Annotated in this window: 96 protein-coding genes (2 of these 96 only partly in view); 77 read left to right on the top strand and 19 right to left on the bottom strand. The window is 47.1% G+C overall.

Annotated features, from left to right (window positions below):
* Together QNO02_RS17150 and QNO02_RS17145 are read right to left on the bottom strand one after the other, a co-directional pair.
* Window positions 1-346: the 5' end (the start) of an aminopeptidase gene (locus QNO02_RS17150; protein WP_289389467.1), read on the bottom strand. The gene continues 887 nt to the left of window position 1, outside the view; only the first 346 of its 1,233 coding nucleotides appear in the window; it begins with the start codon at window positions 344-346; its stop codon lies beyond the left edge, outside the window.
* Between the two features lie 82 nt (window positions 347-428).
* Complete coding sequence (locus QNO02_RS17145; protein ID WP_091029517.1) at window positions 429-1,661, bottom strand: aminopeptidase; 1,233 nt, start codon at window positions 1,659-1,661, stop codon at window positions 429-431.
* 234 nt (window positions 1,662-1,895) lie between these two features.
* Here QNO02_RS17145 and QNO02_RS17140 point away from each other — a divergent pair, with 234 nt between their 5' ends.
* From QNO02_RS17140 to QNO02_RS17050, 19 genes are all read left to right on the top strand, one after another.
* Complete coding sequence (locus tag QNO02_RS17140) at window positions 1,896-2,168, top strand: hypothetical protein (protein WP_047843332.1); 273 nt, start codon at window positions 1,896-1,898, stop codon at window positions 2,166-2,168.
* Window positions 2,169-2,348: 180 nt separating this feature from the next.
* Window positions 2,349-3,158, top strand: coding sequence for an MBL fold metallo-hydrolase (locus QNO02_RS17135; protein ID WP_091029520.1), 810 nt, complete (start codon window positions 2,349-2,351; stop codon window positions 3,156-3,158).
* A 179-nt stretch (window positions 3,159-3,337) separates the two neighbouring features.
* Entirely contained in the window at window positions 3,338-4,348 is a 1,011-nt protein-coding gene (locus QNO02_RS17130; protein WP_047843331.1) for an aldose 1-epimerase, read from the top strand.
* A gap of 132 nt (window positions 4,349-4,480) precedes the next feature.
* Window positions 4,481-5,869, top strand: coding sequence for a class II fumarate hydratase (fumC, locus tag QNO02_RS17125; protein WP_074095411.1), 1,389 nt, complete (start codon window positions 4,481-4,483; stop codon window positions 5,867-5,869).
* A gap of 178 nt (window positions 5,870-6,047) precedes the next feature.
* The gene (locus tag QNO02_RS17120; protein WP_289389466.1) at window positions 6,048-8,792 is read left to right on the top strand and encodes a CHASE3 domain-containing protein; all 2,745 of its coding nucleotides are present in this window, start codon (window positions 6,048-6,050) and stop codon (window positions 8,790-8,792) included.
* A 309-nt stretch (window positions 8,793-9,101) separates the two neighbouring features.
* A complete protein-coding gene (locus tag QNO02_RS17115; protein WP_289389465.1) occupies window positions 9,102-10,724 on the top strand; it encodes a PucR family transcriptional regulator in 1,623 nt (540 codons plus the stop codon).
* Between the two features lie 239 nt (window positions 10,725-10,963).
* Window positions 10,964-12,469 (top strand): factor-independent urate hydroxylase, encoded by a 1,506-nt coding sequence (gene pucL, locus QNO02_RS17110; protein ID WP_289389464.1) that lies wholly within the window; start codon window positions 10,964-10,966, stop codon window positions 12,467-12,469.
* Window positions 12,469-12,846 (top strand): hydroxyisourate hydrolase, encoded by a 378-nt coding sequence (gene uraH, locus QNO02_RS17105; RefSeq protein WP_289389463.1) that lies wholly within the window; start codon window positions 12,469-12,471, stop codon window positions 12,844-12,846. Before pucL ends, uraH begins: the two co-directional genes overlap by 1 nt.
* 43 nt (window positions 12,847-12,889) lie before the next feature.
* Window positions 12,890-14,293 (top strand): allantoinase AllB, encoded by a 1,404-nt coding sequence (gene allB / locus QNO02_RS17100; protein ID WP_289389462.1) that lies wholly within the window; start codon window positions 12,890-12,892, stop codon window positions 14,291-14,293.
* On the top strand, window positions 14,290-15,603 hold the full coding sequence (locus tag QNO02_RS17095; protein WP_289389461.1) for a M20 family metallo-hydrolase: 1,314 nt from the start codon (window positions 14,290-14,292) through the stop codon (window positions 15,601-15,603). Before allB ends, QNO02_RS17095 begins: the two co-directional genes overlap by 4 nt.
* Window positions 15,604-15,609: 6 nt before the next feature.
* Complete coding sequence (locus QNO02_RS17090) at window positions 15,610-16,851, top strand: pyridoxal-phosphate-dependent aminotransferase family protein (RefSeq protein WP_074095406.1); 1,242 nt, start codon at window positions 15,610-15,612, stop codon at window positions 16,849-16,851.
* Window positions 16,845-18,440 (top strand): gamma-glutamyltransferase, encoded by a 1,596-nt coding sequence (gene ggt, locus QNO02_RS17085; protein WP_289389460.1) that lies wholly within the window; start codon window positions 16,845-16,847, stop codon window positions 18,438-18,440. The genes QNO02_RS17090 and ggt overlap by 7 nt, the downstream gene beginning before the upstream one ends.
* Before the next feature lie 137 nt (window positions 18,441-18,577).
* Window positions 18,578-19,900 (top strand): 5'-deoxyadenosine deaminase, encoded by a 1,323-nt coding sequence (locus tag QNO02_RS17080; RefSeq protein WP_289389458.1) that lies wholly within the window; start codon window positions 18,578-18,580, stop codon window positions 19,898-19,900.
* Between the two features lie 42 nt (window positions 19,901-19,942).
* On the top strand, window positions 19,943-21,223 hold the full coding sequence (locus QNO02_RS17075; RefSeq protein ID WP_289389457.1) for an XdhC family protein: 1,281 nt from the start codon (window positions 19,943-19,945) through the stop codon (window positions 21,221-21,223).
* Window positions 21,195-21,836 (top strand): nucleotidyltransferase family protein, encoded by a 642-nt coding sequence (locus QNO02_RS17070; protein WP_289389456.1) that lies wholly within the window; start codon window positions 21,195-21,197, stop codon window positions 21,834-21,836. Before QNO02_RS17075 ends, QNO02_RS17070 begins: the two co-directional genes overlap by 29 nt.
* Before the next feature lie 291 nt (window positions 21,837-22,127).
* The gene (locus QNO02_RS17065) at window positions 22,128-23,042 is read left to right on the top strand and encodes an FAD binding domain-containing protein (RefSeq protein WP_289389455.1); all 915 of its coding nucleotides are present in this window, start codon (window positions 22,128-22,130) and stop codon (window positions 23,040-23,042) included.
* 33 nt (window positions 23,043-23,075) lie between these two features.
* A complete protein-coding gene (locus tag QNO02_RS17060) occupies window positions 23,076-25,517 on the top strand; it encodes a molybdopterin cofactor-binding domain-containing protein (protein ID WP_289389453.1) in 2,442 nt (813 codons plus the stop codon).
* Window positions 25,514-25,999, top strand: a complete 486-nt coding sequence (locus QNO02_RS17055) for a (2Fe-2S)-binding protein (RefSeq protein ID WP_091029552.1) — start codon at window positions 25,514-25,516, stop codon at window positions 25,997-25,999. Before QNO02_RS17060 ends, QNO02_RS17055 begins: the two co-directional genes overlap by 4 nt.
* Window positions 26,000-26,398: 399 nt before the next feature.
* A complete protein-coding gene (locus QNO02_RS17050; protein ID WP_289389450.1) occupies window positions 26,399-28,978 on the top strand; it encodes a cellulose binding domain-containing protein in 2,580 nt (859 codons plus the stop codon).
* Between the two features lie 81 nt (window positions 28,979-29,059).
* Here the strand turns inward: QNO02_RS17050 and QNO02_RS17045 are convergent, their stop codons facing one another.
* Window positions 29,060-29,704 carry a YczE/YyaS/YitT family protein gene (locus tag QNO02_RS17045; RefSeq protein WP_133385130.1) on the bottom strand — a complete coding sequence of 215 codons (645 nt, stop codon included), beginning with the start codon at window positions 29,702-29,704 and terminating at the stop codon, window positions 29,060-29,062.
* Window positions 29,705-29,827: 123 nt separating this feature from the next.
* On the opposite strand from QNO02_RS17045, the gene paiA reads away from it, so the two are divergent.
* The 6 genes from paiA (at window position 29,828) to QNO02_RS17015 (ending at window position 36,674) form a co-directional block, all read left to right on the top strand.
* Complete coding sequence (paiA, locus tag QNO02_RS17040) at window positions 29,828-30,346, top strand: spermidine/spermine N(1)-acetyltransferase (protein WP_133385129.1); 519 nt, start codon at window positions 29,828-29,830, stop codon at window positions 30,344-30,346.
* A 690-nt stretch (window positions 30,347-31,036) separates the two neighbouring features.
* On the top strand, window positions 31,037-32,119 hold the full coding sequence (gene glpX, locus QNO02_RS17035; RefSeq protein ID WP_091029562.1) for a class II fructose-bisphosphatase: 1,083 nt from the start codon (window positions 31,037-31,039) through the stop codon (window positions 32,117-32,119).
* 279 nt (window positions 32,120-32,398) lie between these two features.
* Window positions 32,399-33,448 carry a LacI family DNA-binding transcriptional regulator gene (locus QNO02_RS17030; protein WP_289389448.1) on the top strand — a complete coding sequence of 350 codons (1,050 nt, stop codon included), beginning with the start codon at window positions 32,399-32,401 and terminating at the stop codon, window positions 33,446-33,448.
* Window positions 33,449-33,502: 54 nt separating this feature from the next.
* The gene (locus QNO02_RS17025) at window positions 33,503-34,675 is read left to right on the top strand and encodes a Gfo/Idh/MocA family protein (RefSeq protein ID WP_076217227.1); all 1,173 of its coding nucleotides are present in this window, start codon (window positions 33,503-33,505) and stop codon (window positions 34,673-34,675) included.
* A 70-nt stretch (window positions 34,676-34,745) separates the two neighbouring features.
* Window positions 34,746-35,471 carry a ThuA domain-containing protein gene (locus QNO02_RS17020; RefSeq protein ID WP_076217226.1) on the top strand — a complete coding sequence of 242 codons (726 nt, stop codon included), beginning with the start codon at window positions 34,746-34,748 and terminating at the stop codon, window positions 35,469-35,471.
* A gap of 96 nt (window positions 35,472-35,567) precedes the next feature.
* On the top strand, window positions 35,568-36,674 hold the full coding sequence (locus QNO02_RS17015; RefSeq protein ID WP_133385126.1) for a Gfo/Idh/MocA family protein: 1,107 nt from the start codon (window positions 35,568-35,570) through the stop codon (window positions 36,672-36,674).
* Window positions 36,675-36,841: 167 nt separating this feature from the next.
* On the opposite strand, the gene QNO02_RS17010 is transcribed toward QNO02_RS17015, so the two are convergent.
* Window positions 36,842-37,660, bottom strand: a complete 819-nt coding sequence (locus QNO02_RS17010) for an SPL family radical SAM protein (RefSeq protein WP_289389439.1) — start codon at window positions 37,658-37,660, stop codon at window positions 36,842-36,844.
* Window positions 37,657-38,241 (bottom strand): bifunctional transcriptional activator/DNA repair enzyme AdaA, encoded by a 585-nt coding sequence (locus tag QNO02_RS17005; RefSeq protein WP_289389438.1) that lies wholly within the window; start codon window positions 38,239-38,241, stop codon window positions 37,657-37,659. The genes QNO02_RS17010 and QNO02_RS17005 overlap by 4 nt, the downstream gene beginning before the upstream one ends.
* 385 nt (window positions 38,242-38,626) lie before the next feature.
* Here QNO02_RS17005 and QNO02_RS17000 point away from each other — a divergent pair, with 385 nt between their 5' ends.
* Genes QNO02_RS17000 through QNO02_RS16990 form a run of 3 tightly spaced genes read left to right on the top strand, consistent with a single transcriptional unit; the run spans window position 38,627 to window position 41,314 of the window.
* Window positions 38,627-39,607: a Gfo/Idh/MocA family protein gene (locus QNO02_RS17000; RefSeq protein WP_289389437.1), complete on the top strand. Its 981-nt coding sequence runs from the start codon at window positions 38,627-38,629 to the stop codon at window positions 39,605-39,607.
* 30 nt (window positions 39,608-39,637) lie between these two features.
* Complete coding sequence (locus tag QNO02_RS16995) at window positions 39,638-40,399, top strand: SAM-dependent methyltransferase (protein WP_289389436.1); 762 nt, start codon at window positions 39,638-39,640, stop codon at window positions 40,397-40,399.
* 21 nt (window positions 40,400-40,420) lie between these two features.
* On the top strand, window positions 40,421-41,314 hold the full coding sequence (locus QNO02_RS16990) for an NAD-dependent epimerase/dehydratase family protein (protein ID WP_124115166.1): 894 nt from the start codon (window positions 40,421-40,423) through the stop codon (window positions 41,312-41,314).
* A gap of 229 nt (window positions 41,315-41,543) precedes the next feature.
* On the opposite strand, the gene QNO02_RS16985 is transcribed toward QNO02_RS16990, so the two are convergent.
* Window positions 41,544-42,560, bottom strand: coding sequence for a LacI family DNA-binding transcriptional regulator (locus QNO02_RS16985; RefSeq protein ID WP_289389433.1), 1,017 nt, complete (start codon window positions 42,558-42,560; stop codon window positions 41,544-41,546).
* 412 nt (window positions 42,561-42,972) lie between these two features.
* Here QNO02_RS16985 and QNO02_RS16980 point away from each other — a divergent pair, with 412 nt between their 5' ends.
* The 13 genes from QNO02_RS16980 (at window position 42,973) to QNO02_RS16920 (ending at window position 59,226) form a co-directional block, all read left to right on the top strand.
* Window positions 42,973-44,763: an L-fucose isomerase gene (locus tag QNO02_RS16980; RefSeq protein ID WP_289389432.1), complete on the top strand. Its 1,791-nt coding sequence runs from the start codon at window positions 42,973-42,975 to the stop codon at window positions 44,761-44,763.
* A gap of 124 nt (window positions 44,764-44,887) precedes the next feature.
* Window positions 44,888-46,378: a rhamnulokinase gene (locus QNO02_RS16975; protein WP_289389431.1), complete on the top strand. Its 1,491-nt coding sequence runs from the start codon at window positions 44,888-44,890 to the stop codon at window positions 46,376-46,378.
* A gap of 70 nt (window positions 46,379-46,448) precedes the next feature.
* Entirely contained in the window at window positions 46,449-47,111 is a 663-nt protein-coding gene (locus QNO02_RS16970) for a class II aldolase/adducin family protein (RefSeq protein WP_289389429.1), read from the top strand.
* 250 nt (window positions 47,112-47,361) lie between these two features.
* The gene (locus QNO02_RS16965) at window positions 47,362-48,090 is read left to right on the top strand and encodes an FCD domain-containing protein (RefSeq protein WP_245838229.1); all 729 of its coding nucleotides are present in this window, start codon (window positions 47,362-47,364) and stop codon (window positions 48,088-48,090) included.
* Window positions 48,091-48,131: 41 nt separating this feature from the next.
* A complete protein-coding gene (locus QNO02_RS16960; RefSeq protein ID WP_289389428.1) occupies window positions 48,132-50,180 on the top strand; it encodes a hydantoinase/oxoprolinase family protein in 2,049 nt (682 codons plus the stop codon).
* Window positions 50,177-52,150 (top strand): hydantoinase B/oxoprolinase family protein, encoded by a 1,974-nt coding sequence (locus QNO02_RS16955; protein ID WP_289389427.1) that lies wholly within the window; start codon window positions 50,177-50,179, stop codon window positions 52,148-52,150. Before QNO02_RS16960 ends, QNO02_RS16955 begins: the two co-directional genes overlap by 4 nt.
* Window positions 52,151-52,218: 68 nt before the next feature.
* Entirely contained in the window at window positions 52,219-53,355 is a 1,137-nt protein-coding gene (locus tag QNO02_RS16950; protein WP_289389426.1) for an ABC transporter substrate-binding protein, read from the top strand.
* 72 nt (window positions 53,356-53,427) lie between these two features.
* Window positions 53,428-54,558, top strand: coding sequence for an ABC transporter ATP-binding protein (locus QNO02_RS16945; RefSeq protein ID WP_289389425.1), 1,131 nt, complete (start codon window positions 53,428-53,430; stop codon window positions 54,556-54,558).
* Window positions 54,555-55,472 carry an ABC transporter permease gene (locus tag QNO02_RS16940; RefSeq protein WP_289389423.1) on the top strand — a complete coding sequence of 306 codons (918 nt, stop codon included), beginning with the start codon at window positions 54,555-54,557 and terminating at the stop codon, window positions 55,470-55,472. The genes QNO02_RS16945 and QNO02_RS16940 overlap by 4 nt, the downstream gene beginning before the upstream one ends.
* The gene (locus QNO02_RS16935) at window positions 55,465-56,310 is read left to right on the top strand and encodes an ABC transporter permease (RefSeq protein ID WP_289389422.1); all 846 of its coding nucleotides are present in this window, start codon (window positions 55,465-55,467) and stop codon (window positions 56,308-56,310) included. Before QNO02_RS16940 ends, QNO02_RS16935 begins: the two co-directional genes overlap by 8 nt.
* A complete protein-coding gene (locus QNO02_RS16930; protein ID WP_289389421.1) occupies window positions 56,303-57,520 on the top strand; it encodes a M24 family metallopeptidase in 1,218 nt (405 codons plus the stop codon). The genes QNO02_RS16935 and QNO02_RS16930 overlap by 8 nt, the downstream gene beginning before the upstream one ends.
* Window positions 57,521-57,602: 82 nt before the next feature.
* Window positions 57,603-58,790 (top strand): MFS transporter, encoded by a 1,188-nt coding sequence (locus tag QNO02_RS16925; RefSeq protein WP_133385113.1) that lies wholly within the window; start codon window positions 57,603-57,605, stop codon window positions 58,788-58,790.
* An 85-nt stretch (window positions 58,791-58,875) separates the two neighbouring features.
* Window positions 58,876-59,226, top strand: a complete 351-nt coding sequence (locus QNO02_RS16920) for a hypothetical protein (protein ID WP_289389420.1) — start codon at window positions 58,876-58,878, stop codon at window positions 59,224-59,226.
* A gap of 157 nt (window positions 59,227-59,383) precedes the next feature.
* On the opposite strand, the gene QNO02_RS16915 is transcribed toward QNO02_RS16920, so the two are convergent.
* Window positions 59,384-60,010: an FMN-dependent NADH-azoreductase gene (locus QNO02_RS16915; protein WP_074095370.1), complete on the bottom strand. Its 627-nt coding sequence runs from the start codon at window positions 60,008-60,010 to the stop codon at window positions 59,384-59,386.
* A 235-nt stretch (window positions 60,011-60,245) separates the two neighbouring features.
* Here QNO02_RS16915 and deoR point away from each other — a divergent pair, with 235 nt between their 5' ends.
* From deoR to QNO02_RS16885, 6 genes are all read left to right on the top strand, one after another.
* A complete protein-coding gene (gene deoR, locus QNO02_RS16910; protein WP_062836066.1) occupies window positions 60,246-61,184 on the top strand; it encodes a DNA-binding transcriptional repressor DeoR in 939 nt (312 codons plus the stop codon).
* Window positions 61,185-61,397: 213 nt separating this feature from the next.
* Window positions 61,398-62,048, top strand: coding sequence for a deoxyribose-phosphate aldolase (gene deoC, locus QNO02_RS16905; RefSeq protein WP_289392805.1), 651 nt, complete (start codon window positions 61,398-61,400; stop codon window positions 62,046-62,048).
* A gap of 230 nt (window positions 62,049-62,278) precedes the next feature.
* Complete coding sequence (locus QNO02_RS16900; protein ID WP_133385110.1) at window positions 62,279-63,469, top strand: NupC/NupG family nucleoside CNT transporter; 1,191 nt, start codon at window positions 62,279-62,281, stop codon at window positions 63,467-63,469.
* A gap of 29 nt (window positions 63,470-63,498) precedes the next feature.
* Complete coding sequence (gene deoB, locus QNO02_RS16895; protein ID WP_289389419.1) at window positions 63,499-64,677, top strand: phosphopentomutase; 1,179 nt, start codon at window positions 63,499-63,501, stop codon at window positions 64,675-64,677.
* 99 nt (window positions 64,678-64,776) lie between these two features.
* Window positions 64,777-65,484 (top strand): purine-nucleoside phosphorylase, encoded by a 708-nt coding sequence (deoD, locus tag QNO02_RS16890; RefSeq protein WP_017688193.1) that lies wholly within the window; start codon window positions 64,777-64,779, stop codon window positions 65,482-65,484.
* Window positions 65,485-66,028: 544 nt separating this feature from the next.
* A complete protein-coding gene (locus QNO02_RS16885) occupies window positions 66,029-67,330 on the top strand; it encodes a pyrimidine-nucleoside phosphorylase (protein ID WP_150366780.1) in 1,302 nt (433 codons plus the stop codon).
* Between the two features lie 123 nt (window positions 67,331-67,453).
* On the opposite strand, the gene QNO02_RS16880 is transcribed toward QNO02_RS16885, so the two are convergent.
* Together QNO02_RS16880 and QNO02_RS16875 are read right to left on the bottom strand one after the other, a co-directional pair.
* The gene (locus QNO02_RS16880; RefSeq protein WP_289389418.1) at window positions 67,454-68,437 is read right to left on the bottom strand and encodes a TIGR03943 family putative permease subunit; all 984 of its coding nucleotides are present in this window, start codon (window positions 68,435-68,437) and stop codon (window positions 67,454-67,456) included.
* A gap of 82 nt (window positions 68,438-68,519) precedes the next feature.
* On the bottom strand, window positions 68,520-69,554 hold the full coding sequence (locus QNO02_RS16875; protein ID WP_249912541.1) for a permease: 1,035 nt from the start codon (window positions 69,552-69,554) through the stop codon (window positions 68,520-68,522).
* Window positions 69,555-69,775: 221 nt separating this feature from the next.
* On the opposite strand from QNO02_RS16875, the gene QNO02_RS16870 reads away from it, so the two are divergent.
* The 7 genes from QNO02_RS16870 to QNO02_RS16840 all read left to right on the top strand — a co-directional run bounded on the left by QNO02_RS16870 (window position 69,776) and on the right by QNO02_RS16840 (window position 75,286).
* Window positions 69,776-70,975 (top strand): GTP-binding protein, encoded by a 1,200-nt coding sequence (locus QNO02_RS16870; protein ID WP_289389417.1) that lies wholly within the window; start codon window positions 69,776-69,778, stop codon window positions 70,973-70,975.
* A gap of 70 nt (window positions 70,976-71,045) precedes the next feature.
* Complete coding sequence (rpmG, locus tag QNO02_RS16865; protein ID WP_036613813.1) at window positions 71,046-71,195, top strand: 50S ribosomal protein L33; 150 nt, start codon at window positions 71,046-71,048, stop codon at window positions 71,193-71,195.
* A 50-nt stretch (window positions 71,196-71,245) separates the two neighbouring features.
* Complete coding sequence (locus QNO02_RS16860; RefSeq protein ID WP_091029617.1) at window positions 71,246-71,953, top strand: metal ABC transporter ATP-binding protein; 708 nt, start codon at window positions 71,246-71,248, stop codon at window positions 71,951-71,953.
* Window positions 71,899-72,792, top strand: a complete 894-nt coding sequence (locus QNO02_RS16855) for a metal ABC transporter permease (RefSeq protein WP_289389416.1) — start codon at window positions 71,899-71,901, stop codon at window positions 72,790-72,792. Before QNO02_RS16860 ends, QNO02_RS16855 begins: the two co-directional genes overlap by 55 nt.
* Window positions 72,779-73,894, top strand: coding sequence for a metal ABC transporter substrate-binding protein (locus QNO02_RS16850; protein ID WP_289389415.1), 1,116 nt, complete (start codon window positions 72,779-72,781; stop codon window positions 73,892-73,894). Before QNO02_RS16855 ends, QNO02_RS16850 begins: the two co-directional genes overlap by 14 nt.
* 164 nt (window positions 73,895-74,058) lie before the next feature.
* Window positions 74,059-74,541, top strand: coding sequence for a hypothetical protein (locus QNO02_RS16845; protein ID WP_036673725.1), 483 nt, complete (start codon window positions 74,059-74,061; stop codon window positions 74,539-74,541).
* 43 nt (window positions 74,542-74,584) lie between these two features.
* Window positions 74,585-75,286, top strand: a complete 702-nt coding sequence (locus tag QNO02_RS16840) for a M50 family metallopeptidase (RefSeq protein ID WP_289389414.1) — start codon at window positions 74,585-74,587, stop codon at window positions 75,284-75,286.
* Window positions 75,287-75,401: 115 nt separating this feature from the next.
* On the opposite strand, the gene QNO02_RS16835 is transcribed toward QNO02_RS16840, so the two are convergent.
* The 5 genes from QNO02_RS16835 to QNO02_RS16815 form a co-directional block, all read right to left on the bottom strand.
* Window positions 75,402-75,773 carry a DUF4363 family protein gene (locus QNO02_RS16835; RefSeq protein WP_091029627.1) on the bottom strand — a complete coding sequence of 124 codons (372 nt, stop codon included), beginning with the start codon at window positions 75,771-75,773 and terminating at the stop codon, window positions 75,402-75,404.
* A gap of 26 nt (window positions 75,774-75,799) precedes the next feature.
* Entirely contained in the window at window positions 75,800-76,528 is a 729-nt protein-coding gene (locus QNO02_RS16830; protein WP_091029630.1) for a DUF421 domain-containing protein, read from the bottom strand.
* A 345-nt stretch (window positions 76,529-76,873) separates the two neighbouring features.
* On the bottom strand, window positions 76,874-77,737 hold the full coding sequence (locus QNO02_RS16825) for an SDR family oxidoreductase (RefSeq protein WP_289389413.1): 864 nt from the start codon (window positions 77,735-77,737) through the stop codon (window positions 76,874-76,876).
* Entirely contained in the window at window positions 77,734-78,801 is a 1,068-nt protein-coding gene (gene uxuA, locus QNO02_RS16820) for a mannonate dehydratase (protein WP_289389412.1), read from the bottom strand. Before uxuA ends, QNO02_RS16825 begins: the two co-directional genes overlap by 4 nt.
* Before the next feature lie 40 nt (window positions 78,802-78,841).
* Complete coding sequence (locus tag QNO02_RS16815) at window positions 78,842-79,519, bottom strand: GntR family transcriptional regulator (RefSeq protein ID WP_133385983.1); 678 nt, start codon at window positions 79,517-79,519, stop codon at window positions 78,842-78,844.
* Between the two features lie 272 nt (window positions 79,520-79,791).
* On the opposite strand from QNO02_RS16815, the gene QNO02_RS16810 reads away from it, so the two are divergent.
* Both QNO02_RS16810 and QNO02_RS16805 read left to right on the top strand, forming a co-directional pair.
* Window positions 79,792-80,094 carry an ArsR/SmtB family transcription factor gene (locus QNO02_RS16810; protein ID WP_017688208.1) on the top strand — a complete coding sequence of 101 codons (303 nt, stop codon included), beginning with the start codon at window positions 79,792-79,794 and terminating at the stop codon, window positions 80,092-80,094.
* A gap of 90 nt (window positions 80,095-80,184) precedes the next feature.
* Entirely contained in the window at window positions 80,185-81,588 is a 1,404-nt protein-coding gene (locus QNO02_RS16805) for an aldehyde dehydrogenase (protein WP_289389411.1), read from the top strand.
* A gap of 31 nt (window positions 81,589-81,619) precedes the next feature.
* Here the strand turns inward: QNO02_RS16805 and QNO02_RS16800 are convergent, their stop codons facing one another.
* Window positions 81,620-82,531: an AraC family transcriptional regulator gene (locus tag QNO02_RS16800; protein WP_289389410.1), complete on the bottom strand. Its 912-nt coding sequence runs from the start codon at window positions 82,529-82,531 to the stop codon at window positions 81,620-81,622.
* 221 nt (window positions 82,532-82,752) lie between these two features.
* Between QNO02_RS16800 and QNO02_RS16795 the strand changes: the two genes are divergently transcribed.
* From QNO02_RS16795 to QNO02_RS16755, 9 genes are all read left to right on the top strand, one after another.
* Window positions 82,753-84,942 carry a glycoside hydrolase family 52 protein gene (locus tag QNO02_RS16795; protein ID WP_289389409.1) on the top strand — a complete coding sequence of 730 codons (2,190 nt, stop codon included), beginning with the start codon at window positions 82,753-82,755 and terminating at the stop codon, window positions 84,940-84,942.
* A complete protein-coding gene (locus QNO02_RS16790; protein ID WP_289389408.1) occupies window positions 84,939-87,086 on the top strand; it encodes an alpha-glucuronidase family glycosyl hydrolase in 2,148 nt (715 codons plus the stop codon). The genes QNO02_RS16795 and QNO02_RS16790 overlap by 4 nt, the downstream gene beginning before the upstream one ends.
* Window positions 87,087-87,167: 81 nt before the next feature.
* Window positions 87,168-88,235: a sorbitol/xylitol/iditol dehydrogenase GutB gene (gene gutB, locus QNO02_RS16785; RefSeq protein ID WP_289389407.1), complete on the top strand. Its 1,068-nt coding sequence runs from the start codon at window positions 87,168-87,170 to the stop codon at window positions 88,233-88,235.
* Window positions 88,236-88,398: 163 nt separating this feature from the next.
* Complete coding sequence (locus tag QNO02_RS16780) at window positions 88,399-88,665, top strand: HPr family phosphocarrier protein (RefSeq protein ID WP_026081056.1); 267 nt, start codon at window positions 88,399-88,401, stop codon at window positions 88,663-88,665.
* Between the two features lie 144 nt (window positions 88,666-88,809).
* Window positions 88,810-89,061, top strand: coding sequence for a type B 50S ribosomal protein L31 (locus tag QNO02_RS16775; protein WP_062834756.1), 252 nt, complete (start codon window positions 88,810-88,812; stop codon window positions 89,059-89,061).
* Window positions 89,062-89,210: 149 nt separating this feature from the next.
* Window positions 89,211-89,516: a Dabb family protein gene (locus tag QNO02_RS16770; RefSeq protein WP_076317704.1), complete on the top strand. Its 306-nt coding sequence runs from the start codon at window positions 89,211-89,213 to the stop codon at window positions 89,514-89,516.
* A gap of 150 nt (window positions 89,517-89,666) precedes the next feature.
* Window positions 89,667-90,428: an SDR family NAD(P)-dependent oxidoreductase gene (locus QNO02_RS16765; protein ID WP_289389405.1), complete on the top strand. Its 762-nt coding sequence runs from the start codon at window positions 89,667-89,669 to the stop codon at window positions 90,426-90,428.
* Between the two features lie 256 nt (window positions 90,429-90,684).
* Entirely contained in the window at window positions 90,685-92,412 is a 1,728-nt protein-coding gene (gene poxB / locus QNO02_RS16760; RefSeq protein WP_133385094.1) for a ubiquinone-dependent pyruvate dehydrogenase, read from the top strand.
* A gap of 331 nt (window positions 92,413-92,743) precedes the next feature.
* Entirely contained in the window at window positions 92,744-93,499 is a 756-nt protein-coding gene (locus QNO02_RS16755; RefSeq protein WP_062834752.1) for an SDR family NAD(P)-dependent oxidoreductase, read from the top strand.
* Window positions 93,500-93,619: 120 nt separating this feature from the next.
* Here the strand turns inward: QNO02_RS16755 and QNO02_RS16750 are convergent, their stop codons facing one another.
* The 4 genes from QNO02_RS16750 to QNO02_RS16735 all read right to left on the bottom strand — a co-directional run bounded on the left by QNO02_RS16750 (window position 93,620) and on the right by QNO02_RS16735 (window position 97,071).
* Window positions 93,620-94,807, bottom strand: a complete 1,188-nt coding sequence (locus QNO02_RS16750; protein ID WP_289389404.1) for an MFS transporter — start codon at window positions 94,805-94,807, stop codon at window positions 93,620-93,622.
* Between the two features lie 233 nt (window positions 94,808-95,040).
* Window positions 95,041-95,325, bottom strand: coding sequence for an ArsR/SmtB family transcription factor (locus QNO02_RS16745; protein WP_502921888.1), 285 nt, complete (start codon window positions 95,323-95,325; stop codon window positions 95,041-95,043).
* Window positions 95,326-95,495: 170 nt separating this feature from the next.
* Entirely contained in the window at window positions 95,496-95,831 is a 336-nt protein-coding gene (locus QNO02_RS16740) for a ribosomal protein L7/L12 (protein ID WP_289389402.1), read from the bottom strand.
* Window positions 95,832-95,871: 40 nt separating this feature from the next.
* On the bottom strand, window positions 95,872-97,071 hold the full coding sequence (locus QNO02_RS16735) for a cytochrome P450 family protein (RefSeq protein WP_289389401.1): 1,200 nt from the start codon (window positions 97,069-97,071) through the stop codon (window positions 95,872-95,874).
* A 189-nt stretch (window positions 97,072-97,260) separates the two neighbouring features.
* Between QNO02_RS16735 and QNO02_RS16730 the strand changes: the two genes are divergently transcribed.
* The 12 genes from QNO02_RS16730 to QNO02_RS16675 form a co-directional block, all read left to right on the top strand.
* The gene (locus tag QNO02_RS16730; RefSeq protein ID WP_289389400.1) at window positions 97,261-98,238 is read left to right on the top strand and encodes an aldo/keto reductase; all 978 of its coding nucleotides are present in this window, start codon (window positions 97,261-97,263) and stop codon (window positions 98,236-98,238) included.
* A gap of 421 nt (window positions 98,239-98,659) precedes the next feature.
* Entirely contained in the window at window positions 98,660-99,760 is a 1,101-nt protein-coding gene (locus QNO02_RS16725; RefSeq protein WP_074095349.1) for an ATP-binding protein, read from the top strand.
* Complete coding sequence (locus QNO02_RS16720) at window positions 99,748-102,216, top strand: DUF5682 family protein (protein ID WP_289389399.1); 2,469 nt, start codon at window positions 99,748-99,750, stop codon at window positions 102,214-102,216. Before QNO02_RS16725 ends, QNO02_RS16720 begins: the two co-directional genes overlap by 13 nt.
* A complete protein-coding gene (locus QNO02_RS16715) occupies window positions 102,201-103,424 on the top strand; it encodes a VWA domain-containing protein (RefSeq protein ID WP_289389398.1) in 1,224 nt (407 codons plus the stop codon). Before QNO02_RS16720 ends, QNO02_RS16715 begins: the two co-directional genes overlap by 16 nt.
* Window positions 103,425-103,443: 19 nt before the next feature.
* Entirely contained in the window at window positions 103,444-107,001 is a 3,558-nt protein-coding gene (locus QNO02_RS16710) for a DUF4132 domain-containing protein (RefSeq protein WP_289389397.1), read from the top strand.
* 4 nt (window positions 107,002-107,005) lie between these two features.
* Window positions 107,006-108,838 (top strand): hypothetical protein, encoded by a 1,833-nt coding sequence (locus tag QNO02_RS16705; protein WP_289389396.1) that lies wholly within the window; start codon window positions 107,006-107,008, stop codon window positions 108,836-108,838.
* Complete coding sequence (locus QNO02_RS16700) at window positions 108,825-109,103, top strand: hypothetical protein (RefSeq protein WP_289389395.1); 279 nt, start codon at window positions 108,825-108,827, stop codon at window positions 109,101-109,103. Before QNO02_RS16705 ends, QNO02_RS16700 begins: the two co-directional genes overlap by 14 nt.
* A gap of 225 nt (window positions 109,104-109,328) precedes the next feature.
* Window positions 109,329-109,871: a sigma-70 family RNA polymerase sigma factor gene (locus tag QNO02_RS16695; protein ID WP_091029680.1), complete on the top strand. Its 543-nt coding sequence runs from the start codon at window positions 109,329-109,331 to the stop codon at window positions 109,869-109,871.
* A gap of 13 nt (window positions 109,872-109,884) precedes the next feature.
* Window positions 109,885-111,291, top strand: a complete 1,407-nt coding sequence (locus QNO02_RS16690) for a hypothetical protein (protein WP_289389394.1) — start codon at window positions 109,885-109,887, stop codon at window positions 111,289-111,291.
* Between the two features lie 174 nt (window positions 111,292-111,465).
* A complete protein-coding gene (locus tag QNO02_RS16685; RefSeq protein ID WP_289389393.1) occupies window positions 111,466-113,973 on the top strand; it encodes a WG repeat-containing protein in 2,508 nt (835 codons plus the stop codon).
* A gap of 284 nt (window positions 113,974-114,257) precedes the next feature.
* Window positions 114,258-115,136: an ABC transporter transmembrane domain-containing protein gene (locus QNO02_RS16680; RefSeq protein ID WP_289389392.1), complete on the top strand. Its 879-nt coding sequence runs from the start codon at window positions 114,258-114,260 to the stop codon at window positions 115,134-115,136.
* 159 nt (window positions 115,137-115,295) lie between these two features.
* Window positions 115,296-115,343, top strand: the 5' portion of a protein-coding gene (locus tag QNO02_RS16675) for a hypothetical protein (protein WP_289389391.1). 417 nt of this gene lie beyond the right edge of the window; only the first 48 of its 465 coding nucleotides appear in the window; it begins with the start codon at window positions 115,296-115,298; its stop codon lies beyond the right edge, outside the window.

Genomic DNA, 115,343 nt, shown 5'->3' with positions numbered 1-115,343 from the left:
GCTCCGGGTCAATACCTTTCATCAGGTCTGGGCTGGATGACAATACGGTCAGAAAGGCTGCATTATTGGCTGCCAGTTCTTCAAGCTCCGCTGCATGCCATTTCGGCGGCTCTTGGAAGGATTCCTCGGGGGCCATCTCAAACCGCAATCGATTGACGGTTTCATCTCCGTATTTTACAATCACCTGCTTGGCGCCAGCTTCATATCCCTTGCGTACCAGCAAACGTACGAATTCAGCGGTATCAATCATCGCACTGATAACAAATACTTGCCCTGGTTGTACGTTAGCACCTACTTTTACAGCAAGTTCAGCGTAACGATCCAGTTTTTGTTCAAAACTTAACATATGAGTTTCCTCCAATTGTTGAATTGTTGACACAGGAAAAGAGAGGAGTAATCTCCTCTCTCCTAAATCACATCAAACGGGATTAAAATGCCCAGTTTCCTTGCAGGAAGATCGGCTCTTCCGCACCTTCGGAGGTCACGCCGTGAATGTTCATTTCTCCGGATCCAATCATGAAGTCTACATGAGTGAGACTGGAGTTCATGCCACGTTCAATCAGCTCTTCTTTGGACATCGTTTTACCACCTTCCAGACAGAAGGCATAGGCATTACCAATCGCCAAATGGTTGGAGGCATTTTCGTCAAAGAGTGTATTGTAGAACAAAATATTCGTATCCGAAATTGGTGACTGATGTGGAACGAGAGCAACTTCACCCAGGTAGTGTGCACCTTCATCCATCTCGATCAGGTTTTTGAGTGCATCCAGTCCCTGCTCAGCGGTGTAATCTACGATTCGACCGTTCTCAAATGTAAGGGAGAATCCGTCAATCAGGTTGCCGCCGTAGCTCAGTGGTTTCGTGCTGTGCACTGTACCGTTAACACCCGTTTTCAGCGGAGCCGTGAATACTTCTTCGGTAGGCATATTGGCAATAAAGACATGTCCTTGCTCATTCACACTTCCACCGGATACCCAGATATGGCCTTCTGGAAGTTCAATGGTCAAGTCTGTGCCTGGAGCTGTATAGTGAAGCTTCTTGTATTTTTTGTTGTTCAGCAGATCAGCGCGGGAATCAAGGTTTTGCAAATGGGTTTTCCATTCGGCAACAGCATCCTGCTCACCGATCCGTACTGTTTTGAAAATGACGTCCCACAGGCGATCCACTTGTTGTGCTTCTGGAAGATCCGGGAACACTTTAGCTGCCCATTCTGGAGAAGGAACGGCCACGATAGACCAGCTGAATTTGTCAGCCATCTGATAAGAACGATATTTTTCGAGCGCTTTGCCGCGCACTTTTTGGCTAGTAACAATCCGTTCCTGAGCTACACCGTTCAGCAGATCCGGATTTTCAGCGATGACGTGCAGAATAGCGGCACCTTCTTCAACGAGTTCAGTCATTTCAGCTGCAAACCATTTCGGTTCAATGGAGAAGGCTTCATCAGGTGCAAGATCGTAATGAAGACGTGTAACGGTTTCATCACTCCAGTTTACTTTGACCAATTTGGCACCTTTACCGTAAGCTGCTTTGACAATCAGTCGTACAAAATGTGCTGCCGAGATTGGAGCGTTAACCACGAGTGTCTGCCCAGGATGGACATTGACACCGACTTGTACAGCCAGTTCAGCATATTGCTGAAGATTCGTTTCAAAAGTATTCATGCTATTTTTTCCTCCAATGTGATAATAATATCGTAGCTTGTTGGCTAATATAGATGTTGTTCAAACACGTATTATAATCCTCATTACAACTATGTAAGGACTCAGAATGGTTCCTTCATTGAATAAGGTATACGTTGCTACGTTATATATTGTACAATTAACCAATAATAATTACCAAACTAGGTTTACCAGAAATGTTGGAGACCTGCTGTAAATGAAAGATTAAAGGAGAGAATGATTGTGAATATTGAAATTATAAGTGCTGAAATGCGCCGTGAAGGTGAAAAAGGATACGTAGGAAATACCGTTTACCGCACAGAAGGCGAAAAGTCAGTATATGAGATTACCTTCATGAGCAAGAATGGAAAAGATTGGGACTATAGCTTGCATTTCACGGAGCAATCCGGTGATGAAGAAGAGTTACTTCGTATGGACGAGTTGCTTGAGAATGATGACGATCTGTACAATCAATTGCTCGATGCTGCCTTGGAGGCATTTCCGGCTTAACTGGCCGAGATGTTCTTGTTCTATTGTGTTGTGTCGATGACTATACTAGACGGTGTATGCCCGAAACAGGGTGTATGCCGTCTGTTTTATTGGAATTGTTGAATAGATGATCCAGAAAAGGGAAGTCTACGAGATGAATGGAACCAGAGAGACAATCCGCCTAATGGGAGGTAACCGTGAATGGCATCTGACAATCTGATTACAGAAGGGTTGACGGGACTTGAAGAAGTCGCGCCCGATATTCTCAGTCTACGTACACTATTCGTTAATGTCGTGTTCATCGGAGAGCCAGGAAGCAGGAACTGGGTCCTCGTGGACACCGGAATGGCGAGGTTCACAAATCATATTGTTCAGGTTGCAACAGAACGATTTCAAGGTCCGCCGTCTGCGATCATATTGACGCATGGTCACTTCGACCATGTAGGAACCGTTATTGAGCTTGAACAATTCTGGGGTGTGCCAGTGTATGCTCATCCGCTTGAAATTCCGTATTTAACGGGATTAAAAGATTACCCCCCAGCGGACCCTTCTGTAGGTGGAGGTTTAATGTCCAGGTTGTCATTCGCTTATCCTAATGAGGCAATCAATCTGGATGATCGGATATTCAGTTTACCCAAAGATCATTCCGTTCCAGGTCTATCAGAATGGGAGTGGGTGCACACGCCAGGTCATACGCCTGGACATGTGTCGCTGTTTCGGGAAGCAGACCGTTTGTTAATTGCGGGAGACGCGATCATTACAGTGAAGCAGGAGTCGCTGTGGAGTGTGTTGCTTCAGGACAAACAGTTGCATGGCCCGCCTTCCTATTTTACAACCGATTGGCAGGCTGCTCATCAATCTGTACAGCATATAAGGCATCTGGAGCCGAAACTTGCGATTACCGGGCATGGGCATGCCTTGAGCGGAGATATGCTGAGTGAATCCTTGAAGCGGCTTGATCTGGACTTTGAAGAGAACGCTGTGCCGGATCACGGCAAATATGTGGATTAATTGAACCATCATATGAAAGACAGCAGAGACAGCCGTAACGTATTGCAGCTGTCTTTTTCCTGTCTTTTTTGTCTTTCTATTATGAATTTGTTCTCTATCATAGATTGGTATTTTGCGCTCGGGCATGATATAGTCGAGCCGTATAATATAACCTTAGTATGCAGGAGGTACATATAACGATGACACAGCAAAATGCAGCATTTGAAGAACAATTTGGAGGGATTCCGGCCGTTTGGCTTCGTTTTAATCAGTTTGAAGCGGCAGTTATTCCAAGCGTGGGTGCCAACCTCGTTGCTTTCCGTGATACAGAAAAGGGTTTCCGTTATTTGAGAGAGCCGAATCAGGATCAGATGGATGAGTTTATGGCTGCACCTGCGGTCTATGGAATTCCGATTCTTTCTCCACCGAACCGTTATGAGGATGGACGTTTCCCGTGGAATGGTAAAGTCTATCAGTTGCCTGTGAACGAACCGGCTACAGGTAACCATTTGCATGGATTTTTGCATGATGCCGAGTGGAAAGTAGAGGGATACGGTTCTGATCAGCTGGAGAGCTATGTGTTGCTTAGCCAGGACGTGAAAGAAGGACATACATTCCATCAGTACCTGCCGTTTACATTCACGGTGACGCTTCGTTACTCATTGAGTAGCCAAGGACTTCAGCAACAATTGATCGTCCGCAACAACGGGACTGAATATATGCCGAATTTGTTTGCATTCCACACGGCGATTGCAGTACCTTTTGCACCGGACAGTCAGGCCTCGGATTACACGGCCAAAGTTACGATTGGACAACGTCGTGAATTGAATGAGCGTTCTCTGCCAACAGGACAATTTCAACCGCTTACACCTGAGGAAGAACAATTGAAAAAAGACGGGGTTAGTCCGTTTTTTGCAGCCATGGATAATCATTACACTGCGGAGCCGCAGAATGGACGTAACTATATGGAACTTACGGATCACCGTACTGGAGACAAACTGGTATACGATGTGGGTACTTCGTACAAACACTGGATGATCTGGAACAATAACATGGGTGGCGAATTCTTCTGTCCTGAACCACAGATGAACCTGGTTAATGCTCCTAATGTTGAAGGCATTCCGGCAGAAGAAATCGGATTGATCGGTTTGGAACCAGGTGAACTATTCGAACAGAGCAGCCGATTGTATCCAATTGCGTCACAAAAATAATTCACGCTCATTTTGCGCTACGCTTACAATTTTGTCGAAAAGGTGAAAACCTGCTCGTAAATCATGTATAATATGACGAGATACACAAGCTTTGTAGAGACCCAAACCATCTTTTTGGAGGAGGACAAGCAAGTGGAATACCGCATTGAGAGAGATACGTTAGGCGAAATGAAAGTACCAGCCGACAGGCTGTGGGGAGCTCAGACGCAGCGAAGCAAGGAGAATTTCCCGATTGGCAGTGAACATATGCCGATGGAAGTGATCCGTGCTCTTGCCATTTTGAAAAAAAGTGCTGCGGCCAGTAACCATAAATTAGGTAAATTATCTGCGGCTAAGTCCGATGCTATTGCTTATGCAGCAGACGAGATTATTGCAGGCCGAATTGATGACCATTTCCCATTGGTAGTGTGGCAGACTGGTAGCGGAACACAATCCAATATGAACGTGAACGAAGTGATTGCGAATCTGGGGAACCAACTGCTGGAGCAAAAGGGCAAGGAAGAGCGTCTGCATCCGAATGATGACGTGAATATGTCCCAGAGTTCCAACGATACATTCCCAACGGCTCTGCATGTCGCAGGTGTTCTGGCTGTTGAGGATCAACTCTTGCCGGCCATTGCGGTATTAAAAGCCACTTTTGCAGACAAGTCGGAGGCATTCAAAGATATTATCAAGATTGGACGTACCCACCTTCAGGATGCAACACCAATTACGCTTGGCCAAGAGATCAGTGGTTGGGAAGCCATGCTGGGCAAGAGTGAGCGTATGATCCGTGAAAGTGTACAGTATCTGAAGGAGCTTGCAATCGGCGGTACAGCTGTCGGAACGGGCATTAATGCGCATCCGGACTTTGGGGACTTCACTGCCAAGGAGATTGGCAAACATACGGGGAAAGATTTTGTATCTGCACCAAACAAATTCCACGCACTTACAAGTCATGATGAAGTTGTGTATGCGCACGGTGCCGTTAAAGCGCTTGCAGCTGATTTGATGAAAATTGCCAATGATGTCCGCTGGTTGGCCAGTGGCCCTCGCAGTGGATTGGGCGAGATCCGTATTCCGGAGAATGAGCCAGGCAGCTCCATTATGCCAGGTAAAGTCAACCCAACTCAGAGCGAGGCCATTACTATGGTGGTTACGCAGGTCATGGGTAATGATGCAGCGATTGGTTTCGCGGCAAGTCAGGGTAATTTTGAACTGAATGTATTCAAACCGGTTATCATCTATAACTTCTTGCAATCCGTGCAACTGCTGGCGGACTCCATTATTGCGTTTAATGACAAGTGTGCCGTAGGCATTGAGCCTAACCTGGATCAGATTGAACATAATCTGAACAACTCGCTTATGCTGGTTACAGCGCTTAATCCGCATATTGGTTATGAGAATGCAGCCAAAATCGCGAAGCTTGCACATAAAGAAGGTTTGTCCTTGAAACAGGCGACGTTACAAACGGGCCTGCTTACCGAAGAGCAATTTGATCAATATGTCGATCCGGCCAAAATGATCGCTCCAAAGGCCTAAAATCAGCCATAATGAGCAATATAGATCACTGAAGAGGACGACCTGCACAAGCAGGTCGTTTTTCTTATGATTACCGATGAACTTAAAGCTTGTCAGACTATACGTATACATATAAACTACATATGCACCAGTTTTAATTTAATTGAATGGGATTCGTATATATTTGGAGGTTTCCGCGTTGTCAAAAACGAGAAGATTTACGATACGCTCCAAAATTTTATTGGGCTATCTTGTGGTTGTGCTTTTGTTTGGAGCTGTTCTGCTAGTGCTTACGGCCCAAATTAATGTGTTACAGAAGGAAAATGATTTTATCTCCCATCATGATCTGGAAGTACATAATCTGACCAACGCGATTGAAAAAAATGTCTTGAACATGGAGACAGGACAGCGTGGATTCATGATTACAGGCAATGAAAGTTACTTGGAGCCTTATTCCCAAGGCCTATCCCAGTGGAGTTCCAACTATGATCAGTTGAATGCTCTCATTAGCGATAATCCTTCACAGCAGCAGAGTCTGCAAAGCATCAAAGCTCATATTACACGCTGGATTGAGATTGCTGGGGAGCCGTCGGTGGACTTGAAAAAGCAAGGGGATCAAGCGAAAGTAGTTGCATTCTTTCAATCTGATCCGGGTAAAACTGAAATTGATCTACTGCGCTCTCAACTTACAACCTTCCGTAACACAGAGATCGCTCTGACCGAGGCGAGGGTGACTGAACTTGCCAGACGCAGTTCCACACTGCTGACGATTATGTACACGCTGTGGGGTATTATTGCAGCATTATCCATTGCAGCCGCGATTGTGATATCAGGAAATATCGTCAAAACGTTGCGAGATGTTATGCAAACCATTAGTGATATCTCCAAAGGTGGAAACCTGAAGCAGCGGATTCAGGTGCGGACACATGATGAAGTGGGAGACCTGGGCCACGAAACCAACAAATTACTGGATGAAGTACAGGAACAGAATCGGGTCAAGGACCAGATCACAGGGATTGCCACACTCTTACAGAACCCGACCAATCTGGAGGGATTGTCCCGCTTGTTCCTGAACGAGATTGCCATGTTGTTTGAAGTTCCATATAGCGTCTTATATTACTGGAAAGACAATCGACTGTTGCGCGTGGCTGCATATGCTGGGGATGGAGAGAAAGAACGTTCGCTCGGTAAAGTGTCGCTTGCCCCGGGTGAGGGACTTGTAGGTCAAAGTGCTGTGGAGAAGCGAGTTCTACGCATGAATGATCTGCCCCAGAACTATATCCGAATCTCTTCGGGTCTCGGGTATACATCTGCCACATCACTTACTGTAGTCCCGGTCTTGTTCGAAGGCAGAACGATTGCGGTAATCGAGCTTGCTTCAATGAAGCCGTTGCAAGAGAATGATATGAAGCTGATGAAAGAACTGACGGAAATTTTTGGTGTTTCACTACACTCGACCGTCACTCGCATGGAATTACAGCAATTATATGATGAGTCACAAGTTCTGAATGAAGAATTACAGGCACAATCGGAGAAACTTCAGGCTCAGACCGAAGAGATGCTGTCTCAGACGGAGGAACTGCAAATGCAGACCGAAGAGCTTCATATGCTTAATGATCGCTTGGAAATACAGAAGAGTGCTGCTGAGACATCAGCCAATGAACTTGCAGTTGTGGCAGATCAGTTACGAACAAGCTCGGGGTACAAATCCGAATTCTTGGCGAACATGTCCCATGAACTGCGGACACCGCTCAACAGCATGTTGATCTTATCTGAAATCTTGTCTGAAAATAAAAATCAACACTTGAATAGTGAAGAGCAGAACTATGCTTCAGTCATTCACAAATCAGGTAAAGACCTGCTGAATCTGATCAATGATATTCTGGATCTATCCAAGGTAGAGGCCGGGCAGATGGAAGTGGATTTCGATGATGTCTATCTGGGCAGTGTTCCTGAAGTCATGAACCAGTATTTCCTGAAAACAGCGGAACAGAAAAAAATAGATTTCCGGATTCAGCTCCAAAGTCCTTTACCGGAAACCATCGTGACGGATGAGATGAGATTGCACCAGATTCTCCGAAATCTGCTCTCGAACGCATTCAAGTTCACGAGTGAGGGTGAAGTTGCCTTAACCATCTCCAAAATGAGTCTGGCTCATCCTGAATTGAAAGATCAAGAGACCGACGTGATTGCTTTCTCCGTCAGTGATACAGGGATTGGCATTGCGGAAAACAAACTTCTACAGATCTTTGATGCATTCAAACAGGCGGATGGGGCTACGGCACGTAAATATGGCGGGACAGGACTTGGCCTGTCGATCTCTCAATCACTTGCGACTTTGCTGGGTGGTTCAATCTCGGCAACAAGTCGTGAAGGACATGGCAGTGTGTTCACGCTGTTCCTGCCACTGCGAAGAGATGAACCTGAGACTATGAATGCATCGCGGTTGTTCCTGAATGAGGTGGCTACCACTACACCTGAGGTCAATAAGCTTCCTTCAATGACTTCCGAACAATCTGATGTTTTATTGACACCTCTGGAAGAATCTCTGCTCAGTGGTCGTCAAGTGCTTGTCGTTGATGATGATATACGAAATGTATATGCGCTGGCTAACGCTCTTGAGCGATACGGCATGAATGTCATTTCAGCTCAGAATGGGTACGAATGTCTAGAATTGTTGGAGCGTGGAGGAGTCAAGCCTGATATCATCATGATGGATATTATGATGCCGGAACTGGATGGTTATGAGACGACTCGCCAGATTCGTGAACGGCTTGGCATGACCCAGCTTCCGATTATTGCACTGACAGCCAAGGCCATGAAAGAGGATCGGGAGAAATGCATTGCAGCAGGAGCTTCGGACTATCTCAGCAAACCGCTGAATATCAAAGATGTGTTATCCCGTATGAAATTATGGATGAATCACGAAACCATGGAAATCTGATTGTAGTTGAACTAAAGATTATTTACACGGACACTACGATGACAGAAAAACCTTCTAATCGTTGTATGTGGACCACAGTAAATCATTAATATAAAACTTATGCCGATTACAGGAAAGTGCGCTGTAATTAGGTCATAGGTTTTATTTTTTTGCCGTGTAAGCTTTATTCAGAAAAATGATGTTATAATACTTAACAACAAATAAAAGTTAAACGACTGAATATGGATTTAATTCGAAAAATGATACGAAATTTAGTTTTGATAATCAGAATGACATAATATCGTGTTATATATATGGGAGGTAGTGTCCATGCAACTTACGGTTAAAGAGGCTTTACAGGTATACCCGTTGTCAGAGGCCAAACTGGTTGCGGGTGGAGAAGGGACTTCACGGATGATGAAATCCGTTAACGTCATGGACGCTCCTGATATCGCGGATTGGATCAAATCCGGAGAAATGTTGTTCACCACCGCTTTTATTATGAAAGACAGTGAAACGGATGCACTGCGTTTGATGCGACGTTTGAATGAACGCGGCTGTGCAGGACTCGGCATCAAACTGGGACGTTTCTGGCAGTCCATTCCCCAAGGTATTGTCGAGGAAGCTGATCGGCTTCGTTTACCGCTGCTTGAGCTCCCCTTCCAATTCACCTTCTCCGACCAGATGAATGCCTTGTTCAAGGCTGAACATGAACGTAGTAACCGATTGCTGCATGAGGTTGTGCAGAAACAGAAAAAATTAATGCAGTTTGCACTGCAACAGCAGCCACATCGGAATGTGTTTGCCGAGCTTGCCACGGTGCTGAACTATCCGCTTGCCGTCATTGGTTCGCGTGGGCATGTGCTCTATGGGAGTAAAGGCATTGCAGGGGATGCTGTAACCCAAGGCTGGCCGTGGAAATCCGTCATGCACCGAGTGAAATGGAATCAGGGAAGTTGTCATCGCGTACCCATCAAGCAGAATGATGAAGAATACGGATCGTTGCTTGTGTTTACCGATTCCGCTTTGTCGCTTCGGGCAGAGGAAGAGTTGTTCCAACAGGCTGCCGATGTACTGGCATTTTATATGGATATGACTTATCGCGAGCATATTAATCCGACTGTGCAAGATGAGATGCGTACATTGCTTTCACAGTATCTGGATAACAAAATGACCATCCAGGAATTGACCACTTTGAGTGAAAACAAAGGTGTACATTTGTTCCAGGGCACCTATCAGTGCGTATTGATTACACTTGAACCAACTCTGTTTGCCGAGGGAAAGCTGCTTAAACAGATTCATCGCGAGTTGCAATACAATCCGCTGATGCAATTCACGGCCTCACAGCATTTTCAGATCGAAGATGGCATTCTGTCCATCTACACCTGCCCAACAGGGCGAGATTATGGAGAGGAGCTGTCAAGTTTTCTCTTGAGCCGTTTCGGTGATGTTCTGGCAGCGCAAGAAGCGAAAGGAGCACCGGCTCCGCGTTTCTGGATCAGCAAAATGAAACATGAACCCAAATCGCTCCGTGAAGCATACCAGGAGTGTCTCGATACTCGACAACTGGCTCGTCGATTCGGTATGAAAGACCGTGCTTTGCAATTTGAAATGCTCGAATTTGCCTATGTGTTCCAACACGTACCGGATAACATCATGGAGAACTACTGCAATAAAGTACTTGAACCGTTACTTGCCAGGGATGGTGATCCCAATCAAGTGCTGATGAATACATTGGAGTCCTTTATCGAGAATGACGGACTGATCAATGAAGCTGCCAAACAGCTGTTTGTGCATCGTAACACGGTCACTTATCGGATGGAGAAAGTCGGCAGCTTGCTGCAAATGGACTTTAAGAAAACGAATGATCTGCTCAAATTAAAGCTGGTATTCACCTTCCGCAAGTTTGTGCGGGACAAAACAGCTTCAAGACCGCACAATGTCCAACTCTAGACCGCACATTGTGCAACATGACAATGTTACCGGGTCATACCCCCAAGAACCGCATTCCCTTGATGGAGTGCGGTTTTTTAATGTTTAAGGACCACAAAAACTGAATTTCCCGTGCACAGCAAACAAATCGCAACTCTGATGTTATGTTATATTACAAAATTGCGTAAATATTGTTGTCGCGACATTGAACGACACTTAGAATGAAGAACAATAATCCACAACAGACCGGAGGTTTTAACATGAGCGACTTAATTAAACTTGTTAACAACTGGTCTATCACACAGTTTGTGCATACGTTTGGCGGCTTATTTGAGGAATCACCATGGGTGGCTGAGCGGGCCGGGCTTTTACGACCTTTTGATTCATTTGAACAGATGATGAAAGTGATGAAAAACGTGGTTCAGGCATCGGATGACCAGGTGAAGTTACAGTTACTTCGAAATCACCCGGATCTTGGAGCGCGAATCAGCATGAGCAGCAACTCCGTTCAGGAGCAGGCTGGTGCAGGGCTTGATTCACTCTCACAAGAGCAATACAACGAACTTCAACAATTAAACAAAGCATATACAAGCCAATTGGGCTTTCCTTTCATATTGGCTGTAAAAGGCCATACCGCAAGCTCCATCCTCGAGTCCATGAGGCAACGTCATCGCCGAGGCAGGGAAGAAGAATTTGAGACTGCATTGAAGGAAGTATTCAAGATAGCGGGCATTCGTTTGGAGCAGTGGCTCGCACAGATCGGTCATGAACATGAGTTCGTGAGCAAACCAGCCGCAGTGCAGCAGCGGACGATGTATTACGGCAAAGGGGATGTGTGGATGTACCGATCCTACGCCAAACCGCTGACGGGTATTCAGTCCATTCCGGAATCTCCTTTTATGGGACGCAGCAATATTCTGTTTGGATTGAACATTAAGGTCGCTGTGCAGGGCGATGAATTCTTGCCTTCTTTTGCAGAAGGGGATAATTCGCTGGTGGTCGCAACCGATTCGATGAAAAATTTCATTCTTAAACATGCAGCGGATTACACAGGGGCGACGGTGGAAGGATTTCTTGCGCTGGTAAGTCGGCGTTTCCTGGAGACGTATCCGCAGATGAGCAAGGTTCAGATGACAGCGGACCAGATTCCGTTTGAAGATATACCGATTGGATTGGAAGGAAATTATCGACCGAGTGCGCTCGTATTTCGTTATTCGCAGAATGATCGTGCAACAGCTGCCGTGGAAGCAGAACGATCAGGAGACTCGATTGAACTCAGCAACCATTTCAGTGGTGTAGCCGATCTGAGACTGATCAAGGTCAAAGGCAGTGAATTTGCCGGATTTATGCAGGATGAATATACCACTCTTCCAGAGACATGGGATCGACCGTTATTTATTTTCCTGAATATTAATTGGCGTTATGAAGATCCGAGAGATGGCATGGATGATCAGCGTGGACGGTATGTGGCGGCGGAACAGGTCAGAGATTTGGCTGCTGCGGTATTTCATGAGTGTCGATCCGCTTCCATTCAACATCTGATCTACCAGATTGGACGAAGGTTGTTAAGCCGATTTGAGCAAATGAGTGAGGTTTCATTTGAATCCAACAATCGGACGTGGGAGACAGTGCTGGAGGAAGTGAACGAGGGAGAAGGCAAAGTCTTTACTGAGCCGAGACCACCTTATGGATTCCAGGGTTTCTCGATGACAAGGGATGATCTGGCAACAGACGGCCGTGACTCCGGGAAAGAAGGTGACGTCTGATGTCGATATCTGGTGGACGAATTACAACACATGTGCTGGATACATCCAAAGGTGTCCCAGCTGCGGGTGTTCGGATCGAACTGTATACCCTGAAGAGGAATGGAGAACAGGAAAGCAAGATAAAAGTGGCTGAGTCGTTGACCAATGCGGATGGGCGTTTGGATGCACCGCTGCTGGATGAAGGCAAGTTGGAGCCAGCCATATATGAGCTTCAATTCCATGTCGAGAGTTATTACGCACAGCATTCGTTGGAGGAGCTGGGGCAGGCATTATGGACGATTGTTCCGATTCGTTTTGCCGTATCTGATGCCTCAAGCCATTACCATATTCCATTATTAATTGCTCCAGGAGGTTACAGTACATACCGGGGAAGCTGAATATGCACACATCCGGTTCTGATTCAGGGGGAGGGTCATCCACATGACAACATTTGATACCATCATCCGGGGGGCCCGGGTGGTGCTGAGAGATCGGGTAGAACAACTGGATATTGGCATTACTGGTGAGAAAATAACGGAACTATCCACGCGGCTGACTGCTGGTGAAGCGACTTGCATCATAGAAGCTGAGGGGCTTACAGTGATGCCGGGTGTCGTGGACATTCATGTACACTTCAATGAACCTGGACTCGCCAGTTGGGAGGGATTTCGATCGGGTTCGGCAGCTCTTGCCGCAGGGGGAATCACCACCTATGTCGATATGCCACTTAACGGCGTACCACCAACCACAAGGCCGGAAGCATGGGAGATGAAAAAGAAAGCAGCTGCAGACCAATCCTATGTTGATTATGCCTTCTGGGGAGGCTTGGTTCCCGGTAACCGTGAGGAACTTGCTCCACTGGCAGGGTTGGGTGCTGCCGGATTCAAGGCATTTATGTCCGAGCCGGGAGGCGAAGGGGAAGACATCTTTGCCAGAGCTGATGACCATACACTGTTGGACGGGATGCATGCAATTGCAAAAATAAACCGTGTGCTGGCACTTCATGCAGAGGACGAAGGCATGGTTGCCGAACTCGGCGCGAAAAGCATTGCTGAGGGAAAGACGGAACCGATGGACTATGTCCAGTCCCGTCCTGTGGAAGCCGAAGTCGTCGCGGTTGCGCGGGCATTGACATACGGTGAACAGACCGGGTGTGCGCTGCATTTTGTGCATATTAGTACCCGGGAAGCCCTGGATCTAATTGCAGATGCAAAACGGCGTGGGCAGGATGTAACTTCGGAGACATGCCCTCATTATCTGACGCTGACCGATCAGGATGTTGTCCGATTGGGTGCTATAGCGAAATGCGCTCCACCTCTTCGCAGCTCTTCCGAGCAGGAGCAGTTGTGGGATGCACTGACTTCGGGATTGATTGATGTTATTGCCTCAGATCATTCTCCATGTCCGCCATCCATGAAACAATCTGATAACTTCTTTGAAATCTGGGGCGGTATATCCGGAGCGCAAAGCACACTGCTGATCATGCTGGAGGACGGACATCTACAGCGTAATATCGACCTCCCGTTGCTCGGAAGAGTGCTCTCCCTGCAACCTGCCAGAAGGCTTGGTCTGGAGAGCAAAGGAGAGATTGCCGTTGGCAAGGATGCAGATCTGGTCCTGATTGATTGGGAGAAAAACACAATCCTGAACACGGAGGATCTTCTCTATACGCATCAACAGAGCCCTTATGTGGGACGTACATTTAACTGTCGCATTGCAGAAGTATTCTGTCGTGGGCAACGGGTATATAACTCGGAATCTGGGTTATCTCCTGTGCCTATCGGGCAACACATTGCGGCTTACTCTTCTAGTCCCATCGAAGCGGGAACGGAGGAGACGTCATGAATGAGTCTGGAGTATACCGGTCATCCGGTACAAATAACGCACCTCTTCCTTTGCCAAATGTAGAACAGGTGGAGCTGCAAGCCATGCTTGACTGGCTGTCGACCTATGGTGCGGATGCACAGGGTGGCGTCACACGACTGTTGTATGACTCGGCTTGGTGTGAAGCACAAGGTGCCCTTGCTGCCAAAATGCAGGAGAAAGGGCTGTCTCCCGAGTTCGACCAATCCGGTAATCTGTATGGCACACTCAAGGGTGAGGGTGAGGGTGAGGAATCAGCGACTGGTGTTGAAGAATTACCGGTAGTGACCGGATCACATATGGATACCGTGGTGTATGGTGGCAAATATGATGGTGCTTACGGTGTGGTGGCGGGTGTTCTTGCTTTGGAGTATTTGCAGAAGCATTTTGGAGCACCAAAGCGAACACTTCAAGTGGTATCCCTATGTGAGGAAGAGGGAAGCCGATTCCCTTTTGCGTATTGGGGTTCACGCAGTATAACAGGAATGACAGCTCTGGAAGCTGTAGAGCATTTGAAGGATCAAGACGGCGTTACATTTGCACAAGCGATCCGGGATGCGGGCTTTGGACCCGATAGTGCATATAGACCTGCCGCGAAAAATTACGGTGCCTTTATTGAGCTTCACATTGAGCAAGGTCAGGTTCTGGAACGTCTCGGACATTCGATTGGAGTTGTATCCGACATTGTAGGTCAGAAGCGGTTCAGTATTACCGTAAGTGGAGAAGCGAATCACGCAGGAACGACACCGATGTCCTGGCGCAAAGACGCACTTGCAGGAGCAGCCGAGATGATTACTGCAGTAAGGAATATCGCATTGGAAGCAGGAGAACCGCTGGTAGCCACGGTTGGGCGAATCACAGCCGATCCGGGTGTTGGAAATGTGGTTGCAGCACGGGCGGTGTTTTCATTGGATATCCGCCATATCCGGCAGGAGAGTATTGATCGGTGCTGGCAGGATATGCTTCAGGCTTTTAGTCGAATCGCAGCCGAGCAGCAGCTCGGACTGGACTGGGAAGAACATCTGTCGGTAACGCCTATTCCTATGAATGCAGAGATGATCTCAGACATTCAGGATACCTGTGAGCAGGAGCAGTTGTCCTATTGGCTAATGCCAAGCGGCGCGGGACATGATTCGCAGATTTTTCAGCCGGCTTGTCCAACAGCCATGATATTTGTGCCGAGTCAGGACGGTATCAGTCATAATCCACTTGAATATACAGCTGAAGCAGACCTGATGCACGGTTTTCGGGTTCTGGTACGGCTACTCTATAAATACGGTTACGGGAGTTGAATGAAGATGTCCACCTATAAAGAGTTATCTCCGTCCTTGCGGACCATTATGACCCCGGGGCCGGTTGAAGTTGATCCACGTGTTCTTAGAGCATTATCCTTTCCGATCCTGGGGCAGTTTGACCCGGAGTTCACATCCTTAATGAACGAGACGATGGCGATGCTGCGTGAGTTATATATGACAGATAACGAGTGGTGTTATCCAGTCGATGGTACATCCCGTTCAGGCATTGAAGCTGTGTTGGTTAGTCTGATCCAGCCCGGTGACAAAGTTCTCGTTCCGATCTACGGACGATTTGGACATCTGCTGGTTGAGATCTCGGAACGCTGCGGTGCAGAGGTTGTCTTTTTTGAAACAGAATGGGGAACGGTATTTGATCCCGAAGAGGTGATCAAGGCGATTCATACCCATAAACCAAGTCTGGTTGCGATGGTTCACGGTGAGACTTCCACCGGTCAGATGCAGCCCCTTGCCGAGATTGGCAAAGCCTGTCGCGACCTTGATATCTTACTCGTCGTGGATGCTGTAGCAACCATTGGCGGGACTCCGGTGGAGACGGATGCCTGGCATCTGGATGCGGTGATGGGTGGCACGCAGAAATGCCTGTCCGTTCCTTCAGGGATGGCACCTCTCACGTACAACAGTCGTGTGGAACAGAAACTGATGAGCCGCAAAACAGTTGAACGCGGACTCCGAGATGCAACCAGTGCGCGGGCAGAAGGCCGCACCATTGCCAGCAATTATTTTGACCTGAGCCAATTGCAGGATTACTGGAGTTCAGCACGGTTGAACCACCATACGGAGGCAACCTCCATGCTCTATGGTCTTCACGAAGGCCTGCGCATACTGCTGCAAGAAGGGTTGGAGGCCAGGTTCCAGAGACATCTGGTCAATGAACGTGCGTTGGTCGCTGGAATTCAGGGAATGGGACTACAGTTGTATGGGGATATGTCCAGTAAACTTCCGGTGGTCACTTGTATCACGATTCCGGAGGGGATTGATGGTGAGTCGGTGCGCAGCATGTTGCTGAACGATTTCAGCATTGAGATTGCCAGTTCATTCGGCCCGTTGAAAGGGCAGATCTGGCGGATCGGTACAATGGGATTCAGTTGCCAACGCAAGAACGTACTTCATGTGCTAGGGGCGTTGGAAGCTGTTCTTCTCCGTCATCGTCATGTACTACCTGCCGGTGAAGCAGTGCAGGCCGCATTGGATGTGTATGCAGGGAAGGAGGGCGCTTTATGTTAAACCAGATGCCAATCTCAAGGGAGGTCATGGTCACCACTCCTCATTATCTGGCGAGTGCAGTAGGAAGCTCCATCCTCCAGCAAGGCGGGAATGCTTATGATGCGGCTATTGCGGTCAGTGCAGCACTAGGTGTGGTATATCCGCATATGACCGGACTTGGCGGGGATGCCTTCTTCCTGATTCATGACGGAGCCAGCGGTGAGATTACCGCTTATAACGGAAGTGGTCGCTCAGCAGCAGGCATTCATGCGGAGACGTTCAAAGCGATGGGCATGAGTGCGATCCCTCAGCGTGGTGTGCTTAGTGCCATCACGGTTCCGGGAATGGTGGATGCCTGGTGGGAAGTCTGGTCCCGGTACGGGAAGTTACCGTGGGAGCAACTGCTTGAACCTGCCGCGCAGTATGCGGAAAAAGGATGCCCTGTATCCCGGAATCTCCGCCTGTGGATGGAAAGGGATGAAGATTTCATTATGGGGCATACACCGCTGCGAGCGGTATTTGCGCCTTTAGGTAGACTTTTGCAGGAGGGCGAGCTGCTGATCCAACCTGATCTTGCTGCCTCCATTCGTCTGATTCAGACGGGAGGGCGAGATGCTTTTTATACAGGAGAACTTGCGGATCGTCTGACTTCGGCTATTCGTGAGGATGGGGGCATGCTTGCACCAGCAGACTTTGCAGGGCATCGGGGCGAGTGGGTGAAACCCGTTAGCACGGAGTATCGTGGCTATGAAGTTCATCAGATGCCGCCCAACTCGCAGGGATTCTCGATGCTGATGATGTTAAATATGCTGGAGCATACGGATCTGTCCTCTGTAGCACGTACCTCACCGGAATTCTATCATCTGATGGCGGAAGTGGTGAAAAAGGCGTTTCGTGATCGTGACCGTTATCTGACGGACCCGGATTTCAGGGACATTCCGCTGGATCTTCTGTTATCCAAGAGTTACGGAGACCAATTGTGGAATGAGATTCAGTCTGCTCCACCTGTGGCACAACCGTTTTTGTCTAAAACAATAGGCCAGGACACGGCGTATGCTGCGGTTGTTGATAGCGAAGGCAATGCCGTTTCCTTCATTCAAAGCCTGTATTTTGACTTCGGTGCAGCGTATGTACCAGGGGATACGGGGGTTATCATGCAGAACCGGGGATCTTTTTTCTCCTTAGATCCGAGAGATGCCAATGTACTGGAACCGAATAAACGCTCATTCCATACCCTCATGCCGGGCCTCGTTACACGAGATGGTAAACCTTATATGCTCGTGGGTACGCAGGGAGGAGAAGGCCAGCCACAAACACAATTATCGGTGCTTACCGGAGTGCTTGATTACGGGCTGAACATTCAGGAAGCGATCAGCCTGCCGCGTTGGGTGTACGGACGTACCTGGGGCGAAGAAGGTGATACGATGCGTGTGGAGAACCGATATCACGATGACGTATGTGCAACCCTTGCCCAGTGGGGACATAACGTTGAAGCGAGAGCACCGTGGGACGGAATTATGGGGCAGTCGCAAGGCATAGTCATTCGTGAGGACGGCATGATTAGCGGCGCGGCAGATCCGAGAGGTGATGGCATGGCTATTGGGTGGTAACAGCTACAAGAACACTTATAAATTCAACTAGATATTTATACGATAACAGCGATCGGAAGGTTAGTCTGTCATTGGAGTGAGAGTGTAAATATGTATGAGTTGTACTATATAGACAGACACAGATAGGGGAGATTGGCATGGGAACGATCCTGCTGAAAGGCGCACAGCTTGTGACGATGAATGCAGAAGAGGAAGTGTTCATCGGAGATCTGTTAATAGAGGATAACAAAATCAAGGAGATTGCAGCGCACATCGACGTGCAAGCTGACCAAGTCATTGATGCTAGCGGCAAAGTGTTGTTGCCAGGCTTCATCCAGACGCACATTCATCTGTGTCAGACCTTGTTCCGTGGACGTGCGGACGATCTGGAACTGATGGATTGGCTCCGTCAACGTATCTGGCCGCTGGAAGCAGCTCATGATGAGGAGTCCGTCTATTATTCTGCAATGCTCGGATTGGGCGAATTGATCTCCAGCGGAACCACGACCATTCTGGATATGGAGACGGTACATCACACGGACTCGGCGTTTCAGGCGATGGCACAGAGCGGCATCCGGGTCATCTCCGGCAAGGTGATGATGGATCATGGGGACGAGGTTCCGGAACCCTTGCGTGAGGATACAGCAACTTCGCTGCAACAGAGTGTGGATCTGCTGGAGAAATGGAACGGGTTTGGCGGAGGTCGCATTCAGTATGCTTTCTGTCCACGCTTCGTTGTATCGTGTACCGAAGAATTGCTGGTGGAGGTACGCGACCTGTCTAATAAATATCATGTCAAAGTCCACACCCATGCCTCCGAGAATCGTGGAGAGATCGAACTGGTAGAACACGAACGCGGGATGCGTAACATCGTATACCTCGATCATATCGGTCTGGCTACCCCAAGATTGGTGCTGGCCCACTGTGTATGGCTGAGTGAGGAAGAGAAGGAAATCATCCGCAAACGTGGTGTCAAAGTCACTCACTGTCCTGGATCGAATATGAAGCTTTCTTCCGGGGTAGCGGATATTCCGGATCTGCTGAATCGTCAGATCGCGGTTGGGATTGGGGCTGATGGTGCAGCGTGCAACAACAATCTGGATATGTTTCAGGAGATGCGCCTCACAGCGCTGATGCAGAAGATTCCTCATGGACCAACGGTGATGGATGCCCGGACCGTATTACGCATGGCTACCATGGGCGGTGCAGAGGTGCTTGGCTTGTCGAAGGAAATTGGCAGTCTCGAAGTGGGCAAAAAGGCAGATATGCTACTGCTGGATCTGGATGATTTCCACACGTATCCTTCCTATGAGACGGATGTCTATTCCCGCGTAGTGTATTCCGCAACACGCAGCAGTGTGGATACCGTTATTATTGATGGCAGCATTGTACTCAAGAATCGCAAGATTCAGACGATTGATCGTGGCATTGTGCTGCGTGAGTCGGATAAAAGCATTGCGAGATTGATGAAGCGCATCTGATCGAAGGAAGCTTATGCGATTCCAGAAAGGATGGAGACCGATATGGAAATGCATGATCTGTGTGCAATTGCAGCCCGTGATACGCGCTGCGTGCTCGCAACAGCGATCAAGGTAGAGGGTCATGCTTACCGTAAGCAGGGAGTCTCTATGCTGTTGACCGAGGATGGGCAAATGTATGGCAGTATCAGTCCGGGATGCCTGGAGAGTGATCTTCAGGCCCGGGTGAGCCATGTGCTGGATACAATGCAGATGGAATTTGCGGAGTACGACATGCGTCCCGAGGATGATCTGTCCTGGGGTGAGACGATTGGCTGTGGCGGACTTGTTGTTGTGCTGCTTGAACCTGTGTGTGGTGAACTCCGATCTACTTTGCAGAAAATGCATGCGTGTTTGCAATCCGGCTCTGCGATAGTGTTAACCCGAACATTTCAGGATGAGTATACAAGGGTTCGATATGACTGGAAACGGATTGAGCCAACATATACCCGGCGCGAGCCGATCCTGCGTCCTTCGCTCGTCCCTCCTCATGATCGCGTGACGAACAATAATCCAGCTTCATTGCAGGTTGATGTCCAGCACAGCAGTGGGGATATCAAGCATGAACATACGGCATCAACACAAAATTCTCCCAATATACCTCGCCTTACGCTTGTGCCTGAAGTGGCACCTGTTACGTCAAACGGATCTCATTCTTCCCATTTATCTGGTGATTCACAACATATCTCTGAGTCTGATGCTGAAATATTGACAAACGATAAGTTTTCAACGAATTCCTGGGACCTCCCGCAGCAACTTACTTCGCTGTACACACCTAAACCACGTCTGATTATCATCGGAGCCGGGAATGATGTTATTCCTGTTGCAAAACTCGCCCAATCCGCAGGATTCCGTGTTGTGGTAGCCGATTGGCGAGAGTCTTTATGCACCTCGGAACGATTCCCTGGAACCGAACTTGTACTGGGTTTCCCATGTGAGATCATGCCTCTGTTAAACGTAAACAAAGGGGATTATTTGATTTTGATGAGTCACAATTTTCCTCGCGAACGTGAACTGCTGGAGATGTTAGTGGACTGTGAGTATACGTATCTTGGCATCATGGGTTCCAAAACACGAACAGCCCGTCTGCTGGATGGCTTACCACCTTTGAAATATGTACATTCTCCCGTTGGTTTGAGCATCGGAGCAGACGGTCCCGAACAGATTGCCATCAGTATTGCAGCGGAATTGATCGCATGTAAACATAAGGTTTCTTCCTTGAGTTCTGAGGTGCAGAAGGGGAGCGTTGCACATGCGAATGACGGGCATAGTTCTGGCAGCAGGTAAGAGTTGTCGCCTTGGTCGGGATAAACTCTCGGTTGTCATGCCAGACGGGAGGTCACTGGCTGCATGGTCACTGGAAGCTGCGCTGAATTCGGATCTGGATCAAGTGGTCTGTGTAGTCAAACCGGAAGATTCATTGGCATGGCTGCCTGTAAAATGGATTGATTTAGCCGCATTTGCTTACCATGCCACAGCGCGACTACGAATTGTGGCCTGTGCTGACTATGCTTGCGGTATGGCCAATTCTCTTCATTCTGGCGTATTGTCGGCCATGGAGTACAAACCGGAGGGCATTCTCATGTTACTGGGTGATCAGCCTTTGTTAAAAACGCAGGATATTAATCGGGTGACGACAGCACTGGCTACCCACAAGCTGTGTGACTATGTCGCAGCTACCGACGGTGAGGGAGGCAAGCCGCCCGTTGCTTTTCGCTCCCATATGTTCGGACCTCTGTTGTCTCTGCATGGAGATGAGGGGGCACGCAAGATTATGCGCAGCGCTAACTATTCAGGTGTACATGTACCACTGTCTGAGACTAGTTTCTGGGATGCGGATACAGAACCGGAATTGGAACGTATTCTGAGTCATGTATATGAATCGGGGCAAGCACACTAAATAAGTAGGAGAAGACTAATGACTATGTATAATTTAATGACATGATCAGGTCAGCCAGGCAGTCTGGTTGGCCTTTTTGTCTTCTTTTCACGTATGGTGAAAGAGACTTCATGTTAGCTTTTGATAGATCATAATGCATCAAGCACAAATAGAACGCAGGTTTTATACATTTATCCAAAACGATGTAAAGGTAATTGACGTTGCTGCCGAACTCTCATATGATTTGAAGAATTATTTGGATCAGACGGTTGAATTTCCTGCCCAAGGAAGAGAGAGAAAGGGGATGCAGCGATGGTCACACCGGCATACGGTTCTGGAGCATTGCCATCGGTATGGCAGCCTGAGAACCTGCAAGAACTCCAAGCGTTAAGAAGTAGACTCAAGGAGATATGTTGTTTTACGGCAGGCGGAACATTGCTGCGAACCCAATGGGAGGGCGGCTTGGTTCCAGCGCCTGAACACATGATTAGCCTGGCTTGTATTCCTGAAATGAGTGATATATCAAATCGTGGAGATGAGATAGTCATTGGCGCAATGACCCGATTAAAGGAATGTGCTTCACAAGCGTTGCTGCATCAACTGCCGATCTTGCAAGAAGCGGTGAATGCAATTGCTGCCCCTTCCATTCGTAATGTGGCAACCATTGGCGGAAATATTGTGTCCGGAGTAGGCGATACGCTGCCTGCTTTGCTTGTATATGATGCGAAGCTGCACTGGTTGACGGACAGCGGAATTGAGATCCGCAGTGTGTCTTCCTGGCTTCAGGGTGGACGGGATGGCAGCCGTAATCCAGGGGATGTATTAATCTCGATTCATATCCCGATGAGACCGTCCTCTCTGCTTAATGTGGACAGTGGGCATAGGCCTGCTGTACGAGAAGTTTCCTTTTACCGCAAGTTGGGTCGACGGGAGACGTTCAGTGCATCGCTGGTGACGGTTGCGTTGTATGGAGAGATTGATTCGGATAACCGCTGGACCAAGATTGCGATTGCTGCGGGCGGGGGTTCAGGCATGGCGATGCGACTTCTGGAGTCGGAACAACAGCTTCTTGGTAGTGAAGCTACTGTCATGCAAGCGGCGACTCTTGCAACTGCTGTGGCTGCCGAATTTACGACTTATGGCGATACATTTGCAACAGAACATTATCGCAAACAGACCGCAGGCAATATGCTTGGCGCTGGGCTATGGGAGGCACTTCACGAATAAATGAATGGGATCAAGCAAAGGGGGAGAGGGATCATGCTGCTGAATCGGAAACAGAGCGGGAAACGCTGGCACTTGCGGCCAGATGGGGCACCCAAAGTTACAGGCCAGCTTCAATATCTGACGGATATGACGCTACCTGACATGATTCATGGCAGAGTATTGCGAAGCGAATATCCTTATGCTCGCATATTGTCTATAGATACTTCGGAAGCTGAGGCGTTGGATGGCGTCTATGTGGTTCTGACTTCCAAAGATGTACCTGGTCTGAATCGTTTTGGCATAGCGACCCCGGATCAGCCTGTGTTCTGCGAGGATATTGTACGTTATGTTGGGGATGCCATAGCAGCAGTTGCTGCGGATTCTCCGGAACGTGCGGCACTTGCGCTGGATGCGATTCGCGTAGAGTATGAGGAACTCGCTCCACTGAATAGTACAGACGCTGCCTTGGCTCCCGGAGCACCAGAGTTGCATGAGCATGGTCCAGGTAATGTGCTGCATCGCACGGAGATCAAACGTGGAGATACCGAGCAAGCTTTTGCCACTTGTGATCATATCGTGACTGAGACGTATTATACGCCTCGCCAGATGCATGCTTACATGGAGACAGAAGGTGGCCTGTTTGTCCCGGATGAAGAGGGAAGGCTGAATGTATACGCGGCAACGCAACATGGCTATAAAGACCGGATGCAGCTTGCGCGTATTATTGGCTGTCCTGAAGAAGATATTCGGGTGGTGTCTTCACCGATTGGTGGTTCATTTGGCGGAAAAGATGAACTCAACGTACAGCCCTATGGTGCATTACTGGCCTTGAGATGCGGGCGTCCTGTGAAAATGCATAATTCACGTAAAGAATCCGTGCGTGCAGGGTTGAAACGGCACCCAATGAAGATTGAAATGAAGACCGGTATGAGCCAGGAAGGTATCATCCAAGCGCATCGTGTCCGTATTACAGCAGATACGGGAGCGTATGCCACATTGGGTGCACCGGTGCTGAATTTCTGTACCGAGCATTGTCTAGGACCATACGCCATCCCTCATGTGGATGTGGAAGGTGTGTCTGTGTATACGAATAACGGGCTGTCAGGTGAGTTTCGCGGATTTGGCGGGAACCAGGCGATTTTTGCCATGGAAGGCCAGATGGATCGGCTTGCGGATATCATGAACATGGACCCTTGGGAGTTCCGCAGACGTAATATGAGGGAAAAGAATGATCCCGGCCCGCTGAATCAACGCATTCTGGTCACGGATGGACTGTCCCAAGTATGGGAGGCATTGGATCGCTCCGAACTGTGGCAAAAACATCAGCAACCCCCGGCAGATCCTTCTCTGCCGCCATGGATCAAGCGTGGAGTCGGAGCAGCCATCGCCATGCACGGTGCAGGGCTGGGATACGGGATTCCGGACCCTGCGGGAGGCCGTCTGTCCCTGAATAACGAAGGAAAGATTGAGGTGGCGTTCAGCTACGAGGAATTCGGTCAAGGGCTCATTGCAACGCTGGAAATTATGTTATGTGATCTATTCCTATGCAGTACATCGGATCTCAGTATCATCATTGGAGATACGGATCGTGTGCCACACAGCGGATCAAGTACAGCTTCACGTTCAACAACGATGGCATGGATGGCTCTTCAACGACTGCAGACTCCATTTCGTTCCCGTGTTCTCGCTGTCGCGTCTGAAATGTCCGGCGTTCCGGCAGATGAACTGGTGACAGGGCCTGGTGGTATATGGCGTAAAGGCCAGCTTCCTGCCGAAAGTTCAGAAGCGGAAACACCAGAAAAGGCTGAAAGAATTGAAGTGGCTGAGATCGTTGCTGAAGGGACTGGAAGTACTCAAATTGCTGAAAGTTATTTAGGTGCATCTCAATACTTGGCGAAAGAGGAAGCCCCTTCAGGCTTAGTTATCTCGTATGCTGAACTCGCGATGCAGAGTGAAGCCGATGAATGGATTTTCGATACAAAGTTTGATTACCCAACTACGCCAGACAATGTGGTAGGCGGGCATTATTTGTATACGTATGCGGCGGTTGCGGCAGAGGTGGAAGTAAATACTTTGACCGGAGAAACCAAGCTTCTTGATACACGCCATGTTGTTGCGGCAGGCCCGGTGATCAACCCTATGGGCTTTATCGGACAGATTGAAGGCGGCAGTGTCATGGCACTTGGATTCACGTTGACCGAGGATGCGGTCATGCAGGACAGCCGTTATGTAACCACTAATCTCGATACGTATCTGATCCCAACCATTCAGGATATTCATACCAATCTGGAGGTTGAAGCTATTGAAGACTTGCCCGAAGGTGATTCATTCGGCCCTAGGGGGATCGGTGAGATTGGCTCCGTAGCGCTTGCGCCGGCCATTACAGCCGCAATTCACCAGGCGACAGGTGTATGGGTTAACCGTCTTCCTGTACCGAGGGAACAACTGGTCAGACCTTTAAATGTACCTTTGCAGGAAGGAGTGAGCCCATCATGAGTAAACCACTTGAGAATCACTGGACAGCCGTTGTGAATGGTGAAGAGAAACATCTGGAGATCGCGCAAACGACCCGACTTGTCGATGTGCTTCGGACTCATTTGCAACTAACGGGTACCAAAGTATCCTGCGAAGTTGGTCGCTGCGGCGCATGTATGGTTCTGATGGATGGAGAGCCCGTAAACTCCTGTCTTGTCATGGCTTATCAATGTGCAGGCAGTAACATTACGACCATTGAAGGCCTGCACGGCGAGGAGAAAGGCACTCTGCATCCGATCCAACAAGCTTTTGTGGAGGAAGGTGGCTTCCAGTGCGGCTACTGTACTCCGGGCATGGTGATCTCAACCAAGGCATTACTGGATGCACATCCTGAGCCTTCTCAAGAACAGATTGAATCGGGATTGTGCGGGAATCTGTGTCGTTGTACCGGCTACGGTGGCATTATTCGGGCGGTACGCAAGGCAGGGAACGTTGTGCGGTAAAGGAAACATCAGCCGAGGAAACCGTTTGTTGAACCGGGACGCAGGACGTGGACATAAAAACAAGGAGAATTGAAGAATCATTCATTGAAAAAGCATCCGATCCAGGAATGCTTTTTTTTGTTTTTGTAGATTTTCTGCCAAGTACATTCATCTAACAGGAGATGAAGTTTAGGCCTGAAACTGGTTAGATAATGAACCGTTTTCGAATTGTCTTCAATATTGGTGGAACGATGGAAAAATGGCGTTCAAAGTACTGGTACAAAAGAATTTCAAACATTCTCATTCACCATATATTTACAAAAATTGATGCGCATGCTATGTTTAAAATGAAAGCGCCATCATGAATGGGTTCATTGACATTTCATTATCATATTTCACTTGGGAAGGAAGATGGAATTGATGAAAAATTTGCTCAAAAAGGCAACCGCAATGATGCTGGCATTGGCCCTACTGATTGGATTAATGACAGCGCCCGTTCATGCAGACACACCATTGTTCACCATCGAAAGCGAAGATGCGCAGCTCACCCCGGATCTTCAAGTGGTTACTTCAATCTATGGGCAACCCAAGCCCGGATTCTCAGGGGCCGGATTTGTCTGGATGCAGAACTCTGGCACATTAACCTTCACAGTTACTGTCCCGGAAACCGGCATGTACGCAATCTCCACACGATATATGCAGGAGCTCAGTGCAGATGGCAGGTCACAAAATTTAATCGTCAATGGTGTTACGAAAGGGGCGTACATGCTGCCTTACACGACAACATGGTCAGACTTCGATTTTGGCTTTCACAAGTTGAATCAGGGTGCCAACACGATTGAGCTGAAGGCTGGCTGGGGCTTCGCGTATTTTGATACTTTTACAGTGGATCATGCTGATCTGGATCCCCTGAATGTGCAGCCAGTTCTCACTGATCCTGAAGCTACACCGGAAACTCAAATTTTGATGAATTATTTAACGGAGGTATACGGAAACAACATTATTTCTGGTCAACAAGAGATCTATGGAGGAGGGAATGACGGAGATACAGAGCTTGAATTCGAATGGATTCATGATCTGACTGGAAAGTATCCGGCAATCCGAGGCTTTGATCTGATGAACTATAATCCGTTGTATGGTTGGGAGGACGGTACAACCGATCGCATGATTGATTGGGTGAATAACCGTGAAGGTATTGCAACAGCTTCCTGGCATATCAATGTGCCTCGTAATTTCAATACGTATGAGCTCGGGGACTTTGTGGATTGGAAAGAGGCTACCTACAAGCCAACAGAAACGAATTTTAATACAGCCAATGCGGTAATTCCCGGTACGAAAGAGTATCAATACGTGATGATGACCATTGAGGATCTGGCAGAACAACTGTTAATTTTGCAGGACAACAACGTGCCGGTTCTGTTCCGTCCATATCATGAAGCAGAAGGCAACGGCGGACTGAACGGGGAAGGTGCATGGTTCTGGTGGGCTTCGGCAGGCGCAGAAGTGTACAAAGAGCTATGGGATCTGCTTTATACCGAATTGACCGAGACGTATGGCTTGCATAATCTGATCTGGACATACAACAGCTACGTATACAGCACTTCTCCTGCCTGGTATCCGGGTGATGATCAGGTAGATCTGGTGGGATATGATAAATACAATACGATCTACAACCGTTATGACGGTTTGTCTGGCGTACCGAATGAGGATGCGATTACCTCGATTTTCTATAAGCTTGTTGAGTTGACAGGTGGTACGAAAATGGTAGCCATGACGGAGAACGACACGATTCCAAGCGTGAAAAATCTGACCGAGGAGAAATCAGGATGGCTGTACTTCTGCCCTTGGTATGGCGAGCATCTGATGAGTTCAGCTTTTAATTACCCGGCAACATTGAAAACGCTTTATCAAAGTGATTATGTCATTACGTTGGATGAGCTGCCAAATCTAAAGGTTAACAATCCCAACCCCAGTGCATCCATCACACCTGGAAACGTTGAATTTGACAAATACACACCCAATCAAAGCGACAAAACCGTAACCGTGAATGCAAACGGCAATATGCTAATTGCTCTCCGGGCAGGCAACAATGCATTGACCGCAACGACAGACTATACCTTGAACGGAAGCACATTGCTGTTGAAAAAAGCTTATCTGGCAACCCTGCCAGTTGGTGAGCATTCGATTGTTCTGGATTTTAATCAAGGTCAGGACCCTGTGTTAAAAATCAAAATTGTGGATTCAACACCGAGTACCAATGCTGTGATTTCTCCTGTGAATGCAACATTTGATAAAGCAACGAATCCCGCACAGGATATTTCCGTATCTCTCACCTTAAACGGCCGTCAGCTTACAAGCATCACAAAGGAGAATGTTACACTTGTAGCGGGTCAGAATTATACAGCATCCAGCTCTGCTGTTGTTCTGAACAAATCCTATCTTGCCACGCTTCCGCTGGGCCAGAACGTATTGACCTTTCACTTCAATGGAGGAAATGACGCTGTGCTAACGGTGAACGTCGTAGACAGCACGGTTATTGTGCCAGCAGGGGATTTGACGATTCAAGCATTTAACGGCAACACAAGTGCATCCACCAACGGCGTCTCACCCAAGTTCAAATTGGTCAACTCAGGTAATTCGGCTATTCCGTTAAGTGATGTAAAACTCCGGTATTACTATACAATTGACGGGGAAGATGCTCAGAGTTTCTGGTCCGACTGGGCCAGTATGGGCAGTGCGAATGTAACGAGTCAATTTGTTAAACTGGCGACTCCAGTTGCCGGAGCGGATCATTATCTTGAAGTGGGCTTTACAAGTGCGGCGGGATCACTGAATGCGGGCCAGAGCGCAGAGGTTCAAGCACGCTTTTCCAAAAACAATTGGTCGAATTACACACAGACTAACGATTACTCGTTCAAGGCATCCGGTAGTCAGTTCGCAAACCACGATAAGGTTACCGGGTATGTGAACGGTCAGCTGGTATGGGGAATTGAGCCCTAAGGAATAATGAACTGTTGATGGGCTGGATCAGGGGTTAAACCTCTGATCCAGCCTTTTTATGGTGTAGAAGGTGTACACCGATTATACGGAATGTTCTTTTTCACTTCTAGTATGTGACGATGTGTCCATGTCTGTTAATATGCGATCTATTATCCTTTTCGTATGGCCCATGATTAACTGAAGAAGCACACCTGCACAACATACGGTTATCAACGTTCCAAGCCCGATCGGTCCACTGAGCAGAAACGCCAGAATTAAAAATACAAGGTAAATGAATGTTCTCGATACAAATAAGGGAGTTCGAGTGATTTCATGCAAGATTAATGTTAAGCGGTCAATCGGAATGGGTGCAAAATTGGTCTGTAAATAAATTGCCGTGCCGATACTTATGATCACTAAACCAATGACAAAAGTCATTAATTTGCTGTACCAAACTTCGGGTGTGATCAAGGAATCAGATACATAAAGCCAGATATCAATCCCCACACCAGTAATGAATGCGGTGATGAGCCCCAGAAACTCGGGTTTTTGCTGCTTCAAAAGCGAATTACATCCAATTAATAGGAAAGCAATGATGACCTCCCAGCTACCTACACTAAGCCCTACATGATGTGACAGCCCTACCAGAAGTGCATCAAACGGAGAGGTACCCAGTTCAGATTGGATGGTAAGGGAAATGCCAAGTGTTAAGATTAGAATACCTGCGACAAAAAGTACATATTTCAATTCATTCGACCTCTTTTTTAGAAATTATGTTGCAAATACAACAAAATTGAGCTAAATTCAATGTAACCCTTTTTTAGTACATTTGCAACAAACGATTAACTTGTTAAAGGAATGTGAATATAGATGACGATTCGTATAGAGATATGTACCATTGAACATGTATGTGAACTGCAGGAGATTAGTTATGAGACGTTTAATGAAACGTTTAAAGCGCAAAATTCACCCGAAAATATGAAAGCTTATCTGGAAAAGGCGTTTAATCGGGAGCAATTGGAAACGGAACTGTCCGTTGCGGGTTCACAATTTCTTTTTATTTATGTCAACCATAAAGTGGCAGGGTACATGAAGGTAAATATCAATGATGCTCAGTCTGAGAAGATGGGCGTGGAATCCCTTGAGATCGAGCGGGTGTACATCAAGAAAGAGTTCCAAAAACATGGCCTTGGTAAAGTGCTACTCCATAAAGCCATAGAGATGGCAACAGAACATCACAAAACGAATATTTGGTTAGGCGTGTGGGAGAAAAATGAAAATGCCATCGCATTTTATGAAAAGATGGGGTTTGTACAGACAGGTGCCCATGCTTTTTACATGGGAGATGAGGAACAGATTGATTTTATAATGACCAAAACGCTACTGTAACTGGATCATTGAGGGAAAAGCTTGGGAGAAACATGCTATTAAGCAGAATTCTTTCGGGCTTTTTTATGTTTTATCAGAACCGTTGAGCCATAAAATGAAGAAATTGATGAAGAATAATACATAATAAATATTATGTAAACTTATTATTTTCGATGCCCCTCATAAGCTGCATCTATGGCTTTAGCAAAAGTTAAAGTCCTGATTAATACATAATTGACTGTATAAATTAGCTCAATAACCGTCAAGGGAGCAGGCTGATCTCAAGGATTATCATTGCAGTTTATTAGTTTATTTCTGCGTTTGGGCCGCCAGTCGAAAATCGTTTTCGTTTGTAGGCTATTAGATAGCGTTACGTTCTTAATAATCAGTATATAAGTTGTATATACCTCATGTTAAAAGAACTTTTTGCACATGAAACGGACGTGTTAATCCACGATGTTGAATTATTTAGTTTTAGAGCAGAAAATGGAAAATAAAATTAATATTTCAAGTAATAAATCAGGAGGATTGGACTCTTAAAACCAGCCGAAAAAAAAGTGAAATTGATCAAAATATTAATTGGATAAATAAGGTATAAATCGTTCGAAAGGCGCTACTACGCCTTTTATAGATCAATTTCATATGGATTTGCGATGGATTTAGTACCGCTTTCACGTTATGCTTTTGGAAATTGGAAAGGAAGTGGGAAAAATGGAACGCGAACTGGCGTTGGAAATTGTCAGAGTAACAGAATTGGCTGCGTTAGCTTCAGCACCCTGGATGGGACGAGGCGACAAGAACAGTGCAGATGAAGCGGCTACTTTGGCCATGCGCGCCATGTTCGATTCCGTGTCCATTCGCGGCACGGTGGTAATCGGTGAAGGAGAAATGGATGAAGCACCCATGTTGTACATCGGCGAGGAAGTGGGCAACGCTGAGGGGCCTGAGGTTGACGTGGCTGTAGACCCGCTCGAAGGTACAGAAATCGTAGCCAAAGGACTAAACAACGCTCTATCGGTTATTGCAGTGGCGGGAAAAGGTAACCTGCTCCACGCACCGGACATGTATATGGAGAAACTGGCGGTAGGGCCTGCACTTGTAGGCAAAGTTAGCATTGAAGACCCGGTTGAAGTCACACTGGAGAAAGCCGCTGCCGCATTGAACAAAAACATCTCGGATCTCACTGTGATGATTCTGGATCGTGTACGACATGAGAGTACAATTAAGACCCTGCGCAAGGTTGGCGTGCGGATCAAGTTCCTCAGTGACGGTGATGTTGCGGGTGCGATGGCACCGGCCTTCCCCGAGGCGGGTATTGATCTCTATGTCGGATCTGGAGGAGCGCCAGAAGGTGTGCTGGCTGCCGCAGCGCTATCTTGCCTTGGGGGTGAGATTCAAGGGCGCCTGATGCCTGCCAACGCGGACGAATTCCAGCGCTGCCTGCAGATGGGGATTGATAATCCTTACAAAGTGTTAACGATGCAGGATATGATCGGTACGGAGGACGTCATTTTTGCCGCAACAGGTGTGACACCAGGTGAGATCTTGGGAGGGGTACGGTATCTTGCGGATGATCGTGCCGAGACGGATTCGATTGTTATGCGTGCCAAAACCAAAACAATTCGGTTTATTCGTTCCCAACACTTCCTTCCTAACAAAGAAGTTCTGCACAAAGTAAGACAGCTCCAATCCACGCCAGAACCCTCGGATCGCATTCCGAGTCATGTGAAAACAATGGAACAGGCTGAATTTAGTCAATCCTCCGTTGATCTTGGCGTTACAACGACGTTATGAGCTGCACTCCCCATAATTGAACAAATAGGATCAACTGAAATCGTTTTATTGAGTTTGATAAGTAACTTGAACCCCTAAGATTACAGGTGCTTGAATCATTGAAAGTACCATCTCTGGTAAGATAATAATGAGGGCTTGGATTAATCCAAACCCTCATTATTTTTTTGTGTTAAAAGCATTGACAACGGTTACACGGCATGAGAAAATGTACGCGCGTACATAAATATTGATTTTTAATTATTACATCTTTAATAGGTGAGCTAGAAAGGGGTGAAGTTCATGGCATCTCGTAAAGAAGTGGCTGATCTTGCGGGTGTTTCCGAGGCGACGGTCTCCCGGGTGCTTAATGGGGTAGGTCCTATTAAAGAAGAGACACGCCGCAAGGTTCTTGAAGCTTCCGAACAGTTAGGCTATGTGCCCAGCGCTCTTGCTCGCAGTTTTGCCAGAAGTAAAAGCGGGAACCTTGGCGTGGTATTACCTTATGTTCCGAAGGCGCATTTGTTCTCGGCGTATTTTTTCTCGGAAATGCTGAGTGGGATTGGAAGTAAAGCCAGAGACAATGGCATGGACCTGTTGGTTATGTTCCGGACACCCGGTGAAGTGATGAATTATACGGATCTGTTCCGGCGGCAGAAAGTGGACGCCTGCATTATCCTTGGTGCCCGAGATGATCATGAAGAACTGGCGGCCATGCAGCAGCTTCACCAGGAAGGACACCCGTTCTGTGTCATGAATCAGCATTTTGAGGGCCAATCGTTCACGGAAGTGGATGCGGATCATGTGGAAGGAAGCAGGCTTGCCATACGTCATCTTACGGATCAGGGATATCGCAAAATCGCTTTTCTCAATGGTCCGGACAGCTATTCCAACAGCCAGGAGCGAATGGAAGGTGTCCGTCTTGGCCTGCTAGAAGCAGGTATGGAGCTGGACCCGAGTCTATTGCTTGAGGGGAATTATAGTAGACGAAGTGGCATTGAGGCGGCAGCGATTGTAGCAGATCGGCTACATGAGATTGATGCTGTATTTGCGGCCAATGACCGGATGGCTATTGGGGTCATGCATGGTTTGCGTGAGCGGGGAATCCGGGTGGAGGATTTTCCGGGATTTGTGGGTTATGACGACTCCGATGCCGCCGAGATGGCGGTTCCGCCGCTGAGCAGCGTCAGGGTTCCATTTTTTGAAATGGGTGAACTTGCAGCATCGAAGCTTATGCATGGGTCTGTGGGTGACACACATAAAGCGAATAACTCTGTTGTAGCGGTAACCGAATCAGCGAGAGCGTTGTTGCCTACCGAACTGATCATCCGTGCTTCTTCTATCCGTCAATAGTTTATTGGTACACATATTGAAAGACTTTTTATTATTCCAAAGGAGGAAATGACCATGTCAAATCGTCTTCGTGTCGGAATGGTTGGATACAAGTTTATGGGGAAGGCCCACAGTAATGCCTATCGCAGTCTGCCGATGTTTTTCCCGTCTGCCCCGCTGCAGCCTGAGATGTCTGTGATCTGTGGACGTAACGAGCAGGGAGTGCAGGAGGCTGCAAGTCAGTTCGGCTGGTCCGAAAGTGTAACGGATTGGCGCGAACTGGTGAAGCGGGATGATATCGATCTGATTGATATTAACGCGCCAAGTGATGCCCACAAGGAAATTGCGCTGGAAGCCGCCCGTCAGGGCAAACATCTGTTTTGTGAGAAACCACTGGCCCTGTCGCTTGCGGATTCGCGTGAGATGCTTCAGGCAGCAGAGGATGCTGGAGTAGCCCATATGGTCGGGTTCAATTATCGTTTCTCACCAGCGGTGCAGTTGGCCAAAGATCTGGTGGAGAGTGGACGATTGGGTAAAATCTATCATTTCCGTGCTTTTTTCCTGCAGGACTGGATCATGGACCCTTCGTTCCCGCTGGTATGGCGTTTGCAAAAAGAAGTGGCTGGCTCTGGTTCCCATGGGGATCTGGGCGCACACTTAATCGATCTGGCTCGTTTCCTCGTTGGTGAATTCCAGGAAGTCATCGGCATGAGCGAAACCTTCATCAAAGAACGACCACTTGCAGCCGAGATGACCGGACTGAGTGCAAAGGGCAGTTCGAATGCGGATGCACCCAAAGGAGAAGTGACCGTCGACGACGCTACGCTGTTCCTGGCACGATTCGCAGGAGGTGCGCTGGGCAGCTTCGAGGCTACACGTTTTGCAGCGGGGCATCGGAGTACAAACTCGTTTGAGATTAACGGCAGTCTCGGCAGTGTACGATTTGATTTTGAACGGATGAATGAACTGGAAGTGTATTTTACAAAGGATGAAGAGGACGTACAGGGATTCCGCCGTGTACTGGCAACCGATCCGGCACATAAATATGCTGAAGCTTGGTGGCCTGCCGGACATACGATTGGATTCGAGCACACGTTCACCCATGAAATGCTGGAGCTGGTGACAGCGATCTCTGAAGGACGACAACCATCACCGAGTTTCCACGATGGGGTCGCTTGTCAGGCTGTACTGGAAGCGGTAGAACGTTCGGTAACAGAACGGCGCTGGGTGACGCTTGAAGAGATGTGAGCAAGCAAGACAGTGACGTCAGAAATAAGGTTGAACACAACTAAACTAGGCGAAAGCGAGTGAATAAACGATGAGTAAAGCACTGATTGTATGGGGCGGCTGGGATGGACATGAACCGGAGCAGGTAGCAGCGATTTTTGAACGTATTTTGAAGGAAGAGCAGTTCGAGGTTGAAGTCTCAAATACGTTGGAGTCTTATGCGGATGCAGAGAAGCTGATGGGTCTGGATCTGATCGTGCCGTTGTGGACAATGGGACAGATTGAGCAAGAACTCGTCAATAACGTATCAGCGGCTGTTCAGAGCGGTGTGGGCTTGGCTGGTCTTCATGGCGGGATGTGTGATGCCTTCCGAAATAACGTAGACTGGCAGTTTATGACGGGTGGACAATGGGTTGCTCATCCAGGCAATGATGGTGTGGAGTACATGGTAAACATGAAGCGTGGCTCTAGCCCGTTATTGGATCATATTGAAGATTTTCAGGTAAAAAGTGAACAGTACTACCTGCACGTAGACCCGGCAGTGGAAGTGTTGGCAACAACTCGTTTCCCAGTGGTGACTGGTCCGCATGCGGCGAATGGCCCCGTAGATATGCCTGTTGTCTGGACGAAAAGATGGGGCGCAGGACGGGTATTCTACAACTCACTGGGACACCATGCAGACATTGTAGACATGAAACCCGTGACTGAAATGATGCGCAGTGGATTCAAATGGACAGCAGCAGGCAAAGAACTTGCCAAGAGTCGAGTAAGTTCAGCAACCGAAGTGTACACAGGTATGGCGGACAACCAGAACTAATGAGATTGTAGTTTGATTGCAAACGTAACTTCAGTGTTAACCATTCATCCTCAATGGATAAACCATTTCTGATCCACGGCGAAGGGAGCCACAGGCATGAAAACAATGAAAGTAGGCATTATTGGCTGCGGTAAAATCAGCGGTATTTATATGGAAAACTGTCACCGGTTCGAGGTGCTGGAACTTGTTGCTGTTGCGGATCTTGATCGGAAACGTGCCGAAGAGCAGGCTGCTGCCTATAACGTGCCTAACGTATACAGCGTCGACGAAATCTTGGCTGATCCCGAGATTGAGCTGATCATCAACCTGACCATTCCTTCCGTTCATGCGGATGTATGCTTGCGGGCACTTGAATCTGGTAAACATGTTTATGTAGAAAAACCACTCGCTGTTACCCGTGAAGAAGGGCAGGCCGTGCTCGAAACAGCAAAGCGTAAAGGATTACTTGTGGGTTGTGCACCAGAAACGTTCTTCGGTTCGGGTATCCAGACTTCACTTCAATTGGTGGAGGAAGGGGTCATCGGCAAACCGGTGGCGGCGACCGCATTTATGATGAGCCGTGGTCATGAGCACTGGCATCCCGATCCGGAGTTTTATTACGCCTCTGGTGGTGGACCAATGTTTGACATGGGTCCGTACTATCTCACGGCATTGGTTCAACTGATGGGCCCGATCAAGTCGATTGCGGGTATGACAGGTAAAGCGATGGAAGAGCGCACGATTACGAGTGAGAAAAAGAGAGGCCAGACGGTTCCCGTCGAAATTCCAACTCACGTTACCGGTCTGTTACAGTTTGAACAGGGGGCTATTGGCACACTGATTACGAGTTTTGACGTATTTGGCGGAAGTACATTGCCACCGATTGAGATATATGGCACGCACGGTACATTACAGGTGCCTGACCCCAATACCTTTGGCGGTCCCGTTCGTTACCGTTTGTTAGGTGAGCATGAATGGACGGAAGTTCCGCTTCTCCCAGGGTATCAGGAAAATACACGCGGGATTGGTGTGGCAGATATGGCCTATGCAGCTAATAGCGGACGTGCACACCGGGCAAGTGGGGAACTGGCATACCATGTTCTTGAGGCCATGTGGGCATTCCATGATTCATCAGATGAACAGACATTCTACCAGATGAAAAGTTCATGTCAGCGCCCGGCTGCGTTGCCGGTGGACCTGCCATTGTATACATTGGATAAATAAGATAGCCATCATGGCTTATGTCATGATAAATAGCCCCTTTTCCTTTGAACAAGGAAAGGGGCTATTTTTTATTAAATCAAAAAAATTGGGATAAACAGCGATTGGAAGGTTGTTCTGTCATCGGAATGACCAGTGTAAATATTCTTTAGTTCAACTTATATAACCAATTAAGGCTCAAATCCCGCCTGACTGATCCAGATTTCATCCTCGGCAAAATAGTCTTTCATCCGCTGAACCACAGTCTGATACGCATCTGGATGATACCAATGTTCCATCCCTACTTGCTGATAGAGCGACTCCATACCGAGTCGACGGGTGCGCTTGCCCTCGCTACCATCACCCATGAAATAATCGTCAATGCATACACGCTGAACCAGAGGTCTCAAGATGGCTGCAAACTGTTCACTGCTGGGTAATACGGGAGCAATCGCAACCTGCGTGGGTATTCCGGCATCCCGCAACTGTTCCAATGCATGTAATCGGCCTGCAATCGGGGGAGCGGAAGGACTGAAATGCTTGCGCATATCGTCCAGATCCGTCTCCACCGTCATGCTGACCCGAACCCGGTCACCTAACTTCTGTAGCAGATCTATATCTCGGGTAACGAGTGGGCTGCGGGTTTGGACTAATACAAAATCGGGCGGATGCTGCACCATCGTTTCAAGCAATGAACGCGTGATACACTCCTTGTATTCGGCGGGTTGATACGGGTCTGTACTGGATGACATGAACAGAGTGACTTTCCCTTTCATTAAGGCACGCTGCAATTCTTTGGCGAATATTCGAGAAGCCTCCTGTTTCACATCCACCCAACTCCCCCAATCCTCTTTGCGAAATAAGGAGACAGGCATCTGTCTGACATAACAATAGGAACAACCAAAGGCGCAGCCTGTGTAAGGATTCAGTGTATGTGTATATCCATGAAGGAACCCTGTCCCCTTGTTGAGTAACGTTTTGGGTACTTTGTAAGTAAGATTCGTCTTCATAAGTTCTCATGCCTTTCGCGGTAGTGTGCAGGTGTGAGACCTGTGTGTTTGCGAAATACAGTAATGAAATAAGCTGAGTTAGGTATACCGACATGGCGGCCAATCTCGGTGACGGTGTGTCTGGTATGTTCAAGCAGCTTCCGGGCTTCGGTGATTCGTTTTTCCTGTATATATTGAACCGGTGTGCGGCCTGTAATTCGCTTGAACACACGATGCAGATGATATGGACTGCCATGACTTACAGTGGCAAGGACATCCAAGGTTAGAGGTTCGGCGTAATGATGTTCGATGTAATCCGTGATTCCGTATATCCACTCCTGATCAGGTACCCGCTCGCCTGTTGGTTTACAACGTTTGCAGGGTCTGAACTTTCGCGCCAATGCTTCTTCAACATGTTGAAATATCAGCACATTTTCAGCTTTGGGTGCTCTGGACTTACAGGAAGGTCGGCAAAAGATCCCCGTTGTCTGCACACCGTAAAAGAACGTTCCATCATAAGAATTATCGTTGTGGATGATGGCATGCCAGTATTTTTCATCTATAGATTCGGGCAGTATGCGATCTTGATCTGGACTTTCCACGGTAATCACCTCATCTCTAATTATACCCCTGATTCCAAGGGATTGACGAAGTTTCAACTTAAAAAGCAAGATATCAATATCTGGGATAAAGTACCTTCCTTCAATCTGAACGAAATATGAGCTACAATATACAGGATGGTATAAAGGTTATATAGGTTCAACTAAACTTTTTACACGAGAACGGAGAGGACAGAAATAACGTGAAGAAGCGAAGCGTTCGCCTTTATCCCCGGATTTTCCCTTTGAAGAAGGGAATTAAAAAAAAAATCTGGGGATAACAGCGATCGGAAGGTTATTCTGTCATCGGAGTAGTAAGTGTAAATATTCTTTAGTTGAACTCATATAGAACTCAAATGAAATTTATAGATGAAAGAGGTAGGTAAGCATGGTTCGTTTTGGCGTAGTGGGTACCAACTGGATTACAGAAAGGCTTCTTGAAGCCGCAGCACAGGTTGAAGGTTTTAAATTAACCGCCGTGTATTCAAGAACTGAAGATAAGGCTAATGCATTCGCAGATAAATATGATGTTGAACACCGCTTCACCGATCTGGAAGAGTTGGCGGCAAGTGATGTGATTGATGCAGTCTACATTGCAACACCGAATACGGTTCATGCAGAGCAGGCTGAGCTTTTTCTGAGAAACGGTAAACACGTATTGTGCGAGAAACCTCTGGCTGCAAATAGCGCCGAAGTTCGGAGTATTATCGATACAGCACGAGAACATCAGGTTCTGCTCATGGAAGCGATGAAATCTACTCTTGTTCCCCAGTTCAAAATGGTGCAGTCTAACCTGCATAAAATCGGTCCTGTCCGCAAATACGTAGCAGGATACTCTCAGTATTCTTCGCGTTACGACAAGTACAAAGAAGGCATCGTCCTGAACGCGTTCAAACCTGAACTCGCTAATGGGGCGTTAATGGATCTCGGTGTGTATTGTCTCTATCCATTGATTACATTGTTCGGTGCACCTAACCGGGTTCAGTCCCAAGCGATGATGCTGGAATCCGGCGTGGATGGACAAGGCAGTGTGCTGCTGGACTATGATGGGATGGATGCGGTCGTTACATACTCCAAAATCTCCAACTCTCATCTACCAAGCGAAATTATGGGGGAACTGGGCAGCATCATCATTGACAAGATTGGTTCACCGGAACATGCAGAGATACGATACAATGACGGTACGGTGGAGCAGCTCACAGTCGAACAAAACCATCCGGCGATGTATTATGAAGTGGAGGAGTTCGTGAATCTGGTTCAGGAAGGCAAAAAGGAATCTGATATGAACACGTATGAACGCTCTTATGTTACGATGCAGGTCATGGATCAGATTCGGCAGCAGATTGGGCTTGTGTTCCCTAACGATTGATTCAAGCGCAGGAAAGGAAGCTGAGACGAGATGAGTAGAGATGAGCAGAGCAACAGTAGAGAGCGTCAGAAGAACAGCCGAGAAGATCAGGAGTTCAATGATTCTGGTGGTTTGAAACTGAAACAAATTGTTTTCATAGGAAGAACCTTCGAGGAATATATGAAGATGTTCAACCTGACTGTGGAGGATCTTACAGGCAAGTCCATTCTGGATTGTCCAGGTGGAGCGTGTTCGTTCAGTAGCCAGGCGCGCAAGTTGGGTGCTAATCCCGTGGCCGTGGATATGGCCTACAAATACGAGATCGAGGAGCTTGAAGTAAAGGGATTTCAGGACATTGAGCATACGATGAAACAGATGGAACCGGTGCAAGGCATATATGTGTGGGATCAATTTGGATCAATCCAGGGGTTAAAGGAAGAGCGAACTCGTGCCATTACAGATTGCGTCGCAGATATGAGAATGTTTCCTGACCGTTATGTGGCGTCTGTGCTCCCGGATCTACCCTTTGCGGATGAACAATTCGATCTGACGTTATCCGCCCATTTCCTGTTTACGTATGCGGATCGATTGGATGTTGATTTTCATCTTGCAACCGTGATGGAACTACTGCGTGTGAGCAAACGAGAAGTTCGCATTTTTCCAACAGTTGATCTGTCTGGCGAACGTTACAAACACATGGATGAATTAAAATTAATACTCGAAGAGCGTGGGTGCACGGTATCCGAAGAACCAACTTCATATGAGTTTCAACGGAATGCTCACACCATGCTTCAAATTGTTAAACATAATTGAACAAGATAGGAGGTTTTTTGGATGAATAAAGTTCTTATACTTGGGGGTACACGTTTTTTTGGTAAACGTCTGGTGGATCACTTGCTGTGGGAAGGGAAGTCTCAGATCACAGTCGCAACTCGTGGTAAAACGGATGTTGACTTCGGACCCGAAGTAAACCGAATCAAGATGGATCGTGAAGACCCGGAATCTCTGGCAGAGGTTGCGCAGACAGACATGTGGGATGTTGTGTACGACAATATCTGTTATTCACCGGATGCAGCGAAAGCGGCATGTGAAGCTTTTGCAGGTCGCACCAAAAGATACGTTCTGACATCCACACTCTCGGTGTACGGTGATCCCAGACCTGGATTTAAGGAAACGGATTTTGACCCGTATACATATCCATTACAGTATGGGAGTGCGGCGGATTTTTCGTATGGAGAAGGCAAACGGCTTGCGGAGGCTGTATTTTTCCAGGAAGCGGATTTCCCGGTTGTGGCGATGCGCATTCCAATTGTTCTCGGAATTGATGATTATACGAGAAGACTTCATTTTCATATTGAACATGTGCAAAAAGGAAAACCGATTGGCATGCCAAATCCGGATGCGGAGATTGGATTTATCAATTCCACCGAAGCGGCAAGATTTCTCGCTTGGCTTGGACATTCGTCCATTACTGGTCCGGTGAATGCAGCTTCCAAGGGTGCGATTACGCTGTCAGCCATGATACATCTGATCGAGACAGTCACGGGTATGCAGTCCCAGATCCTCACGGAAACCGTAAAAGAGGACATGTCCCCCTTCGGAATTGAGCAATCATGGACGATGGAGACAACCAAGGCAGAACAAGCGGGGTATACGTTCGAACCTCTGATGGACTGGTTCCCGGGACTCGTTCGTGAGGTCGCTCTTGCATTACAGTCGGAGCGGTAGAATATCGGCTTGGATGGAACCAAAATGAAATTGAATGAACCTGACGAACCAATCGGTCCAGACGAACGGGTCATTCTAACGAATGAACATCAAACAGGGTGCAACCAGAGCGTAATCTCCGGTGCACCCTGTTTATGTTGTACATTTTTCGAATTTGAACGGGACCTAATCTAGATAAGTGGGACTAATCATTTACACGATAATATTTAGTCAACTCACGCGCTTAACTCTATTCTTGCTCACGTGGAGCAGTAGCTGAAGCACGTATGCGCAATTCTGACGGTAAAATGACGGTTTGGGCTTGGGAAGGAGCCTTGCCCTCAATCCGGTCAATCAGCATCTGTACTCCCTGAAACCCAAATTCATATGCGGGCTGTGCAGCTACGGTCAGGAAAGGATCGAAGGCCGAAGCCAGATCCAGATCGTCGAAGCACACAACAGAGATGTCTTCTGGCACACGCAGTCCCCTTTTACGCAAAAGCCGAATGACCCCAATCGCCAGCATGTTGTTGGCTGCAAAAATGGCTGTTGGTTGCTCCGGTTGAGAGAGTAGTCGATCCAGTCCCTCGTCATCACTGAAATCCCGGTACCCGGTTCGAAGCACAAGCTCGGGATCGATATCAGCTCCGACCTCACGCAAACCCGCTATATAACCTTCCTCCCGCAGTCTGGCGGTAGAAACCTCCGAAGAACCATTGACCAGTGCAATGCGCCGGTGCCCCAATTGCACCAGGTAGCGGATCAGCTCAATCGCGCCTTCCCGGCTATCTCCGGCAATCATATCTGACGTAATGCCAGGTACGGTGCGGTCCAGAAAGACAAACGGAATGTGACGTTCCTGCAGCTGTTTCAGATGAGGAAGAGAACGATCCCCCGCAGGGGCATAGAGTACACCATCCACACGAGTAGACAGAATCGCATCAACGTAATCCTTTTCCTTCTTGTAATCCTCGTCACTATTGCCGAATAAAAGACGGTACCCACGAAGATGGGCTGCATCTTCAGCACCACGGGCCAGTGTTGTATAAAAAGGGTTGGTAATATCCGTAATGAGCAGGGAGAGCATCTGGGTTCGTTGAAGCACAAGGCTGCGTGCATTGGAGTTCGGGATGTAACCCAGTTCGTCGATCACCTGTTGCACACGTTCACGTGTCGCGGAACTTATGCGGCCTGTATGATTAATGACCTTGGAGACCGTCATGGCGGAGACGTTGGCTTTTTTGGCAATATCGTAAATGGTAATCATTAGAATCTAACCTTTCCGCAACATAGTCTTACCATTCTATAGGATAATGCCAATTGACAGCAAGATAGGCGCATGCTATGTTAGGGTTACCGATAACCCTAAAGGGTTCTAAACGTATTTACTACATAAACCATTTCGTTGAATTCGCTCATGCACGTTCCATTTTCTGAATAGAGGAACTACATACATAGCTAATTGATGAAGTGGTTTATTGTTATTTTTAAAAACATGTAAACGCATTCAACACTCAAGTAGAGCTCTTGATAATCTGTGTATGTAGCTCTTGTGTGCCACTCGGGTATCGGTTGTATTTCCGTCATTATCTCATTCCAATCAATGCATATGGATCAGACAGAAGGTTTCTCAATTCAACCCAAACTCTATGAAACGAATTGAAGGAGGACATTCCAGTATGACACATCAGGATTATCGTTATAAGCAGGCTTTCCCCAAGATTGGTATTCGTCCCACGATTGATGGAAGACGCAAGGGTGTTCGGGAGTCACTGGAAGAACAAACGATGCGGATGGCGACGTCTGTTGCGGAACTGCTTGCAGCCGAACTACGTTATCCTGACGGCTCCGCAGTAGAGTGCGTTGTGGCCGAGACCTGTATTGGCGGAGTGGCCGAAGCGGCCGCAGCATCAGAACTGTTTAGCCGTTCCAACGTGGGCGTAACGATCACCGTGACACCGTGCTGGTGTTATGGTACGGAAACGATGGACATGTCACCATCCATTCCTACAGCCATCTGGGGTTTTAACGGAACTGAACGTCCGGGTGCTGTATATCTGGCGGCAGTTCTCTCTGCCCATGCACAGAAGGGGATTCCTGCCTTTGGAATCTATGGAGAGGATGTTCAAGACGGCGGGGATACAACCATTCCCGATGATGTGCGTGAGAAATTGCTCCGGTTCAGCCGTGCGGGGCTTGCTGTCGCTACCTTGAAAGGGCAAGCGTATCTGTCCATTGGATCGGTATCCATGGGGATCGCAGGCTCGATTGTGAACGATTCATTTTTCCAGGAGTATCTGGGCATGCGCAATGAATACGTGGATATGAGCGAACTCACTCGCCGGATCGAAGAAGAAATCTACGATCCTGAGGAGTATAAGCTCGCACTGGCCTGGGTGAAGGAGAATTGTAGCGAAGGTCCGGACAACAACGCTGCCCATCTGCAAACAGATCGTAAACGCAAAGAGTACGAATGGGAAACGGTTGTGAAAATGACCCAAATCGTGCGTGACTTGATGGCTGGCAATCCAAGATTGGCAGAGCTTGGTTTTACAGAGGAATCGATGGGTCACCACGCAATTGTATCCGGCTTCCAGGGACAACGGCAGTGGACGGATCATTCTCCGAACGGAGATTTTCTGGAGTCGATATTAAATTCTTCCTTTGACTGGAATGGCAAACGTGCGCCTTATCTGGTTGCAACGGAGAATGACAGCCTGAACGGGGTATCGATGTTGTTCGGTTCGCTGCTTACACATACGGCACAGATCTTCGCTGATGTGCGTACGTATTGGAGCCCGGATTCAGTACAGCGTGTGACGGGGCACCAGTTGGAAGGAAACGCGAAGGATGGCATTCTGCATCTGATTAACTCCGGTTCCGCAGCTTTGGATGGCACAGGACAACAGTCCAGAGACGGGAAGCCTGTCCTCAAGCCATTCTGGGAAATTACAGATGAGGAAGTTCAGGACTGCCTGAAAGCAACATCGTGGAGACCGGCATCCGTAGAGTATTTCCGCGGTGGCGGCTATTCAGCGGATTTCCTGACCAAAGGCGGTATGCCTGTAACGATGACACGTCTGAATCTGGTCAAAGGACTGGGACCCGTGCTGCAAATCGCTCAGGGTTACACGGTCGATCTGCCTGAAGATGTGCATGATACGCTGGATCAGCGGACAGACCCAACCTGGCCATCCACCTGGTTTGCTCCTGTTCTAACCGGATCGGGAGCGTTTACTTCAGTATACGAGGTCATGAATCAATGGGGCGCCAACCATGGCTCCATCTCGTATGGACACATCGGTGCTGATCTGATTACACTTGCTTCCATGCTTCGCATTCCGGTAAATATGCATAATGTACCTGAAACGGAGATTTTCCGTCCCCGTGCATGGGGATTGTTCGGCACAAGTGAGCCGGAGAGTGCAGACTACCGTGCTTGCAGTGTGTTTGGTCCGTTGTATCGTTAAAATAAAGTTCCATTCCTGTCAAACGCCATGTTCCTTGTGAAATGAGGTAACATGGCGTTCTCTTGAAAGCTGTGTTCAGAACTCGAATACGGCTTATCGCGTAGAGTTAAGGAGGCTTGAAAGAATGGGCAATCAAGCAACACATGTGCTTGCTGCCGACTATGGCGCTGGTAGTGGACGCGTTGTCCGGGGTTCTTTTGATGGAAGCAAACTCTCGTTACAAGAAGTGCATCGATTTAACAACGAACCTGTGCAGCTGAGGGACGGATTGTATTGGGATTTCTTGCGACTTTTTCATGAATTAAAACAAGGAATTGTGAAAGGGACGCAAGGCATCTCTCCATCGGTCCGTTCTATAGCTGTGGATACGTGGGGAGTGGACTATGGACTGGTGGATGGGGCGGGAAGATTATGCTCGAATCCGCGTCACTATCGGGAAGCACGTAATGCGCAGTGGATGGAAGAAGTTCTGCACATGGTGAAAGAGGAAGAACTGTATGCCATGTCCGGCGTTCTGCCGCAACAAATCAATACGGTATTCCAACTGTTAGGCAGTGTACGAGAGCAGGCCGAAGGTTTGCGTCCGGATGTGCGCATGTTATTTATGCCGGATTTATTTCACTATTATCTATCTGGTCAGCAGGCTTGTGAGTATACGATTGCAAGTACGAGTGGGCTGTTGCATGCAGGCGAGGCGCGTTGGAATGAACATCTGATCGGGCGTCTCGGTATACCGGAAACATTATTTCCAAAACTCGTTCAGCCCGGTACCGTGCTGGGCAATTTAACGAATGAGTTGTGCGCGGAGTTACGGACTGGACCGATGCAGGTAGTCTCTGTGGGATCACATGATACGGCATCTGCCTTGGCAGCGATTCCTGCGATGGATTCGGATTTCGCTTTTATCAGCTGTGGAACCTGGTCTCTTATGGGGGTGGAGCGTGATACGCCTGTATTGGATGACCGAAGTCGTGCATTAGGATTCACCAATGAAGGGACCGTGAATGGCAAAGTACGTACCCTGAAAAATCGTTCAGGCCTGTGGCTGCTACAGGAATGCAAACGACAGTTGGAGCGGGAGAATCAACTTTTTACACATGAAGAACTGATTCAATTGGCTACCTTGGCAACGCCGCATCAAAGTTATGTATCGCCGGGAGATGGCGTGTATTTGGCGCCAGGAAATATGGCTGAACGAATACGGCAACAATGCAGTCTCACCGGACAGACTGTACCCAAAACGACTGGAGCGATTGTACGCTGCATTCTGGAAAGTCTTGCACTGGAATTCAGACAAACGCTGGATGAACTGCAGTTGATTACAGGTACAAGACCTCGTGTCATTCATATGGTTGGTGGCGGTGTGCACAATCGACTATTGTGCCAGTTTACAGCCAATGCAGCCGGTGTACCGGTGGTGGCAGGGCCGGCAGAGGCGACTTCAGCGGGAAATTGCATGCTGCAATTCCTTGCGCATGGAGAAGTGCGTAGTTTGGCCGAGGTACGGGAGGTCATGGCCGCTTCCTTTTCCCCCGAGACCTATGAACCTGAGGATACAGAGCTGTGGCAAGAAGCTTATGAAAACTACCAAAGTCTGAATCAAATCAAAAGGTAATGAACCGATTTAATGCAATGAGCATTAACGCAAAATGCTAAAAAGAAAAGTATGAGGAGTGGTGCGCAACATGTCTGAACAGCAAATAAGGGAAGAGTTGACGAAATATGCCCGCAGAGCAGTTGCCCAAGGGTTGGTGGTAGGACCCGGTGGGAATCTGAGCGCTCGTTCTGGGGGAACGATGTTGTTGTCTCCAAGTGGTTATGCACTTGAAGACCTGGAACCGGACGAGTGGATCGCTATTGATATCGAGACAGGGGAAACTAGCGCAGGATCAACACGTCCATCTTCCGAAGTATTAATGCATCTGTATAGTTATCGTGTGAATCCTGATATCCAAGCCATTGTGCATACGCATCCGGCATATACGATCGCACTTAGTCTCGTTTTCGATGAATTGCCTCACTTGTTCCCTGATCAGTCCGCTTTGGTAGGTGATATCGGATTTGTTCCATATGTTCTGCCAACAACGAAACAACTTGCCGATGCAGTCTCAGCAAAGGTAGAAGAACATACGGCACTCATTCTCGTCAATCACGGATTGGTTACGACCGGTAAAAACCTCCGCGAAGCCTATTACCGCACTCAGGTGGTGGAAGAAAGCGCGAAGGTATATATGATCGCCAAGGCAGCGGGGGAACCCAAAGTGTTAACTGCTGAAGAATATAAGGAGATCCAATCCCTTGAAAGTGAAGCCTATCGTGTGCAGTTGCTGCAACAACTCAAGTCCTGAAAAGATTGCTATATTAAGGGCAGATTGCATCCTTCAGTTAAACGCTGGAATAAAGGATGTGAAATGCTCTTTTTTAATTTTAATTTTGATTTGAAAAAGCGCAGAGTATAGCTGTGGAAATAATTCGTACTAATTTGATGAGAATTGTTGAAATTGTGATGCCTGCAAGGTATACTAACGTTAATCATCAGTGAGTAACAACTACGAAGAAGATTAAAAAACAATTAAGTATCTAAGAGGGGTGAAATCAGTGGGTCCTGAGCTAAACGAAATGGAGTTGGAATACGAACTGCTAAAGCAGCTTCGAGACGCTAATGCTCCCATCGGGGCCAGTACGTTGGTTCATACTTTGGGCAAAACGTATGGTCTGAGTCAGGCAACCATCGGAAGAAGACTTATGGAGATGGATGTTGAAGGTTTTACAGTTCTGGAAGGTCGCAAGGGAAGGACTTTGACCGAACAGGGTCTGGATCGAATGAAGACGTTGGAAAAAGATTTACAGCAACAAAGCGTGAATTCACAGTTAATTCAGATGCTGAACCATTCCGGGGAAAAGGCTCTGCTAGATGTTCTCGTTGCCAGAAGGGCGCTTGAGCGGGAGATCGCTTCCCTGGCAGCACAACGTGCCTCGAAAGAATACATAGTACTGTTGCAAGCATCTATTGCCAACCAGCATGAATTGCTTTCCAAGAATATTATACCATACGAGGAGGACCGGGAGTTTCACAGATTGCTGGCTTATGCTGCGCAAAACCAAATTCTTCTGCACGCGGTTGAACTGGTATGGGAGACAAGCCGCGATTTTCTGGAAACCGCGTATATTCGCCGGAGAGTAGGAAGTGAATTAGTTGTGGATCATCAGCAGATTCTGGATGCTATAGTAGCAGGCTCTCCGGAGCAGGCTGAAGCGGCAATGGTGAATCATATCAACCAAATGATCGATGATGTCAAACGTTATTTCGCCATGCAAAATCAATAACAATCCTTAGAATGAGACCCTGTGATAAAGGAGTTGAGCTTGTGGATACAATCTACCGTTTAGGCATAGATATCGGAGGTACTTTCACAGATGCGCTGGTGATGGACCATCAGGGCAGCGTGATTGCGGCGCTCAAGACGCCATCGATTGCAACAGCTCCGGAACAGGCGATTTTTAACGCACTTGATCAACTCAAGGCGAATGGTGTGAACATTCGTGAGATTGATCTATTTGTGCATGGAACAACACTTGGCGTTAACACGTTAATTGAACGAAATGGTGCAGTTACAGGTCTGCTGGTCACTAAAGGATTCCGCGATATTCTTGAAATCCGGCGATTGCGACTTGAGGATACAACCAATCTGTACGGTGACAAGACAGATGCATTAGTACCGAGACATCGTGTCAAGGAAGTTGATGAACGGGTCATTGCGAGTGGGGGCATACTCCAGCCACTAAATCAGGAACAACTGCTGCAAGCGGTGGATGAGCTGGTGGAGGATGGCGTTACTGCTTTGGCGATTAGCTTTTTACATGCTTATGTGAATCCTGCTCATGAACAGCTTGCGGAAGATCTGATCAGGGAGCGTTATCCGCAACTGTTCATCTGCCGAAGCAGCGCCATCTGGCCACAACAGCGAGAGTTCGAACGAACACTCGCAACGGCCATGAACGCTTATGTAGGTGAACGGATGGGGTCTTACTTCCTGCGTCTGCAAGAAGGGATTCAGGCATACGGCCTCAAAGCCAACTTGCTGTCGACCATGTCCAACGGTGGAATTATGACGGCTGCCAGAGCGGCTAATGAGCCGGTACGTACGCTTCTGTCCGGGCCTGCTTCCGGTGTAATCGCCGCGACCCATATCGCTGAACGAGCGGGCATTCATCAGGTCATCACATTTGACATGGGCGGGACAAGTGTTGACGTTGCCCTCATTGACAAAGAACCAGCCTATTCATCTGAGAACAAGGTTGGAGATTTTCCTGTCATCATTCCTGCTGTTGATGTAACGGCTATAGGAGCAGGTGGTGGTTCAATTGCCTGGCTCGATTCCGTAGGCGTGCTCAAGGTTGGACCACGCAGCGCGGGAGCCAACCCCGGTCCGGCCTGTTATCAGCGCGGGGGAGAAGAGCCGACAACTACAGATGCCTATCTACAGCTCGGTATCCTGCATGCTGACCGTTTCCTTGGCGGACAAATGCGTCTGTATCCCGAACTTGCAGAGCGTACTCTTTCCAACCTGGGAGAGAAGCTTGGACTGAATGCCGAACAAACTGCACAAGCCATTCTTGATGTGGCAACTGCCAATATGTACGCCCAGTTTTCTCCCCTCATGGCTCGCAAGGGTGTTGATCCCCGCGATTTTACGTTGCTCGCATATGGTGGAGCTGGTCCGATGCATGCTTTTCTGATGGCACGCGAGGTAGGTATCGGCAGAGTACTGATCCCGCCATCTCCGGGAACATTGTGTGCCATGGGCTGCACGGTTGCCAATCTTCGCAATGATTTCGTTCATACGTTACACAAAAGTACCCAGACTCTGGAGTCTGGTGAATTAAGATCTCTTTTCACTGAATTGGAAAACCAGGGACGTAGCTGGGTCGATGAGGAAGCCCGTGGTGGTGTCAAGCTGGACAATATTTATTGCCTATACAGTGCGGATATGCGATATGAGGGACAGGCCTTTGATCTCGAGGTCACGCTGACATTGGAAGAAATTGAAGATCCCAAGAAGGCAGGGATTAAATTCCATACGTCTTACCAAAACGTGTTTGGCATTAGTCAGCCAGAGGCAGAGGTCATGTTTGTAAGTCTCAGAGCGACCATTGTTGGTGTTTTGCCTACCCGTAACACGGTAGATCCGGTAGATTTGCCATTCGACGAGAGTGCAGCGGAAGAACGGATCATTACCTTTGACCATGTACAGCAGACAGCCAAGGTACTGAAAAGGGGACAGATTCCATCGGTGGATGCTCCCATCCCCGGCCCGATTATTGTGGAGGAATATGATACAACGATTTTTATCCCGCCTGGATATAAGGTATACCGGGATGTCCACGGGAACGTGATTGGGGAGGTGGAAGCATGATCGGCGACAAGGTCTTTCTTGAGATTTTTAACAACCGAATTCAAGCTGCCGTGGAAGAAATGGCGAATGTTGTTCTGCGCACAGGCTTCACCGCTTTTGTCAAAGAAACAGGCGATTTTGGAACCTACCTCTTATCTCCTTCCGGGGAAACGTTCGGGTCACCGCTGGAGACGGGGTACAATCTGTCCCTAGGCATTCCAGCTGCTGCGACCATTAACAGCATAGAAGACTGGAAAGAAGGGGATCTCGTCATATGTAATGATCCTTATTCCACTAAAGGCATGGTCACACACCTTCCAGACATTCATCTCATCAAGCCTTATTTTCACGAAGGGCGAATCATCGCTTACGGCATGTGCTTTGTTCATTCATCCGATGTGGGCGGCAAGGTACCGGGGAGCGTATCTCCTAGCGCCTACGATATTCATATGGAAGGCATTCGAATCGCACCAGTCAAGCTGTATGAAGCTGGTGTTCTGAACGAGCAGATCCTGCGCATGTTTCTGGACAACAGCCGAATTCCGGAGCAAAATCTCGGTGATCTCAAAGCGCTTATGGCTGCATTGAATCGGGGAGAGCAGCGGCTTGAGGAACTCATTGCACGTTATGGTGTGGAAAAAATTCAGCAGGGCATCGAACAATTGCTGGAATACGCCGAGCTGAAGGCACGTGCTATCGTGCAGGATATCCCGGACGGTTCCTATGACTTCTGGGACTATCTGGAGAAAGGGCCAGGGGGATATCCAATCCGGCTGCGCTGCAAAATGACGATTGCAGGCAGTGACATTCATCTGGACTTTAGCGGCACCGATCCTCAGGTCAGGGCTTCATTCAACATTCCCACCCACAACCAACAGGGGCATTACATGCTGGTGCCCGCACTTATTCGTTATTTCCGTACGCTCGATCCGACCATTCCTTGGAATTCGGGCATGATTCGCATGGTGCGAAATTACGCGCCGCCTGCTTCCGTACTTAACCCGGAGCCGATGGCAGCAGTTGGGGCACGTGCTGCGACCTTTATCCGGCTTATGGACGTCATCACGGGTGCTTTGGGAAAAGCTCAGGGCAGTATGGTTCCCGCGGCAGGAGCTGGACAAGCCTGCATCGTCATGATGGCGATGACAGATGCATCCGATGGCAAGAAAAAGGTTGGCGTGATTCAGCCGATCTGCGGAGGTTCGGGAGCTAGGCCGATGAAAGACGGCATTGATGGCATGGATTTTGCGGTCGGTCATCTTCGGAATATTCCTGTGGAAACGGTAGAATCCGAGATGCCTGTGTTGATCGAACATTATGGTCTTCGTGCCGACTCGGCAGGTGCAGGAACCTTCCGTGGCGGAAGCGGAATTGATTTATGTGTCAGAATTCTAACACCGGATACGGTGATGACGGCCAGAAACATGGAGCGTATGGAGTTCCAGCCTTGGGGCAGGCTCGGTGGCGGCGTAGGTTCACATGGAGAAGCGATTCTTAATGCTGGGCGCGCAAGTGAGCATCATCTGGGAAGAATTGATGAGCTGCTGCTTCAACCTGGAGAAACGGTTACGTTCTTGTCGCAAGGCGGAGGCGGATATGGTGATCCACTTGAACGCGACCCACGCCTAGTTCTGGATGATGTAAGAAGAGGGCTAGTATCCAAGGAGAAAGCTCTTGAGTTATACGGTGTTGTGATTGACGGCCTGGAGCTGAACGAGAGAAAAACCGAACAAATGCGAGCCAAGCGATCACGCCAGCAGGAGGAATTCGCCTATGGCAAAGCGCGGGAGCAATTTGAAGACATATGGAGCGATGAGATGCAGGTAACGCTAAATCAGGCCTTGCTGAATGCTCCGCTTGCACTAAGAGACTACCTGAAGCGTCAGACCATGGGCGTTGTAGAGGAGAAGTATAAGGATTCCCTATCTGTAGATCCACGGGAGATATCCGACATTATGGAAGGTTTACGCCAGCAAATAGGGTTGCATTGATCAAGTGTATGGAGACTATCTAGTTCTGTCATATCGGTAAAACCAACTACATGGATGGGGGAATTTGTATGTTCAAATCCAATAAAAAACGCTTTCTCAGCCTCGCCTCTCTGACACTGGCCGGTACATTGGTGCTTTCGGCCTGCGGTGGAGCAGGCAGCTCAAGTAATACTGCCGGAGAGAGCGACTCTTCAGGAGCAAGCGGAGACAAAGTTAAGCTGACGATGTTTATCTGGGCTGGCTCCAATCAGGATGTTGTACCCAAAGAAGTGGTTGCCGAGTATGTGAAAGAACATCCCAACGTTGAAGTCACCTTTGAGGAATCCTCCAATTCGGTAATGTACCCAAAAATGGTCGCAGGCAAGCAGGCTGATGCCAACAATCCGGTGGTTAACTTCGGTTACTTCAATGCAGATGCGACGGCAAAAGGATTGAATGATGACATGTGGGAGCCGCTGGATACAAGTATTGTGACCAATATCAAGGATATCCCGGAGTCCTTCCACAAGCCAGACAATAAAGGTGTGGTCTGGGGCGTTTCGAGCTTCGCCCTGGTGTATAACAAAGACCTGGTGAAAACGCCGCCTACCAGCTGGAACGATCTATGGGAAAACGAGGAGTTCAAAGGAAAAACTGCGCTCTGGGACTACATGTTCTATTCCTATATCTCCCCACTTATTGCTACCAAAGGTCAAGAGATTGGTGCATCCTATGAAAATCCCGAGCCAGCCTTCCAGTTCTGGGCAGATCGTAGTGACCAGATTGGCACATTGGTTTCATCCAATGATCAGCTGAAGGCACTTCTGGAGTCAGGTGATGCTCTCATTGCCCCATTCAGTGCACAGGTTGCACAGACATGGATTGATGGCGGTTCTCCACTGGCCGTAGCATATCCGAGTGAAGGTGCCATCTCCTTCCCGTACACACTTCAGGTAGTGAAAGGCTCAACACCAGAGCAGACACGTGTTGCAAACGAAATTATTAACGAATTGTTGAGCGCAGAGGCGCTGTCACAATACGCAGAAGCAACGGGTACACCAGTAACCAGTACGACAGCTGCAGTTCCGGACAAGTACAAGGATGATCCTTCATTCTCCGTCGAAACGCAAAGTAACGGCATTAATCCAGACTGGGATGTGCTTGCACAGAACAGTTCTTCCTGGAAAGAACTATGGGATCGACTCGTGAAAACAAAGCTTCAATAAAAGGATTGTTGCCAGGCACACAACGATTCCGGGTTCTGTTATGAACCTGGAATGGATGGGAGGGAATCAGAGATGAGCAGCGGACAAGAGACCATATCCATTGAAACAAGGGAAGTCACGAAGACTTATGGTAAGCGAGCCGCCGTTGATCAAGTAACACTCCAAGTGAAAAAGGGTGAATTCGTTTCCTTACTTGGTCCGAGTGGCTGTGGCAAAACCACACTGCTGCGCATGCTTGGCGGACTTGAGCAGCCGGATCAGGGCACCATTATGCTGGGAGGCCGGGATGTTACCGGCATCCCGGCCTATGGACGCAACAGCAACATGATTTTTCAGCAGCTTGCGTTGTTCCCTCATATGGATGTATTCAACAACATTGCCTATGGACTAAAGGTGAGGAAGTTACCAAAAGCCGATATCCAACGGCAGGTAGGTGAAATGCTTGATCTGGTCCAGCTCGGAGACTATGGCAGGCGTGCGGTATCTGAGCTGTCCGGGGGGCAGGCCCAACGCGTCGCCATTGCTCGCGCACTGATTAACAGACCTGAAGTGCTGCTGCTTGACGAACCTCTCTCTGCATTGGACATGCAGCTGCGTCTAGATATGCAGCGTGAACTGAAACGGATACAGCGTGAATTTGGCGGAACGTTTATCTTTGTAACGCATGATCAGAGCGAAGCAATGAATATGTCTGACCGAATTGGCGTCATGCGCGCCGGAAAGCTGCTGCAATACGCAACCCCTGATGAAATCTATGAAAGACCGGCCGATAGCTTCGTGGCCAAGTTTATTGGAGATACCAATCTCTTTGAGACGGAAGTGTTAGGACATGAGGTGAATGGAATTCGGGTAGAATGCTTTGGCAAGCCATTGCTGGTGAAAGTCAGTGATGGAAATGCCGTACCGAAAGCGGGAGCACAACATTCCTTATCGATCCGCAATGAGTATATTCGACTTGGAGAAGATGCAACTCATTGCCTGAACAAGCTGGATGGACATGTGATTGAAGCGGTGTATGGCGGAGCAAATATTCGATACAGTGTGCAGATTGCTGAAGGTTTTCTGGTTCAGGCCAGTGTGCTGCATCAGCGGGGAGTCTCACGTTATAGTCCAGGTGAGCCAATACAAATTGGCTTTGACCCAGAGGACGCGCTCTTGTTATCTGAACCCATTGATGACCGTGTACAGGGGGCAAGAATATGAACCGGATCGCGGAACGGATCGTGAATCTGTATTCCTTTGGAAACCGCACGTGGGTAACCCGGTTACTGCTTCTGTTGCCTGCGCTTGCTCTGATGGGCATCGTGTATCTGGGCGGGTTGCTGATCTTTGGCAGATATAGCTTTGATATGTATGAGAATGGAAAGCTTATTCGGGGCTGGGATTTAGGAGCTTATCGTGCTTTTCTGTCCGACCCTTATTATTGGAAGTTGATTGGCACAACGTTTCGCATTGCCTTCAAGGTTACGCTATGGAGTCTTCTGCTTGCATATCCGCTGGCGTATTGCATTGCCGGTCTAAAGAAGCCTGGCATGAAGCAATTGTTGTTGCTGCTCACGTTTCTTCCGCTACTGGTCAGTGCGGTTGTGCGTTCTTACGGATGGCAGCTGTTGCTGTCCAAACAGGGTTTCATGAACTGGTTGTTCATCCGTCTGGGGCTTACCGATGAAGGCTTCAGCATGATATACAACGAGACAGGTGTTGTTGTGGCCCTTGTCCATATTTTCTTGCCATTTATGGTCTTCCCGATCCTGAATGTACTGTCCCAAAGTGACGCTTCCTTAAAGGCAGCTGCTCAGGATCTGGGGGCGGGCAGCTGGAGAACGTTCCTTACCATTACCCTGCCTTTATCGGCAAGAGGTATTGCAAGCGGAGTACAGATTGTGTTCACGTTATGCCTCACCGCATTCACCACACCTCAACTGATCGGTGGCGGAAGAGTCATGACACTTCCGGTGTTTATATATCAGCGAACCTTGGATACCAACTGGCCGATGGCTGCGGTTGCCAGCCTGTTTTTACTTGTGTCTTCCATTGTTGTCTCGTTGCTTGTGAATAAAGGAGCAGAAACGTTGATGTTCCGTCGTTCCCGTAAGGGAGGTCAGGCGTATGGTTAAATCGAACAGGGGCAACAAGCTGTTGCTCTATATCTTTGTGGGTGCCGTAGCGATTTATTTGCTGCTGCCACTGCTGATGATTATGTTGACATCTGTAGGCTCAGGTTCAGCCAGCAAATTCCCGCCAGAAGGTCTGACCTTGAAGTGGTATGCCAATCTGAGTGAGCAGACCCAGTTTCTCGATGCATTCAAGAACAGCCTCATTGCTTCTACAGGGGCGGTTCTGCTGGCGTTGATTACAGGTACGCTTGCTGCGCTAGCAATCTTGCAATACCCTTTCCCGGGCTCTGGTATCTTAAGGGCATTTTTTGTATCTCCGATGGTTATGCCGAAAATTACGCTGGGTATCGCATACCTGATTTTATTCTCGAAAATGCATATTGCAGGCGGACTGTTTGCACTTATTTTGGGTGAAGCGGTCATTGTGCTGCCATTTGTGCTCACTATTGTGGGCAGTGCGTTAGCCAATCTGCACCCGGCTCATCGGGAAGCTGCCGCGGACCTTGGCGCAGGGCCGATGCACATTTTTTTCACAATTACGCTGCCACAGCTCCGACTATCCCTGCTTCTGTCAGGCTCAATCGCTTTTGTCTTCACTTTCGATCAGGTTGAGGCTGCACTGCTGTTGCTCCGTCAGGAAAGCTACACGTTGCCAATACAGCTATTCCTGTATATGGAGAAATGGCAGGACCCAACGATAGCCGTGGTGTCTGTTGTATTGATCGCGTTTGCGCTGGCTCTGTTTATGACGATTAAACTAGTGCTGCGCTCTGTACCAGGACTTGAAAGTTTGTTTGGTCGCAGGAAAATAAAAGGAGGTCTGGATCAAAATGAATAATTCACAGCATCTATCCCATAGCTCAGGTCTGAACCGGGACCGGGCGGAAGAAGTGATGAAAACTAAGGGGCTAAGCGCCCTGATCGCAACTACTCCGGAGAACATTCACTATGTCATCGGGTCCCAGCTGCGTGCAAGCAACTGGACCATGCAGATTTATGCGGTTCTGCCTGCCGACAGATCTGCTAAGCCGTGTATCATCATTCCAACGAATCGGTTGGGCGTTGTGGCCCAGTTCGGTATTACGGGGGTAGATATATTTGCCTACAGTGATTTCTTCGTGGAAGGTTCAATTGAAGGCAAACCTTCCACTGACGACATTGATCTCTTTTATTCTCTCCTGCAAACGACGGTTATTCATCCAGGTCCTGTTGAAGCACTCAAGGCAGCGTTAAAACAGCTTGAGATCGAAGATCAGCCGATTGGAATCGATGAGATGCGGATCGCTCCCGATATTCTGACGAGAATCAAGGAGGAGGTTCCTGACAGACCGGTAATTCCTGCATATAAGTTGTTCCGAGAAATCCGCCTGGTCAAGACACCTTTTGAAATCGAGCAACTTCGTCAGGCTGCCCAATTAAATGAACGGATTGAGCAGGAACTAATTGACCTGATTGCCGCAGGTATTCATGAGAAGCAACTTGCCGATCATTATCGTCTGGCTGTGATGCGAGCAGGTGGAACTCCAGCAATGACAGCGGTAGGGGCAGGGCCACGCAGTGCGTTGCCACTCATTGAAAATTATTTTCATACGATTGAGACCGGAGATCAGATCCGTTTCGATCTTTGCCTACAGCTGGAAGGTTACTGGGGAGATACGGGCCGCACGGTTGTTGCAGGGGAGCCTACCGCTTGGATGAAAAAACATTTTGCTGCGGTCAAAAGTGGATGGGAGACGGCACTTGAAACGGTGCGCCCTGGCGTCAGGGCGTCGGAAGTATTCCATGCTGCAGTGTCTCGCGTACAGCGTGAGGGGATTCCGCATTACCGACGTCAGCATGTCGGACATGCCATCGGGTTGGAACTGTACGACGATATAACCCTCTCCCCGGGTGACCAGCGGATACTGGAGCCCGGTATGGTGTTATGTGTTGAGATACCATATTACGAGCTAGGTGCTGGTGGATTCCAAATCGAAGATACAATTGTTGTAACGCCAGATGGTTATGAGTTTCTGACCCATATGGAGCGGAAACTGTTCACTAAATAACGATAAATGGAAGGCTTCACTGACCGGCGATCAGACCACAGTCGATCCAAGAAGCTTTCTTACTGAGAAAGTTGGAACATCCATGATTCAGCAGGGAACTAAGACGTTTCGTAACATTAGCCTTGCACTGTTCGCCGGAGGTTTTGTCACTTTTGCTTTGCTCTACAGCCTCCAGCCCCTGATGCCTGAGATTAGCGACGCATTCTCCATTACGCCGGCACACGCCAGTCTCACGCTATCGGTAACAACGATCGCCATGGCACTGACGATGCTGTTCATCGGGTCCTTGTCTGATTCTGTGGGCCGACGCTTTATTATGACAGCGGCACTGGTGATATCTTCTGTTATTGCTTTACTGAGCGCATTCAGCTTGGGATATACGGAGCTTCTTCTGCTTCGTATTCTTCAGGGGGTGGCACTCGCGGGGTTGCCAGCGATAGCCATGACATATCTGTCAGAAGAAATTGAACCTAGAAGTCTTGGTTATGCCATGGGCCTATATATCAGTGGCAATTCGATAGGTGGCATGGCCGGCCGTTTCATCAGCGGTGTGGTGACAGACTGGTTCAGTTGGCGCGCTGCAGTGGGTTTCATTGGTATTCTTGGACTGTGTGCAGCCGTTATTTTTTGGCTTGTCATCCCGCCATCCCGTCATTTTGTCAAAGCTGCACCCGGATTCAAAAATCCAATACCTTTTTTGTGGTCACAATGTCGCAATCCAAGGCTGTTATGCCTGTATGGACTCGGTTTTCTCCTGATGGGGGGATTCGTGACCCTGTTCAACTATATCGGTTTTGAATTAACGGGTGAACCCTATCATCTTAGCCAGTCTATCGTTGGAAGTCTTTTTGTGGTATATCTGATGGGCACGGTAAGCAGCACCTGGATGGGCAGGCTGGCAGATCGGTACGGCAGGTCACATGTGCTTGGAATCGCGCTGGGAATTATTCTGGCTGGTGCAGTCTGTACCGTTCATCCAGCACTTTGGGTCAAAATTATCGGACTCGCCCTGTTTGCCTTTGGATTCTTTGGCGGTCATTCCATCACAAGCAGTTGGGTTGGACTCGTGGCCAATCAGCACAAATCCCAAGCCAATGCGTTGTATTTATTTTTCTACTATCTTGGTTCAAGCGTAAGTGGAACAGGAGGTGGACTGCTTTACAGCCATCTGGGATGGATAGGCATTGTGGGGATGATCGGTGTGTATGTTTTGATCGGTTTTGTCTTGTGTAATTTGCTTGTTCACAGGTTGAAGGGACAGGCTACATAAATCAACTTTTTCCGACAGCTATTGCATATCCTGAAATACCGAGTATAATACTTGGTAAATAGACGAAAAGGGGATGCAATAAACGATGAAAACACATGCTGAATTGAACTCACTTCTTGTTGACGATTATCTGGATCTCCTGAACATTGCGAAACAGCTAGGTGATGACGAATGGAAAGATGCTATTCTGCAAGCATTGAAGGAAGAAGTCGATGCGAATCATCATCTGGATTCCAAAGAGGTAAGACAGGATTTATGGGTTCAATTTGAAGGCATTAATGAACAAATGCATGATCTGTTAATGCAACTGAAGCATGCCGACAGTCCTGAGGAGAAAGAGCAGATTATTGAAATGATCTGGGGATTAAAAGTAGACCGTCATGCGATCACACGTAAACTTGAAACCATGAGCCGTGCCAGCGCTGGACATCAATAAGCTCTAGGTTGATTATACATTGAAAACCCGCGAGTTTCCTGGGATTATCCCCTAGGTAGCACGCGGGTTTTGTTTATGATTTGAGTGTTTACTACACTGCTGATGATGCCATTAGGCATCCTTCGTAATCAAAAGCGGACTTTTTGAACTACCTCTCTTAAAACTGTTTTGCGAAAGTGCGTGCTTGCTCTATAGCCTGTTGCTTGATCTCATCCGCTCGATCTTTATATTGATTGTGACCCTCAACAAAAATTCCATCAAGCTTCGGCACGCCAAGGAAAGACATGATAATACTCAGATAACGATGACCGGATTCCATCTGAGCCGCTGGGCCTTCGGAATAAATGCCACCGCGAGCCTGAATATGCAACGCTTTTTTGTCGGACAACAGTCCAACAGGACCTTGTTCGGTATAACGAAATGTTTTGCCAGCTACGCAGATCGAGTCGACATAAGCCTTCAGAATTGGAGGGAACGAGAAGTTCCACATCGGGGTTACAAAAACATATTTATCTGCTGCGGCAAATTGATCCGACAGTTCATTCAAACGGCTTACTTTGGTCTGCTCTTCGGCAGTCAGATCACTGCCCGATTGCAGTTTGCCCCAACCACTGAAGACATCCGCATCGATATGCGGAATATCCGAACGATACAGATCGAGGTGAACGACCTCATCAGAAGGGTGACTTTCACGATACGCATCAATAAATGCTTTGCCCGTAGCCATGCTGAAGGAGGTTTCATGATCATGAGGATGGGCAGTAATATACAATAAGGTAGACATGTAGTTCTTCCTCTCTGTGCGATTAATGGGGTGAAGCGATCTTGGCAATGATGAAGCGACCGCAGTAGTATGCATCGTTTCCCCCGTTTTATACGTCAGAAAGGCATATGAATAATTGATCATGATACTGAATTGGATGCTATATGGTGACCAGATACTCAATCCATGTATAATATACAGGACGAGTATTTATTTTCCAAAGACAATAGGGTGAGTGAGATGAGCGCACATGGGAATGGACCTGGAGAAGCAACGATTAAGCATTGAAGCAGCGAAATTGTATTATCAGTCCGATTATAGCCAGCAGGATATTGCCGCAAGGCTGGGCGTGTCGCGTCCAACGGTGTCAAGATTACTTCAGTACGCCAAAGATCGTGGATACGTCCGGATTGAAATTATGGACCCGCTGGAGGATATCGACATCATTGCCGGAGAACTTAAGTCGAAATATGATCTGGATACGGCACTTGTGTGTTTTGCCCCGTTGAAGAGTGATGAGGAAATACAGAAGCATATCAGCAAACGAGCAGCAGACTACCTTCAAGAGACGGTTCAGGATGCGGATATCATCGGGGTGACTTGGGGAACAACCATGCATGCTGTAGCACGCCAACTTCGTCCCAAGCAGGTTAAAGGTGTCGAAGTCGTGCAATTGAAGGGGGGCGTAAGCCACTCCCATGTCAATACGTATGCAGCTGAGATTGTTCATTTGTTCGCTGAGGCATTCCATACGGTACCAAGGTATTTGCCACTGCCCGTTATTTTCGACAACATTGAAGTAAAAAACATGGTGGAAGCCGATCGGCATATTGGCAGAATCGTAGAGCTTGGCAGACAGGCCAACATTGCTTTGTTTACCGTGGGTACTGTGAAGGAAGATGCGTTACTGTTCAGGCTCGGTTACTTCAATGAAGAAGAGCAACAACTGCTGATGAACTCCGGTGCAGGTGACATTTGTTCACGTTTTTTCGACGCGGAAGGTCAGTTGATCAGTGAAGAGATTAACAGCAGAACTGTTGGAATTGATCTAGCCGAGTTGAGAAATAAGGAAAAATCAATTCTTGTTGCCGGGGGGCAACGCAAAATTGAAGCCATTCATGCGGCTCTTAAAGGTCATTACGCAAATATTCTGGTCACGGACCAGTACACAGCGCAGGCATTACTTCGATTTTAATTTCAAATGGATATGGATGACAACATCTGCCACGCAAAAAGGGCGGATGTTTTGCTTTTTTAGGAAGAAAATATAACGAAGAAGAAATGTAAGTGTAACTGTGAACAAAAGTTCAAGTTGATTTTTACATATGTTCATGTTAGTGTAAGGGTATAGAAAATAACTAGTTCAGATAAGGGAGAGATTCAATTGACTACACCACAATTAGCTAAAATGATCGACCATACGTTGCTTCGTGCGGACGCAACGCAAAGTGAAATGGCCAAGTTAACCGAAGAAGCAAAGCAATATCAGTTTGCTTCCGTATGTGTTAACCCAGGCTGGGTTGCTTATGCTGCTGAGCAGTTGCAGGGTTCTGGCGTAGATATCTGCACCGTTATTGGTTTCCCTCTGGGAGCATCTACATCAGAGACAAAAGCTTTCGAAACGAAAGATGCGATTGCTAAAGGTGCAACTGAAGTCGATATGGTCATCAACATCAGTGCTTTGAAAGATGGCAAAGATGATTTCGTTGAACAAGATATTCGTGCTGTTGTTGAAGCGGCTGCGGGTAAAGCTTTGGTGAAAGTTATTATTGAAACTTGTCTGTTGACGGATGAAGAGAAAGTACGTGCTTGTCAGGCAGCTGTGCGAGCTGGAGCTGATTTTGTTAAGACTTCTACAGGTTTCTCCACAGGTGGAGCAACGCCAGAAGATATCGCTTTGATGCGTCGTACTGTAGGTCCTGTTGTTGGCGTTAAAGCTTCCGGTGGCGTACGTAGCCTGGAAGATATGCAGAAAATGATCGAAGCGGGTGCGACTCGGATCGGTGCAAGTTCTGGCGTGAAGATTATGCAGGGTGGTCAGTCTACATCTTCTTATTAAACAAAAGCCTCTTATTAAGAAAAAGCTTAATAAATAAAAGTAATGTTATATTCTCTGTACTTGGGCGTTCGACTCAGGTACAGGGAATACAACTTACACTTATATTTTAATTAACGGAACTTATTGTAAGCGCTTCATAAGTTTTCTGAAAGATTACTGATAAAAATGCTTAAGAACCCTTTGAGCTGAATTTCCACATCCGGCTTAACTACCTTCAAAGGAGAGATCAAATGAAATTTCTAATTGCCCTTCTTGGTTTACTCGTTGTTTTTGGACTGGCTTATATCGCAAGCAACGGTAAAAAGAAGATTCGCTACCGGCCACTGGCCGTAATGGTTGTTTTACAGGTGATCCTGGCGTATGCCTTGCTGAATACAGGGGTCGGGACATGGCTGATTGGCGGCTTCGCCACCGTATTTAAAAGTTTGCTTGATTATGCAAATGAAGGAATTGCGTTTGTATTTGGTGATTTGACGAAGGTTGAAGACGCAACTGGCGGGGTCCCATTCTTCCTGAACGTTCTGATGCCGATTGTTGTCATCTCTGCCCTCATTGGGATATTGCAGTATATCCGAATCTTACCTTTTGTTATAAAATATATTGGTCTGGTATTAAGCAAAATCAACGGAATGGGCAAACTGGAATCATATAACGCGGTTGCTTCGGCTGTATTGGGGCAATCTGAAGTGTTCATTTCTGTGAAAAAACAAATTGGGTTGTTGCCAAAACATCGGCTGTACACCTTGTGTGCTTCGGCGATGTCCACGGTATCGATGTCGATTGTCGGTGCCTATATGTCCATGATTGATCCGAAATATGTGGTTACGGCACTTGTGCTGAACCTGTTTGGCGGTTTTATCATTGCTTCCATTGTGAATCCTTATGAGGTTACAGAGGAAGAAGATATATTGGAAGTACAGGAAGAGGAGAAACAGTCCTTTTTCGAAATGCTCGGCGAATACATTCTGGATGGATTCAAAGTTGCCATCATCGTGGCTGCGATGTTAATCGGTTTTGTTGCCTTGATTGCACTTGTTAACGGAATTTTCAGCGCGGTGCTTGGCATTTCGTTCCAGGAGCTGCTTGGTTATGTGTTTGCACCATTAGCCTTTATTATGGGTGTTCCTTGGAAGGAAGCGATTCAGGCGGGAAGTATTATGGCAACCAAAATGGTATCCAACGAATTTGTTGCCATGCTTGCTCTAGCGAAGGAGACCTTATTGTCTGCCAGAACAACAGGGATCGTATCCGTCTTCCTCGTATCGTTCGCTAACTTCTCTTCCATCGGTATCATTGCCGGTGCGGTGAAGGGACTTCATGAGAAACAAGGTAATGTGGTAGCCCGCTTCGGTCTGAAACTGCTTTACGGTGCATCGCTTGTCAGTGTATTGTCAGCGATCATCGCCGGACTGTTCTTGTAAACCGGATTATTGGAAGGAGTGCTTAGGTTATGTCAACATTCAAAAGAGTACATCTGATCGTTATGGATTCTGTAGGGATCGGCGAAGCGCCGGATGCAGCAGAATTTGATGATTTTGATGTAGATACCTTCGGTCACATTGCACGTGAACGCGGAGGTCTGAAAATGCCTCACATGGCCAGTCTCGGACTGTCCAACATCAAAGAAATCGAGGGTGTCCCTGTAGCGGATGCACCTAAAGCGTATTACACCAAGATGCAGGAAGCATCCAGAGGCAAAGACACAATGACAGGTCACTGGGAGCTGATGGGTCTTTACATTGATACACCTTTCCGTGTGTTCGAGAACGGTTTTCCCGATGAGTTGATTCAGCGCATTGAAGAGAAAACAGGCCGCAAGGTAATTGGAAACAAACCGGCCAGCGGCACGGAAATTCTGGATGAGCTTGGTGCAGAGCATGTTGAAACTGGCGCGCTCATCGTGTACACATCCGCGGATTCGGTTCTGCAAATTGCTGCACATGAGGACGTTGTTCCACTGAAAGAACTGTATGAGATCTGTGAGTTCTGCCGTGAAATTACACTAGAAGATCCGTACATGCTCGGCCGCATTATTGCACGTCCATTTGTAGGTGAAGCGGGTAACTGGAAACGTACTGCAAATCGTCATGACTATGCGCTCAAACCTTTTGGTCGTACGGTTATGAATGAACTGCAAGATGGCGGATTTGATGTGATTGCTTTGGGTAAAATCGCAGATATCTATGATGGCGAAGGTGTAACCAAGGCTGTTCGTACCGTCTCCAACATGGATGGTATGGACAAGTTGTCCGAAACGATGGATGAAGAGTTCACTGGACTCAGCTTCCTGAACCTGGTTGATTTTGATGCCCTGTACGGTCACCGTCGTGATCCGCAAGGTTATGCTCAGGCACTTGAAGACTATGATGAACGGTTGCCAGAGATTTTTGCCAAAATGACCAATGATGATCTGCTGCTGATCACAGCTGACCATGGTAACGATCCAACATACCGCGGTACGGACCATACACGTGAATATGTACCACTGCTTGCCTACTCTCCGCGCTTCAGCGAGGGCAAAAAGCTTGATCTGCGCAGCACATTTGCTGACCTTGGCGCAACCGTAGCAGAGAACTTTGGAGTGAAAATGCCGGAATACGGCACCAGCTTCCTGAAGGATTTGAAATAAGTTTTTCAAAAAAATGGATAGGGGAGGTCGGAGTAGCTTGGGCTGCTCCGGTCCTGCCATCATAATAGACTAATTTGTATAACTGGAGGAGATTCATTCATGAGTACACATATTGGAGCAAAACCCGGGGATATCGCAGAAACGATCCTATTGCCAGGAGACCCATTGCGCGCGAAATATATCGCAGATACGTACCTCGAAGATGTTGTATGTTACAACGAAGTTCGTGGAATGCTCGGTTACACAGGTACATATCAAGGACACCGGATTTCGGTGCAAGGTTCAGGGATGGGTATTCCGTCCTTCGCCATCTATGCTAACGAATTGATCAGCGAATATGGCGTGAAAAACCTGATTCGTGTGGGTACTTGTGGCGGTATGCAGGAGCATGTACGTGTACGTGACGTCATCCTTGCACAAGCAGCATGTACAGACTCCAGTATGAACAAACACGTATTCGGTGGTTATGACTTCTCACCAATCGCTACGTTCTCCCTGCTGAAGGAAGCATATGACCGTGCAACAGCTAAAGGTATGAAAATTCATGTCGGTAACGTGTTCAGCTCCGATTCTTTCTACCGCGATGACCGTTCCGTAACCGAGAAGTTGATGAAACATGGCGTACTCGGCGTAGAGATGGAAACAACAGCACTATACACCATCGCTGCCAAGTTTGGTGTTAACGCACTGACGATCCTGACGGTAAGTGACCACTTGCTGACAGGCGAAGAAACCTCTGCCGAAGAGCGCCAAAAAACGTTCAACGATATGATGGTAGTTGCCCTGGACACAGCAATCACACTGTAATTGTTGTATTTAATATTCAATATCAATTGATTTGGATCGAAACTTTTGTTTGAAGCACGGAGTGAAGGAACCGGAATCGATTCTGAAGAAGCAAAGCGTTCGCCTAAAAGCTTTCTGAAAGAAAGCTGCTTCGGAAGGATATGCTGTCTCCGAGTTTTCTCCATTGCAAAATGGATCAAAAAAACTTGGAGACAACAGCGATCAAAAGAACGATCCGGAGCCGGAACGAATTAACATCAAAATGTTGTATAAGATGACAACGGATGTTCTTGTATTTTATATACAATAATCATTTGATTTTAATCGAAACTTTTGTTTGAAGCACGGAGTGAAGGACCCGGAATCGATTCTGAAGAAGCGAAGCGTTCGCCTAAAAGCTTTCTGAAAGAAAGCTGCTTCGGAAGGATATGCTGTTTCCGAGTTTTCCCATTGCAAAATGGATCAAAAAACTTGGAGACAACAACGATCAAAAGAACGATCCGGAGCCGTAACGGTCCCAGTACAAAGTGTTCTATACAAATCATTTACCCGAGGAGAGATCATCATGAGAATGGTAGACATTATTGCTAAGAAACGCGACGGAAAAGAACTGACAACAGCTGAGATTGATTTTGTTGTTCAAGGATACACACAAGGAGAAATCCCGGATTATCAAGTCAGCGCTTGGGCGATGGCAGTATTCTTCAAAGATATGACAGACAAGGAACGCGCTGATCTGACGATGTCGATGGTGAATTCCGGTGAAACGATCGATCTGTCCGCTATCGAAGGCATCAAAGTAGACAAGCATTCCACAGGTGGTGTGGGCGATACAACAACACTGGTACTCGCTCCACTCGTTGCTGCATTGGATGTCCCTGTTGCCAAAATGTCCGGACGTGGACTTGGTCATACGGGTGGTACAACAGACAAACTGGAATCCGTTGCTGGTTTCCACGTAGAACTTGAAAAAGAAGAGTTCATTCGTCTCGTAAACGAACATAAGGTTGCAGTTATCGGACAAAGTGGTAACTTAACGCCTGCAGACAAAAAGCTCTATGCACTGCGTGACGTAACAGCTACCGTTAACTCCATTCCACTGATCGCCAGCTCCATCATGAGTAAGAAAATTGCTGCAGGTGCTGATGCAATCGTATTGGATGTTAAAACGGGTGCTGGTGCATTCATGAAAACAACGGAAGATGCTAAAGAATTGGCACATGCCATGGTAAGCATCGGTAACAATGTTGGCCGTAAAACGATGGCTGTTATCTCCGATATGTCTCAACCACTGGGTCTGGCGATTGGTAACGCGCTTGAAGTGAAGGAAGCCATCCTCACACTGCAAGGTAAAGGTCCAAAAGATCTGGAAGAACTGTGTCTGGCACTTGGACGTCAGATGGTATTCCTTGCTGGCAAGGCAGATTCCTTGGAGCACGCTGAGGAGAAATTGAAAGAAGTGATCCAGAACGGTAAAGCACTGGAGAAATTCAAAGATTTCTTGGCAAACCAAGGCGGAGACGCTTCGGTTGTGGATCATCCAGATCGTTTGCCACAAGCACAATATCTGGTTGAAGTCCCAGCAGACAAAGACGGCTATGTTGCCGGAATCGTCGCTGACGAAATCGGAACTGCAGCAATGCTGCTCGGCGCAGGCCGTGCAACAAAAGAGTCCGAGATCGATCTCGCGGTTGGTCTGATGCTGAACAAAAAAGTGGGTGACCCAGTCAAAGCTGGTGAGTCCCTCGTAACGATTCATGCCAATCGTGAAGACGTAACAGACGTCATCGCGAAGATCAAAGAAAACATTACAATTGCGGATCATGCCGATGCTCCTGTATTGGTTCATGATATCGTAACGGAATAATACAATCAGAGCAGACGAGATGTAATCTCATGTCTGACTGAACATGAAAGCCCCAAAGCGATGTAATCCATAGCTTTGGGGCTTTTTGTCGTTGAAAAGTACGCTGTTAGTTATTGCGAGCAACTACGGGCTCTTTATTTTCTCATACGCCATCACTGAGTCCGCATTGGTATAAATATAAGGCGTGGATGGCTCAGCTACACGTGTCACCTTTGTTGCCCGAATTTCAATCGTATCCTTACCATTCACCTGTGCTGAGCCGATGCTACCATCGATTTGCACCCAGCTATCTGTAGGAAAGCTATCCGCTTCTGGAATGTGAATCATCACGCCAAAGGGAGCCGCATCCGCGGGGCAACACATGACGAGAAATCGTCCCAGTGCAAAATGTGATTCATGATCCATGCTTTTATCACGGTAGACAAACCCGGTTAAGGAGATATCTTTGCCTGCAAATTGTCGCTGGAACATATCAATCGTGCCGAGGGTTTCAGAGAAGATCTCGGGATAGACTCGGATGACCTGTTCTGCATACAACTTCTCCGCCAGTTCAGCGAATTCGCGGCTATACTCGTCTGGAGGAACGAATTGTACTTTGGTAGCCGTTGCAGGCTGAACGGTCGTTGGTTTTTGCTTGAGATCTTGTACATTTAATTGCGTTGCCGGATCAGGTAAAGGCTCTTTCCGACGAATCTCGGGAGGGGCATAAGTGAGAGACATGCCTTTCTGACTGGCCATGGAGCTGCCGAGCGCCCGATCAGGTAACAAAAATCCTAGCAACAAGGGTATGGCAATCAGACCATATACCATTGAGCTACGAAGGAAGCCCGAGGGTGGTGGATGTTCACAGTCGCAATGAACCTCGTTTCTGCCGAACAGTCCATGCCAGGCCATGATAACAGCAATAAACAATAAGGGAACAGGGCAGCATAACAGCAGTTTTTGCATGGTAGGAGCCAAATAATAATGAAGCGAATCACTTGAATTCAAATGAATAATGTATACCGCAAGACCGCCGATCCAGACCGCACGGATCAGGTTATGCCATTGAATGATGTGTGACCTTGGAACAGGAGGTTTGGTCATCGTATAGATAGTGTGGTTCATAACATCACCTCATTTCTATCAATCGTCAGGATGAAAGTTCATAGGATTAATCATTTAGGTCATGAAATATGTTTCGCAACCTTTATACCAGCAGATTAATCAACCATGAGCCAGCGAAGACAAGCGTAATAATGGCTAGACTTAGACCAATAACAAACCGGGTACGGAAGGTCGAGAGCAGCATCAGGGTGCTTTTGAAATCCAGCATTGGACCAAGCACTAGGAAGGATACCAGCGGCCCCAGAGCAAACGTATGTGAGAACGCTGAGGCCACAAAAGCATCAGAAGTGGAGCAGAGGGATAATACATAAGCAAAGCCCATCATGAACACGTAAGAGGCAACTGGACCATTACCAAGAGAGATCAGATCGCTGCGGCTAATGAATGTCTGGATGCAGGCTGTAATCAGGGCACCGATCACCAGATATTTGCTCATATCGACAAATTCATCTCCGGCGTGAATGAAGAAGCTGCGCCAGTTTTTCACATGGTTGTGATCGTGTGCATTTGCTTGCGCGTGAGGTTGCGCCATTTTAAAACCAGGATGCGTCTTAACCTCTGGCACTGCGACCTTTGGCATCCGAAGGGGATTTCGACGAACGAACAGATACACGAGCATACCTATGGAAGCAGCTACGGCAAAGGCCAGTCCCATGCGGGCAATGGTAATCTCAGGATGTGAGGGAAAGGCGAGCAAAGTTGCGGTAAATACGATGGGATTGACTACGGGACCACTCAGGATGAACGTCACTGCGATATAGGCTGGCATGCCTTTGTGCATCAACCTTCTCACTACTGGGATCATGCCACATTCACAAATGGGAAAAATAATACCGAGCAACCCTGCAACCAGCACCCCACCGATCGGATTCTTGGGCGTGAGTTTGCGGACCATTTCTTCGGATACGAACCACTGCATGAGCGAGGACAATAACACACCCATGAGCAGAAAAGGTGCGGCTTCAAGGAAAATACCTATGAATACGGTTTTCATATTTTGCAAAGCTTCACTGTTCCATGCTTCCTTCAAGTCTGGAGCCATTGTGATCAACACGGGAACAAGAAATGCACAAGGGATCAGGAAGGACAGGAGCTTCAGATTGGCTGCCATTTTCATGAAACAGACCTCCACAACTAGGACTTTGCTAAAATATATGCTTGTACGTGCGGCAACATACATCATTCCTATGTTTTAATCAACGTTTTTACGATTAATCAAGATTTTTCATCATATTAGAGTTGACAACCGAGAGAAAACTGCGGTATAGTTCGGATTGCATATTTAATAGTAATAATTACGATTAAAGTTAAAACTTAAACAGAGTGGAGGAAGCAGAAATGTCAGATCAACAGGTTCAACAGCGGGTTCCAGTAACCGTACTTAGTGGATATTTGGGTGCAGGCAAAACGACACTTCTTAATCATGTGCTTCATAACCGCGAGGGGATGCGGGTTGCTGTTATCGTTAATGATCTCAGTGAGGTTAACATCGATGCAGGTTTAATACGAGATGGTGGAGGATTATCACGTATTGATGAGAAACTGGTAGAGATGTCCAATGGTTGCATCTGCTGCACCTTACGGGAGGATCTGCTGAAAGAAGTCGAGCGTCTGGCTTTGGATGGTTCTTTTGACTACATATTGATTGAATCCACTGGGATTGGTGAGCCGGTACCTGTTGCGCAGACGTTTACGTATATCGACGAGGAACTCGGCATTGATTTGACGAAATTCACTCGTCTCGACACGATGGTTACAGTTGTTGATGCTGCCCAGTTCTGGCGTGATTTTTATTCCAAAGAAACACTGAAGGATCGTGGACAGGAAGCGGGGGAGGACGATGTTCGCGGAATCGTTCATCTGCTGACGGATCAGGTGGAATTCTGTGATGTGCTGATTCTGAACAAATGTGATTTGGTCTCGGAGGAAGAACTTTCGAAGCTTGAAAAGGCACTACACGCCATGCAACCAGAAGCCAGGCTCATTCGCACGACACATGGGCAGATTGATCCGAGAGAGATAATGAATACGGGACGTTTTGATTTTGAAAAAGCAAGCCAGTCAGCGGGTTGGATCCGCGAATTAATGAAAGAGGAACATACCCCGGAGACTGAAGAATATGGAATTCATTCATTTGTCTATCATCGTAAACGTCCATTCCACCCGGAACGGTTGCTGCGTTGGATTGCGAAATGGCCAGATAATATCGTGCGATCCAAAGGCCTGATGTGGCTGGCAACAAGGAACCATATGGCGATCTCTTTCAGTCATGCAGGCACATCAAAGCAGCTTGCGCCAGCAGGAATATGGGTAGGTGCGATGAGTGAGGAGGAAAGGCAACTTCATTTTGGCGACACGCTGCCAAGCATACCGGACTGGGATGATGAGTGGGGTGACCGGGTGACGAAATTGGTATTCATCGGCATTGACATGGACCGGGCGGAGATTGAACGTACATTGGATGAGACCCTTCTTACGGAGGAAGAGATGTTGATGAGCTGGCGTGAACTGAAAGATCCCTTTCCAGCGTGGAGTTGACAAAAGAAAAGCTATAGACTAATATCATTAAATAGTAATAATTACGATTAAATAAGAGGAGGCAACAACCATGAGAGTCATTGTAACCTTAGCCTGTACCGAGTGCGGGGACCGCAACTATACAACAACCAAGAACAAACGTAACCATCCAGAGAGACTTGAGATGAAGAAGTACTCCCCACGTTTGAAGAAAATGACGATCCACCGGGAAACCAGATAAAAATTTTTTGTTATTTTCAAATCGTAATATTTACGAAAAGAGGGAAATGCATGATACTATCCTCCATGCGTGATGTTGTATTTGGATATGGCAAAGAGCCGGTCATTGATCAACTGTCGCTGGATATCCATGTGGGAGAGTTTATAGGCATCACAGGTCCCAATGGTTCTGCCAAAACGACCCTGTTAAAGCTGCTACTGGGGCTATTGAAGCCCTGGAGTGGCACGATACATATGAATCCGCAGTTGAAACGTGGGAACAAGTCCAATATCGGTTATGTGCCCCAGCAGGTGGCATCGTTTAATAGTGGATTTCCCAGTACGGTGAATGAACTGGTCCGGTCCGGGTGTTACACCAGGTTGGGATTATTCCGCAGATTCACAGCAACGCAGGATGCCATCGTTGAACGCAGTCTGCGTGAAGTTGGCATGTGGGAATATCGGAATACACGAGTCGGTGAGCTGTCTGGTGGACAGAAGCAACGGATCTGTATTGCAAGAGCTATGGCTGGGCAACCGCAGGTTCTGGTACTAGATGAGCCGACAACGGGAATGGACCGTCACAGTCGTGAAGGATTTTACAATCTGATGCGACACTATGTTGATGCTCATGGGATAACTATTATTATGGTTACTCATGGACTGGAAGAGATGGGAGATCGATTGGACCGAACGATTACTCTGGAGCGGCAAGAAAGTGAGGAATGGCAGTGTTTGAGTACGAATTCATGCAACGTGCCTTCTGGGCAGGTGGATTGATTGGAGTCATCGCTCCAATTCTCGGGGTCTATCTGATGCTCAGGCGGCAGGTCCTTATGGCGGACACGTTATCCCATGTCTCACTGGCAGGGGTTGCGCTCGGTTCGGTCATGAATCTTAACCCCGTGATCTGCGGATTCGCCATTGCAATTATCGGTGCTTTACTGGTTGAACAACTACGTCGAAGCTACCGAACCTACAGCGAGGTACCTGTGGCGATCATCATGACTTCGGGACTGGCTCTTGCTGTAGTGTTGATGAGTCTCAAAACCAATCTGTCCAAGACATTCAGTTCATACTTATTCGGATCTATTGTCGCGGTTAGCGATATACAGTTGTGGATGATGGCAGGGGTATGTGTCATTGGTTTACTTTTTTTCATCCTGCTCCGGAGACCGTTGTATAGCTTTACGTTTGATGAAGAAACAGCTTCCATTGGGGGCGTTCAGGTAAAAGGTTTATCGTTTGCATTTGCCATTCTGACAGGAATGACTGTAGCTTCAGCCATGCCGATCGTCGGTGTGTTGCTGGTGTCTGCTCTCATTGTATTGCCTGCTGCCTTGGCACTAAGAGTGTCTCGCAGTTTTACAGCAGCGATTATTGTCGCTGTAATTACAGGATTAATTGGTATTTTTAGCGGACTCATAACATCTTACCATCTAAATACACCACCGGGAGGAACAATTGCACTCATCCTGTTGGTCATCCTATTGACTGGAATATCAGCGCAAAAGCTGATTGCACGATATAACCGCAAGCGTCATAGCAAAGAAACGAAATCACAGCACGTCATTCTGGTCAACCATTCTAGGAGGAATACATCACATGAAATTCAGTAAAAAAGCTACGCTCGGATTGTTGTTCAGTCTCACACTTATCGTCGCAGGCTGCGGACAAAAATCCGCTTCTGATGCAAATACAACTTCGACAGGCACTTCCGTTCCAGTCGAGACGGAAACCGCAAAATTAAACGTGCAGGTCAGCTTCTACCCGATGTACGAGTTCACCAAAAATGTGGCAGGTGATCTGGCCGATGTGCATACGCTTGTTCCAGCAGGAATGGAGCCCCATGATTGGGAGCCAACACCACAAGATATTGCCAGCATTGAAAAAGCGGACGTGCTTGTATACAACGGTGCGGGTATGGAATCATGGATGGATCAGGTCACCGGAAGTCTGAGCAACACTTCGCTCATTCAAGTGGAAGCGAGTCATGGAATTAACCTGCTTGAAGGTGAAGAGCATGATCACCATCATGAAGATTCAGAGGCAACAGAACATGACCACGATCATGACCATGCGAATGAAGCGACTACAGAAGAACATGATCACGATCATGCGGATGAAGCGACTACTGAAGAACACGACCACGATCATGACGCCGAGGCAGAAGCAGGACATGATCACGATCACGGTGGACTCGATCCCCACGTATGGCTGTCACCTGCATTGGCTGTCAAAGAAGTACGTAATATTGAAGCGGGATTAGCGCAGGCTGCTCCAGAACACGCTGAACAGTTCAAGCAGAATGCAGATGCCTACGTTGCTCAACTGGAGTCACTGGATCAGGACTTCAAAGCGGCTGTGACGGATAGCAAGCGCAAGGATTTCATCACACAACACGCTGCATTTGGTTACCTTGCACAGGAATACGGATTGCAACAGGTGCCCATCGCAGGATTGTCTCCTGAGCAAGAACCTTCAGCTGCGCAGATGGCATCTGTCATTGATTTTGCAAAAGAGCATCAGGTGAAGACAATTTTCTTCGAAACACTGGTTTCATCCAAAGTGTCTGAGACGATTGCAAGTGAAGTGGGAGCCAAGACGGCTGTATTGAACCCGATTGAGGGACTCACCGAGGAAGAAATTGCGGCGGGAATGGACTACATTAGCGTGATGAGGCAGAACCTGGAGGCTCTAAAACTGGCGCTGAACGAATAATAAAAGATCAGTTTGATGCCTTTCACCGAAAAAGGTACAATAATACAACATGCTGAGGAATGGATCGCCATTCCTTTGCCTTTTTGCAAAGCAGAGAGCACAGGGATGTGCTCTCTATTTGTTGAATAAGGGACCGGATCAAGGATAACAGGAGGACGCATTAGATGAATTTAAATGAGGAACATGAAGTGCTGTTAAGTGAACAGCCTGCCCATCTATGGAGACGGCGGAAGCTGGAGCTGATGCACTGGACGGAACGTGATAAACATACGGTATCCGCGAAGAAAACAGAGATTTGGAACGGTGTTGAAGTTGATGCCGAACTTGTGAAGGCATTGTCCATACTTCAGAGTGCGGGCGTGAGGACGGAATTTTCATGTGCAGGGGTGAGTCCGCTTGATGAACCTGTCGATCATTCCCTTTATGCTTATGTTACCCTGATACAAAGTGAGGTTGCAGATCAATTCGTGCACTATGCTCTCCGTCGGATGCGGAATCGACTGCTCGTTACACTAGAGGCTGAAAAAGGCCGATATGACCTATCTTCTTTTTTCATTGGACACAATCGGAGCTTCTGCTGGTGGATGGAGCACTGCGCCTTACAGTTCGGAAGCCGAAACGAATCGAGTGAAAAAAGCGTAGTATAAAGAATAGGCTTGTTTACTTGAAGGTAAAGGAGGTATGGCACGATTGAATAAGTGGGTCAAAACGATACTGTTCCTACTAGGCTCCGTCTTTCTTACACGATTCATCCCATTTTCGTCCTTGTTCCGTAACCTGGATACGATGATCCATGAATTCAGTCATGCACTAATGACACTGGTATTGTCCGGTAAAGTGTTGCGCATTGAATTGTACGCTGATCATAGTGGTGTAACTTACTCTTCCATGCTGACGCCAGGCAGATCGATCCTGGTTTCTCTGGCGGGATATATCAGTGCATCACTGTTCGCCTGGCTGTTGTTTTACTTATACCGCAAAGGCTTGCACATGTGGGGACTCGGTATTATGACGGCTGTCGCTCTGGTGTCGCTCCTGTTATATGTAAGAGGGGAGTTCGGTATGTTATGGCTGACCGGGTTTATCGTTCTGAATGTGGTCATTATGATTTTTGGCGCCAAGATCGTGAAGTTCTATTATCTGTTACTGGCGTTTCTTACACTGGAAGAGTCGGTTGTTAGTGCGGTATACGTTGGATTTATGTCCTGGACTCAGCCTTCACGGGCAGGGGATGCAGCGAATCTCGCTCAACAGACATTCCTTCCCGCACTGTTCTGGGGAACGCTGTTTGCTCTATTTTCGCTGTGGTGTGCCAAGGGAGCACTCGGTCTCTTTTTCCGCAAAGAAAGCACTTCGCGAGCGTCACGGTCTCGGGGATTACGAAGAGCGTAATGGTTATAAAGGTATACAAAGCAAAAAAAGGCACTTCCTTTCTTCATGAAAGGAGAGTGCCTTTTGCTTTTGGACGTACATCTGATATTAGAGTCTGATATTGAACACATTGAACCTAATCTCCAAGATTATCCCATAACACATAAAAGTAATAAATCTCTTCCATAATCGCCTTATCATCCTCTGCCGCAACGCCGCCCTTGATCCGAGCAAGCGTGCCCAGAATATCATATATCGTTTCACGTTCCACACTGAACTGAATGCGGTTAACGACCTTATCCCAAGCTTGCATTGCGTAATTAACTTGAGACTTGGCTTCAGTCCATTGTTTTCCCTCAACCTGTTTCTCTAACGTTTGTATAGATTCAAGCAAGCGATCATCGTTGCCAAAGGGCTTTTTGAGAAAGGCTCCGCTAGCCATAATCGCAACGAATACAAGAATGAGGAAGATCGGAAGCACATATAGCAGCCAAAAACGCGTTTTCATTCAACCGCCTCCTTCATGTAAAGAGTTTAGAAAGGCCCCTCATAATCGCCCATATCGATTTTTTCGGTGATCTTATCCTTGAACAGGTCCACATACAATTTGTCATTGGGTAATATGGCGGCAAAAGCGATATCCTGTATCGTAATGTTTTGCTTTTTCAGCTGTTCACTGAGCCAATTAATATCTTTGTGTCTTTCCTCAAGATTTTGCTTAATCAGCAGGCCATCAATGATAATCTCGGTCATCAGCTTGCTCTTCGGCGGGTGCATATGCATGTCTTTTGCGGTTACCGGTTGATTCTCAGGTTTCAAAACAACCGAAAGGCTGCCATCTGGTTCCAGAATCGCATAATCCAGCGTTGTAATATCAAATACATCCTTTTGCCGCAGCATCATGGTCAATTCGTCAAATTTGACTCGCATTTTACTCAGGTTCTGTTCGAGAATTTTACCGTTCTGGATGATCAATGTGGGATCTGAGTCCATTAATTTGGAGATGGTGCGATTCTTCAGCGTAATATACTGAAAGATGATCGTAATAATTGTGAAAATGGTCAAGGCCACAAAATGAATCCAGGCCTTGGACGAGAGATCGGTTGCAAACGTACCTGCAATGGAACCGATTGTGATGCCGTTAATGTAATCAAAATACGTCAAGTTACCCATCTGCTGTTTGCCCAGCACCCTTGTATAGATGATCAGGGTCAGAAAGGCAATAATAGACCGTACGGCAACAACCCATGTTTCTTCCATCATATATGTATCACCTTCCTTTATTTCACGATAGCTCTATAAGAGGTTCTTTAAAAAGTTTGCTTTTGAACATGCATTATAACAAGCTTTTCCTATGCTGGAGGATCTTATGCTTGAACGCAAAAAACCGAAACCTGGGTATGTATCCCAAGCTTCGGTCTCTATAAATTCTCTATATTAGTTGAACTGATTCATTTGCACGTAACGGAGAGGAAAGAAAAAACCTGAAAAAGCGAAGCGCTCGCCTTTATTCCCGGATTTCTCCTTCGGAGAAGTGAATCGATAAAATCTGGGGATAACAGCGATTGGAAGGTTGTTCTTTCATCGGAGTGTCTGTGTAAGAAATCGTTAAACACCGGAATATGCCATAAATCCGCCATCTACCGGAATGACTGTGCCAGTGACAAAACCGGATTGTCTTTCATCCGCAAGCCACATCAATGTGCCAAGCAGGTCTTCCGGTTTGCCAAAGCGGCGCATGGGTGTATGCGCAATAATTTTACTGGAACGTTCCGTTGGTGAGCCGTCTGGTTGCAGTAATAGATTACGGTTTTGCTCGGTCAGGAAAAACCCGGGTGCAATGGCGTTGACACGAATACCGGATTCAGCCAGATGAACGGCGAGCCACTGCGTGAAGTTGTTAATCGCTGCCTTCGCAGCGCTGTATGCTGGAACTTTCGTCATGGGCGATGGGGCGCTCATGGAAGAAATGTTTATGACAGTAGCGGGAATATCACGCTCTATCATATGTTTTGCAAAGATCTGAGTGGGGATGAGAGAACCGACAAAATTCAGATCCATCACCTGACGAAATCCCTCTACACTTACATCGAAAAATGTAGTGACATCGCTCTTTTCCAGATCTTCCAATCTAAAAATTTCATTTGTGGTGTTGGCAGTGGCGTTATTGCCACCCGCGCCATTAATAAGAATGTCGCATGGTCCAAGCTGTTCCAGTACAGCATCTGCCGCCGCTTGTACACTATCGGCCTGGGTTACGTCACAGGCAATAGCAATCGCTCTGCCACCGGCAGCTTCAATCGCAGCTACAACTTCCTGCCCCTTGGACACGGTGCGGTTCAGGATGGCTACACTTGCACCGTGCCGAGCGAGTTCTTCCGCCATGGAGCGGCATAGTACTCCAGCACCTCCGGTGATTACAGCCGTTCTGCCTTCGAGACGAGATGAGCGTTCATATTGGTGTTCACTCATGCTTTTGCCCTCCTTTGCAGGGAATCCCAGACGCCCCAGAGATACATGATCCCCAAAGCCCGGTCATAGAGTCCATAGCCAGGTCGGCACTGTTCTCCCCAGAGATGACGACCGTGGTCGGGTCTTGCATAACCTTCATAACCGATATCGTGATAAGCCTCAACAACCCCTGCAATATCAACACTGCCATCCTGACTGCGATGTGAGGTTTCAATAAAGTCGCCGTTATCGTATATTTTTACATTACGAATGTGGGCAAATGGAATCCGATCCTTGAACTCGTGTATCATCCCGATTATGTCATTATCAGCATTTGCTCCCAAAGAGCCACTGCATAACGTCACGCTGTTGTAAGGGCTATCATAAAGATTCAAATATTTTCGAACATTCTCCTGATTCGTAATAATCTTTGGTAATCCAAAGATTGGCCATGGCGGGTCATCCGGATGGATGGCCATTCGAATCCCCAGCCGTTCGGCTGTAGGCATAATCTCTTGCAGGAAATAACGTGCGTGCTCCCACATGTGATCCTCGGTTACATCCTTGTAGGCTTCGAACAAACCTGTTAAATACTGCAATCGTTCTGGTTCCCAACCTGGCATGGTGAGTGCGGAGTTTTCCGTAATGCGTCGAACGAGTTCCAGAGGTTCTATATCTGCGAGTTTACTGTGCTCATAGAAGAGGGCAGTTGAGCCATCCTCCATTTCCTTGTGCATATCCGTGCGAAGCCAGTCGAAAATTGGCATAAAGTTATAACAGATGACCTTCACACCAACCTGGGCAAGTTTCTCCATCGTTTTAATATAGTTCGCAATGTATTTATCCCTTGATGGCAGGCCCAACTTGATATCCTCATGGATGTTCACACTCTCAACGACATCCAGATGTAACCCGGCCTTGTCCGCTGCTGTTTTGACAGCGAGTATTTTGTCCATCGGCCATTCCTCGCCAGCAGGAACATCGTGCAGTGCCCACACAATACCTTCAACACCCGGAATCTGCCGGATATGATCCAGCGTTACCGTATCATTGCCTTCGCCGAACCAGCGAAAAACCATTCTCATCACGTTCACCTCATCATGAATAGTAGGAAGAAAAATTCAGTCATTGAAAATAGGAAGGATATGTATCCTGCAGGACAGCCAAATCGGTGACAGTTAAATGCAAATGTTCCTGCATCAGTCGCTCTGCTGTGTCGGCATCATGCTGCTGAATGGCCTTGACCATAGACCGGTGCTGTTCAATTAGGTGATCCCACTGGTGGTCCGAGGACAGGCGTAACATGCGACTTCGATTCAAATGCACATTCATCTGCTGGATAACAGTCCAGGTGTTGCTTTTGTTGCAGCCTGCAAAAAGAGTGCTATGGAATTCCTCATCCAATTGAAACATTCGTTCATCATCCGGTTTGACCCTGCATTCCTGTTGCCACGCAAGGTTCTGTTCAAGAGCTACCATATGTTCGTTCGGAAAGTTCTCGCAGGCGAGCCTGATTACGGCTCGTTCGAGCTGTTCACGCATGAACCGTGCTTCCTCAACGAGATCGACCTGAATCAGAGAGACGTATGTGCCACGCTGTGGATACACTTCCAGCAGACCTTCCTGAGCAAGCCTTACAAAACTTTCTCGAACAGGTGTCCGGCTGACCTGGAACTCCAGCGAAATTTCCTTCTCAGAAATAGCTGTTCCCGGAGGCATTTTTAGACTCAAAATGAGTTGTTTCAGCGTGAAGTAAACGACATCTCGCGTTGAGTAAGATTGCTTATTATTCATGGAAGACATACTGCTCGCAACAGGCAACAAACCGGCTTTGGATGATAACTTTGGGGTATATTCCACAACTTCAACTCCTTCATTGATATACTACCATACTTGTATGGTAGTATGGAAGCGCTTTATCCGCATTATATTAAATTTAGTTGAAGGTTCACTTGCAGTTCAAGTGATTGAAGAGTACAATTCAGTTATTAGGTTCGAATGTTTAAACCAACAGACATCAAACAGAGAAAATATACGTAGAATAATGAAGAAGAAATAGTATAGAGGTGAACACCATGGGACAAAAAGCGATCAGCGTTTTTCAAACCTGTATCCCGTTATTTCAAGTATTAAGTGACAACCATCGTCAATCTATTTTGCTGACACTTACCGAGAAGGGCAGAATGACGGTGAATGAAATTACCGAACAATCCAGCCTATCCCGCCCAGCCATATCTCATCATCTCAAGTTGTTGTTAGAGAAGGGGCTTATATCTGTGGAACAGAAGGGCACACAGCGATATTATTCGGCTTCATTGAATGCATCGGTGGAACTGCTGAAGGAACTGGTAGCTGCTTTGGAAGAAGAGTGTCTGTAAAGTAATAGTGATAAAACATGCTTTTGCATGTGCCTTATAGGTTCGTAAGTTTAAACGCTTGATCAATAATATACAGAGGAGTATGTATATATGACAACGACTATACAGGAAGTAACCAGTCAGGAAGTTGAACAGATTTTGGAGCAGCAACGACAATTCTTTCGTTCCGGGGCCACACGATCGGCAGAAGCTCGAATTGCCCGTCTGAACCAACTCAAGCAGGCGATTCAAAAGTATGAGACCAGACTGACTGAAGCTCTCTATCAGGATTTGGGCAAAAGTGAGTTTGAATCCTACACAACCGAGATCGGATTTATGATGGACAGCATCACACACACCATTCGTAAAGTGAATAAATGGGTGAAACCCGTTAAAGTGAAAACGCAAATGGCACTCCTGGGTTCCAAAAGTTATATTATACCTGAACCCTATGGAGCCGTTCTCATCATCGGACCGTTTAATTATCCATTTCAACTCTTAATCGAACCATTGGTAGGTGCTATTGCGGCAGGCAACACAGCCGTGCTCAAAGCGTCAGAGAATACACCTGCGGTGTCCGCTGTTGTACGTGAAATGATTGCGAGCGTGTTCGAACCGGCATACGTACAAGTGCTTGACGGTGCTAAAGATACAACAACAGCACTGATTAACGCGCCATTCGACTATATCTTTTTTACAGGCAGTGTACCGGTAGGCAAGATTGTGATGGAGGCAGCTGCCAAAAATCTCGTTCCCGTTACGTTAGAACTTGGAGGCAAGAGCCCTGTCATCGTTGATGAACAGGCGGATATCAAAGTAGCTGCTGAGCGAATTATATGGGGCAAACTGCTCAATACAGGACAGACCTGTATCGCACCCGATTATTTGCTCGTGCATGAGCGCGTGAAAGAACAGTTAATCACAGAGATGAAAGCAGCGATCGTATCCTTCTTTGGTTCGGATATCCAACACAACAAGGATTATGGGCGAATCGTGAACAAGGGACATTTTAAACGTCTGACGACTCTGATTGAACGGGATCAGGCCAAAGTAATATATGGGGGAGCTTCGGATGAGGAAGATCGCTTTATTGAACCTACGCTGATTGATGCGGAGTCCTGGGATGCAGCAACGATGGAAGATGAGATTTTTGGACCAATTCTTCCGATCATTAGCTACCGTAACCTGGATGAAGCCATTGTAGAGATCGTAAAGCGGCCGAAACCACTCGCCTTGTATCTGTTTACTTCCGACACCCAGATTCAGGACAAAGTGCTGCGTGAAGTTTCTTTTGGTGGCGGCTGCATTAACGATACCATCACGCATGTAGCAAATCCGCGTCTGCCGTTTGGCGGAGTTGGTCATTCCGGTGTTGGTTCGTATCATGGGCAGTACAGCTTCGAAACCTTCTCTCATCTCAAAAGTGTACTGAAAAAAAGCACCAAATTGAATCTGCCGATTCTATATCCACCGTATGATAACAAGCTCAAGTTGATTAAGCGTTTGTTGAAATAAATAAGAAAGATGAACGGCCTGCTACTGGATCTCATTCCAGAGCAGGCTGTTCCTGTCGGTAACTGGATGGTGACATGCCGGACCAGCGCTTGAATTGACGACTGAAATGAGCAATATCCTTATAACCAAGCATGACGGCAATATTCTGAACAGACAGCTTCGGATTGCCCAGAAGAAGCTTCGCTTCATGCAAAACCAACTGGGACAATACAGCACGGGGAGACTGACCGAACACCTGCTTGAACACGCGATTACAGTGAGAAGAACTGATGCCCAGCTCTGCTGCAATATCATCAATGCCATAGTGACCGTTGGACTCGTGTCCCTGTTTGAAATGCTGACTCATCAGGCCTTGCAATCGATTACGAATCTGGTGGGCAAGTTCGAACTTTTCATGTCCGTCGGTAAACCATTGCGCTGCCTCTTGCGAGACCGCCTCCCACAGATGGCCAAATAGTTCAAATACCGCAGATTGCAGCTGCATACGCTGTACCATCGTATTTGCTGTTTCATCATCCGCAGATGACATCAATTTGCGCAAAACCGGCTCAATCTGCTGTGTAACCGGACTATCCGCACTGAATCGCACTTGTTTGATGCGTGCCAGCAACGATAGGAACAACTGATCATCAATGTCAAAATGCATGCAAAAATACGTAAATCCCTTGCCGTTATGGCTCTGGCTGGAATGAATGCTTCCCGGAGGAATCAGGAGCAGTTCGCCAGCCTTTTGAATGTATAGGGTACCATTCACGATCATGCGTTGCTCGCCTTCCGTGACATAATTCAACTCATATTGAGGGTGCTCATGCGCCGGATAATCCCAGTCCGTACCGACACTTCGTAAATGAATGGCGAACAGATTAACCGTTGTTTGCACATCTGGATAAAAAACTTCATGGACACTTTCTCCCAAAGTAGGAGGCAAATACGTTGAAGACATGGAAGATCCCCCTTTATTTAGAGGTTGTTCAAAAAGTGCGATTTTGAACACGCACTTATATCAAATGGAATGGTTTTGTGTAACCGCTTTAATCCATTATAGTCTATCAGCTTGATTTGGGTAAATATCCGATTGATTTGATCATGGTCTGAGGTGGAACCACGTGTTAGGATGGGGCTAATGAAAACGCATGCAAACTATTTTGAGAGGGGTTATGATTCGTGAGCACATCCAAATCCATCTTTTATAATGCACATCACGCACCGATTGGTGCTTTTGCGAGTTTTACACTGGGATACAAAGGAGCCAAAGGCGGGCTGGGTCTTGAACTTGGCAAGCCGGCAGACCAGAATGTATATATTGGATTACAATCTCGCGATGGCGACAATTATCATGCACTTCCTTTTTATGAAGCTTCCCAGGATGAGAGCAGCCGCTATGATGTAGAGAAGTTGGATAACGGGGACACGGCATCGACAACAGCATCCAAAGTTCCACAACCTCTTATTACAGCTTTTCGCGATGAAGATATTACCCGTGAATTCACCTCAGGTACGGATACGTGGACTGCTGGAGATCTGACGTTCCGTATCTACTCGCCTGTACGTCCAGTACCTGATCCAACGAATGGGGATCGCGAAGAATTAATGGATGCACTCGTACCTGCCGTATTGGTTGAGATGACGATTGACAATACGCAAGGTCAACAACCACGCAAAGCCTACTTTGGCTATCAGGGCAATGATCCGTACTCTGCGATGCGTCTGATTGGGGGACCGGAAGGTGGCTCCATCACAGGTGTGGGACAAGGTCGACTTACAGCAATTATGTCAGCAGATGACGGACTGTGGCCCGCACGCGGATTTACGTTGGAGAAGCTCTTGCAGGAGAAACATCGGGAGAATTTGGCATTTGGACTTGGCTCAACCGCTGCACTACTGATGGAGGTGCCGGCTGGAGAGAAACGTACGTATCAATTCGCAGTATGTTTCTATCGTGGGGGCATTGTGACGACTGGAATGGACACAACGTATTGGTATACGCGGTACTTCTCCGATATTCAGGCAGCAGGAGAGTATGCACTACAACGCTTCAGTGAGTTGACCGCATCCTGTGGAGAGGTTGAACAGCGCCTTGGATCGGCTGCTTTGACCGAAGATCAATCATTCATGCTGGCTCATTCCATTCACAGCTATTATGCCAGTACTCAACTGCTGGATGCCGATGGTGAGCCACTCTGGGTGGTGAACGAAGGGGAGTATCGGATGATGAACACACTTGATCTGACAGCTGATCAGTTGTACTTCGAGCTTGCCTTGAATCCATGGACGGTGCGTAATGAGCTGGAGTGGTTTGTGAAACGATACAGTTATACGGATCAGGTTCGTTTCCCGGGGGAAGAAAAGCTATATCCGGGCGGAATTACCTTTACCCATGATATTGGTGTTGCCAATGTGTTCTCACGCCCTGGACACTCGGCATATGAACTGGTTGGCATTGACGACTGCTTCTCACAGATGAGTCACGAAGAACTGGTGAACTGGCTCTGCTGCGCGACAGTGTACATTGAACAGACACAGGATCAAGCTTTTGTGAAAAACATGTTGCCTGTTATCCAGGATTGCTTCGAAAGCATGCTTAATCGTGACCATCCCGACGCTGAGCAGCGTAACGGTCTGATGGGTCTGGATAGCAGCCGTACTCAAGGTGGAGCGGAGATTACAACCTACGACAGCCTGGATGTGTCACTTGGACAGTCTCGCAACAATATCTATCTGGCGGGCAAATGCTGGGCGGTCTATGTTGCATTGGAGAAGTTGTTCGCAACGGAGAAGTTGGCCGATCTGTCACATCAAGCAGGTCTTCAAGCGGATCGCTGCGCTGCCAGTATTGCTGCACAGTTGACTGATGGCGGCTACATTCCAGCTGTTATTGCAGAAAATAATGATTCTCGAATCATTCCGGCAATTGAAGGTCTGGTGTTCCCGTACTTTACAGGCTGTGAAGCAGCACTGGATGTGAATGGTCGTTTTGGACCTTATCTGAAAGCACTCCAAACTCATCTGAAGACGGTTCTTGTACCGGGAACATGCCTGTTCGAAGATGGAGGCTGGAAACTGTCCTCAACAAGTAATAACTCGTGGTTAAGCAAAATCTATTTGTCCCAGTTTATCGCTAGAGAGCTGCTAGATGTGGAATGGGATGAGACAGGCAAGGCAGCAGACGCGGCGCATGTCAACTGGCTGCTGCATCCGGAGGAATCCTACTGGTGCTGGAGCGACCAGATCCTGTCAGGTGTGGCGGTTGGCAGCAAGTACTATCCGCGTGGTGTAACGTCGATTCTATGGTTACTCGAAGGAAAAGGGAATCGCCTTACGCAGATCTATGCCAGTAAGGAGGCGGTACAATGAACCAATCCGTCGTTCAAACTGCCTTGTCAGGTCCACAGTACGATGCGTGGCTGGGGTATCACTCCGAATTGCCAAGAGCGAATGGACTTGCCCAAAAGACGGCTCCTGCGTGGAGCAAGCTGATACTCGCGGAAGAGAACCATGGAGTAATCACAACAGCTCTGACCGAACTTTCACGAGGACTGGAGAAGTTGTATGGCGTGAAACCGTCGGTCAGTCATCTGTCTGATACTCAGCAAAGTGAGCGGGACAATAACGCTTCCGCTCCCGCGATACGAATCGGTACTTGGACAGGAAGCAATTCGGTGGCTGGTTCGTTCAGTGAGAAAGAGCGTTCAACTGTTCAGGGAGAAGGGTACATCATTCGTGAGAACGAGACCGAGGGTGTACTGGTCATTGGTTCAGAGACTCCCCAAGGTGTGTTGTATGGTGCATTCCATCTGCTTCGGGAACTGACAATGGATCAAGGAATTGCAAGTAAGGCGGATGACGCTGTGAGTAAGTGGAGCTTCATTACAGAGCAGCCTACCAATGCACTGCGAATGATTAATCAGTGGGATAACGTGGACGGCAGCATTGAACGGGGTTACGCTGGAGACTCGATTTTCTATGATAACGGGGAATTCACACTGGACTTGGAACGCATCAGAGATTATGCACGCCTGCTTGCTTCGACGGGTATCAATGCCATATCGATCAACAACGTCAATGTACACCGCCGTGAGAGTCTGTTTCTGACCGAACGTTATCTTAGTGATGTGGCGAAAGTTGCCGCTGAATTCAGAGCATATGGCATTCGATTGTTCCTGAGCGCCAACTACGCGAGTCCGATTGAGATTGGTGGATTACGTACGGCTGATCCGCTGGATGCGCAGGTACGGGAATGGTGGAACGTTCAAACGGCCAAGGTGTACGCAGCGATTCCGGATTTTGGTGGTTACCTGATCAAAGCAGACTCCGAGAATCGTCCGGGACCATTCACGTATAACCGTGATCATGCCGATGGTGCGAACATGTTGGCTGAAGCCCTTCGGCCATTCGGTGGATTGGTCATCTGGCGTTGCTTTGTCTATAACTGCAAGCAGGACTGGCGGGATCGTTCCACTGACCGTGCACGTGCAGCATATGACCACTTTACGCCGCTGGATGGGCGTTTTGCCGACAATGTCATTTTGCAGATCAAAAACGGGCCGATGGACTTTCAGGTGAGAGAGGCGGTATCCCCGCTGTTCGGCGCCATGGAAAATACAAATCAGGTGATTGAATTTCAGATTACACAGGAGTATACCGGGCAACAGCGTCATCTCTGTTATCTGGTTCCCCAGTGGAAAGAAGTATTGGACTTTGACACATACGCCAAAGGCGAAGGTTCAGAGATCAAGCGAATCGCGGACGGTTCTCTCTATAAACGACCATACAGTGGCTTCGCCGCAGTATCCAATATTGGTGCAGATGCCTGTTGGACAGGACATCCACTCGCGCAGGCGAATCTATATGGATACGGAAGACTTGCATGGAACCCGGAGCTGTCCGCGGAAGAGATTGCCGATGAGTGGGTGAGACTCACATTTGGACATGAAGACGAAGTTGTGCGGCAGGTTACGGGCATGCTTTTGACTTCACTAGATATCTATGAGAATTATACGGCGCCTCTCGGTGTAGGTTGGATGGTTAATCCGGAACATCATTACGGGCCGAATGTAGATGGATACGAGTATTCCAAATGGGGAACGTATCACTTTGCCGATTGTCATGGTATTGGTGTAGATCGAACCGTGAACAGCGGTACAGGATACACTTCACAGTATCACCCTGAGAATGCTGATCGTTATGAGTCCGTAGACACCTGTCCGGATGAGCTGATCTTATTTTTCCATCACGTGCCGTACACTCATGTTCTGCATTCGGGTAAAACGGTCATTCAGCATATTTATGATACACACTTTGAAGGTGTTGCGCAGGCAGAGGCCTTAGCCGAGACATGGAGAGGGCTGGAGGGTAAAATCGACCCGGTTATTTTCAGTAAAGTTGCTTCATTACAGGACAATCAGGCCGAACATGCGAAGGAATGGCGAGACATGATCAATACGTACTTCTATCGGAAGAGCGGCATTGCGGATGAACAAGGTCGAACAATCTATTGATTGGTGATATGAAGAAAGAAGATACCTTGTTTTCTTTGTTGTAGAATAGACAGCATGGACATACATGAGGAGGAGAACCGTATGGGACAACATCAACTGCCCGAGACCATGAAAGCTGCTGTCATGACAGAGCCAGGACACATCATTATTGAGGAACAACCCGTCCCGCAACCGGCAGCAAATGAGGTGTTAATCCAGGTGATGGCTGTTGGGGTGTGTGGCTCGGATGTGCATTATTTTGAACATGGACGTATTGGCAGATTTGTGGTGGAGAAACCGATCATTCTGGGTCATGAGTGTGCGGGGATCATTGCTGCTGTTGGCTCGAACGTATCACGTCTGAAAACAGGGGATCGGGTTGCTATTGAGCCTGGGGTGACTTGCGGGCGTTGCTCGGCATGCAAGGAAGGGCGTTATAACCTGTGTCCGGATGTACAATTTCTAGCGACCCCTCCGGTGGATGGGGCATTTGTACAATACATGGTGATACGTGAAGATATGGTATTCCCGATCCCGGATCATCTGTCTTATGAGGAAGCAGCTATGAACGAGCCATTCTCTGTTGGTATTCACGCTGCACGCCGCAGCAAACTGGCTCCGGGTACAACCCTGGCGATTATGGGTATGGGTCCCGTTGGACTCATGGCCGTGGCTGCTGCCAAATCTTTCGGTGTAGAGAAGATCATTGTAACGGATCTGGAGGAAGTTAGGCTGGAAGCCGCTCGCCGCATGGGTGCCACTCATACCATTAATGTGCGTAATGAAGATGCGCTGGCTGTGATTCGCGAGTTAACAGGTGGTGTGGGTGTGGATACCGCATGGGAAACAGCGGGGAATCCAAAGGCGCTACAATCTGCTCTGTATTCACTTCGACGTGGAGGCAAACTTGCGATTGTGGGCCTGCCTGCACAGGACGAGATCGCACTCAATGTTCCATTTATTGCGGACAATGAAGTTGATATCTATGGCATATTCCGTTATGCCAATACGTATCCGGCAGGAATTGAGTTCCTGAGCTCCGGTCAGCATGACGTGATGTCCCTGATTACAGATCGTTATTCACTCGAAGAGACACAGCAAGCGATGGAGCGCGCATTACACAATAAAAGCGGCAGTCTGAAGGTCATGGTATATCCAAACGGCAGATAAGAGCAACGTGAAAGAGTCCGGCAGTTCAGGACTCTTTTTTGTTTTTTTGCAAAAAAGTATGGGTCAAGCTCCCATAACATGGTATAATTCATGAAGATTTTAATATATAAATGGATACACACCATATTGGTGAATAAGTACTTAGCGAAAGGAACTGAAGGTTGTGAGAGTACATGAATTTATGATTCACGCTGATTTTCATCGGGATGATCTGATGTCGGTATCTTCTCAAGCGTCACGTTTTTCCTCGGATATTATTTTGTCGTATATGGAGTCTGAGCATGAGCATCGTGTAGATGTCAAAAGCCTGCTTGGAATGGCGTTACTACCCATTCGATATGGTAGTGTTGTCAGATTACAGACAAGAGGCAGGGATGAACTGGAGGCTTTGGAGTACATGTTGAATGTACTGGAGAAAGGGACGGCGTAACACCTGATTAGGTGCAAAATCACAGATATCATATTTTTTTTAGCTATTCCTCAAATCCTGCTGGTACTTTGTCCAAAAAAAGAGTATAATAAAATTTAGTTTGATTCTAAAGAAGTACCCATATTAAAGGAGTGTAAATAGATTATGCCAAAAGTTGACATCCATCCAAAGACACAACTCGTAATTTTTTACGATGCAAGTGCTGATTTCAAATTCCTGAGTTCTTCCACGAAGTTCTCTAACGAAACTATGGAATGGGAAGACGGTAACTCTTACCCAGTAATCCGTGTGGACACTAGTTCCGCATCCCACCCGTTCTTCACTGGTAAACAAAGAAACGTGGATATCGGTGGCCGTGTTGATAAATTTAACCGTAAATACAACATCAACAAATAAGTTTGTCCATACATTACAAAAAACCTCGGGATTTGTCCTGAGGTTTTTTTGTGTACATTAAAAATTAATTCAACCAATTATTGCGCTTACAACACATTCGGATGTACACTAGGAAACAGAGTATGAACATATTGGAGGAGGAAATAGAGATGAGCAGCATCACACATATGGTAACGTTTACACTTTACGCGGGTAAAGATACACCGGAGGCCGAAGCCTTTTTGAAGGAAAGTTCGGATGCACTGGCTGTCATTCCTGGGGTAGAGCAATTTCAGGTTCTGAAACAGGTAAGTGAGAAGAATGAGTTCGACTACAGTTTCTCGATGGTCTTTGCGGATCAGGCTGCGTATGATGCATACAACAATCACCCGGTTCACCGTCAATATGTAGAAGAGCGTTGGGAAAAGGAAGTCAGTCGCTTCCAGGAAATTGATCTTATTCAACATCATAATTAATAGTCTCCACATATAGAAAAAAGTTGAACTACCATATACAGCATTGAACAATGCTGTATATCCCTCTGAATAATGCGTAATTAATAAACAAAAATAACACATTTCCGAAATCGTTTTCGACCAAATGAATTCTAGGAGGTTTTCGCTGTTATGCAATTGGATCTCTCAGGAAAAACGGCTCTGGTTACAGGCGCAACCGGACAACTGGGGAGAGTCATCGCCCGCACGTTGGCAGCCTGTGGCGCCAATCTGGCTCTACATTACATAAATAATGATACCAAGGCTCGGGAGCTTCAGGGTGAGATTGAAGCACTCGGTCGTAAGGCTGTAATTGTACAGGGAGATATTACAAAGCAGGATACGGCATTTCGGATGCGTAATGAAATTCAGCCTGTCCTCGGCGGAGTGGATATCGTTGTTGCCAATGCAGTCATTCAATATGAATGGACAACGGTGTTGGAACAGTCTCCTGAAGATTACTTGAGCCAGTTCGAATCCTGTGTCATGCAGAGTGTGTATCTTGCCAAAGCTTTCATTCCACATATGCAAAGTATCAGAGCCGGTCGCTTCATTGGTATCAATACGGAATGTGCAATGCAAAACTTCGCTCACCAATCGGCCTACACCGCTGGTAAGCGTGGAATGGATGGCGTGTATCGCGTACTTGCCAAGGAGGTTGGCGAGTATCAGATTACCGTAAACCAGGTTGCACCTGGATGGACAATTAGTGAACGTGATCGGTCCAGTGAGCCTGGACATGATGAGGCATATACGCGTACCGTGCCGCTGAAGCGCAGGGGTGAAGATCAGGAAATTGCCAATGCGGTAGCTTTTCTCGCTTCGGATCTGTCGTCATTTATTACGGGTGCCTACATCCCTGTAAGTGGTGGCAATGTGATGCCTGCTATCTAGTGTCTAATTTGGATTCGGGAATCCACATGAAATAACAATAAACCTAGTTTAACCGTAATCCGTTTGTCATTCGACAAGCGGATTTTTTGGCATTTTGCTAACAATGAAATAACGGTTCAAGGGGCAGTTTTTTGTTTCATATATCCAGATATACATATGAGTTGGTTCGGTTTTCGAAAGATTGGGGTATAAGAATAGGTATATTAACAGAGTGGAAACATAATCAAAATGAGCAATTAAAGGAGACCCATCACTTATGAAAAAAACAGTCGCGGACGTTCTGGTTGAATCCTTATTGAACGCTGGCATCAAACGCATATATGGCATTGTTGGAGACTCTTTGAATGCGGTACTCGACTCCATTCGTCGTTCGGGCAAGATCGAGTGGATTCATGTACGTCATGAAGAAGTAGCTGCATTTGCTGCTGGGGCGGACGCTCAGGTCAGTGGAAGTATCGCTGTCTGCGCAGGTAGCAGTGGTCCTGGTAATATGCATCTGATTAATGGTCTGTACGACTGTCACCGCAATCGTGTTCCTGTACTCGCTATCGCTGCACATATCCCAAGTGACGAGATTGGCAGTGAATATTTTCAGGCGACGCATCCGGAGTATCTGTTTCAGGAATGTAGTGATTATTGTGAAGTCATTACAACAGCAAAACAGATGCCGCGTTCTCTGACGATGGCCATTCAGACAGCAGTCGCACGTTCAGGTGTGTCCGTCGTTGTATTGCCGGGGGATGTAGCAGGACTTGAAGCAGCGGATCTTCCTGTGCCTGAGCATGTGTATCACGCAACCAACCCCGTGGTACATCCTTCTGAGCCGGAACTCGTGAAACTGGCGGAGTATCTGAATCAAGGCAAAAAAATTACGTTATTGTGCGGTGCAGGCTGCGCGGGCGCTAGGGAGCCCCTTATGCAGCTCTGTGATCGCTTGAAATCCCCGATGGTTATTGCACTACGAGGCAAGGAATATTTGGAGTATGACAACCCCTATTCCGTGGGTCTTACGGGTCTAATTGGGTATTCATCCGGTTATCATGCCATGATGGACTGTGATGTACTACTGATGCTGGGAACGGATTTCCCATATCGTCAATTCTATCCCGAAGATGCGAAAGTCCTTCAGGTCGACATTCAATCTTCCCATCTGGGTCGGCGCACGAAGCTGGATTACGGCGTATGTGGGGATGTGAAAGCGACCATTGAAACTTTGCTTCCTTATCTGACAGAGGAACACAGTGACAAACATTTGCGTAAAAGTGTGGATCGTTATGTGAAAGTACGCAAAGATCTGGACGAGCTGGCCGTTGGAAAACCGGGTAAAAAGCCCATCCATCCGCAGTACCTGACCAAGGTTATTAGTGATGCCGCAGCTGAAAATGCCATCTTCACCTGTGATGTCGGTACTCCGACAGTATGGGCGGCCCGTTATATCGAGATGAGCCGCAACCGCAGGCTGCTTGGTTCATTCAGTCATGGTACGATGGCCAATGCCCTTCCACAAGCAATTGGTGCTCAGGTCGCTGATCCAGGCAGACAAGTCATCTCGTTATCGGGTGATGGTGGTATTACGATGCTGATGGGTGATCTGTTGACACTGAAACAGCATAATCTGCCGATCAAAGTTGTGGTGTTTAATAATGGAGCACTCGGTTTTGTTGAGTTGGAGATGAAAGCTGCCGGATTCCTGGAATCGGGAACAGAGCTTGTAAATCCCAACTTTGCGATGGTTGCTCAAGCCATGGGCATGGAAGGTATTCGGGTTGAAGATCCGGGTGAACTTGAAGGAGCTGTGCAGCGTGCGCTTCAGCATGATGGTCCTGTACTGATTGATGTGGTGGTGAACCGTCAGGAATTGTCTTTACCTCCGAAGATTGATATCAAACAGGCTGAAGGATTCACGTTATGGATGATGAAAGCCGTGCTGAACGGACGCGGGGACGAAATTATTGAATTAGCAAAAACCAATCTGCTAAGATAGCCGTTTCGATAAAGCGGAAATGCACCGTGTGAAGTTGTAGAGATACCGACTTTCAAAGTATTGTTTATGTAAAAGAGGTAAAAGAGGAGCACGTGACAAGACATTATCGTTGCGTGCTTCTTGAATAGAATGCTGAAAATGTGACATGTAATATAGTATGAATGCATATTATATGATTTGTTTTTATGTCGAAAGTCTATTAGAATAGGTAAAGTCAGGAAGGTTTTATGCCATTTTTGACCTACATATTGCATCATTGCATGTACGTACGTTTCATATCGTATTCATCGATCCAATCACAAGATGACACACACACATGGAGGAGATCAACATGAGTCACGCAGGAAAAGTAGCCATTATTACTGGAGCAGGAAGTGGATTGGGCCAAGCAGCAGCGCTAAAGCTGGCTGAGAAGGGCGCATCCATTGTCGTTGTGGATCTTGTCGAAGAGACAGGTCTTGAAACCGTTAAGCAGATTGAGAAGCTGGGAAGTAAAGCTATTTTTGTACAAGCAGATGTGAGTAAAGCACCTGAAGTTGAGAATTATGTGAAAAAAGCAGTCGAAGAGTTCGGACGAATCGACATGTTCTTTAATAATGCAGGGATTGCAGGTCCTGGGATCAAGCTGATTGAACATACGATTGAGCAGTTTGACCAGATTATTGATATTAACCTGAGAAGTGTATTCTACGGGTTGAAGTATGTAATTACTGAAATGCTCAAAACAGGTGGAGGTTCCATTCTAAATACAGCCTCCACAGCCGGTATTGTTGGTGTACCCGCGGTTGCACCTTACGCAGCAACCAAACATGGCGTGGTGGGTTTGACCCGCACAGCTGCAATTGAATATGGCAAGGACAACATTCGTGTAAATGCGATTGCTCCAGGTACAATTGAGACGCCGATGGTTGTTCAGTTTGGTAAAGACAACCCTGAAGTGTTCAAGGCAACCGTTGATAGCATTCCATCTGGACGCCTTGGCAGACCGGAAGAGATCGCTAACCTGGTTTCCTTCCTGCTTGGAGATGAAGCGCCGTATATCAATGGTGCAGTATATCCGATCGATGGTGCAGTTACGGCCCAATAAGAGTTCAGCTTATCGGCAATAAAATAGCTGTTAAAATGTTTAAAGAGAGGTCACTGTATGCGTACAGAGCCTCTCTTTTTAATTTCTCTTTTATACTACGCATAGTACTGCGAATCCATATCAGGCAACGTTGTGTGATGCATTGGTTTGTTTACTTTTCGTAGATGCTGAACGGTACGAACTTATGACGATGATAACGGCAATAACGACCCCGACAGCCCCAATCCAGGTGATGGATGACAATGAGACGCTGCTTACTGCGATGCCACCAATCCCTGCTCCGGCGGCCATAGCTAATTGCATGACCGAACTATTCAGACTAAGCATAATACCTGAGGATTCGGGAGCCATAGTCACGAGGTTATACTGCTGAGTTGGACCCGAGGACCACGCGGCAAAAGACCACAAAATCAGAACAAGCAAGACAGCGAGATGAGAGCTTGCCGTTATATTCAACAGAAGCAGACTCACGATATGCAACGTCATGCCTGTGATCAGTGTTCGTTTGACACCCCATCTGTCAGCGCTGAATCCTCCAACTTTTGAACCGATCAGACTTGCTATGCCAAATGCGAGTAAAGCTGAACTGAGTAGTGCTTCGCTCATTCTTGAAATGGATACAAGGTAAGGTGAAATATACGTGTAGGCAATGGAATACCCACCTAACCAGAAAAAGGTCACCAGCAGTGCCAGTACAATTCGTGGCTGTTTGAGCAAAGACAGTTGATTCTTCAGCGGAACAGGCGCTTCTGCTTTGGAAGGCGGAATGGCGGCCGCGATCACCAGCATGGCGAGAATGCCAAGAACGGCGATACCGGCAAAAACGAGCTTCCAATCCCAAGATGCAGCCACAAGCCTTCCGAGCGGAACGCCAACAATCAAAGAAGCCGTAAATCCAGTGATTACTGTGGCGATTGCACTAGCTTGTTTGCCCTCAGCCGCTATTTGGGAAGCAACCGTTAATGCCGTGACAACAACAACGCCCGCCCCTAAAGCCATCAACACGCGTGCTGCGACGAACAGTCCATAACCCGGCAACAGATAGGCAAGAACATTAGCCACAACGAATAGACCGAGGAAGTATAGCAACAGCTTGCGACGGTCCCAGCGCGAAGTCAGTGCAATAATGACAGGTGTACCTAGCGCATATACGAGTGAAAAAATCGTAATGAGCTGTCCGGCAGCGATTAAAGAGATATTCATGGTATCTGCAATGCGATCCAAAATGCCGGCAATGACATATTCGGACGTTCCTACAAGGAAGCTGACCAAGGCAAGAACATAGATTTTGAGCGTAGAAGAAGACATGGAAACATAACCTCTTTCTAATTGTAATTATTATATTTTTAGAAATATAGAAATAAAGACGATAGAACAAGAAATGAACTCTCTGAATGCACCCTATCTGCGCGAATGGTAATGTTACAACCTAGATAATGAATATTTGATATAAGCGTAAACTTAGGTGACCTAGTGCTACTAATAAATGTTAAGGTACTGTTTCAATATTTCTAATTATATAGAAATATAACTCAAATTTTTTATTTATTTAGCAGATAGGGAACAAACTTTTGTGCAGTCTCCGTGTTTAGGCTGTAGTAGATATACGTACCTTTCTTCTGCGATGTAAGCAGGCCACAATCGGATAGCTGTTTCAGGTGATGAGACAGAGTCGATAGGGCAACCGTAACAAGGCGGCTCTCCAGATCGGCGGGACACAGGTTGCTTTCGTTCGATAAAATCTGAATGATTTTGTAGCGTGTTTGCTCGCCCAGCGCTTTATGAATTTTGACGACTTGTTCAATCTCATTCGAGTTTGATTGCATCATGATCCGTCCTTTCGTCTTTATTTCTTATTTCTAGTAATATAGAAATAACAGTAGCATATGTCGTTAGAAAAGTAAACTCTCGGTGAAGATTCCACACTTTCTACTGCGTCTGTGTTAACAACCGAAAGTCTGGAGTAACTTCCCCGGAGAGTTATGTGAGTTGTATATTACCGATCTAGGGAATCAACATAGTCTTTGGCTTCCTTCAACGAAAGACCTCGGGCTTCACGCAGTCGTTTGATCGCCATAATTTTTTTCCCTTGTTGTATAAGTGTAAGCAGTTCCTGATCCAGATCCGATTGGGCTGGTTGGCTTGTGTGAGATGTTTCCTTCGGCGACAATGTGTAATTGAAGTCAGAGCGGGCGCTGACTGTTGAACCGTTCTCCAGACGCTCCACATCACTTTTCAATTCATTTAATTGGCGTTGCAGACTGGTGACTCTGACCAGTAACACAAGGATCAGAAGCAGCAGAACGATCCATACCAAGGTGTTCATTTCCATGATGTCATGTGCCTCGCTTTCATTTATTCATATTTAGCTATTATTTAAGTTGAACCGGGATTTCCTTGACACCACGAACAATCATGCCAGGTCTCCATTCCAGTTCATTCACATCTGCCTGAAGCTGTATATTTGGAAAACGATTCAGAAGTGTGCTGACTGCAATCTCACCTTCCAGACGAGCAAGCTGTGCTCCCAAGCAGAGATGAATGCCTTTGTCAAAAGCCAGATGCGAACTTTTTTCGCGGGTAATGTCGAAGATATCAGCATCCTTAAACTGCTGTTCGTCCCGGTTGGCGGAACCAAGCGCAACAATGACAAGTTCACCTTGAGCGATATGCTCTCCACGGAATTCAATATCTTCCAGAGCCCAGCGAGATGTGCTGAACTCCAAAGGCCCGTTATAACGAAGCATCTCTTCAATGGCATTGTGAATAAGCTCGGGCTGCTTGATGAGAAGTTCGCGTTGCTCTGGATGCTCCAGCAGGGCGAGAATCCCATTGCCGATGAGATTAACAGTTGTTTCATGACCGGCAATGATTAATAAGGAGACCACGCCAAGCAGTTCTTGTTCAGTTAAGTGCTGCCCGGATTCTTCTGCAATGACAAGCTGGCTGATCAGATCAGTGCCGGGATCTCGGCGAACTTTTGCAAACCAGGCCATAAGGTAATCCGTAAACTCCCTTGCATGCTGCTCAAACAGCTCGGCGCTCTCGGCTGTGGAAGCATCGATAACCGTATTGGACCACAAGCGGAATTTGTCACGATCCTCAAGAGGTACTCCCAGAATTTCACTAATGACAATGATAGGCAGCGGGAAGGCAAAGTCATCGATCAGATTCATTTTTTCCTGTGACGGGAGGTTGTCCAGCAGTTCATCAGCAATGTCCCGAATATGGCTTCGCATGTCTGCGACCAGTTTGGGTGTGAATGCTTTCTGCACAAGTCCCCGAAGACGTCTATGATCTGGCGGATCGGAGAACAACATATTATTCGAGAAGATGCTTTGATTGTCAGCGCCGTAACGTCGGACCATGTCTTTGCTGAATCGAGGATCTTTCAGAATCTGGACTGCATCCTCGTATCGGGTAATAATCCAGCCGAATTCCCCATGAGGAAACATGACTCTGAAAACGGGCTCATCTTTTCTTAACTTTTCATACACCGGGTAAGGGTTATGCGTGAATTCTTTCGTGAAAAACGCTGGCTTTGAGGACTCGTTGGGTTCATTCGGGTTCAAATGTAATATCTCCTCTCATATTCCTGCATAATACCTGCACCCTCTATATATTCAATACACAAGCTTTTGAAACCTTGTTTTTTCTTCATTTGGATGATAGAGCAGGAAAATAGAGTAAGATGGAAGAAGACATGGTAGAGAGAATCGATTATTATGCTTGGTAAAAATGAAAATGAGGTGAACGCTGACATGTCTTACGCACAACTTCCTTTGCATCACCACCAGATTCCGGCAAGTCGAATGGTTCTTGGCTGTATGCGGTTTGGGGGTGAATGGGATGGGCTCCCCATTACTTCAGATCTTGTCGTAGAAGGTCATCGAGCGGTAGAAGCAGCTATCGAAATCGGCATTAATCACTTTGATCTGGCGGATATTTACACACGTGGTAAGGCAGAGCATGTCTTGGGGCGAGTTTTATCCGAAACTCCCGGCTTGCGTGAGCAGATCATTATACAGTCGAAGTGTGGTATACGTCTTGTAGGTGATGATGAAGGACCGCAGCGTTATGACACCTCAGGTGTACATATCCTGGCGAGTGTGGACGGTATCCTAGAACGGCTCGGCATCGATTATCTGGATATTTTGCTGTTACATCGTCCTGATCCGCTCGCCCATCCGCAAGAGATTGGAGAAGCACTGGCTGAGCTGCATCATTCCGGTAAAGTGCGCCATTTTGGTGTGTCCAACATGGGTTCTGAACAGATTCGCCTCCTTCAGCTCCACAGTAATGTGCCTCTGATTGTGAACCAGCTGGAGATGAGTCTGGACAAAATCGGATTCGTAGAAGCTGGTGTTACGGTGAATCGATCCCAAGCTAGAGATAACGTGTTTCCCTATGGCACGATGGAATATTGTCAGGCAGAGCATATTCAACTGCAAGCTTGGGGTCCCCTTGCTCAGGGGCGTTTTACTGGCAGGGTAGTTGAGGGACAGCGTCCTGAAATTGAGCATACGGCTCAATTGGTTGATCGAATGGCTAAGGAGCGTGGAGTTACACCGGAGTCTATTGTACTGGCTTGGTTAATGAAGCATCCAGCAGGGATACAACCTGTCATTGGTTCGATTCGACCAGAACGTATTCTGGCCTGTCGTGATGCAATAAATATTGAGCTTACCCGTTATGAGTGGTACGAGCTGTATTCCGCTTCATGCGGGCGTAGAATGTAAGTAGGGAATTCTGAGAGAGTGGTTCGTTTCGATCAAAATTCATAGATATTGGGTGAAATTTGAACATATAAGAAGACACAAGCTGCTGATGGCCTGTGTCTTCTTTGTAATAATGGGCTTCATTTGGTTGAAACACATGATCGAAAGTGTAATGAATCCTAAGGTCATATGGCCTACAATGCGTTTTCATGGGTAATAAGCATGCTGATTCGGAGCCGAAAACAGTGTTTAGGCACGGTTGTAAGGATAATTCACCTTCATATTTGTGCTAGAGGCTATGTCCATGGACTTAGGAAGAGTGCTGATAAGAAGGACGTTTCAACCATTTTTATCGTTTTACCGGGTAGTTGTTCGAGGGCTGTGATAAAATGATAGGAATAAGAACATACGATCTGTTTACGTGAGAGGAGACACCTTGAAGATGGAGATGCTTAAACCACCCGCCGAGACATTATACGAGGTTGAATTACGTGCGCTGCGAGAGGAAGATCAGGGGAAACGTCCCCCGAACTGGCTGTTATCTCCCGCCTATGTGCGCGATTTTATTATAGGCAGGGATAAGCCTGCGTTATTAAATGGAGAAGAGATCACGATTACCCGCAAATTCTATGGCAATGACGTGTTAATTGAACGTGCCGTGGTTACTCTGGCAGGCAATCGAGGATTAATGCTCGTGGGAGAACCCGGGACAGCCAAGACCATGCTTAGCGAACTGCTGACCGCAGCGATCTCCGGTACCAGTCTAAACACGATTCAAGGTACAGCAGGCACGACGGAAGACATGATCAAGTACTCATGGAATTACGCCATGCTGCTTGATAAAGGCCCTTCGGAAGCTGCGCTTGTGCCATCACCGTTATATAACGGCATGAAGAAAGGAATTCTTACCCGTTTTGAAGAGATTACACGTTGTCCGGCTGAAGCGCAGGATAGTCTGATCAGTATTCTCAGTGACAAGGTCATGAGCATCCCGGAACTGGATGGCGGTGTGCTGTTTGCCCAACCGGGATTTAACGTCATTGCTACAGCCAATATTCGCGATAAAGGTGTTAACGAAATGAGTGGTGCATTGAAACGCCGGTTCAATTTCGAAACAATCAAGCCCATTCATAACGTAAAGATGGAAGCCAAAATTATTGAATCCCAGGCACGAAGCCTGTTATTACATAGTGGAATTGATATTGACATTAACCCGGATGTGGTTGAATTGCTGGCTACAACATTCATGGAACTGCGCACCGGCATGACACGGGAAGGCTACAAACTTGACACCCCTCAAGCATCCATGAGTACGGCGGAAGCGGTGTCTGTCTATGTCCAGAGTGCGATGACTTCCTATTATTACGAAGATAAGGCTATTGCGCTGGATCGGTTGGTGCAGAACATGCTGGGGACCATTGCAAAGGAAAACGACAAGGATCTGTCCATTCTCAAAACCTATTTCTCTAAGGTCGTAAAAGAGCGTTCCAGAGAAGAGGGAATGTGGAAGGACTATTATGAGGAGAGAAAATGGATCGGTTAACAGCGGTACTGGACCCTGATGTTGAGCAGTTACAATCCTTGTTCGAATCCCAGGTATATAACCTGAGTAATCATACGGTCTATTATCCTATTAGACACCATAGCCCTGCATGTTCGTATCACTTGTTACGATTAATTGAGGAGTACAAGCCAGATATCATTTTGATTGAAGGACCGGAGAGCGGTAATCCATTAATTTCGGTGCTGAGTGATGAGGCAACCTTACCTCCTGTCAGTCTGTACTATACCTATGAGAGTGAATTGGAGAGAGAAGCCTGCTATTATCCGATGCTTCGGTATTCACCTGAATATGTAGCTTTGAAAGAAGCAAAACGCCTGAACATTCCGGCGAAGTTTATTGATTTGGACTATCAACACTTCTCCACTCGTGCATCCAAATCCGGCCAGACAGAACAAAAGGAGATCTCCATTCAGGACGAAACCTTGCTTGCGGGCTCTGACTTCATTAACCGTTTGTGTCAAAAAACAAACTGCCGCAGTTTTGATGAATTGTGGGAAAAGGTGTTTGAGATCGGTGGCCTGGAGAAGTCTACTGAGGAATTCGTGCAGGATGTATTCACGTATTGTACCTTATCCCGAATGTGTTATTCCACGGAACGATTACAGTCTTCAGGTGATCTGGCAAGAGAAGCATATATGAAACAACATATTAATCAAGCGGTGCGGGAGCATGACCGTGTGCTTGTCATTACCGGTGGATTTCATACGTATGGACTGTTGATGTCAGAGAAACATGAATCGGAATTGGAACAGCCAGAAATGGATAAACGGCATACAGACCGACGTTTGGATGGACAAGGTAAACCAGGAACGTCTCAACAAAGTGCGGTTAATCCAGACACGGTTCACCAACAAATGTACCCGATGGTCTATACCTTTGCTGAAGCGGATCGGCTCAATGGATATGCGAGCGGCATGCCTTATGTAAATTATTACGATCAGATCTGGAACCAGCTGCTTCGCAAAAAGAGTACACCGTATAATCTAACGGCTCTGGACTTGTTATCCCGGCTGATGCGCCAATTAAGGGATGGTCACGAACATGTATCAACGAGTGATGCGATTGAGGCGTACAGCATGATTCAAGGTCTTGCCGGGCTTCGGGGTAAAAGGGAAGGCGGCGTCTATGAGTTGATGGATGCAGCACTCTCTTCCTTTGTGAAGGGGGAGCTTACCTTGGCGACCGATAAACCGCTGCAAGAGCTGCAGCAGTTATTGACTGGAGACGTCATTGGAAGCGTGGCTCCCAATTCATTCAGTATTCCCATCGTGGAGGACTTCAAGGCGCGTTGTACAGAGTACAAACTGCAGATTCGTACAACAGGTCAACACAAGAAAGTTCTGGATCTGTATGCGAAACCGGAGCATCGTCAGATAAGCCAATTGATTCAATGCATCACCTATCTGGTTCCGGAATTCGCGAAACGGCAATCGGGGCCGGACTGGATCGCAGAGCGTGACATGAATCTTGTTCGCGAAACCTGGGTTTATATGTACTCATCCCGTATTGAAGCCAGATTGATAGAGAACTCTCTCTATGGCGGAACGCTTGCTGGAGCGGCTACACGCAAAATGGAAGAACAGATGCAAGAAATACCGGATCATCATAGCGGTGAACTTGCCCGACTCATGCTTCAAGCGTTACTCATGGGGCTTCAGGACACTGCGATGAAACTCTATGAACAGGTGCGCTCGGCGCTGAGAACCGACGGGAATTTCCTATCCTTATGTAACAGCCTGCATGTCTTGAACCGAATTCATCAACACCGCAGGTTGCTGGGATTATCTGACGAGCAACATCTCCCTGACCTGGTATCCGAAGCTTATAGGAACGCCGTGGACAAGTTGTTACAGCTCTCCAGAGCCAACCCGGATGAACATGAAGCCATTATTCAGGGATTGAAGCTGCTAGCCATGCTCGCAGAGTCATCGGAGGGGTATTTTCAGGATGAGACATTCCGAATACAGCTGAATGAGCTTCTGTCGGATCACCAGCTTCCGGCTCAGCTGGAGGGTGTATGTGTGGCTATTTCCTCAGGGCTCGGTGACAGGCCCAGAGATGAGATTGTTGATCGTGCTCGTGGTTATATCCATGGTACACCGGATCAGACCCGTCAAACCGCACTTTTTTTACAGGGAGTATTCACTGTAGCACGTGACGCTTTTTTATATGAAGATCAGCTGTTGTCCGAGTTGAATTATCTGATTGAACAGCTTTCATACGACGACTTCATCAGTATGGTACCGGAATTGCGGTTGGCATTCACCTACTTTACACCAATGGAGACGGGCTTGATTGCCGAACGGGTGGCGAGTCTGCATCAGGTTGAGCCAGAGGAAATGTTGAGGCCTGCGGTTGATGAGCAGATGCTGACTCAGTCCAAAGCATGGGACGAAGCGCTTCGAAAGGAGTTTGCCGCATGGAAGCTAATATGAATGAAGCGAATCGGAGAACGGACGATATCAGAGAAATCAATGAAAGTTCCAATCCGGATGGAAGCAACCGAGGGGATCAACATTCTGCTGAAACCTTAAATCGATGGCGTCTGATTCTTGGTGAATCGTCCGAAGAAGGGTTGTGTAATACAGACCAATATACGTCGGCTGAATTTCAATATACGGAAATCGATGAGATTCTGGGGTATCTGTATAACCGTGAATACGGTGAAGAACAAGGTTACCGAAAAGAGGGAGGACGCGGTGCATCTAATCTGACTGTACCAAAATGGCTGCACAAAGTCAGGGACCTATTCCCCAAACCAACGGTAGAAATATTGGAGAAACAGGCGCTTGACCGCTATGGGCTGACAGAATTGTTAACAGACAAAAAGTTGCTTGAATCCCTTGAACCCAACATGAATCTGCTCAAGAACATTATGCAGTTCAAAGGACGGATGAAAGGTGAGGTGTTAAAGAGCGCCAAGGAGATCGTGCGAACCGTGGTTGAAGAGCTACGCAGCAAGCTGGAGTCTCAGACCCGAGCGAGTATCATGGGCAAGCGCAGTCGCTATACCTCGAGTTCAGTTCGATCCTTGCGCAATCTGAATTTCAAGCGAACTATCACCAAGAATTTGAAGAATTACGATAAAAACAAGCGCAGGTTTGTGATTGATCGTCTGTATTTCGACGGGAATATACAGCCCCATAACAAGTGGAACATCATCATTGGTGTAGACGAAAGTGGCAGTATGCTGGATTCAGTCATCTACAGTTCGGTGATGGCCAGCATCTTCTATCGCTTGAATGCGTTGCGCACGAAATTATTCATATTTGATACGCAGGTTGTTGATCTGAGCGACAGACTGGAAGACCCCGTAGACGTGCTCATGAATGTACAGCTCGGTGGGGGGACACATATTACCAAAGCGTTGCGATATGGCGAGACGTTAATCGATAATCCAGGCAAAACCATCTTTATTCTGGTCAGTGATCTGGAGGAAGGGTACCCGATCGCGCAGATGTACAAAGCCTGTAAAGATATCATCGATGCAGGATGCAAATTGCTGGTTCTCACCGCGCTCGATTTTAACGGGGATTCAGTCTATAACAAACATGCCGCACAGACATTAACCAATATGGGGGCACATGTAGCAGCAATTACGCCTAACGAACTCGCGGATTGGATTGGCGAGATCATCACTTAAATTCAAGGAGGAATGTGTAATGCTTACCGCAGACCGCGCAGTTGAAACTTTGGTGGAGAAATTCGCAGTAACCTGTTCAAACGAGTATTCATTAAAAACAGATCGAAGCTCCGAAATTATTGATTATGTCTTAGGAACGACAGACAAGTTTCCGGATATGATGGGAAATTCGAGTCATTATGTGTATCAAACGATTGATCTGCTCATGAAGCTCGCTAAAAAAGACGATGGAGATATCTTTTACCGTGCCGGGGCTATTGTGATATATCTGGAATCCAATTATTCCAAAAGAAATTCATGGAGAACGGATGCCTTTACTGTCTGTATGGGAAATGACTCCGAAGCCTACGGATTAAGCGGGAAGAGCAAAAGCGCTGATCGCATGGATGGATTGTTGTCCCGGTTGGAGAAGATCAAACAGTTTGCAGGCGAGAACGAAATTTTGACTGAATTAAAGAGTAAATTAAAGCGTGCCCAGTGGCTTTTTGATTCCAAAAAAGCGGACAGTCAAGGGGATTACCGGGATGTAATTAATGCATTAATGCTGCTGCAACTATATTCAAGAGTAAGTGACACGGCTTCTCATCTTGCAGAGGTTCAATCTTCTACTCAATCGTTACCAGTGTTGTTTCAACATGTAATGGCTAATGATGCAGATAAGTTGCGGGACGAGCTACATACGTTGATTGAACCTGTAGTGGTCAGTAATATTCAAGGAAAACATAACGGATCTTCCCAAGAATTGAAGGATGAATTCCTCAAGGAGAAGCGTAGTCAACTCATAGCTGAACTGTATCCCAATACGTCTTTCTCTTCAAAAGAGCAATGTTCAAACACAGTATTCCATCAAACGATGGTACTTGTGAGTGGTGCCTTGTTGTACCTGATTAACATTAGTGGAGGTAAACAACGGTTTCTTGATACGAATAGTGAGATTGGACATGTTTTGCTTCATTCAATAAATCAATTACATGAGATTTATCCACTTGAAGTTCGCCGTTACTTGTTGAGTATGGACCCTAGAGCAAAGAGTCCAAATGATCTGCTTGCTGGACTTGTGCCTCTGGATGAGCCTTATCAGTTGGTTGAAATGTTGCGGGACGAGCTTAATTCGTACACGGTATCTTGGAACATGTTACAATCCGCGATCGCGAATCGTCCTGAACAAGCGATTCGAGCATACGAGATTATAAAACCGCCATTCCTGAAACTCTGCATTCAGAAATTCATGGAGGATCAAGGATTGACACTGCCTAATGCGGAGGGGTCACTGGAGGAAGCGGTATTTAACGCTCTTCGGCATCCTTTGGACGGGGGACGTCAAGGTCTTGCGATTGCAAGATACTTAAGTGGGGAAAACACCCTTGAGGAATATTGGGAGGACCCGAATAGCCGCGGGTTGTTTAATCAACTGAATCGGGATAAGAAGCGTGTTCACAACCTCATTAGTATTAGTTTTCTGCCCTTGGACTCGGAGGCGATGCGCAGGTTCGCAATTCTGACCACTCATCCTGATTGGACACTGGATATTATCTCGGACATGTACAATTCATACGCGTTTAGTGGAGAGCAGCTGCTTCAACGTTATGGGCAAGATCCTGAGGTGCAACGTGAGAAATTGCTAACCAGCCTGATCTCACTCAATGGCATGACCGACTATAGATACAAATCCATGCCGCACGACGAATACCGACGAATCATTCAGCAGAATCTGGACTATGCACTGACACAGTACAAGAAACTGCCAACAGATACGCGCATTTTAATTCTGGAGATAACCTTTGAACAGCGTGATGAGTTATCGAAGAAAATATTGGCTGAAGCGATTCGTGCCGGATTGCAGGATTCGTCCAAGAAGGCCAACGGCGTGGCGTTAGCGGAATTCAATCGAATTCCTGATCAGGACTTGTATACGCTCGTATACCTCTCGGAGAAAAAAGTGGGAATCAAAGAGATGGCTCTGACCGCAATCCGCAGTCTGGAAAACAGCAAGGAGCTGTATGGTGAGCTTTTGAAGAAAGAGAAGTCCGATGAGTGGAAGAGCTTGATCCAAATTCTGCTGGATACCGCAGATCTAAGTCCAGAGTATGCCCATGCTGCACTCGCTGATCAGGCGGATGCCAAAAAGTTGTCGAGACTGAGCTGGTTGTCCTTGAAAGATCTCCCTTCACTGATACGTATTGAAGACAATCAGCCTTTAGATGACCGGATTAAACAGTATGCTTTGGTCCAATCATTGGATCATACATCCGGTCCTAATGAACGGTTGAATGAATTACGAGATTACGTAAGTGAGGTATCTCTCGCTCGTTTTGCAAGTGAAATGCTTCAGGTCTGGATTCAGGAAGGTGCTCCTGCAAAAGAGAAATGGGTGATGTATGTATCAGCACTCTTTGGCGATATTCAGATTGTAAATATTTTAGCTCCGCAAATTAAGGAATGGACAGAAAATAGTCGTGGCGCGATTGCAGCAGATGCTGTAAAAGTGCTCGCTTATCTGAAAGATCCATCCGCTCTAATGGCGATTGATAAAATCAAACGTGGTGTGAAGAACCGTCAGGTGAAAGGTGCAGCAGAAGAAGCATTGCAACTTGCAGCCGATAATATGGGACTTACCTCGGAACAACTGGAGGATCGGTTAGTCACCACGCTTGGTTTTGATGAAAAAGGAACCATGCAGCTGAGTTACGGAGAGCGTTCCTTCCTGGTTAAGGTCAATGGAGACTTACAAGTCGTTGTCTTAAATGAAGAAACGGGCAAAGCCGTGAAGAGTCTGCCTGCTCCTGCACAGAAAGATGATCCTGAATTGGCAGCCCAGTCCAAGGCACGTTTCACACAGCTGAAAAAAGATCTCAAATCCATGGTTAACATTCAGGCGCAGCGTCTGGAAGAGTCATTGTCCAAGCAACGTCTGTGGTCTGCCGATGAGTGGAAAGCACTGTTTGTACAAAATGTAATCATGCAAAAATTCGCTGTTGGTCTGATCTGGGGAACGTATGAGGATGGCGCTCTGATCAGCACGTTCCGTTATATGGAGGACGGCACCTTCAATTCCGTGGATGAAGACGAGGTTGATCTGCCTTCAGGTGCACAAGTGGGACTTATACACCCGCTGGAACTGGATCAGGCGACGCTTGAAGGTTGGACAACGCAGTTGGAGGATTACGAGATCAAGCAGCCGTTTGAACAACTGAATCGTGAAATCCATCAGCCTGAAGATGAGGACAAGGCGAAGAATGAATACGATCGTCTGCCCGAGTCTGATTTCTCACCAACGTCTTTCCCCAAAGCACTGGAGAAATACGGCTGGATCAAAGGGCCGGCACAGGACGGCGGCTGGTATCATGAATTTTATAAAGAGTACGGAGATCTTGTTGCGGAATTACAATTCAGTGGTACGAGTATTACGTATTACGAGGGATTGGATGACATTACCCTGGATTCCCTACATTTCTTCAAACCAAATAACAAGCAATATTATTACTATGGTGACAACAAACCCATTGCTCTAGGCAACGTTCCAGGTCGAGTATTCAGTGAAACGATCTACGACATTCTGAGAGCAACGGGGCGTTGATGACGTGAGTGGATTCAAGGAGAAATTCCGGATTTTTTCGAAGCTGTGTACGGAGGATTATTTGATTCGGTATGCCAACAAGGGGTTGTACAAAAGGTCTTTGAAAGAGTTGGACAATGGTGTAAGTGTAACGTACACATGGAATGAATCATCTGTGAGTTGCCAGTTAAGTGACGGGACACACTGTACGCTTGAAGATACACTGGATCATTGGGAATGCTCCTGCCCGGCCGATCATATCTGCAAGCATGTGCTGATTGCAATTCTGTATGATCAACGGGAATATACGGCAGAGGATTCAATGAATGCAGACGAGAAGCATGCGCTGGATAAGTACTCAGGGATATCGGATAATGATCCGTTGGACGTACCCAAAGACGTATCAGTAAAAGAATCAGTATCAAACTTAGTATTAAACGTGGACGATCCAAGCGAAGATCCACATTCAGTGTCTCTTGAGATCGAGTCTCGCTTCCGCTGGATGACGGAGTCTGATCTTACCGTGTTAATTAAATCGTATAGTTCTTCCATGATTGAGGAAGTTGTTTTCCGACTGAGATACCCAGAGGAAATTAAGATCATTGAAGATTCACTTCTTACGGTTCATCTGACCACCCAGAATATCGAGGTGTCTTTTACCGAGGAGGCGAGCCTTGCAAAAGCACTATGTAAGGTGCAGCAGACAGCTGGGAAAATGGCCAAGCTTGAAGCTTTGCTACGATATCGGAACCTAAAAGGCCTGCATGACACGGATGCATTAAGTGGAAGGGTGTACGAAGCCAAGTTCTCTCTGCAGACGGTGCAGGAATGTCGCATTATGCTGGCAGGATTGTTGAAGACAGGACTGGCCCGTATTCCTCAGTCCTATATGGCACAACTGGAGACCTTGGCAATCGCTGCTCATAGTGGCAACCTGCCTGACATAGAACGCAGTTTGCGAGGGATTCAAGGGGAACTACAGTTGTTTTTCAACAGACATATACGTTTCTCCATGCAATCCATGTTGGATCGGGTAAGCAAGCTGTATCTTGCACTCCAGGTTCTTGAAGAAGAAAAGGTATCTGTCATTCAGCAGAGTCAGCTCATTGGCAGTTTTCGAAGTAAATACTTTACGGTGCCTTCACTTCACCTGTATGGACTGGGAGCTGATGCGTGGGAGACACGATCCGGTTTCCGTGGAATCACCTATTATTTCTATTGCTTCGATGATGAGGAAATCTACACCTATAGCGATGTACGTGCTGTATATTATGGTGATCAGCAGTTCTCATATACAGAGCATTACGGTGCATTCACACCATGGCTGCCTAATCTGACCTTTCGCCAGTTCGTGGGTGAAGAAGTTCAATTCCATTCCGTTAAAGTGAATGAAGAACGCCGGATCTCTTCCGGCGAAGGTGCCAAGCTTGCGATTTTGCCACGAACGGGTGTGAAAACGTTGAATCTGGGCAAAACCATGCAAGACGTAACGTCTGTACTTCAAGAGGAATCGCGAACATTCGACTTGTTTGCTGCTCCCAAAGAACGATTGGCTGTGATCAAAGTTGCTCGAATCGTGGACCATAACTTTGTCAAACAAACGCAGGATCTTGTCCTGACGGTTGAGGGTGCCGAAGGAGAACGTTTGGCACTTACTCTCCCGTATTCAACTGATTGGCAAACGATGATCCAAAGACTGGAGTCAGGATATGGTTCCCAATCACTTGAACACTTCTATGCCTTTGTGCGTGTGGAACCAAAACGGATTAGCCCAATCAGTTTCCTGAAGGGTCAAACGGTGCTCAGTCTGAAACTGGATATCGGTAATGGAAGGATGGGCAGACTTGGAAGAATATAATCAGTTTATGCAGAGAATTAACGGCTGGTCAGAAGAGTTGCTCCTGCGTGGGTTATCTCAGTTTACGACCCGGGATATTGAGGTACTTGAGCAGCTCACAGCGGAATCCTTGCGGTTGCAGATGAGTTTCCTGCATGAGTTGTTGAATCACCTCATCAAAGAAGGGCGTAGCGTGGCTCTTGGACAAGGTAATGAAGAGTTGCTGTTATTTCAGTATTGTCGTCTCACCCAATATGTACAGCTCAGTGTGCAAGAAGAGGCGTGATATTGGTTATTAATCGAAGCGAAGGCCCATGAGAGCGATATGATGTAGTAAATAAGATGGTAGTATAGAATATAAGAAGATTTGCAGAAGGCCATAAGGTCACTGCAAATCTTTTTTTATCGTGGAGTAAGTAAATGTCATCTACCAAACGAATATAGGTAGGGAGCACGGATCAACACGAGCATTCGTGATTCAGATGAGTATGGAAGGGAGGGATACATAATCGTGGAAGAAGAACAGATACGGAAGGCAGTAGCGAATCGTGATCCTGAGGCCATGGAATGGGTGATGAATCACTACGCAGGCTTGTTATGGAAGATTGCTTATTCCATCCTACATCATGCATCGACAGAAGAGATTGAAGAATGCGTAGCAGATACATTTTTTGCTTTTTGGCAAAATCCGGATGCGTTCCAATCTGGGCGAAGTAGCCTGAAAAATTACCTTGCAACAATCACAAAACATAAAGCGATTGATCGCTACCGGAAACTCAATCGAAGAACTGAACTTACATATGAAGAGGAGATTCATTCGGTGCAAACGGAGGATTTGTTGGTTCAGGTGATCAGTAAAGAGATGTATACGGAACTTAATCAAATGATTGAATCTTTTCCAGAACCGGAACGGGAGATTATGAAACGTCGGTTTTACGAAGGACAGAGACCACATGAGATATCAGAAGCATTGTCCCTACACGTTAGGCAAGTCCATAACAAGCTTTATCGCTCCAGGCAACGATTGAGGACATGGTGGATGAACAGGAAATAAAGGAGGCGATCAAATGCGAAAATCCGAGAAAGAATTCACTGAGCAGAACCTCTTTAATATTAAAAAGTTGTTCTATGATAAATTGGCGCTGAATGAACCACCAACCGTTACGAGATCAGATTCATCATTTTATCCACCTGTATTATATCCATCCGCACAGACCAAGAAGTCCATGAATAAAAGAAAAAGGTATCGCAAAGCCATCTATATTCCTGTAACCGCTGCGTTATCGTTATGTCTGGTTACAGGGGCAGCTGCATCAGTTGGGATCATTGATCTGTCTACTGTTCTTCATTTTATAGGTGCAGATCGGATTGGCATTCTTCAGCCTGTTCACCAGGTGAGTGAAGATCAAGGGATTCGAATGGAGGTTATAGGTGCTGTCAGGGACGGAGATACAACGGAAATCTATGTTTCATTATCCGATCTGACGGGTCATCGCATTGACGATACAATGGATGTATATGATTACAGGGTAACCGGTGGTAATGCAAACAACGCTCAGATTATTCATTATGATGATGCTAACAAAACGGCTATTGTCCGATTCCTTATTCAAGGAAAAGTCAGCAAAAATCGAATTACAGTTCAGATTAATACGCTGATGTCGGGTACAACCCTTCAAGATGGTTACAACGTACAGGTGGACTGGGAGAAGTTGTTACAAGAAAAAAAAATCAATAGCTATGATATTCTGGATCAAGATCGTATAAGTGGCTTGGGAGGTAAAACCGATATTCAATTGGATACTGATCCAATTCCGGTATTGCATCAGGATGTAACGAATATCCCTGTTGAGGGTATTGAATGGATGCATATTTCCAATATGGGTTTTGTGGATGGCAAGTTACACATTCAGATTAATCCGGATAATGAGATTGGCGAGTATAATCATGGATACTTCTACTTCACCGATGAGCAAGGTCGAAAGCGCGATATACCTGAATATTCCGTTAGCTATGGACATTATATGAAAGATGGGGTCGGGTATGGAGGAGATTATGAGGAGTTTGTGTATGATCTGTCTGCTGTTGACGATTTAGATAAGCTGAGACTTCAAGGCAGTTTTACGAGTATTAGTGAAGTTGTAAAGGGAAATTGGAAAACGACCTTTTACTTGAGTGAAAATGGTTTGAGCAAAACAGGAAACGTTCAGCTTGATGCAAATGGAGCCTCACGGGCAAATGTAACCCTTTCCGCAGTTGGCGTCACGCTTACAGGTGAGGCACTGAGCAAGATTCGGGTGGAGGACTTGGGTATTGAAGTTCACCTGAAGGATGGTACAAAGTTGTCTGGCGCATCCGGTTTCCTCCAGCTGGATCAGGATCTCATTAAGTGGATATCCCCTAAGACCATTCCGGTGAATGATGTGAGCTACCTGCTAATCAATGGAGAGAAAGTAACTTTGCAAGATAGATAATATAAAAAGTGAATCAAAGAATCGGGGGATAAGTGCAATCAGAAGGTTGTTCTGTCATCGTAGTGGTAAGTGTGAATATTCTTTAGTTCAACTTATATAAAATGAATTACATGTCATATCCCGATTTATGACGCATACCATTAGGCGAATGCGGTCATAAGGGAGGAAACTGATATGTCCATGAGCGAACCGCTGTTAACACAAATTGTGAATCAACATATTCCGGCTGGTGCAACGGTCGTCACTATTGATAAACCTGTTCAACATCCAGCGATCTACGCGGCAGATCTTACCGGTGACGGTATGCCGGAGATTGCTGCAGTCTATCAGTTGAACGGTGAGCTGTATTTGCTCATTCTGAAATTTGTTCAAGGACACTGGATCAAGATGGCACTAATTAAGGGATTGGGGTATGGGGTGACTTTAATGACTGCAGCCCCTGTAACTTCAACGGCAAGGAACAATCTCATTATCGGTTGGCGGATTGGTTCTATTTGGTCTAAGCTTGCCGTATATGAGTGGACGGAATCAGGGCTCAAAGATTTGGCGCCTGACGATCTATACTATAGCTATGCAGAGATTATAGATATGCCTGGTCCGCATGGTCGAGATGGGAAAGTGGAGATTGCACTCTGGATACATGACACAGGTGAAGCCTATCGTGTGGAGATTATCCGATGGCAGAATGGGAAATGGGTTCCTGCACCGGACGTATATGCAACCTATTATCCAAAAGTGGTGCAATATTACGAGCAACTAACCCAGCAATATCCTGATTATATCTTTTACTGGTATTACCTTGCGGATGCTCAGTACCATGCGGGCCAGTATCCGGCAGCACTTGCTTCCGTTCAGAAGGCACTCAGTTTCCCGGAAGCTTATCCTTCCAGAGAGGTACTACAGGAGCTGGAAAAGAAAATAAAGCAGGCGATGGTCCCTATAAGTCATGCCCGGGTAACGACATGGTTATATCCAATCTCCGTTCGAACCACGAGTGGGACGCGTTGGGGGTATATGGATGCACAAGGCCACATTCGGCTTGAGCCGGTACTGGATGACGCGCAAGAGTTTCAGCCCAATGGATTGGCTGTGGTTGTGAAGGATGGTCGAGCCGGCGTTATTAATCTTCAGGGGCAGTATGTTGTTCAACCTGTATACGATTCCATCAATTCCTTTTCCGAAGAACGGGCGATAACCATTGATTCTCAAGGATTTAAGATGATTAATGAACAAGGTACAGTCCTGACCAAACGGGCATACCCGTATATCTCGAATATGAAGGATGGCCGAGCGTTGTTTTACGATTCTAATCCTGGTCAGGCAGATGGATCGGTGAGTCGGTATGGTTATTTGGATGCGTCGGGCAATGAGGTGATACCTGCACAGTTCGCTTCGGCGAATGATTTTCAAGATGGCAAAGCGGTTGTGCAGATTAAGGACAATGAGTATGCACTCATTAATCGCAATGGACATCGGCTCGCGACGTATCCATTTGCCTATGTGGGACCATTAGGGGATGGATTACTCGCTTTTCAAAAAGAGGCCTCGGGCAAATATGGGTACATCGACGAACGGGGTAATATTCGCATTCAGCCCAAATTTTCATCGGCATTTCCTTTCAGCGGCGGGCAAGCGATTGTTAATACAGCAGAGGACTACAAATCGAACTATGGTGTCATTAATACGGAGGGATCGTTTATCATTCAACCCGCGTATAATGACATCCGCGAACTAGGCGAGCATCGTTATGCGCTGGGGCAAGCAATTAATCCGGAGCAGCCGTATATTGGCTCTGTATACGCGATTGCAGATACCAGTGGCAGAAGACTTACGGAGTTCCTATATCGCGAAGTAGGCAATTACAAAAACGGCCTGGCTTCTGCATCGGACGGAAGACAAACCTATCTGCTGGATCTGAGTGGAAGACCTGCCGCTGGATATCCGCATGTAGAAGGTTCGGGTACGTTGGAGGTCGTGGCACCAGATCTGATTAAGGCCTATGTAGACCAGCGCTTATCGTATGTGAATCGGGCCGGACAGATCATCTGGCGGCAAAATACAATCGTTCCACTTCATCCGCCGTACCGTGTACGCGAAGTGAAGTACAAACCAAACAGGGACTATCTCGTATATTATCCGCAGGTGGAGGGATTGACGAACCAAGCGGAGCAGCTTGCACTGAATGCCAAGTTGAAGCAACTCTCCCAGGTTAAACCGATTCCTGCTGATCAACAGCTGGATTACACGTATACAGGGGATTTTGATATTACGTTCTATCAGCAGCAATTGCTGCAACTGCAACTCACAGGTTATAACTACCCGGCAGGTGCAGCGCATGGTATGCCTACGATGATCTATGCGATCATTAATCTGACGAATGGTCAGTTGTATGAGCTGAAGGATTTATTTAAACCGGATAGTGACTACGTAAAAGTGTTAAGCCAGATTGTGGGGGATCAGATCAAAAATGATCCTCAATACTCGTATGTGTTTCCGGACACCTATACGGGGATTAGTGCGGATCAGCCGTTTTATGTCACAGCGGATGCTCTGCATCTCTACTTCAATCCATATGACATCGCGCCCTATGCGGCAGGGTTTCCAACGTTTACAATTCCGTTTGTTCAGATCAAGGATATCATTAATACAGAAGGTTCGTTCTGGAGAGCTTTTCATGAGTGAGTGTCTTCTTACAATCCAACAGATTCAGAGTATGAGGCCATATGTCCAATATGGCTTCTCTTTTTATTTAATAAGCTGGAACAACAGACAACGACTAAGCAGCTTGTGGCAGGATGACAGGATCAAGTTTATCTTCTACATGCGAGAGTATCTCCAGAGAATTAGATTCACTTATAATCCGTATTGAGGTATTTTTGCTCCGGATTGGGGTAGCGGTTGCCCGCGTACCTGTGAGATATTAATGTGCGTATATAGCACTGCACTATATTGAGAATGATTATGAGATGAACAACACATCTGAAGTGTCCGGGTTAATGCAAGTGACGAAGGAGCGTAAAGGTCTGCTGATTACAGCAAGTATCTTCTCGACCCTTTCGAGACTGTTGCAGATTGTTCCTTTTGTCGGAGTGTATAAGATTGTCGAGGAACTGCTAACGCATACGAGCCAACTATCTGCCATGGACAAAGATCTGTTGATCTATTGGGGGATCGTCGCATTCGTAGCCCTGATTGCAGGGCTTGTTGCGCTCTATATCGGGGGGATGTGCTCACACATTGCTGCGTTCAACATTTTGTACCAGCTCAGAGTGAGACTTGCGGAGCATGTTGCCAAAGTACCCATGGGGTATCACACCCGGGCGGCAACCGGTGAGCTGAAGAAAATCATTGAAGTCAGTGTGGAGAAAATTGAGAAGTTTTTCGCCCATCAGTTGCCGGATCTGGTGAGTGCGATCGTCATTCAAGTGATGTTGCTGGGATATTTATTCTGGCTCGATTATCGTATGGCGCTGACGCTGTTGGTTCCGATCGGAATCGGGTTCTGGTTGCAAAGTCGTATCTTTCGCAGTGAACGCGGCCGTCAGGCTTATCGTGATTTTCAGCTTGCCATTGAAGAGATGAATGCGACGGGTGTTGAATACGTGAGAGGTATGCCAGCGGTGAAAGTATTTGGGATTACAGCTGATTCGTTTCTGACGTTTAAACAGGCGGTGACGCGTTATCGGGATATTTCGTTGATAATAACAGATTTGTGTAAAACATCCTACGGGCTGTTTTTTGTAATCATGATCTCGTTGTTTACCTTCATCGTTCCGGTGGGTATTCTGCTGTCGAGTGGACAGCGATGGGGAGAATGGAGCTTATGGACCGTTTTGGTACGATGATTCTGGAAGGGCAAAGGTAATGTTCAATTATAGCAATTCATGATGGATTAACTTTAACTTTTAACAGAACCTAACGGAGGCCTATCTGTAATTGTGTAATTTGTTCGAAATCATGTAACTTGAGCGGCTCTGGCTGCGTTTAGACATTGGGGTGATCTGATGTTGGTGAACGCGGTTCAACGGTACATGGTATTAGGATTTATATTT

The sequence above is a fragment of the Paenibacillus sp. PK1-4R genome (assembly GCF_030369595.1).
Classification (GTDB): domain Bacteria; phylum Bacillota; class Bacilli; order Paenibacillales; family Paenibacillaceae; genus Paenibacillus.
The sequence above is the reverse complement of the archived record's forward strand: the minus strand, read 5'-3'. Positions and strand labels throughout refer to the sequence as shown.

Bases quoted from the DNA above. Each gene is read 5' to 3' on its own strand.
- QNO02_RS16810 (WP_017688208.1), top strand. From the start codon at position 79,792: ATGGGACAAAAAGCGATCAGCGTTTTTCAAACCTGTATCCCGTTATTT.
- QNO02_RS16805 (WP_289389411.1), top strand. From the start codon at position 80,185: ATGACAACGACTATACAGGAAGTAACCAGTCAGGAAGTTGAACAGATT.
- QNO02_RS16715 (WP_289389398.1), top strand. From the start codon at position 102,201: ATGGAAGCTAATATGAATGAAGCGAATCGGAGAACGGACGATATCAGA.
- QNO02_RS17010 (WP_289389439.1), bottom strand. From the start codon at position 37,660: ATGAAGACGAATCTTACTTACAAAGTACCCAAAACGTTACTCAACAAG.
- QNO02_RS16860 (WP_091029617.1), top strand. From the start codon at position 71,246: ATGATACTATCCTCCATGCGTGATGTTGTATTTGGATATGGCAAAGAG.
- QNO02_RS17060 (WP_289389453.1), top strand. From the start codon at position 23,076: ATGCTGCTGAATCGGAAACAGAGCGGGAAACGCTGGCACTTGCGGCCA.
- QNO02_RS16915 (WP_074095370.1), bottom strand. From the start codon at position 60,010: ATGTCTACCTTATTGTATATTACTGCCCATCCTCATGATCATGAAACC.
- QNO02_RS16680 (WP_289389392.1), top strand. From the start codon at position 114,258: ATGAACAACACATCTGAAGTGTCCGGGTTAATGCAAGTGACGAAGGAG.
- rpmG (WP_036613813.1), top strand. From the start codon at position 71,046: ATGAGAGTCATTGTAACCTTAGCCTGTACCGAGTGCGGGGACCGCAAC.
- deoB (WP_289389419.1), top strand. From the start codon at position 63,499: ATGTCAACATTCAAAAGAGTACATCTGATCGTTATGGATTCTGTAGGG.
- QNO02_RS16835 (WP_091029627.1), bottom strand. From the start codon at position 75,773: ATGAAAACGCGTTTTTGGCTGCTATATGTGCTTCCGATCTTCCTCATT.
- QNO02_RS16825 (WP_289389413.1), bottom strand. From the start codon at position 77,737: ATGAGTGAACACCAATATGAACGCTCATCTCGTCTCGAAGGCAGAACG.
- ggt (WP_289389460.1), top strand. From the start codon at position 16,845: ATGTTAAACCAGATGCCAATCTCAAGGGAGGTCATGGTCACCACTCCT.
- QNO02_RS16880 (WP_289389418.1), bottom strand. From the start codon at position 68,437: ATGAACCACACTATCTATACGATGACCAAACCTCCTGTTCCAAGGTCA.
- QNO02_RS16830 (WP_091029630.1), bottom strand. From the start codon at position 76,528: ATGATGGAAGAAACATGGGTTGTTGCCGTACGGTCTATTATTGCCTTT.
- QNO02_RS16970 (WP_289389429.1), top strand. From the start codon at position 46,449: ATGTCTGAACAGCAAATAAGGGAAGAGTTGACGAAATATGCCCGCAGA.
- QNO02_RS16950 (WP_289389426.1), top strand. From the start codon at position 52,219: ATGTTCAAATCCAATAAAAAACGCTTTCTCAGCCTCGCCTCTCTGACA.
- uxuA (WP_289389412.1), bottom strand. From the start codon at position 78,801: ATGAGAATGGTTTTTCGCTGGTTCGGCGAAGGCAATGATACGGTAACG.
- QNO02_RS16980 (WP_289389432.1), top strand. From the start codon at position 42,973: ATGACACATCAGGATTATCGTTATAAGCAGGCTTTCCCCAAGATTGGT.
- glpX (WP_091029562.1), top strand. From the start codon at position 31,037: ATGGAACGCGAACTGGCGTTGGAAATTGTCAGAGTAACAGAATTGGCT.
- QNO02_RS17020 (WP_076217226.1), top strand. From the start codon at position 34,746: ATGAGTAAAGCACTGATTGTATGGGGCGGCTGGGATGGACATGAACCG.
- QNO02_RS16710 (WP_289389397.1), top strand. From the start codon at position 103,444: ATGCTTACCGCAGACCGCGCAGTTGAAACTTTGGTGGAGAAATTCGCA.
- pucL (WP_289389464.1), top strand. From the start codon at position 10,964: ATGAGCGACTTAATTAAACTTGTTAACAACTGGTCTATCACACAGTTT.
- QNO02_RS16690 (WP_289389394.1), top strand. From the start codon at position 109,885: ATGCGAAAATCCGAGAAAGAATTCACTGAGCAGAACCTCTTTAATATT.
- QNO02_RS16855 (WP_289389416.1), top strand. From the start codon at position 71,899: ATGGCAGTGTTTGAGTACGAATTCATGCAACGTGCCTTCTGGGCAGGT.
- QNO02_RS16885 (WP_150366780.1), top strand. From the start codon at position 66,029: ATGAGAATGGTAGACATTATTGCTAAGAAACGCGACGGAAAAGAACTG.
- QNO02_RS16870 (WP_289389417.1), top strand. From the start codon at position 69,776: ATGTCAGATCAACAGGTTCAACAGCGGGTTCCAGTAACCGTACTTAGT.
- QNO02_RS16985 (WP_289389433.1), bottom strand. From the start codon at position 42,560: ATGATTACCATTTACGATATTGCCAAAAAAGCCAACGTCTCCGCCATG.
- QNO02_RS16765 (WP_289389405.1), top strand. From the start codon at position 89,667: ATGCAATTGGATCTCTCAGGAAAAACGGCTCTGGTTACAGGCGCAACC.
- QNO02_RS17075 (WP_289389457.1), top strand. From the start codon at position 19,943: ATGGAAATGCATGATCTGTGTGCAATTGCAGCCCGTGATACGCGCTGC.
- QNO02_RS17080 (WP_289389458.1), top strand. From the start codon at position 18,578: ATGGGAACGATCCTGCTGAAAGGCGCACAGCTTGTGACGATGAATGCA.
- QNO02_RS17095 (WP_289389461.1), top strand. From the start codon at position 14,290: ATGAATGAGTCTGGAGTATACCGGTCATCCGGTACAAATAACGCACCT.
- QNO02_RS17065 (WP_289389455.1), top strand. From the start codon at position 22,128: ATGGTCACACCGGCATACGGTTCTGGAGCATTGCCATCGGTATGGCAG.
- QNO02_RS17135 (WP_091029520.1), top strand. From the start codon at position 2,349: ATGGCATCTGACAATCTGATTACAGAAGGGTTGACGGGACTTGAAGAA.
- uraH (WP_289389463.1), top strand. From the start codon at position 12,469: ATGTCGATATCTGGTGGACGAATTACAACACATGTGCTGGATACATCC.
- QNO02_RS16755 (WP_062834752.1), top strand. From the start codon at position 92,744: ATGAGTCACGCAGGAAAAGTAGCCATTATTACTGGAGCAGGAAGTGGA.
- QNO02_RS16770 (WP_076317704.1), top strand. From the start codon at position 89,211: ATGAGCAGCATCACACATATGGTAACGTTTACACTTTACGCGGGTAAA.
- QNO02_RS16975 (WP_289389431.1), top strand. From the start codon at position 44,888: ATGGGCAATCAAGCAACACATGTGCTTGCTGCCGACTATGGCGCTGGT.
- QNO02_RS17090 (WP_074095406.1), top strand. From the start codon at position 15,610: ATGTCCACCTATAAAGAGTTATCTCCGTCCTTGCGGACCATTATGACC.
- paiA (WP_133385129.1), top strand. From the start codon at position 29,828: ATGACGATTCGTATAGAGATATGTACCATTGAACATGTATGTGAACTG.
- QNO02_RS16775 (WP_062834756.1), top strand. From the start codon at position 88,810: ATGCCAAAAGTTGACATCCATCCAAAGACACAACTCGTAATTTTTTAC.
- QNO02_RS16815 (WP_133385983.1), bottom strand. From the start codon at position 79,519: ATGTCTTCCATGAATAATAAGCAATCTTACTCAACGCGAGATGTCGTT.
- QNO02_RS16800 (WP_289389410.1), bottom strand. From the start codon at position 82,531: ATGTCTTCAACGTATTTGCCTCCTACTTTGGGAGAAAGTGTCCATGAA.
- QNO02_RS17070 (WP_289389456.1), top strand. From the start codon at position 21,195: ATGACGGGCATAGTTCTGGCAGCAGGTAAGAGTTGTCGCCTTGGTCGG.
- QNO02_RS17025 (WP_076217227.1), top strand. From the start codon at position 33,503: ATGTCAAATCGTCTTCGTGTCGGAATGGTTGGATACAAGTTTATGGGG.
- QNO02_RS16725 (WP_074095349.1), top strand. From the start codon at position 98,660: ATGGAGATGCTTAAACCACCCGCCGAGACATTATACGAGGTTGAATTA.
- poxB (WP_133385094.1), top strand. From the start codon at position 90,685: ATGAAAAAAACAGTCGCGGACGTTCTGGTTGAATCCTTATTGAACGCT.
- QNO02_RS17130 (WP_047843331.1), top strand. From the start codon at position 3,338: ATGACACAGCAAAATGCAGCATTTGAAGAACAATTTGGAGGGATTCCG.
- QNO02_RS17000 (WP_289389437.1), top strand. From the start codon at position 38,627: ATGGTTCGTTTTGGCGTAGTGGGTACCAACTGGATTACAGAAAGGCTT.
- QNO02_RS17050 (WP_289389450.1), top strand. From the start codon at position 26,399: ATGAAAAATTTGCTCAAAAAGGCAACCGCAATGATGCTGGCATTGGCC.
- QNO02_RS16790 (WP_289389408.1), top strand. From the start codon at position 84,939: ATGAACCAATCCGTCGTTCAAACTGCCTTGTCAGGTCCACAGTACGAT.
- QNO02_RS17115 (WP_289389465.1), top strand. From the start codon at position 9,102: ATGCAACTTACGGTTAAAGAGGCTTTACAGGTATACCCGTTGTCAGAG.
- QNO02_RS16995 (WP_289389436.1), top strand. From the start codon at position 39,638: ATGAGTAGAGATGAGCAGAGCAACAGTAGAGAGCGTCAGAAGAACAGC.
- QNO02_RS16920 (WP_289389420.1), top strand. From the start codon at position 58,876: ATGAAAACACATGCTGAATTGAACTCACTTCTTGTTGACGATTATCTG.
- QNO02_RS17055 (WP_091029552.1), top strand. From the start codon at position 25,514: ATGAGTAAACCACTTGAGAATCACTGGACAGCCGTTGTGAATGGTGAA.
- QNO02_RS17030 (WP_289389448.1), top strand. From the start codon at position 32,399: ATGGCATCTCGTAAAGAAGTGGCTGATCTTGCGGGTGTTTCCGAGGCG.
- QNO02_RS16740 (WP_289389402.1), bottom strand. From the start codon at position 95,831: ATGGAAATGAACACCTTGGTATGGATCGTTCTGCTGCTTCTGATCCTT.
- deoR (WP_062836066.1), top strand. From the start codon at position 60,246: ATGGACCTGGAGAAGCAACGATTAAGCATTGAAGCAGCGAAATTGTAT.
- QNO02_RS16955 (WP_289389427.1), top strand. From the start codon at position 50,177: ATGATCGGCGACAAGGTCTTTCTTGAGATTTTTAACAACCGAATTCAA.
- QNO02_RS16730 (WP_289389400.1), top strand. From the start codon at position 97,261: ATGTCTTACGCACAACTTCCTTTGCATCACCACCAGATTCCGGCAAGT.
- QNO02_RS16750 (WP_289389404.1), bottom strand. From the start codon at position 94,807: ATGTCTTCTTCTACGCTCAAAATCTATGTTCTTGCCTTGGTCAGCTTC.
- QNO02_RS17140 (WP_047843332.1), top strand. From the start codon at position 1,896: ATGATTGTGAATATTGAAATTATAAGTGCTGAAATGCGCCGTGAAGGT.
- QNO02_RS16875 (WP_249912541.1), bottom strand. From the start codon at position 69,554: ATGAAAATGGCAGCCAATCTGAAGCTCCTGTCCTTCCTGATCCCTTGT.
- QNO02_RS16925 (WP_133385113.1), top strand. From the start codon at position 57,603: ATGATTCAGCAGGGAACTAAGACGTTTCGTAACATTAGCCTTGCACTG.
- QNO02_RS17145 (WP_091029517.1), bottom strand. From the start codon at position 1,661: ATGAATACTTTTGAAACGAATCTTCAGCAATATGCTGAACTGGCTGTA.
- QNO02_RS16940 (WP_289389423.1), top strand. From the start codon at position 54,555: ATGAACCGGATCGCGGAACGGATCGTGAATCTGTATTCCTTTGGAAAC.
- QNO02_RS16935 (WP_289389422.1), top strand. From the start codon at position 55,465: ATGGTTAAATCGAACAGGGGCAACAAGCTGTTGCTCTATATCTTTGTG.
- QNO02_RS16990 (WP_124115166.1), top strand. From the start codon at position 40,421: ATGAATAAAGTTCTTATACTTGGGGGTACACGTTTTTTTGGTAAACGT.
- gutB (WP_289389407.1), top strand. From the start codon at position 87,168: ATGGGACAACATCAACTGCCCGAGACCATGAAAGCTGCTGTCATGACA.
- allB (WP_289389462.1), top strand. From the start codon at position 12,890: ATGACAACATTTGATACCATCATCCGGGGGGCCCGGGTGGTGCTGAGA.
- QNO02_RS16900 (WP_133385110.1), top strand. From the start codon at position 62,279: ATGAAATTTCTAATTGCCCTTCTTGGTTTACTCGTTGTTTTTGGACTG.
- QNO02_RS17015 (WP_133385126.1), top strand. From the start codon at position 35,568: ATGAAAACAATGAAAGTAGGCATTATTGGCTGCGGTAAAATCAGCGGT.
- QNO02_RS16685 (WP_289389393.1), top strand. From the start codon at position 111,466: ATGTCCATGAGCGAACCGCTGTTAACACAAATTGTGAATCAACATATT.
- QNO02_RS16845 (WP_036673725.1), top strand. From the start codon at position 74,059: ATGAATTTAAATGAGGAACATGAAGTGCTGTTAAGTGAACAGCCTGCC.
- QNO02_RS16720 (WP_289389399.1), top strand. From the start codon at position 99,748: ATGGATCGGTTAACAGCGGTACTGGACCCTGATGTTGAGCAGTTACAA.
- QNO02_RS16745 (WP_502921888.1), bottom strand. From the start codon at position 95,325: ATGCAATCAAACTCGAATGAGATTGAACAAGTCGTCAAAATTCATAAA.
- QNO02_RS16850 (WP_289389415.1), top strand. From the start codon at position 72,779: ATGAAATTCAGTAAAAAAGCTACGCTCGGATTGTTGTTCAGTCTCACA.
- deoD (WP_017688193.1), top strand. From the start codon at position 64,777: ATGAGTACACATATTGGAGCAAAACCCGGGGATATCGCAGAAACGATC.
- deoC (WP_289392805.1), top strand. From the start codon at position 61,398: ATGATCGACCATACGTTGCTTCGTGCGGACGCAACGCAAAGTGAAATG.
- QNO02_RS16930 (WP_289389421.1), top strand. From the start codon at position 56,303: ATGAATAATTCACAGCATCTATCCCATAGCTCAGGTCTGAACCGGGAC.
- QNO02_RS16945 (WP_289389425.1), top strand. From the start codon at position 53,428: ATGAGCAGCGGACAAGAGACCATATCCATTGAAACAAGGGAAGTCACG.